The organism is Streptomyces sp. MMG1121, assembly GCF_001280015.1.
In the GTDB taxonomy this organism is placed as follows: domain Bacteria; phylum Actinomycetota; class Actinomycetes; order Streptomycetales; family Streptomycetaceae; genus Streptomyces.
The window spans coordinates 57672-170890 of sequence record NZ_LGDV01000118.1; the positions used below are offsets into that span (position 1 = coordinate 57672).

Below are 113219 nucleotides of genomic sequence, written 5' to 3' on the forward strand. Positions count from 1 at the left end.
GCACGGGCTGACCCGGGGCGTGCGCTGCACAGCACCGAGCCCTCTCGGCAAGGACGGCGACCGGTCGAGAGGGCTCTTGGGGGTGGTGCTGTGAAGTTGTTCCTCGTTGTTCGTCGGTGGTCTTTACGGACGAAGGTCAGCGAGAGCCCCCTAGGCCTTGACCGAGGCCACGAAGGTGTTCCACGCGTCGGCGGGGAAGGCCAGGACCGGGCCCTCGATGTTCTTGGAGTCACGGACCGCGAGTCCGGCGTCGGTGGGCGACTTGACCTCCACGCAGGCGCCGTTGCCCGCCGAGTAGGAGGACTTCATCCACGTCTCCGAAGCGCCCTGAATCAGTGCCATGTCCACTCCTGTGTGCGAGTTGCGATGGTGCGGTTCACGCCAACCTTCTGGGGCTGATTGGCGTGATCGACGCTACCGGGCAACTGCCCCCGCTGGAGTAGTCGTTCACTCGACCGGATGGCATATTCCAGATGGGCCTTCCACGGGAGCGGACCGACGGTGTACGATCCGGCGCCTTCCGTGACGATGACTCAGTCCGCGTACTCCTTCGCCACCTTCGCGATGAACTGCCGGGATTGCTCCACATTCAGCGACTGTGCCCGCAGATGCTCGTACATCACGGCGTACTTCTGCACGTCCTGCGCCTTCTCCAGGTACAGGTCGCTGGTGACACCCTCCAGATAGACCACGCTGGAGTCGGCCGCGTCGGTGAACTCGAGGATCGCGTACTGGCCGTTGAGCCCCGGATGCGCGCCCACCTCGAACGGCAGCACCTGCACGGTGACGTGCGGCAGCTGGGACATCTCGATCAGCTGCTCCAGCTGCTCCCGCATCACCAGCCTGCTGCCGACGACCCGGCGCAGCGACGCCTCGTCGAGCACGACCCACAGCCGGAGCGGGTTGTTCTCGGCGGTGATACGTTCCTGTCGGCGCATGCGCACCTGCACGCGCTTCTCGATCTCCGCCGTGGACGTCTCCGGCAACGCACCCTGGACGAGGGCCTCGGCGTACCCCCGGGTCTGCAACAGACCGGTCACCAGCTGGGGCTCGTACACCCGCAGCGACTCGGCGTCGGTCTCCAGTCCGATGTAGACGCTGTACGGGATGTCCCCGAAGGTGTGCCACCAGCCCTGCTGGCGCGAGTCGCGGGCCATCTCCATCAGGGAGTCGACGATCCGCTGGTCCTCGACCTCGTAGACTCCGCACAGGTCGCGCACATCGCGCTGGCTGATGCTCCTGCGGCCGTTCTCCAGCCGACTGATCTTCGACTGCGACACCAGCAGTCGTTCCGCCACTTCTTCGGCCGTCATGCCCTTGAGCTCGCGGAGCCTGCGCAGCTCCTGGCCCAGCCGGCGCCGCCTGACGGTGGGATTGACATTGGACGCCACGGGACGTGCACCTCCGGCTGCCTGCCTGTCACTTAACACTTTCCGTATCTGCTGTTGAGCAGACTGCCACCAAGGTGCTTTCTACCGCTGGGAAACGAGGGATATGCGGCGCGTACGCGTCAGTTCGCCACGATCCGCCACCCACCCGGGTACCGCGGCCGGTACCGCGGCCGGTGCCATGGACGCAGTCGAGCGGGGCGGTGAGACCACGAGTGTCTCACCGCCCCGCTCTGACCAGCGGCTCCCGAACCGGGTCTGGGGTGACCGGGGTTACGGCTCAGTGGGCCACGGCGCGTGCCATGGACCCGCGGTGCGGCTGCATCGGAACCCCGCGTGCGGGTTCCGGCGCGGTCCTGACGCCGGCCGTGCCCTGCCGTGCGGTGACAGCGGGTCCGCGGCGCGGCTGTGCGGCCGCACCGTTCTGCACGTCCATCACGGCGTGCGCGACGAGCCCGCCCATCGGGTCGTGCCGGATCAAGTCCCGCAGCCGGGATCGGGACGAGCGCCCCTCGTTCCCCGGATACAGGTGCTTGCCGAGTCCGACGGCGTGCGCCAGGGCGGCGAGCGCCGCGGTCCGCGGGTCCGGCGGTACGCCGGTGCGGATCGCGGAATCCAGCCGGCCTCGGATCTCCCGGCTGATGGCGGTGTCCGTCGCCTGGTAACGCGTCGTCGGCAGCACCCCGCACATCTGTCCCGGTACGGCGGCGACCATGCCGCACCGCTCCAGATGCGAGAGATACGTCTGACGGAGCCCCAGCCGGGGCCCGCCGATCCAATGGACGGCACGCACCGGAGCGCCGCGCCTTCGCAGCAACTCCAATGCGCAGTCCAGAGTCGGATCTCCTGTCGGCCGTGGCACCACCACGGCGATACGATCCCCGTCTGGGGCTATCCGTCCGGCCAGCGCCAGCTCCACTAGCTGTGCTCCGGCCAGACCGAGGTCGAGCGACTGCGGCTGTGCAGTGGTACCCGTGGCCGGGTCCAGTGCAAGCAACAGAAGCTCCTCCGGAATTGTTCTGCGGCTCCTGCCCATCCATGCCTCCCCGCGTGGATGAATGACAGGGTGACCCCTCTCACATTGGTCTGTCGAGAGCGCGTGACCGGTTCGTAAGGGAACCGGTAGGTATGTCGTTCTCGTCTAGCCCAGGAGCCAAGTCCTCACACAGGACACTGGTACATGGTTCGGACAGGGCGCGCGAGTGGGCGTGCGGCGCATGGAGGAGGCATCGGTGGCGGGCGAGTCCCCCGACAGGTCGAAGCAGCGCGAGTCGTCGGCGGAACCGACGCCGGGGAGCGGGGATTCGGTTCCCGAGGCTCGCGATCCGCGCCTCGCGGTCTCCCGGGAAAAGGATTCCTCTGGCGGCGGCGGTGTGGATACGGCGACGAAGGTCCTGTCGGTGCGGGATGTCGCTGCCGCCAAGGCGGAGGAGTCTGCCGACGCGAAGGTGACGGCTGCCGCCGAGGACCGGGAGACGACCGAGGAGGACGCCGCTCTGCGGGAGGCGGTGTCGGCTTGGGTCCGAGGTGCTGACGGGAAGACGTCCGGGAAGCAGGCGGAACCGAAGCCGGAGACCGAGACGGAGTCTGAGACGGTCTCGGGCGCGGGCGAGAAGGAAGAGGCGGCTTCCGGGGCCGAGGCCGGCGCGGACGCGGACGCGAGCTCGGTTGCGGATGCGAAGGAAGGCACCGCCGCCGCGACGGAAGCCGAGGCGGACGTGAGCGACGAGGCGGGAGCCGAGGCCGACGCCGACGCTGCCGCTGAGGCGGACGCCGAGACGGGTGCCGGGGCCGAGGCCGAGGCTGAGGCGGACGCCGAGACGAGTGCCGGGGCCGAGGCTGAGGCTGAGGCTGAGGCGGACGCCGAGACGGGTGCCGGGACCGACGCCGATACGGGTGCCGGATCCGGGGCCGAGGCTGAGGCGGACGCCGACACGCGTGCCGAGGCCGACGCCGACGAGAAGGCCGACGGCGGCGCGGAAGCCGAAGCCAAGGAGGACGCCGAGGCAGGCGCGGACGAGAACACGGAGGGCAAGGCCGACACAGCTGCCGAGGCCGACTCCGGCCCGGAAGCCAAGGCTGATGCGGACGCCGCCCCCGAGGCCGACGCCGACACCGACGCGGAAGCCGAAGCAGATGCGGGTGCCGAAGCTGATGCGAAGGCCGGGCGAGCCGGGTCCGGCGACGGCGGAGCCGAGGCGGCTGTCGATCAGCCGACCGCCGTCTTCAAGGCCGTACGCCCCAAGGTCGACCAGCCGACGACCATGCTCAAGCTGGGCGGCACTCCCAAGTCCCCCAAGGCCGCCGAGTCCGACTCCGAGCGCACCAGCAAGTTCGTCGCGCTGAAGCCCGACCTGCCCGGCCGCACGGAACCGAAGGACCCCACGTCCGACGTCACCACCGCCGTCCCCCAGGTCGGTCCCGAGCGCACCACCCAGCAGCCCCTGCCGCCCAGGCCCCCGTTGGACCTGCTGGCGGAGCTGACGAACACGCCGCCGCCCCCGGAGACCCCGGTCCGCACGATCGTGCGCCGGGTCAAGATCTGGACCCCCCTGGTCCTGCTGCTGGCGGTCGTCTTCGTCGTCGTACAGGCGATGCGCCCGCTGCCGTCCCCCGCCCTCGCACTCACCGCGAAGGACAGCTACACCTTCGACGGCGGGGCGGTGAACCTGCCCTGGCCGGGCGAGGGCCAGGGCTGGATGGACGGCGACGGCATCGGCACGATGGGCCGCTTCGGCAAGCAGACGCCCGTGGCCATCGGCTCGGTCGCCAAGACCATGACGTCGTACATCATCCTCCGGGACCACCCGCTGAAGCCGGGCCAGGAAGGCCCGAAGATCAAGGTCGACAAGACGGCGGAGAAGGAGGGCGGCTACGACAAGAGCGGCGGCGAGTCCACCCTCAACACCGTCAAGGCCGGTGACTTCCTCACCGAGAAGCAGGCCCTGTCGGCCGTCATGATCCCCTCCGCGAACAACATCGCCCGGCTGCTGGCGCGCTGGGACGCGGGCTCGGAGGCGGCGTTCGTCAAGAAGATGAACGCGACCGCCAAGGAGCTGGGGATGACGAACACGACGTACACCGACCCCTCGGGGCTGACGCCGTCCACCGTCTCCACCGCCGAGGACCAGGTGAAGCTCGGGCGCGCGGTCGTCAAGAACCCCGCCCTGGTCGCCATCACCAGCGCGGCCAGCTGGACCGACCCCTCCGGCCACAACTGGACCAACGTCAACACGCTGCCGTACCTCATCGGCGCCATCGGCATCAAGACCGGCAGCACCACCGCGGCCGGCGGCAATCTGCTCTTCGCCTCCCGCAAGACGGTCGGCGGGCAGACGGTGACGGTCGTCGGCGCGATACTCGGCCAGCACAAGGGGCCGTCGATCCTCGACACGGTCAACGCCGTCAGCAAGACCGCGCTGCTCGCCGCACAGAACGCGCTGACCTCGGAGAAGATCCTGAAGAAGGGTGACGTGGTCGGCTACGTGGACGACCAGCTCGGCGGCCAGACCCCGATCGTCGTCACCAAGGACGTCACCGCGGTCGGCTGGTCCGGGCTGAAGGTGAAGCTGTCGTTCGCCTCCGACTCCGTCCCGCACACCGCGAAGGCGGGCACCCGCGTCGGGACGCTCACCGTGGGTGACGGTTCGGCCGGAGCGGTGAAGGTTCCGGTAGCCCTGCAGAAGGATCTGGCCGAGCCCGGTTTCGGCGCCAAGCTGACCCGTCTGAGCTGACCCGCCCGGGCGGTCGCACCGCGCTGACGCACCCCCCTGCCCCACCCGCGCACCCCGTCGACGGAGCCCCACCCGGGAGCCCCGCGGCGGGGTGCGTGCTAGCGTCACGAATCGGGGCAGGTCGCCGGTCACGGGACGGGACGGCGAACTGGACGAGAAGCGGCCGGGAACTCCGAGGGACGCGGCCGAGAACAGAAGACGGGACACGGGGAGTGCCTTCAGGTGGCCACAGCGGAGCCGACACGCGCCGACGACGCCGATCCGGGCCCGGGAACCGCCCCGGGGTCCGGCACGCGAATACGCCTGTCCACGGCTGATACGGCCGACAGGGCTGATACGGACAGGGCCGACACCGGTCGTACGACCACGACCACACCCGGCACCGGTCCGGCAGAGCCGCCGACCGGCAGACTCGCGCGCCTCCTCGTCGCCGCCGAGCCCCTGCGGCAGCGGCTGCTTCTGCATCCTGTGCTGTCCGTCACCGCGCTCGCGGGCGTCCTGCACATCATCTGGTTCTTCACCTTCGCGAACAGCGGCGGCGATCTCGCGGCGCAGGACGCCTGGGCCGAGTTCGTCGGCCGGCACCCGGACTCGGCGTACAACCTCGCCTGGTACGGGGGCATGCACCCGGTGTCGTACAGCGTCGTGTCGCCGTATCTGATGGCCGTCCTCGGCGTCCGTACGACGATGATGATCGCCGGGACCGTGTCCGCGGGCCTGCTGACCCTGGTCCTGATCCGCAGCCGGGCGGTGAAGAACCCGCTGTGGGCCTCGCTCGCCGGGGTCCTCGCGCTGCTGGCCAACGCGGTGTCGGGCCGGGTGACCTTCGGGCTCGGCACGATGTTCGGGCTCGGCGCGGTCGCGGCCGTGTTCTGCTGGCCGCACCGGTGGCGGCACAAACGCTGGGCGAAGGCGCTGGTCGCCGCCCCGCTGGCCGGGCTGTCCACCATGGCCTCGCCCGTCTCGGGGCTGTTCGTGGGCCTCGTCGCGGTCGCGCTGTTCCTGCAGAAGCGGCGACCGGGCGCCTGGGCGCTGGGGATCGCGCCGGCGGCGGTGGTCGCCGCGTCGTACTTCCTCTTCCCGTTCTCCGGCACACAGCCGATGACGATCGGCTCGGTGATACTGCCGCTGCTGTACGGCCTGCTGTGCCTGTTCCTGGTGCCGAAGCAGTGGGTGACCGTACGGCTGACGGCGGCCGTCTACAGCCTCGGCGTGGTGCTGGTGTGGCTGATCAGCTCGCAGATCGGGTCGAACATCTCGCGGCTGCCGATGATGTTCGCGGGGGCGACGCTGATCGCGGCGCTGCCGTTCACGGTGCCGAAGTCGCGCAAGTGGTACCTGACCGTCGTCGCGTTCCTGGGCTTCGTCGGCTGGATCGGCTTCAAGTCGGTCGACGACATCATCCACACCACCCCGGCCGCGTCGTGGGCGCGGGAGCTGGCGCCGCTGGTGAACCAGTTGCAGAGGGTCGGCGCCGAGAAGGGCCGGGTCGAGGTCGTCCCGGCGCGCTCGCACCGCGAGGCCTCCGCGCTCGCGCCGTACGTCAATCTGGCACGCGGCTGGAACCGGCAGGCCGACATGGAGCGCAACCCGCTCTTCTACGACGACACGCTCAACTCGGCGAACTACCACGAGTGGCTCCAGCGGTGGGCCGTGCACTTCGTCGTGCTGCCGAAGGACAACCCTGACGGGGACGGCGGTGAGCGGGAGCGGGCGCTGCTCCAGCGGGGGATGCCGTATCTGACGCAGATCTGGGGCGACGCCAACTGGCAGCTGTTCAAGGTGACCGACCCGGCGCCGCTCGCCGAGCCGAACGCGGTGGTGGACCGTGCCGAGCAGGGTGAGATGACGCTGGAGGTGCACAAGGCCGGACGGATCCTGATCAAGATCCCGTACTCGCCGTGGCTGAGCATCGTCGACGCGCACGGCAAGAGCCTGAAGGCGCCGCAGCAGACCAAGGAGAAGACGTACGTCAACGTCAACGGGTGCCTGATGGAGACGCCCGAGGACGCGAAGGGCGACAAGTGGACGATGCTGATCGCTCCGCGGTCCGGTACGTACCGGTTGGCTGCGCCGTACCAGCTGCCCCGCGGCACACCGTGCCCTGACGCCCTGAAGTGATCCGCGGCACGTGGTTCAGGATTCCCGGAGTTCTCCCACGTACCTGTCCGTGCCCGGCACCGTCGGGATGAAGGGGGCCAGTAGTTCTGTGTGGCCCAGGCCCGAGGCGGCGACGTCGGTGGCCCGGTCCGTGAAGTGGTCCTGCCAGCATCGCCTCGGGTCCGACTCCAGGAACCACAGCAGGGTCAGGCGGGTGTCGGTCGCCTCCACCTGTTTCACGTAGGTCATGCGGTCGCCGGGCAGGGGCGTGGGGCGGAAGAGCGTGACCATGGCGGCCGGGGAGCCCGCCAGGCGGCGGGGGAGCTCGCGGGTGCGGAGCCATTCCAGGAGCTGTGGGCGCTGTTCCGGCGAGTCCGCGTCCATCACCTCCAGGACCAGGCCGGCGTACGGGTGGTCGAGGGCGTGGAAGTCCCTGGGGCCGGCCGCGCCGTCGCGGTAGACCGTCGCCTCGTGGTCCTGGAAGGCCGTGAAGACGTGGGTACGGTCGTGGTGGACGCGGGCGTCGCGGTTGAGGCGCTTGTTGATGGCGACGGTCCACTTCATGTGGTCGTCGTAGCGGCCGGCGGTGATCCAGTACGTGGAGAGGTAGCAGCCGGCGGTCACCGGCTGGGCGATCGCCGACTTCTCGGGGCGGCGCAGCAGCTGCAGGTCCCTCGTCGCCACCCAGCGCCGGCCCGCGTACATCCAGGGCATGGCCATCGCGCCGGCGTAGTAGTGGTCGTCCTCGTACCAGCGGTTGTAGGCGTACTCGTGGCCGGGATGCGGCTCGACCATGGTGATCAGGGCATGGCCCGGGTGGACGCCGTACGGGCCCACGGCGGCCAGTTCGCCGTACGTCTCGCTGCGGGTGTCCTCGCTCATGCGGTTCCCCCTCCGTCCCCTTCCGTCCTTCTGCGGTCGCCCATACTCTGACGCCCCGTCAGACAAAGCGCCAGGGTCCGGGAGGCCTCCATGTCACTGCTCACCGGCAAGACCGTCGTCGTCTCGGGAGTCGGCGCAGGGCTCGGTCACCAGGTCGCCGCCGCCGTCGTACGGGACGGCGGGAACGCGGTGCTCGGGGCGCGCACCGAGGCGAACCTCGCCAAGAGCGCGACGGAGATCGACCCCGGCGGCACGCGGACGGCGTACCGGGCGACCGACATCACCGACGAGGGGCAGTGCGAGACGCTGGCCGCGCTGGCGCGGGAGCGGTTCGGGGGCGTCGACGCGGTGGTGCACGTGGCCGCCTGGGACTCGTACTTCGGCGGGGTCGAGGACGCGGACTTCGCGACCTGGGCCTCGGTCATCGACGTGAACCTGCTCGGGACGCTGCGGATGACGCGGGCCTGCCTGCCGGCGCTGGAGGCGGGCGGTGGCGGATCCGTCGTCTTCGTCGGGACGCAGTCGGCCGTGGCCGCGCCCTCGCAGGTGCGGCAGGCGGCGTACGCCGCGTCGAAGGGGGCGCTGACGAGCGCGATGTACTCCCTCGCACGGGAGCTGGGGCCGCGGCGGATCCGGGTCAACACCGTGCTGCCGGGCTGGATGTGGGGGCCGCCCGTGCAGGCGTACGTCCAGTTCACCGCGCTGACGGAGGGGGTGCCGGAGGCGGAGGTGCTGGGGCGGCTGACGGAACGGATGGCGCTGCCGGAGCTGGCGACGGACGGGGACGTGGCGGACGCGGCGGTGTTCCTGGCCTCGGACCGGGCGCGGGCCATCACGGGGCAGTCGCTGCTGGTCAACGCGGGCGAACTGATGCGGTGAGCTGATGCGGTGACCTGATGGGTGAGTTCATGTTGGTGAACATCAGTCACCACATCGAACGATTTTGCCTTGACTTGACCTTACGCTCGCTTGTCGTGTTCACATGACCACACCCACGATCGAGCACATGAACAGTCTCGACTGGGCCGTGCTCATCGGCTACTTCGGTGTGATGGTGGCGATCGGCGTCTGGTCGCACAAGCGCGTGGACGACGTCTCCGACTTCTTCACGGCCGGCGGCAAGATGCCCTGGTGGCTGTCCGGCATCTCGCACCACATGTCGGGCTACAGCGCGGTGATGTTCACCGGGTACGCGGGCATCGCCTACACCTACGGCGTCACCTCCTTCGTCACCTGGTCCTTCCCCATCGCACTGGGCATCGCCATCGGGTCGAGGCTGTTCGCGCCCCGGATCAACCGGCTGCGCTCCCGGCTCCATGTGGCCTCCCCGCTGGAGTACCTGAAGAACCGTTACAACCTCTCCACCCAGCAGGCGCTCGCCTGGTCCGGCATGCTGCTGAAGATCGTGGACGTGGCCGCCAAGTGGGCCGCCATCGCCACCCTGTTGTCGGTGTTCACCGGGGTCACCCTCAACCAGGGCATCCTCATCACCGGCGCGATCACGGCCGTGTACTGCACGATCGGCGGTCTGTGGGCGGACGCCCTGACCGAACTCGGCCAGTTCGTCATCCAGTTGCTCGCCGGCGTCTCGATGTTCGTGGCGGTCGTACTGAAGCTGAACGACAAGCACATCGGCTTCTTCGACGCCTGGAACCAGCCCGCCCTGCACGGGCACGGCAAGGGGCTGGTCGGCCCGTACGGCACGGTGTTCCTGCTGGCCTTCCTGTTCATCAAGCTCTTCGAGTACAACGGCGGCATGCTCAACCAGGCGCAGCGCTACATGGCGACGGGCAGCGCGCGCGAGGCCGAGCGCGGGGCCCGGCTGTCGGCGATCCTGTGGCTGGTCTGGCCGGTCGTCCTCTTCTTCCCCATGTGGATGTCCCCGCTGCTGGTGCACGCGCAGAAACCGGACGGCTCGGACTCCTACGGCCTGATGACCGAACAGCTCCTGCCGCACGGCCTGTTGGGCCTGGTGATCGTCGGCTTCTTCTCCCACACGATGGCCATGTGCTCCTCCGACGCCAACGCCATCTCCGCCGTCTTCACCCGGGACGTGGCACCGGTGCTGTCGGCACGGGCGCGGGCGTGGGGGCAGCGTTCGGGGCTGGTCGCGGCCCGCGTGACGACGGTGGTCTTCCTCGGCCTGTCCATGGCGGTGGCGACCCAGGTCGACTCCCCCACGTTCAAGGACATCATCACCGTCGTCATCAAGTGGGTGGCCGGTCTGATGGGCCCGATCGCGATTCCGATGATGCTGGGTCTGCTCCGGCCGTTCCGCCGCTCCGGCCCGACGGCGGCGCTCACCAGCTGGGCTGCGGGCCTGCTGGCGTTCTGGCTGGTCAACTACCCCATCAACTGGAACGTCTCCGGCGGAGTCCCGCTCCAGTACCAGGTCTCGGTGCCGCTGGCGGTGTCCCTGGTGCTGTACATCCTGATCGGCTATCTGAAGCCGGAGGACACGCCCGAGCGCCTGGCGATCATCGAGAAGGTCAACACCGACGGGGACGCGGCAGCGGCGGTGCCGACGGCCGCGGACGACAATGCGCTGGGAGCTCCCAACCAGGCCCTGTAGACCGCCAGTTGATCGTCGATCGGCTTGAACGGAGCAAACGGACCAGGCCGGCTTCAGGCCCGCGGATACCGGGCCAGCCACCCCGGCGAGGACCCCGCCGGGCCGTGCAGCGCCGGTCCCTGGGTCATCTCCATCGCGAAGTCGTCGGCCAGTTCCAGGATCGTCGGACGGCCCTCCAGCTCGGTCAGCCAGGCCGGGGGGAGGGCCGTTTCGCCGTGCAGGGCGCCGAGGAGGCCGCCGGTCAGGGCGCCCGCCGCCGCCGAGGGGCCGCTCTGGTTGACCGCCAGGCAGAGGCCGTGGCGGACGTCCTCGCCGACCAGGGCGCAGTACACGGAGGCCGCGAGGAGGCCGTCCGCCGTGCCGTCGCCGGCCAGTTCCTCCACGCGGGTCGGGCTCGGGATGCCCTGGCGTACCGCGCCGAGGGCGTGCTGCAGGCCGTCCGAGACGGGCTGGTGGCCGGGGCGGGCGGAGAGCAGGGAGAGGGCCCGCTGCACGGCACCGTCGAGGCTCTCGCCCCGGGCCAGCGCGTGCACGATCACGGCGTACGCGCCCGCCGACAGACAGGCGATCGAATGCCCGTGACTCTGTGCCGCGCACTCCACCGCCAGCTGCGCGACGAGCTGTGGCTCCCAGCCGACCAGCAGGCCGAACGGCGCCGAGCGGGCGACGGCTTCCGGGCCCAGTTCACCGGGATTCTTGGGCGTCTCCAGCGTGCCCATGGCCTCGTCGCCGAAGCCGATGAGCAGGGCCCGGCTCGGCTCGCGGCGGGCGTACAGCCACTCCTCGCGCGCCAGCCAGCCGTCGTCCTTGCGGCGCTCGTCCGGCCCCCAGTCCCGCTGGGTCGCCGCCCAGCGCCGATAGGCCCGGTGCAGATCGGTCGGCGGATGCCAGGCGCCGGTGTCCCGGCGCACCTGGGCGCGTATCAGACCGTCCACCGTGAAGAGGGTGAGCTGGGTGTGGTGCGTGACCGTGCCGCGCCGGCCCTGCCCGAAGGCGAGGTCGAGCAGCCCCTCGGGACCGTAGGCGGCCCGGATCTCCTCCAGGGACAGCGGATCGGCGGGCGCGCCGAGCGCGTCGCCCACGGCGGCCCCGAGCAGTGTGCCGCGCACCCTGCTCCGGAAGTCCTGCTGCTCGGCGCGTCCCCAGACGGCGCCGGACGTCGTACCCACTGAAGACCTCCTCACGGCACCGTCCGTCCGTACGACGCTCAGCACTGTAATCGACCCGGAACGGCCCGTTCAGTGGGGCAAACCGACCCCGAAGGTTCATTCCCGCCCAGTCATGAGCGCTTCGACCCCGTCAAGAACGCGGTCGAGCCCGAACGCGAGCGCGTCGGTGCCGTCCGGCTCGAAGGCGCCCTCGGCCACGGCCCGCGCGAGCGCGGGGAAGCGGTCGGCATGCCGCGCGAGCAGCTCAGCGCTCAGCCGGTCCCACTCCTCGCCCCCCTCTTCGTCGTGGTCACCGAGCTGCTGGGCGAGGTTGCGGACGAGCCCGATCAGCAGCAGGAAGACCTGGTGGCGGTGGGCGGCGCCGAGACCCGTGGGCTCCAGGGCGGCGAGCGCCGCGTCCAGCCAGGACAGCTGGCACGGGCCCATCAGCTGGCGCCGCATGGCGGTGGCCCCGAGCAGCCAGGGATGGTCGGCGTAGACGCGCGCGCAGCACCGGGTCCACTCGCGTACGGCCGCCCGCCAGTCCCCCTCCGGCACCCCGGACAGGTCCGGGGCCTCGGCCAGCACGGACTCGACCATCAGCGCGACGAGCTCGGTCTTGCCGGGGACGTACCGGTACAGGGCCATCGCCGAGACCCCGAACCCGCCCGCCACCCTGCTCATGGAGACCGCGTCCAGCCCCTCGGCGTCGGCGAGTTCGGCGGCTGCGGCGGCGATGCGCTGCGGGCTCAGCTTCGGCTTGGGCCCGCGGGTCGGCTGCCCTTGCTCGCCCCACAGCAGCGCGAGACCGGCGCGAGGGTCGCGTGGCCTGTCCTGATCCTTGTTCCGTCCGCTCATGAACCCTCCCGCTCGAACCCCGTTGACTCCGCCAGACAACTGTATATACCGTAAGCACATCAAAACAGCTGACGGCGTAAACAGTTTAGGGGGAACACCATGCTGCTGACCTACCGCGCCCTCAAGCGCCGGGCGAACGCGAAGAAGCTGGAGATCCGGACGCCGAACGGCATCGACGAGGCGTCGTACGTCCGCATCGGCGGCATCGACCAGTGGATCTCGATCCGGGGCGAGGACCTGTCGAACCCGGTGATCATGGAGGTGCACGGCGGCCCCGGCGCCTCCAACCTCGCCTTCGCCCCGCGCACCCGCGCCTGGGAGCGGCACTTCACGATCGTCCGCTGGGACATGCGCGGCGCCGGCAGGACCTTCGCGGCGGGCGGCCCCGAGGGCCAGGGCGAGATGACCCTCGACCGCCTGTACGCCGACGCCCTGGAGGTGACCGACCACGTCCGCGCCCGCCTCGGCGTCGACCAGGTCCTGCTGGTCGCCAACAGCTTCGGCACGGTCACCGGCCTGCGCCTGGCCCGCGACCACCCCGAGCTCTACTCGGCGTACGTCGGCACCGACCAGAACATCATCGGCGGCGGCCGCGACACCTCCTCCTTCGAGGCACTGCTGGCCCGGCTGGCGAAGGCGGGCAAGAAGAGGGAGCACGCGCGGATCACGGCGATGGGCCCGGACCGCAGCGCGTGGAGCCCCGAGCAGTGGTCGGAACACGCCAAGACCGTGGTCACGACCGACCCGCTGACCTACGACACGATGAAGACGGTCGTGATCCGCTCCCTCTGGTTCTCCCCGCTCCACACCCTGCGCGACCTGCGCGCCTACCTGAAGGGCATGACCTTCTCCGAACAACTCGCCCCTCAGGCGATGACGATCGACGAGCACGCCGAGGGCACCGTCTTCCACCTCCCCTTCTTCCTCTTCCAGGGGGACAGCGACGTCCTCACCCCACCGGAACCGGCCCGCCGCTTCTACGACGCGGTCGCGGCCCCCGTGAAGGACTTCGCCCTGATCCGCGAGGCGAGCCACTTCGCGTCATTCCGGCACCCGGAGCAGTTCCTGGACCTGATGCTGACGAAGGTCAGGCCGGTGGTGACGGGGGAGGTGGCGGGCCGCTGAGGGAGGGGAGTCAGAGGCCGGCTTCCGCCTCGGCCGCCTCACGAATCGCTCGGATCTCAGCGATGGCCGCCGCCGGGTCCGCCTCCCCCTCATCCACGATCCGCTCCAACTCCCTCAACCGAGCGGCGCGTTCCGGGTGACCTTCGATGGCGACGATCACTGCCCAGCTGTGGACGAAGGCACGCAGCGGTGCGAGGCTCTGGGCCCGCTGGGCGTTCGTCGCGGCCTCGAAGAGGTGCTGGGTGAGGGCCGGGGTCCTGCTCGGAGCGAAGCGCACGACCGCTGCCCGCAGCGCCTCCGGTGTCGGCTCGGGCACGGGGAACGTCAGGCCTTCGGCAGGAAGCCGTGGTCCCGCAGTTCCTGGAGGGCGGCGGCGATCTCGAACTCGCTCTCCGGGGCGTGTTCCATCAGCGTCCTGACGCTGATGGGGGTCCCTTCGGGCAAGGCACGGATGGTGACCCCGATACCGATCGCCATGAGGGACAGCCTCGGGTGCAGGGGAGGCAGTTGGGCGGTGAGGCGGTGGGCCAGGAAGGCCGCCGGGTGCTTGATCCGCCCCTTGGGCAGCCCGGTGGTGAGGGTGCGTACGACGGCCGTGGGCGGTACGCCCGCTCCAGCCACCTGGTGACGAGAGGCGCCAGGCGTTGTACGTCCCGCTCGCTGAGGATCAGGCGGGAGTCGTACGCGCGGAGCCCGGCGAGCAGCTCGGCGGCCTTGCCCGACGGCGCGGGTGCCGGGGCCTTCGGCGGGGCGGGGGTGGAGGCGGCGGCCGGCTCAGGGCCCCGGGCGGCTTCGACCATCGCGTGACGCGGCCTGTTGTACGAGTACGTCCGGGTCACCACCTGGCCCGACTCAAGCCGCTCCCTGTCGCGCCAGTGCCACCCGTGCTCCTCCAGCTCACGCAGGGCGGAGGCAATGCTGATCTCTCCCTCGGGCAACTGGTCGGCCAGCGCCTTGATGCCGACCGGGGTGCCTTCGGGCAGCGACTGGATGTAGCCCCCGACGCCTTTCGCCAACGTGGACAGCTCCGGGTGCTGGAGCAGCTCGTTGCTGATCACGGTGAAGTTCCCGTCAAGGCGTTCCTTCACGTGGGTGGCGCCGTAGCGGGAACGGGAGGACTTCGCGGGTGGGCGCGCGTTACGCTGCTTGTACGTCATCGGGAAGCGCTTCTTCCTCGGTGATCAGGCCCTCGCACTGGGATTGCCGTCCCGGCGAGGGCCGATGCATGTCTGGACTTGCTGTCGTTGCCGACGCTGCACCACAACTGCCCCGTCGCGCCAGTTGCGTTGGGCATATTCACTCCGGCGAGTGAGCGACGGGGGCGATGGGGGCGGGATTGGTCCTTTCCCCGGTTCTTTGGTCTTTGGTGTCGGGCGCCGCCGGGTCACGGCCCGCCGCGACCCGGTACGAGTTCCGCCCAGACGATCTTGGCCCCGGCCGGCGCCTCCGTCACGCCCCAGCGGTCCGCGTACGCCGCCACGATCCGCAGACCCCGGCCGCATTCCGACTCCTCGGCCACCGGGTCGTGGGGACGCGGGACCCGGTCCCCCCGGGCGTCGGTCACCTCGATCCGCAGGGTGCCGTCGTCGTGCAGTGTCAGGCCCAGGCGGAAGTCCCTTCCCCGTACGCGCCCGTGCAGTACGGCGTTGGACGCCAGCTCCACCACCACCTGCGTCGCCTCCTCGAACGGCGCGCCCCACTCTGCCAGTTGACGCTCGGTGAGGAGCCGGGCCAGGCGCGCGCCTCTCCGGGTCGCCGACAGCTGGATCCTGAGGTGGTTTTTCTGCTTCATGTCACCCAGCGTGGTCGCGCTTCCCTACTCTGAACAGCGACGACCACGGTACGCAGCGTGACTGTCCGGAGGCCGGGTGTGGTCGTACGGCCCGTACGTCGCAAGGGGGCAACGTGGAGGACGAAGAGGCCGAGGCCGTGCTCAAGGTGGTCGGACGGCAGATCAAGTTCTGGCGGGAGGCCGCCGGAATGAAGCAGGGAGAGCTCGGGGCACGGATCAAGTACAGCGAGGAGATGGTCTCGTCCGTGGAGCGCGGGCGACGGTCTCCCAAGCCGGACTTCCTCGACGCCGCCGATGAAGTACTCGGCGCGGGCGGGAAGTTGTCCGCGATGAAGGAGGACGTGGAGAAGGCCCGGTATCCGAAGAGTGTTCGGGATCTGGCCAAGCTGGAGGACGAAACCGCCGAGATGGGGGCCTACTCGAACCATCACGTCCATGGCCTGTTGCAGACACCGGAGTACGCCCAGGCCCTGTACGTGATGCGACGGCCGGCTTACGCCGAGGAGGAGATCGAGCGCCTCGTCGCAGCACGCATGGCTCGAAAGACCGTCTTCGATCGGACGCCTCGACCGCTCATCACCTTTGTCCAGGAAGAGGTGACGCTGAGGCGCCCCATCGGGGGCAAAATGGTGTTACGCAAGCAGCTCGAACACCTGTTGGAGATCGGGCAGTTGAGGCACGTCGAGATCCAGGTGATGCCCACTGACCGTGACGAGGAGCACGCGGGCATGGCCGGTCCTTTCCGGTTGCTGAAACTCCAGAACGGCAAGACCTTGGGGCACCTGGAGGTCCAGTTGCACAGTCGTCTTGTGAGTGATCCCCGGGAAGTACAGATCCTGGAGATGCGCTATGGAATGATCCGCTCGCAGGCTCTCTCCCCTCGGGAGTCGCAAGCCTTCATCAAGAAAGTACTGGGAGAAGAGACATGACCTCGACGCTGATGTGGTTCAAGAGCAGCTACAGCAGCAACGACGGCCCCGACTGCGTCGAAGTGGCGATAACCCCCGCCACCATCCACATCCGCGACTCCAAGGACAAGCACCGCGCCCAACTCGCCGTCACCGGCGTCGCCTGGACCGAGTTCCTCGACTTCGCCGCTCAGTCCGCGTAGCGCGCCCGCAAGGCCTGGCGTTCGTGGCGCCAGGCGCCGAAGGTCTCCGCGAGCCGTCCGTGCCGTCGCGCCCATCCCCGGGGCGAGCGCCGGCGCTGGAGGCGCAGCATCGGCGCCCGTACGACGTCGTGGTACTGCACCCGCTCGCCGCGCTCGCCGACGAACGGCATGCCCCGCAGCCAGTCGTACAGGGCGTCGGCCTCGTCCTCCGGGCAGTCCGCCGCCGCCCGGAAGACGTCGGCGTCCAGCCGCCGGGGCAGCGCGCAGGCCAGGGCCACCGCCCGGCGTACGGGGTCCGGCTCCCACTTCAGGAACCGTTCCACCGCCGTCGCGCTCGGGTCGCCCACGTCGTCCGGGTCGGCGGGGCGGGCCTCGGCGAGGGTGGAGACGAGCACCGGCAGACCGCCCGACAGGCGCAGCACCTCCGCGATCACCGGCTCGGCCACCACCCCGCGGTCCGCGAGCAGTCCCCGCGTCTCCGCCTCCGTGAACGGGCCGAGCGGCAGATCGGTCATGAAGTCGGCGAAGCCGCCCCAGCGGCCGGTGTCGAAGAGGCGCTGCCCGGCCGTGACGACGAGCACGTTGGCGGGCAGGGCACCGTACCGGTCGGTGGTCATCAGCTCGTGCAGCCAGCCGTCGAGGAAGGGGCCGGTGCGCTCGTAGGTGTCGAAGAACAGGACCAGCCAGGGGACCGACGCCGTCACGTCCGCAAGCTCGTCCAGCAGTTTCGGGGTCAGGACCCGTTCGGGCGACAGGACCAGCTGCACGTCCTCCTGGTTGCGGAAGCGTGCGCTCAGGCGGGCCTTCAGACGGGCCGCGCCGTCCGCCAGCTGGCCCGCGTCCACCGCGCCGACGAAGGCCCCGGCGCCCGGGACGAGCACGCCGACGCCCGCCATGCCCAGCCGGACGGCGGTCGTGGTCAGCGGGGAGGGGCCCTGGGGGTCGGGTTCCAGGGCGGCCGCCTCGGCCTCCGCCTCGTGCCGCCGCTCCCGGTGGGCGACCAGCGCCTCCTCCATCCTCTTCAACCGGTGGCCCTGTTGCGCGAGTTGACGGCAGAGCGCGGCCATCGCCTCGGGCACGCTGCCCACACTCTCGTCGACGTACGCCGTCAACGCCCCGCGTGCGCGCGCGATCTGCTCCAGCTCCCTGACCAGGAACGTCTTCCCGACACCCGAGTTGCCGTGCACATGGAAGAGGAAGCGGTGGCGTTCGTCCTCGGGCGAGATTTCCAAATTGGCCCGGAACACGGCCCGTTCATCGCCACGGCCGACGAAACCCGCCCGTCTGCGCCGCCCGATCAGATCCTGCATCGACGGCCGTTCCCGCGTCATGCGTACGTCCCTCCCCGACAGCCCGCCCCTTCATTCTGGCGCAATGCCCACGCGAGAAACCGGCTTCGGTCGGGAGAGAATCCAGCCATGACCACCACCCCCACGCGTCACTCCAGCCTCAGTCTGGCCGCCGGCGTGCTCACCGGCATACTCGCCCTCTACATCGCCCTGGTCGCCCTCGGGAACATCACCGACTTCGGTACGAACCAGCAGTTCGTCCGGCATGTACTGGCGATGGACACCACCTTCAAGGACCACGATCTGATGTGGCGGGCCATCACCAGTACCGCCCTGCAGGACACCGCCTACGTCCTGATCATCGTGTGGGAGACGGTGGCCGCGCTCGTCCTCATCGGCGGGACGTATCTGTGGACGCGGCGCAAAACCGACCTCGCCCGGCGCGTGTCCGTCTACGGGCTGCTGATGCTGGTGCTGCTCTTCGGTGCCGGGTTCATCGCGATCGGCGGTGAGTGGTTCTCGATGTGGCAGTCGAAGACCTGGAACGGCGAGGACGCGGCCACCCGCGTGCTGGTGCTGAGCGGGGTCGCGCTGATCGTCAACCTGCTGGCCGTCCGGCAGGCGGAGCCCGGGACGCAGACCGGGGCGGACATCGCGGGGGAGGCTAGTTGACGACCGTGACGCCGGTTCCCTGATCGCCGAAGGCCCACAGGGCGGCTCCGTCGTCCTTGTGGACGCGGATGCCGCCCAGTTTCTTGCCGTCCGCGGGCGGCGGCGAGGAGCCGTCCAGGGCGTTGGAGAAGGCGATGTTCACGCCGGACACCTTGGTGAAGTACATGACGTGCTCGATCTCCACGCCGTCCGAGCCCTTCAGGGACTGGATGCGCAGGGTGACCGAGTAGCGGCCGGGCTGCGGACCCACCGTGCCCGGCCACACCGTGAACGTGCGGGAGGCCTTGCCGGTCGCGTCGACCAGCCACACCCGCTTCTCCCCGACGGAGTACACGATCCGCCGGCCCTGGCCCGACGCGTCCGGCAGGGCGGGCGGTGCTGCGGTGTGCGGGGTACCGGACCCGTGCGCGCTCGCCGAGGCCGACGGGCTCGGCCCGGCCACGGCGGCCGCGGGATGCGGCCCGTGGTTCGCCTGTACCGCGAGGGCGACGACGGCCGCGGTCGCTCCCGCCGTCAGGCCGGTGACCCAGGCCCAGGAGGGCAGTCGGGCAGCCACGGGTACGCATCTCCTCCGCTACGGGGCCCCGTCTCAGGTCCGGGGTCGGATCATCGTACTCAGTCCGCCGTCAGTCGAGGACCGGCAGCAGGTCGGGCAGGTGCCCGTCGGACGCCTCGGCCGCCCGCTGCCGCTCCGCGGGGACCTCGCCGTAGAGCGTGGTGCGCGGCCGGGCCGGGCGGCCGGCCGCCTCGGCCACGGCGATCAGGTCGCGGACCGACTTGTACGAGCCGTACGACGAGCCCGCCATCCGGGAGATCGTCTCCTCCATCAGGGTCCCGCCGAGGTCGTTCGCACCGGACCGGAGCATCTCCGCCGCCCCCTCCGCGCCCAGCTTGACCCAGCTTGTCTGGATGTTCGGGATCCAGGGGTGCAGCAGCAGGCGGGCCATCGCCGTCACCGCCCGGTTGTCCCGCACCGTCGGGCCCGGGCGTGCGATGCCCGCCAGGTACACCGGCGCGTTCGTGTGGATGAAGGGCAGCGTCACGAACTCCGTGAAGCCGCCCGTCTCGCGCTGGATACCGGCCAGGGTGCGCAGGTGGCCGAGCCAGTGGCGGGGCTGGTCGACATGGCCGTACATCATCGTCGAGGACGAGCGGATGCCCAGCTCGTGGGCCGTCGTGATGACCTCGGTCCAGGTGGCCGTCGGCAGCTTGCCCTTGGTCAGCACCCAGCGGACCTCGTCGTCCAGGATCTCCGCCGCCGTGCCCGGGATGGAGTCCAGCCCGGCCTCCTTGGCGGCCGCGAGCCACTCCCGGATCGACATCCCCGTCCGGGTGGCGCCGTTCACCACCTCCATCGGCGAGAAGGCGTGCACGTGCATACCGGGCACCCGCTCCTTGACCGCCTTCGCGATGTCGAAGTACGCCGTGCCCGGCAGGTCGGGGTGGATGCCGCCCTGCATGCACACCTCGACCGCGCCCAGCTCCCAGGCCTGCTGCGCGCGGTCGGCGACCTGCTCCAGCGACAGCGTGTACGCGTCGGCGTCCGTGCGGCGCTGGGCGAAGGCGCAGAAGCGGCAGCCGGTGTAGCAGACGTTGGTGAAGTTGATGTTCCGGGTGACGATGTACGTCACGTCGTCGCCGACCGCCGACCTGCGCACGTCGTCCGCGACCCGGCACAGCGCGTCCAGCGCCGGCCCGTCCGCGTGCAGGAGGGCGAGGGCCTCGGCGTCGGTCAGCTTCGTGGGGTCGTCGGCCGCGGTGCGCAGCGCCTGCCGTACGTCGGTGTCGATGCGCTCCGGCGCCATCCCGGGCACGGCCGCCTCGCGCAGCGCCTCCCAGTCGCCGTACACCTCGTCGAAGTCGTCACGCCGGTCGGCGCTGCGCCCCTCGGTGTCGATCGTGCGGTGCAGGTCCGTGCGGCCGGTCGGGACGAAGGCCTCCTCCGGCTCCTGCCACGGGTGCCCCTCGACCACCGCGTCCTCGCGCGCCAGCCCGGTCTCCGGGTCGGCGAGGGCGGCGACGTGCGGGCGCAGCCGCGGGTCCAGCCAGGGCTCGCCGCGCCGGACGAACTCCGGGTAGACGCAGAGGCGTTCGCGAAGTTCGAAGCCCGCGGCGGCCGACCTCTCGGTCAGCTCCTCGATCTGCGGCCAGGGGCGTTCGGGGTTGACGTGGTCGATGGTGAGCGGCGAGACCCCGCCCCAGTCGTCGATGCCGGCGCCGATCAGCCGCTCGTACTCGGAGTCGACCAGGTTCGGCGGGGCCTGAAGGCACGCCGAAGGTCCCATGATGTGCCGGGCGACGGCCACCGTGGCGACCAGGTCGTCCAGCTCGGCGTCCGGCATGCCGCGCATCGCCGTGTCCGGCTTGGCGCGGAAGTTCTGGATGATCAGTTCCTGGACGCCGTGGTAGGCGCGGGAGACCTTGCGCAGGGCGAAGAGGGACTCGGCGCGCTCCTCGTATGTCTCGCCGATGCCGATCAGCAGGCCGGAGGTGAAGGGGACCGAGGAACGGCCCGCGTCCTCCAACACCCGCAGCCGTACGGCCGGTTCCTTGTCCGGGGAGCCGTGGTGCGGGCCGCCGGGCTCGGACCACAGGCGGGTGGCGGTGGTCTCCAGCATCATGCCCATGGACGGCGCCACCGGCTTGAGCCGCTGGAAGTCCGTCCAGGTCATGACGCCCGGGTTGAGGTGGGGCAGCAGGCCCGTCTCCTCCAGGATGCGGATGGAGACGGCGCGGACGTAGGCGATGGTGTCGTCGTAGCCGTGCGCGTCGAGCCACTCGCGCGCCTCGGGCCAGCGGTCCTCGGGCTTGTCGCCGAGGGTGATGAGGGCTTCCTTGCAGCCGAGCGCGGCGCCCTTGCGGGCGATGTCCAGCACCTCGTCCGGGGACATGAACATGCCGTGGCCGGCCCGGCGCAGCTTGCCGGGGACCGTGACGAAGGTGCAGTAGTGGCACTTGTCCCGGCACAGCCGGGTCAGGGGGATGAAGACGCTCTTCGAGTACGTGATGACACCGGGCCGGCCCGCCGCCGCGAGCCCCGCGTCCCGCACCCGGGCGGCGGACGCGGCGAGGTCCGTGAGAGCCTCGCCGCGGGCCTGGAGGAGCACCGCCGCCTCGGCCGCGTCCAGGGCGACGCCGTCCCGGGCGCGTTTGAGGGCGCGACGCATGGAGTTCTCGGTCGGGCCGGTTCCGGGGGTCGCGGAAGTCGTCATTCTTTGAGCATACGTTCGGGCTCCGCCAGCTCAACGAGGTCGGGGGACGTCCCGGGGATCACTGTGCGGTGCCGCGTGCGGGTTCGCTCACACGTACTCGGCGTACGCGTCCAGCACGCCCAGCACCTCCGCCTCCCCCGCCGACGGCAGTTGCAGCACCACCTCCTCGATGCCCAGCTCGGCATAGTGCGCGAGCTTGCCCGGGGCCGGCAGGACCGCGTACGGGACGACCTGGAGCGCGGCCGGGTCGCGGCCCGCGTCCGCCCAGGCCGAGCGCAGCACCGGCAGGGACTCGGAAAGGCCCCGGCCGCCGATCGGCAGCCAGCCGTCGGCGTACTCGGCGATGTGGGCGAACAGCTTCGGCCCGGCGGCGCCACCGACGAGGGTGCGCGGACCGACGACCCGGCCCCGCGGCTTCTGTACCGGCTTGGGGTGGGCGTGGCCGGCCCGGACGCCTCCGAACTCGCCCGCGTAGGACGTCGGTTCCGCGGACCACAGGGCCTGCATCAGCCGCACCCGGTCACGGACCAGCTCCCGGCGGGTGCGCCAGTCGACCCCGTGGTCGGCGGCCTCCTCGACGTTCCAGCCGTAGCCGAGGCCGAGCGTGAAGCGGCCGTCGGAGAGGTGGTCGAGGGTGGCGATCTGCTTGGCGAGGGCGATGGGGTCGTGCTGGGCGACCAGGGTGACGCCCGTACCGAGGCCGAGGCGCCCGGTCACGGCCGCGGCCTGGCCCAGGGCGACGAAGGGGTCGAGGGTGCGGCCGTACTCGCGGGGCAGGTCGCCGCCGGCCGGGTACGGGGTGGTCCGCTCGACGGGGATGTGGGTGTGCTCGGGCAGATAGAGACCGGCGTAGCCGCGCTGTTCGAGTTCGCGGGCGAGCCGTACCGGCGCGATGGTCTCGTCGGTGAGGAAGATGGTGACGGCGATACGCATGTCCCATCTGTACCGGGCCGGAATCCACGTGTCCATACCGACTGGTCGGCATTACTCGGCCCCCGCATGGGAATGTCGCGCGCATGACATACAGTCGTACGCCAACCCCCGTCCGCCAACCCCTTCCCCTTTCACGGGAGTTCACACCGGGACAGGAGCATGGCCACCATGTGTGACGACACGCACGGTCAGGCCCAGGGAATCGGCAGACGCGCGCTGTTCGTGACGGGCGCCGCCGCTGCCCTTACGTTGGGAAGCGTGAGCTTCGCAGCGGCGGACGGTCAGCGCCAGGAGACCCGGACGGCCGGCGGCACGCTGCCGCCCGGCTCCCCCGACTTCGTGTACGTACCGGTCGAAGTCCCCTCCGGCGTCCAGGAGATCAAGGTCTCCTACACCTACGACAAGCCCTCGGTCCCGGCCGGCACCCAGGGCAACGCGCTCGACATCGGCCTCTTCGACGAGCACGGCACCGAACTGGGCGGCCGGGGCTTCCGTGGCTGGTCGGGCGGGGCGCGTACCGAATTCTTCGTCCGGGCCGACGACGCGACCCCCGGGTACATCCCGGGCCCGGTGCGGGAGGGCACCTGGTACGTCGCGCTGGGCCCCTACACGGTGGCGCCACAGGGGCTGACGTACGAGCTGACGATCACCCTGACCTACGGCCGGGCGGGCGAGACCCCGCGGCCGGTGTATCCGCCGTCGCGGGCGAGGGGCCGGGGCCGGGCCTGGTACCGGGGCGACTGTCATCTGCACTCCTGGTACTCCGACGGCCGCCGGACCCCGGCCCAGATCGCGGCCCTCGCGCGGGCGGCGGGCCTGGACTTCATCAACTCCTCGGACCACAACACCCACTCCTCGCACCCGCACTGGGCGGACCAGGCGGGCGACGACCTGCTGATCATGCTCGGCGAGGAGATCACGACCCGCAACGGCCACGTGGTGGCGCTCGGCACCGAGCCCGGCACGTTCGTGGACTGGCGCTACCGCGCCCGGGACAACCGCTGGGCCCGCTTCGCCCGGGACGTCCGACGCGCCGGCGGCCTGGTCGTCCCCGCCCACCCGCACGCCACCTGCGTCGGCTGCGGCTGGAAGTTCGGCTTCGCCGAGGCGGACGCCGTGGAGGTGTGGAACGGCCCGTACACGCCTGACGACGAGGCGACGCTGGCCGAGTGGGACAACACCCTCGTCGCCGCCGTACGGCAGGGACGGGCCTGGCTCCCGGCGATGGGCAACAGCGACGCCCACCGCGACCCGGACGCGGTCGGCATGCCCCAGACGGTCGTCCTCGCCGACGACCTGACCCGGGAGGCGATCCAGGCCGGCATCCGCGCCGGACGCTCGTACGTGGCCGAGTCCAAGAACGTCACCCTCGGCTTCAGCGTGACGGGCGGGCGCGGGCAGCGGGCGGGCATCGGCGAGCGGCTGGAGGTGGCCGCCGACACGCCGGTGACCGTACGGCTGGAGGTCTCGGGCGCCCCGCGCTGCTCGGTGCGGTTCGTCACCGACCAGGGGGTGCTGTACACCAGCGATCCGCTGCCGGTGTCGGGCGCGGGCACCTTCGAGTGGCGTACGACGCCCGCCTACGCGGCGTACGTGCGCGCCGAGGTGCGGCACGAGACGGCGCTCGGGCCGGTGCCGGGGGCACTGGCCGCCTTCACCAACCCCGTCTTCCTCGGGGCTACTTGATCTGCTGCGCCGCCCACTCGGCCCACTCCCGCCGCATCGCGTTGAAGCGCAGACCGTACTCCAGGGCGATGCGGCCGTGGACCGAGAGACTGCCGTCGCTCCAGTCGATGGAGTCGTGCAGCCGACGCAGCTGGTCGTATCCCGACTGGGACATGTCCATCAGCTCGGTCAGATAGGCGCGCGCCTGCTCGGGCGGCAGCACGCCGAGGAAGAAGACGCGCAGCAGGACGTCGCTGCGCGTGACGGGCTGGGGCGCGACCTCGGTCAGCCAGTGGCGCAGCTCCGCCATGCCCTCGTCGGTGATCTCGTACTCCTTGCGGCCGCGCGGGCCCTCGGCGGCCACCGTGATCAGCCCGGAGCCGGCCAGCTTGGTCAGCTCGGTGTAGATCTGGCTCTGGGTCGCCGGCCAGACGTTGGCCAATGAGGTCTCGAACGTCTTCAGCAGGTCGTAGCCGCTGGCGCGGCGGTCCGAGAGCAGACCGAGCAGTGCGTGTTTGAGGCTCATGCCCCCACCCTACCTTCCAGTGTTGACATGTCGAACTTCGACCTTCTACTTTTGACATGTCGAAACAGGAATTCGGAACTCTGACCGACCGGGGGAATCCCATGTCCTACCTGCGCACCTTCCTGCCGTGGATCGTCTTCGCCGCCGTCCCGTCGGGTGACTGGCAGTGGGGCTCCCTGGCCGCCCTGGCGGTGGCCGTGGTCCTCATCGCCCAGCAGAGGCGGGCCGGGGCCGGCTTCGACGCCCTGGTCATCGAGGCCGGCTCGGCGGTCTTCTTCGCGGTCCTCGCGGCCATCGCCTTCACCGACCCGCACTCGGGCGTGCACGACTACTCCGCCGCCCTCTCCTCCGGCACCCTCGCCGTCATCGCCGCAGCGTCCCTGGCCGTCGGCAGGCCCTTCACCCTGGGCATCGCCAAGCGCACCACCCCGCGCGAGTACTGGACCATGAAGCCGTTCGTCCGGACCAACGTGATCATCACCGCCGTATGGACCGCCGCGTTCGCCGTCACGGCCGTCGCCCTCGCCGTCCTGGACCACGCCGGGCACGCCCACACCATGCCCGCGACCCTCGTCCAGATCGCCGGCTTCGTCGTCCCGATGGTCTTCACCGTCCGCTACGTCGCCCACGTCCAGGCAAAGGCCCGGGCCGCCGCCGGACACGTCGCCCGATGACCACCGCGCCCCGGCACCTGTCCGGCAACTACGCCCCGGTCACCGAGGAACTCACCGCGCACGACCTGCCGGTGACCGGCACCATTCCGCCCGAGCTGACCGGCTGGTATCTGCGCAACGGCCCGAACCCGGCCGACGCCGCCTCCGGACACTGGTTCTTCGGCGACGGCATGGTCCACGGGGTGCGCCTGGAGGGCGGGCGGGCCGCCTCCTACCGCAACCGCTGGGTGCGCACCGGCCAACTCACCGGAGCGGCACGGCTGTACGACGACCGGGGCCGCCGCGACCTCGCCGCCGGCCCCGCCAACACCCACGTCGTCCGGCACGCGGGCCGCACCCTCGCCCTGGTCGAGACCGCCCTGCCCCACGAGCTGACCCCCGACCTGGGCACCAAGGGCCCGTACGACTTCGACGGCCGCCTCACCACCGCGATGACCGCCCACCCGAAAACCTGCTCGACCACCGGCGAACTGCACTTCTTCGGCTACGGCATGCTGGAGTCCACCCACCTCACCTACCACCGGGCCGACGCCACCGGCGAGTTGGTGCTCAGCAGACCGATCGAGGTGCCGGGCCCGACCATGCTGCACGACTTCGCGCTCACCGCCGGGCACGTCGTCTTCATGGACCTGCCGGTCGTCTTCGACGCCGGACTCGCCCTGGCCGGCGGCACGATGCCGTACCGCTGGGACGACGGCTACGGCGCCCGGCTCGGCGTGCTGCGCCGCGCCGACCCGCACGGCGAGGTCCGCTGGTTCGGGGTCGACCCCTGCTACGTCTTCCACATCCTCAACGCCCACGACGCGCCGGACGGCACCCTCGTGCTGCACGTGATGCGCTACCCGGAGCTGTGGCGGCGTAAGGCGGACGGCGGCACCCGGCCGACGCGGGCCGTGCTGTGGAAGTGGACCGTCGACCCGGCCACCGGCACGGTCCACGAGGAGCAGTGCGACGACCGGCCGGGCGAGTTCCCGCGCGTCGACGACCGGCTGACCGGCCTCGCCGCCGGACACGGGCACCTGACGAGCGGCACCTCGCTGGTCCGCTACGACCTGTCCTCCGCCGTCGCCACCGCGCACGACTTCGGCCCCGGCCGCACCCCCGGCGAGGCCGCCTTCGCTCCCGCCGACGACACACCGGGCGGCCCCGGCTGGCTCCTCACCTACGTGTACGACGCCGCCACCGACCGCAGCGACCTGGTCGTGCTGGCCGCCGACGACCTCGCGGCGGCGCCGGTCGCCACGATCCATCTGCCCGCCCGGGTGCCGTTCGGCTTCCACGGCAACTGGCTGGCGGACCGGGCGCTTCGGCGCACGACGCCCGGCGGATCGCGCGGCCCGGCGGAAGCGGGATGACCCGATGGCGCATCGGGGCAGCGGCGGGTGCGCCTCCAGGGCGGTCTCGTCGGACCCGCAGGCCCGCGCGGACCGCCACAGGGCACTCGGTGCGTCTTCCGGTGCGTCTTCGAAGGCCGCACGTGCCCACTGCGCGGGCGGAGGAATCGCGCCCCCTCCGCCGTGCGGGCGCTCCCCGCACTAGGCGGTGCCTTCGCGCGTGGCGCGGCGCCGGGCGACGATCTCGGCCACCGCCTCCAGCCAGCGGGCGGCGCGGGTCTCGGCCTCCGCGGTGGTCGCGGTCTGCGCGGCGCCGGTCAGCCAGTCCCGCAGGAGTTCGGCGGGCGCTGGGGACGGCAGCGGCTCTCGCAACGCCGCCGCGTAGGCCAGACCGCCGGCCCGGACGATCTCGGCGACGAACACCAGCGAGCGCGGCACGACGCCGAGCCGGTCGAGGGTGACCGCGGCGGCGATGGCGCCGTCGCCGAACAGGGCCGTGCGGAAGGCGTCCTGGGCCAGGCCGTAGCGCAGCAGCAGGGTGACGTCGGTGGCGGCCAGCACCTCGTCGTCGGTGCGGCTGTCGGGGGCTGGGGACATGAGGGCCTCGCTTGCGGTCCGGGGCACTGGTTCAGCGGACGGTGACGGTCACGACGTACAAGCCTCAGCCCTGGGGCAGGTGGACCTCGTAGGCGTCGGCATAGTCATGGTCACTGGCCTTCGCCATGCCCCCGTTGACGAAGTCGTTCTCGCTGACCCAGGTGGTCTTGCCCCACGGGTTGTAGATCTCCAGCTTGTCGCCCTGCTGGCCGACGATCATCATGGCGTGCGCGACCGGCCTGCCGGTCTCGTCCTGTCCCTGGACGCCGATGGGCACCGGCTTGCCGTCCGCCACCGCCTTCTCGATCTGCGGCAGGACGTCGCGCCGCGAATCGGGGTCCGGGACCTCCCGCCTCTCGTAGGAGCTGCCGGTCTCCGGGCTGATCTCCTTGTTGAAGACCTCGGTCCTGCCCTTCTGGCGCATGCCGTCGGCACCGCCGTGCCCCTCCTGGTGCACCCGGTTCTGCTCGGCCACCAGGCGCCGCCGGAAGGCGTCCGGGTCGTTCTCCTGGCCGCTGGGGCCGCCGGTGAGGGAGAGGGCGTAGACGGGATCGACCAGGGCGCGGGCGGTGACGGTGGAGGAGGCGACGCAGGTGTTCCCCTGCCCGTCTCCGCCCTGGGCCCACTCCTGGCCCTCGAAGTCCTGCAGCTGCGTGTTCAGGTTGGCGCCGCTGACGGGGTTCGTCCCCTCGTCCCCCAGGCTGTCGCCGTCGGTGACGATCGGCGTCAGATGCCGCTGCAGCCAGGCCGGGTCCTTGCCGTGGATCTTGCCGTCGAACGTCTGGATGTCGTCGACACCGTGGCCCGCGGCGAGGGCCTTCATCAGATACGCCTTCTCCTGCGGGGTCTTCGCGCCCGCCAGGAGCCGGTCCATCCGGGCCCGGTCGGCGGGCGGGAGCGCGTCCATGGCCCGGCCGGAGCGTTCCAGGTCGCCCGCCGTGAGGATCTCGTTGTAGTCGGGCGCGCCGGCCCTGCCGTCGGCGTCGGCGAGCATCATCCGGTCCACGGCGGACAGTTGTCCGGTGTGCATCTTCCCGGCGCGTGCCTCGGCCGCCCACTTGTTCAGGTCCCGGGCGGCGGCGCGGACGGCGTCGTCGGCGGTGACTGCCGCCTTGTGCATCAGGTCGACCCCGTCGGCGGCGAGGGTCCGGTCGGCGGCGAGGGCGGCCTTCTTCTCCTGTTTCTCCTGGTCGGTCTCGACGATGTCGCCGAGGTCGAAGAAGCTGTCCGGGGGGCCGAGCCTCTGCTGGGCCTGCCGCATCCTGGCGCGGCCGTCCGCGTCCTGCTTCTTCGCGGCGCCGAGCGCGTCGGCCAGCGCGTGCAGCGCCTTGGCGCCGCCCTGGAAGGCGTCGGCCATCCTGGTCGCGGCGCGGGCGGCGGCGGCCACGCCGTCGGAGGCGAGGACGGCGGTGTCGCCGACCCAGACCTCGGGCAGGCCCTTCCTGGCCACCCTGTTCGTGCGGTCGTGCAGGTCGCCGGCCTTGTCGACCTGGTCGCGGTAGCGCTTGCCGAGCGATTCGAGCGTGGCCGTGTCGCCGACCGGCGCGCGGGCGAGGAGCGCGTCGTCGATCTGGTCCAGGAGATCGTTCTTGTCCGCGGCCCTGGGAATGCTCGTGCACAGCCCGGCCAGCCAGGAGCGGCGGCCGGCCGGGGTGTCCAGGGCGCCCCAGGGGTTCAGGTCCAGGAATCCCATGACCGGGCCGCCCTCAGTACGTCCTCAGGACCGACGGACGGTCGGCGTGGACCGGCATGGTGGTGACGTACTCGTCCCCCACCGGCGTCGGCATCGTGGTCACTCCGTCGCCGCCGACGGTCACGGACTCGGTCCGCGTCGCCACGGTGTGGTCGGAGCCGGCGTACGCGCCCTTGGCGAGGCGTACCCTGCCCGCGAGTTCGTGCAGCGCCGACCGCAGCGTAGACGCGTCGTCCAGCCAGGCCGCGGCGAACGCGTCGAACGCCGCCGCCGCCTCGGGGCCGCCCAGGGCGTCCCGCGCGCAACGCGCGTCGCGAAGGATCGCCTGGTGTATGTGTCCCGCGTCGTCGCCCGCACCGTCCAGTTCCGTCGCCTGCCCGGACACACCGGACCGGACCGTGTAACCGTCCGAAGACGTGCCCATCAGGCTCCCCCGTTGCACATGGATGACGACAGCCGTGGAGGCTAACACGCCCCGTCCGTGCCCCGGTTCGTGCCGCACCAGCCCCCTACACTGCTGCCACGGCATCCACCCGAGATGCGCCCGGCACGGCACGGAGAGCAGGAGAGATGGCAGGCCGCAGCGACCTCAAGCACCGCCTCGTGACCCGTTTCCAGCGGCACCTCGCCAACCCGCTCAACCGGCGGCTGCCGTTCCAGGTCCTGCTGGAGACCACCGGCCGCAGCTCCGGCCTGCCCCGGCAGACGCCGGTCGGCGGGCGCCGGGTCGGCACGTCCTTCTGGCTGGTCTCCGAGTTCGGCCACGCGTCGCAGTACGTGCGCAACATCCAGGCCGACCCCAGGGTCCGCGTCCGTATCTCCGGCCGCTGGCACCACGGCACCGCGCACCTGCTGCCCGACGACGACCCGGTGGCCCGCCTGCGCACCCTGCCCCGCCTCAACAGCGTGGCGGTACGGGCCTTCGGCACGGACCTGCTGACGGTCCGGGTGGACCTGGAGGGGTGAGCGCGGGAAACACCGCCCGCGTGAAGCTCACCACCGCCCCTTCCGCCACGCGGCCGACGACCCGTTGCGCGAGCCGGTGGGCATGGTCATCGGCCGGTTCAGCCACGGAGGTCTCTTCACCTGCTCGGCCGACCCCCCCCCCCGTCATCCGGCGTCGTTCTTCACCCGGTGAGCAGCCGGCGCCTGCCCCTCACCCCGGCCACACGAGGGCCTGCACCTCGCTGTAGGCGTGCAGGGCGTAGGAGCCGACGTCCCGGCCCACCCCGCTCTTCTTGAAGCCGCCGAAGGGGGCCTCCATGTTGCGGCCGACGGTGTTGATGCCGACCCCGCCGGCCCGCAGCCGGCGGGCGATGCGGAAGGCCCTGGCCACGTCGCCGGACCAGACGTAGTCGAGGAGGCCGTACTCGGAGTCGTTGGCGAGGGCGATGCCCTCCTCCTCGTCGTCGAAGGGGACGACCGCGACGACCGGCCCGAAGATCTCCTCCCGGGCCACCCGCATGTCGTTGGTGCAGTCGGCGAGGAGGGCGGGGGCGACGTAGAAACCCCGCTCCAGTGGCGGCCGTTCGCCGCCCGCGACCACCGTCGCCCCCTCCTTCCGCCCGAGTTCGACGTACGACTCCACCCGCGCCCGGTGCTCCGCCGAGATCACCGGTCCCACGACCGTGTCCCGCTCGGCCGGATCCCCGACCTTCAGTCCCCTCGCGTACTCGGCCAGTTGCTCGACGAGTCGCTCGTACACCCCCCGCTGCGCCAGCACGCGGGTCGGTGCCGTGCAGATCTGCCCGCTGTAGAAGGAGAACGTGGTGCCGATGCCGGCGACGGCCGAGGCGAGGTCGGCGTCGTCGAGGACGAGGGCCGCGCCCTTGCCGCCCAGCTCCATCAGCTGGCGTTTCATGTCCCGCCCGCAGACCTCGGCGATGCGCCGGCCGACGGCCGTGGAGCCGGTGAAGCTGACCATGTCGACGTCGTCGGAGGCCACCGCCGCCTCGCCCACCGCCACGTCCCGCCCCGAGACCACGTTCACCACGCCCGGCGGTGCCCCGGCCTCCTCGAGCGCCTGCGCCATCCGGTAGACGGACAGCGGATCCTGCGGGGCGGGTTTCACGACCACGGTGTTGCCCATGGCCAGCGCCGGGGCGACCTTTCCGGCCGGGTTGGCCCACGGGTTGTTGTACGAGGTGATGCAGGTGACGACCCCGACGGGCTGGCGCACGGCCAGCGCGCCCATCACCCCGGCCTTCCCCATCGGCCCCGCCTCGTTGATCTGCGGGGCGACGGCCCATTCGGCGGGCTCGACCGCGGCGTACCGGCGGAACCGGGCGGCGGCCACCCCGACCTGCATCGCCCGGGCCGTGCCGGTCGTGGCCCCGGTCTCGGCGCGGGCGAGGTCGGCGTACGGCCCGATCGAGGCGCGGATGATCTCCGCCGCCCGGCCCAGCACCGCCGCCCGCTCCTCGGGCCGGGTCCGCGACCAGGCCCCGAACGCCTCCCGGGCCGCCGCGCAGGCCGCCCGCACCTGCTCCGGTGAGGCCTCCGGCGCCCAGCCGGCGGTCTCCTCGGTGGCCGGGTCGGTCACCGGGTAGTACCCGCCGTCCGGCTCCACCCACTGCCCGCCGACGAACAGCCGCTCCTCCTTCACCTGGTACTCACCGTCCGTGTATCGGTCCCCGAGCGCAGCACCTTGCCCGGTACGGCCCCGCTGACCACGTCGTCCCGGATCGCCTCGACCCCGTTGACCCACACGGCCCGTACGCCGATCGCGCGGGCGTCCAGCCGGGGACTGTCCCCCGGCAGGTCGTGCACCAGCCGCGCCTGCCCGGCGTCGATCCGCTCCGGGTCGAAGAGGACCAGGTCCGCGTGCCAGCCCTCGTGGATCCGCCCGCGCTCACGCAGCCCGAACAGCCGGGCCGGGTCGTCGGTCAGCATCTTGACCGCCTGCTCCAGCCCGACCAGCTTCCGGCCGCGCAGACAGTCCCCGATGAACCGGGTGGTGTACGGCGCCCCGCACATGCGGTCCAGATGCGCCCCCGCGTCCGACCCGCCCAGCAGCACGTCCTCGTGCTGCCAGGTCTCGGCGCGCAGCGCCCAGGACGCGGGGTCGTTGTCGGTGGGCATGGGCCACAGGACCGTGCGCAGTCCGTCGGCCGCGCAGATCTCGACGAGGCAGTGGAAGGGGTCCTGCCCGCGCTCCTGCGCGATGTCCTTGACGACCCGGCCGGTCAGCCCGGCGTTGGCCGCGCTGTAGGTGTCCCCGATGACGTACCGCCCGAAGTTCGCGAGCCGCCGGAAGATCCCGGCCTCCTTGGACCGGGCGCGCCGCAGCATCTCCGCCCGCACGGCCGGGTCCCGCAGCTTCGCGATCCGCTCGGGCACCGGCAGCCCGAGGACCGGCCCCCACCCGGGGATCAGGTTGAGGGCGCAGAAGGTGCCCAGGGACATGTTCATCGGGGTGAGGATCGGCATGGTGAGCGCCACCACCCGGCCGCCCGCCTTCCGGGCCCGCTCGCTCGCGCTCAGCTGCCGGGGCACCCGCTCCGGGACGGCCGCGTCGACGGTGAGCACGTTCCAGTTGAGCGGCCGCCCGGCGGCCGCGCTCATCTCCACGAGCAGATCGATCTCGTCGTCGCTGAACTGGTCCAGGCATCCGGCGACGATCGCCTCGATCTGGGTGCCCTCGTGCTCCCCGACCGCCCTGGCCAGGGCGAGCAGTTCGGCGGGCCGGGCGTGCCGGGAGGCGACCGGCTGTCCGTCGCCGTCGGAGTGGGTGCTCGACTGGGTGGTGGACAGACCCCAGGCGCCGGCGTCCATGGCCGCGTGCAGCAAACCGACGATCTGGGCGAGTTGCTCTTCACTGGGCTGACCGCCGACCGCGTCCGGACCCATCACGTACCGGCGCAGCGCGCAGTGCCCGACCATGAACCCCGCGTTGACGGCGATCCGTCCGTCCAGGGCGTCCAGGTACTCCCCGAATCCGTTCCAGCTCCAGGGCGCCCCCTCCTCCAGGGCGACCAGGGACATCCCCTCCACCTTGGACATCATGCGGCGCGTGTAGTCGGCGTCCCCCGGTTTCAGGGGGGCGAGCGTGAATCCGCAGTTCCCGCCGGCGACGGTCGTCACGCCGTGATTGAGCGAGGGGGTGGCGTAGGGGTCCCAGAAGAGCTGGGCGTCGTAGTGCGTGTGGGGGTCGACGAAACCGGGGGCGAGGACGAGCCCGGCGGCGTCCTCGCTGGTGCGGGCTTCCTCGGTGACGTTCCCGATGACGGCGATTCGACCGTCGCGGATGCCGACGTCGGCGGTGTACGAGGGCGCGCCTGTGCCATCCACGATGGTGGCGCCCCGGACGAGGTGGTCCAACATGCCTGGAACCTCCTTACGCGGCAGCCCGGAACCGCGATGTCCGGTGGACAGGATCGGTGTCGATCTCGGGAATCACGTGCTCCCCGATCAGCCGGATCGTCTGCAGCGTCTCCTCCTTCGGCACCCCCACCGGCAGCCCGAAGCTCAGCTGGTCCGCCCCGGCCTGCTCCCACCGCTTGCACTGGCGCAGCACCTCGTCGGGGTCCCCGCAGATCAGCAGCTCCTCCTCGACCAGCAGCTCCACGAACTCCGGGGTGTACTCGGGCAGCGTCTGCGGCCACTCCGGGAAGCCCTCGGGGCGCGGGAACGTGTCGTGGTAGCGGAACACCAGCGAGGGCAGGTAGTGCAGCCCCCCGCTCGCCGCGATCCGGATCGCCTCGTCGTGCGTGGGCGCGCAGATCGCCGTGGTCGTCACCATCACGTTGTCGTTGACGAAGTCCCCGACCGGCTCGGCGTTCACGACCGCCGTCTTGTACTGCTCCAGCACCCACTCCATGTCGGAGACCTTCTGGATGCTGAAGCCGAGCACGCCGAGCCCCTTCTTCGCGGCCATGGAGTACGACGCCGGGGACCCGGCCGCGTACCACATCGCCGGGTGCGACTTCCCGTACGGCTTCGGCAGGACCTTCCTGGGCGGCAGCTGCCAGTGCTTGCCCTGGAAGCCGGCGTACTCGTCCTGGAGCCACATCTTCGGGAACTCGGCGATCGTCTCCTCCCAGATCTCCTTCGTGTAGTTCATGTCGGTGATGCCGGGCAGGAAGCCGAGGATCTCGTGGCTGCCGGCGCCCCGCCCGCTGCCGAACTCGAAGCGGCCCTCGCTGAGGTGGTCCAGCATGGCGACCTTCTCGGCGACCTTGACCGGGTGGTTCACCGGGGCGAGCGGGTTGAAGATGCCCGAGCCCAGATGGATCCGGTCGGTGGCGTGGGCGAGGTAGCCGAGGAAGACGTCGTTGGCGGACAGGTGTGAGTACTCCTCCAGGAAGTGGTGCTCGGAGGCCCAGGCGTACTTGAAGCCGGACCGGTCCGCCTGGATGACGTACTCGGTCTCCTCCATCAGCGCCTTGTGCTCGGCGAGCGGGTCGGTCTCGGCGCGCTTGCCCACGTATCCCTGTACAAAGAGCCCGAATTCCAAGGCGGTTCACCCTCCCAGATTTTTCTGACGCTGCGTCAGATTTCACCCGTCGGCCGACTGTCGCACCGCGCGCGAGGACCGTCAATAGCTGACGGTGAGTCAGATAATCGAGACGCCGGCCAGCCATCCGCCGTCGATCACGAACGGCTGCCCGGTGATGTACGACGAGTCGTCCGAGGTCAGGAAGAGGGCCAGCCGGGCCACCTCCTCCGGCTGTCCGACCCGGCCGAGCGGCACGAGCTTGCGGTACAGCTCGTCCAGGGCCCGGCTCATCTCCTCCGGATCGGCGTTCGGATCCAGCCGCGCCGGGTTGGACATCGCGGTGTCGATGGCGCCCGGGCAGACCGCGTTGACCCGGATCCCCCGGCCCGCCAGCTCCAGCGCCGCCACCCGGGTCAGCCCCAGCACGGCGTGCTTGGTGGCGGCGTACGTACCGACGGCCGCCATACCGGTCAGGGCGGTGTAGGAGGCGGTGTTGACGATCGTCCCCCCGTCGGCCATCTCCGGCACCACGGTCTTCATCCCCAGGAAGCAACCGACCTGGTTGACCTGCACGACCTGCATGAACTCGTCCAGCGGGGTGTCCACGAGGGCGTTGAAGCGCAGGATGCCCGCGTTGTTCACAAGCCCGTCCAGTCGCCCGTACGCCCGCTTGACGGCCCCGACGGCCTCCCGCCAGCCGTCCTCCTCGCGCACGTCGAGATGGACGTACAGCGCGCCGATCTCCTTGGCCAGGGCCTCGCCCTGGTCGTCCAGCACATCGGCGACCGCCACCCGCGCGCCCTCCGCCCTGAACAGCCGCGCCTCCTGCTCGCCCTGTCCGCGCGCCGCCCCGGTGATGATGACGACCCGTCCGTCCAGCTTGCCCATGAAGCCCTCCTCAGTCGATCCGGGGCGCGACCTCCGCCCCGAACAGGTTGATCTGCTCGATGAGTTCGGCCCGGTCCCGGCTGCGGAACCGCACCTGGATCTGGTCCACGCCCATCGCCCGGTACGCCCGCAGCGACTCGGCGACCTCTTCCGGCGTGCCGGTGAGGGTGCGCCGCCCGACCTCCCAGCCGGCCCGCCCGACGTACAGCGGCTCGGTGATGGCCCCGACGGTGAACGGCCCCTCGGCGCCCGCCTCCGCGCGAAGGCGCTCCAGCCGGGCGATCTGGGCGGGCAGCCGGTCGCGCGGGTCCCCCTGGGGCAGCCAGCCGTCGCCCTTCAGCGCGGCCCGGCGGACGGCGGCGGGCGAGGAGCCGCCGATCCAGAGCGGGATGCGCGGCTGGGCGGGCCGGGGCCGCTGGCCGAGTCCGGTGAACTCGTAGACCTTGCCGTGGTGTTCGGGGAACTCCTCCGGCCCCAGGGCGGCGCGCAGCGCGTCGATCGTCTCGTCCAGCACGGCCCCGCGCCGCTCGAAGTCGGCGCCGAGCACCTCGAACTCCTCCCGCACGTGCCCGGCGCCCACCCCGAGGATCAGCCGGCCGCCGGAGAGATGGTCGAGGGTGGCGTACTGCTTGGCGGTGATCAGCGGGTGGCGCAGGCCGACGACGGCCACGTGACTGAGCAGCCGGACGTGCTCGGTCACGGCGGCGAGGTGGGCGAGGGTGGCGACCGGGTCGTACCAGACCGTGCTCATCGCCGGGGCCAGCCGGCGCGGAACGGCCACGTGGTCGCAGACGGCGAGATACCCGAACCCGGCCCCGTCGACGGCCCGCGCGATCGCCACCAGATCCGCCGCCCCGGCCCCGGCCTCCCAGTGCTCGGCGTAGAGGGTGCTCTGCGACTGGACGGGCAGCTGGATGCCGTAGGCCGGGCGGCTCACCGGGATCCCCGCCACAGCCCGTCCGGCGTCAGCCCCAGCAGCTCGATGGCGTTGCCGCGCACGATCCGTTCGACCACGTCGGCCGGCAGATGTCCCATCTGGGCCTCGCCGACCTCGCGGGACTTGGGCCAGGTGGAGTCGGAGTGCGGGTAGTCGGTCTCGTACAGGACGTTGCCGACGCCGATGGAGTCGAGGTTCTTCAGGCCGAAGGCGTCGTCGAAGAAGCAGCCGTAGACGTGCCCGGCGAAGGTCTCGGACGGGGGCCGGGTGACCTTGCCGGCGACGCCGCCCCAGCCGCGGTTCTCCTCCCAGACCACGTCGGCGCGCTCAAGGATGTAGGGGATCCAGCCGATCTGCCCCTCGGCGTACATGACCTTGAGGTTCGGGAAGCGCTCGAACTTGCCGCTCATCAGCCAGTCCACCATCGAGAAGCAGCAGTTGGCGAAGGTGATGGTGGAGCCGACGGCGGGCGGTGCGTCGGCGGAGGTCGAGGGCATCCGGCTGCTGGAGCCGATGTGCATGGCCACGACCGTGCCGGTCTCGTCGCAGGCCGCGAGGAACGGGTCCCAGTCGTCGCCGTGGACGGACGGCAGGCCGAGGTGCGGGGGTATCTCGGAGAAGGCGACGGCCCGCACGCCCCTGCGCGCGTTGCGCCGCACCTCCTCGGCGGCCAGCCCGGCGTCCCACAGGGGGATGAGGGTCAGCGGTATCAGCCGCCCGTGCGCCTCGGGCCCGCACCACTGCTCCACCATCCAGTCGTTGTAGGCGCGCACGCACAGCAGCGCGAGTTCCTTGTCGGCGGCCTCGGTGAAGGTCTGCCCGCAGAAGCGGGGGAAGGTGGGGAAGCAGACGGCGGACTGGACGTGGTTGACGTCCATGTCGGCGAGCCGGGCACGGACGTCGTAGGACCCGGCCCGCATCTGCTCGTAGGTGATCACCTCGAGCCTGACCTCGTCGCGGTCGTATCCGACGGCGGTGTCGAGACGGGTCAGCGGCCGCTGGAGGTCCTCGTAGACCCACCAGTCGCCGATGGGCCCGTCGGTACTGCCGGGATCACCCATGACGGGTTTGAATCGCCCGCCCAGGAAGGTCATCTCCTTCAGCGGGGCGCGCACGATCCGGGGCCCGGTGTCCAGGTACTTCTTCGGCAGCCGCTCCTGCCAGACGGTGGCGGGCTCCACGGTGTGGTCGTCGACGGAGATGATCAGCGGGAACTGTGGTGTCTCCATGGGCCTCACGGTAGCGCCGATCTGACGGTCCGTCAGCTAGTGTGGTCGGCCCACTGTGTGCGAAGACCGTGTGAGGGCCTTGTGTACTGAGGTGTGGCGGTCTGTGATCGGCGTCTCCCACGGCTGACGCAACCGCCTCGAACAAGGCAAACTGACGGGGTTGTTCGTGATGCCGAGGGGGACGAACGCATGGAAGGTGGGCCGCGAGTGCCTGAGCAGCGGCGTCCCGGATCCGTGACCGTCGCGGGGCCGGAGGCGTTGCGGTTCGGCGTGCTCGGTCCGGTGCGGGCTTGGCGCGGCGCGGAGCAGATCGGCACGGGCTCGCCTCAGCAGCGCGCCCTGCTGGCCGCCCTGCTGCTGCGCGAGGGCCGTACGGCTACGGCAGCGGAACTCATCGACGCCCTGTGGGGCACCGAGCCGCCGTCGCAGGCGCTGGCGGCCCTGCGCACGTACGCCTCCCGGCTGCGCAAGATCCTTGACCCCGGCGTGCTGGTCAGCGAGTCCGGCGGCTATGCGATCCGGGGCCTCGGCGAGGGCGCCCTGGACCTGGCGCGGGCGCAGGAGCTGGCGGCGCGGGCCGAGAAGGCCCGGGCGACGGGCGATCTGCACCGGGCCCGCGATCTGCTCGGCGAGGCCCTCGGCCGCTGGGACGGCGAGCCCCTGGCCGGCGTTCCCGGCCCCTATGCCGAGACCCAGCGGGTCCGGCTGGAGGAGTGGCGCCTCGGCCTCCTCGAATCCCGCCTGGACATGGACCTGGAGCAGGGCTGCCACGCGGAGGCGGTCTCGGAGCTGACCGCCCTGACGGCGGCGCACCCCCTGCGCGAGCGGCTGCGCGAGCTGCTGATGCTGGCGCTGTACCGCAGCGGGCGGCAGGCGGAGGCGCTGGCGGTCTACGCCGACACCCGCCGCCTGCTCTCCGAGGAACTCGGCGTGGACCCGCGCGCGGGCCTGAGCGAGTTGCAGCAGCGCATCCTCCAGGCGGACCCGGCGCTGGCCGAGCCGCCGTCCCCGGCGGCGGAGTCCCCCGCCCCGACCGTCCGCCCGGCCCAACTCCCCGCCTCCGTACCGGACTTCACCGGCAGGACGGCGTTCGTGGACGAGCTGAGCGAGGTCCTGGGCTCGGCGTCGCAGTCCCTGGACGCCGGGGGCCGGGTGATGGCCGTCTCGGCGCTGGCGGGCATCGGCGGGGTGGGCAAGACGACCCTGGCGGTGCACGTCGCCCACCGGGCCCGCGCCGCGTTCCCGGACGGGCAGCTGTACGTGGACCTCCAGGGCGCGGGTCCGCGTCCGGCGGAACCCGAGACGGTACTGGGTTCGTTCTTGCGCGCGTTGGGCACGGCGGACTCGGCGATCCCGGACAGCATGGAGGAGCGGGCGGCCCTGTACCGCTCGGTCCTGGACGGCCGGCGGGTGCTGGTCCTGCTGGACAACGCGAAGGACGCGGCCCAGGTACGCCCGCTGCTGCCGGGCACGGAGGGCTGCGCGGCCCTGGTGACGTCCCGCGTCCGCATGGTCGACCTGGCCGGCGCCCACCTGGTCGACCTGGACGTGATGTCCCCGGAGGAGGCGCTGGCCCTCTTCACGAAGATCGTCAGCGAGGAGCGGGTGGCGGCGGAGCGGGAAGCCGCCCTGGACGTGGTGGCGGCGTGCGGCTTCCTCCCCCTGGCCATCCGCATCGCCGCCTCCCGCCTGGCGGCCCGCCGCACCTGGACGGTCTCGGTCCTGGCGGCCAAGCTGGCCGACGAACGCCGCCGCCTGGACGAGCTCCAGGCCGGGGACTTGGCGGTGAAGGCGACGTTCGAGCTCGGATACGGGCAGTTGGAGCCCGCCCAGGCCAGGGCTTTCCGCCTGCTGGGCCTGGCGGACGGCCCGGACATCTCGCTCGCGGCCGCGGCCGCGGTCCTGGACCTGCCCGCGGAGGAGACGGAGGACCTCCTGGAGTCCCTGGTGGACACCTCCCTCCTGGAATCGGCCGCCCCCGGCCGCTACCGCTTCCACGACCTGGTCCGGCTCTACGCGCGTGCGTGCGCGGAACGCGACGAACAGCCGCCGGGCGAACGGGAGGCGGCGATGTCCCGCCTGCTGGACTTCTACCTGGCGACGGCGGCACAGGTGTACGCCATGGAGCGGCCGGGGGACCGGCTGGTGGACCACCTGGAGGCGACGGAGTATCCGGGGTTGCGGTTCGAGGAGCGGAATCGGGCACGGGACTGGCTCTATACCGAGGCGATCTGTCTCCTGGCCTGCGTATGTCAGTCGACGCGGCCGGATCAGCTCAGGCGGGCTGTCGATCTGTTGTGGGCAGTGATCGACCTCGCCGAATCAGGAGCCAACTCCAAGGAGTACGAGGCCACCGGGGCGGCCGTGCGCGCCGCCGCACAGAGCTGCGGTGATCAACGCGCCGAGGCACGCTCCCTGGTCACGCTCGCCAACGGCCACCACATGTCCGGCCGCTTCGAGTTGGCGGATCAGGAAGCCGCCGGGGCCGTGCAGCTCGCGGAAACCGTGGCCGATCCCCTCCCCCAGTGCTGGGCGTCCAACATGCTCGGAGTCATCTCGCTGTACCAGAGCCGCCATACCGCCGGTGAAGGCCACCTCACCCGAGCCATCCAGAGCTTCCGTGCCGCCGGCGACCGGCCGGGCGAGGCGAGCGCCCTGTGCAACCTTTCGAGGATTCGCCTTGCCATGGGCCGTACCGAGAGCGCGGTGAAGCTGGCCCAGCAGGGTACGGACATGTACGACGACATGGGCCACGCCCTCAAGGGCGCCAACGGCCGCTACGCGCTGGGACTCGCCCTCACCCAGAGCGGGCAGCTCGGGCTCGCCGCCGAACGTCTCGAAGAGGCCCTCGACGTGTTCCGCGACAGCCGCCAGCGACTGTGGGAGGGGATGACCCTGTTCCGCCTCTCGGAGGTGGACCTCGCGGCCGGCCGCCTGACGCAGGCGGCGACCAACGCGGAATGGGCGCTGGCCCGTCTCCGCGGAATCGGCGGCGAATGGCGACGCGGAAACGTTCTCACCGCGCTCGGCCGGGCGTTGACCGGAATCGGACAGATCGGGCGCGCACAGGTCTGCCTGCAGGAAGCCCTCGCTGTCTACGAGACACTGCACGCCCCCGAAGCGGACGAGGTCCGGGCTCTGCTCAAGCCACTCGCGGTGGCCTGAGCCCATATGCCTGCGCGTTCATCATTCGTTTATCGCCGTCCGACATTCTCGGTCGTGTCGTTCCGCCGCGTCGGGGGGCAGACGGGACGTCACGCGGCCGCGCCTTAGGGTGGACCGGCCCATCATGTCCTGCTCGGCGACACCTCGGGGGAGTTGCCGGGCAGGACACCCAGACCTTTCGCACAGAACCTCAGGGGAGCACTCATGAGCGACACCGAGAAGAAGACGACCGGGGCCACGACCGGCACCGAGGTCACCACGCTGAACACGCACGCCACCAGCGAGCCGATCAAGCCGGTCACCCTGGCCGCGGGCGAGGAGATCGGTGCGGTCACCCCTGACAACACGCACGCCACGGACGAGAAGGCCTGACCGGGCCCGACATCCGACGGGGGAGTCGGCCGCGACGGCACCGAGGGGGAGCCGTCGCGGCCGACGCATGTCCGGAACCAGCACCTTCACCATCGACTCTCCGAAGGAGACCGCCATGATCCGCATCGCGAAGATCATCGCCGCCACCGCTCTGGTACTCGGCGCGACCGCCACCGCCGCAAGCCCGGCCCTGGCCGACAGCCACCAGCCGGTGAGCCCGGACAACGCCCACGCCACGCTCGTGGCCCCCCACAACACCCACGTCACGGGCAGCGACAGCTGAGTCAACCGGCGCCACCCAGCTCGCACCACACCGTCTTGCCCTCCACCCCCGGCTCCGCGCCCCAGCGCAGGGCCACCGCGTTCAGCAGGGCGAGGCCGCGTCCCTCCTCGTCGTCGGGCGCGCCGGGCCGGGACACGGGAAGCGCCTGCCCTGCCGGGTCCGTGACCTCGACGCGCACGCGGTCGGCGTCCGCACGGACCACCCGCACACGGACCGAAGTCCCCTCCCCCACATGCCGGATCACGTTGGTGACGAGTTCAGTGACGCAGAGTTCGGCATCGGCGGAGCAGGACGCGCCCAGGTAGCGGCGAACGGTACGACGAAGCCCCCGGAGCGCCTCCGGTACGGCGGGAAGCTCGACGTCCAGCGGCGGCCTGCTCGGTGCCGTGTCGGAGCCCCGCAGTGCCGCCGCCAGCCGCCGCGCCGTGACGGCATTGCAGTTGCCGAGCGCCACCAGGCCCGCCGGTGGCCGGTACGCGCCCGCGAAGCTCGGCAGGTCCACCCGGAGTGACGGCAGGGTGATGCCGTGGGCGGAGAGGGATGCGCGCAGGTCCTCCACGCAGAGGGTGATGTCGTAGACGGAGTTGCCGGAGTGACCGGCTTCGGACGACGGCATGGCTGCGTACGCCTCCCTGTGCTCTCTGTGAGGAAACAATCACAGAGTGACGTCTCCACCGGTACCGTTTGAAGAGCTTTCGACTACGCAGAGCAACAGGCAAACGGCGGTGATGAGTTGTGCCCCCACGCAAGGACCCGGACGCCTCGGCCAACGTCCCCTCCTTCTACGGCGCCGAGCTGCGCTACCGACGGGAACTGGCGGGGCTGACCCTGGAGCAACTGGCGGAGGGAAGCTTCCGTGGCGTCCCCTTCCTGAGCCAGATCGAGCGCGCCGAGCGGCGCATGCCGGTGGATCTGGCCCGGCATGTCGACAAGGTCCTGAAGACGGACGGGTTTTTCGAGCGGCGCTGTGAAGACGCACGCAGGGCACGGCAGTCGGGGCATGCGGAGTACTTCGCGGATGTGGCGGAGATGGAGCAGCATGCGGAGACGATCGAGGAGTGGGCGCCGATGCTGGTGCCGGGGCTGCTGCAGACCGCGCCCTACACGCGGGCGATCGTACGAGCCGCCATGCCCCGAGCCTCGGACGAAGCGGTCGAGGAAAAGGTCAGCGCCCGCATGGACCGAGCCAAGCTCTTCGACTCGGAGAACCCGCCGAACTTCTGGGCGATCCTGGACGAGTCCCTGATCCGGCGTCCGATGCTTCCCGATGAGCGCATGGCGGAACAGCTGGAGCACATCGCGCAGGTGGTACGGAATACGCACTCCATTCTGCAGATCGTCCCGCAAACCACCGGCGTCCATCCGTTCATGATGGGCATGACCAAGTTCATGACCTTCGTGGACTCACCGCCAGTGGTGTACACCGAATGCCTGCACAGTGGCCAACTCATCGACTATCCGGCGCTCGTGAAGCAGTACCGTGAGTCGTACGATCTGCTCAGGGCCGCCGCGCTGCCGCCAGAGGCGTCCCTTGCGATCATCGAGACTGCGGCTGGGGACTACCGAGATGGCAAGCACCGGGATTGACCTGAGCACCGCTGTGTGGCGCAAGAGCAGCTACAGCAACGGCACCGGCGGGGACTGTGTGGAAGTCTCCGACTCCCACCCCGGCGTGATCCCCGTCCGCGACTCGAAGAAGGCCCAGGACGGCCCCGTACTCCTCTTCCCGCCCCTCGCCTGGGACGCCTTCGTCGGCTCGCTCAAGGGCTGACCAGGGTTATCCACAGGGCAAGCGGCAGCGCGCGGATTCTGCGATCTTGCCCCACCCGGCGTGCCGGGTGGGGTTGGCGACTTAAGGTGGTGGCGGTGGGGGCCAGGACCGTGTCCGGGTGATCGCCCTCGCGACTACGCCACCTGGGCAACGTACTTGCCGATACCCGCCCCTGTTGCCATGAGGTCGTGGGCAGCTGGTACATCGGCGAGGCTGCCGAGTTCGGTGACCGGCAGTTCGAGGCGGCCGTCGGCGAGCAGCTCCAGCACCTGGCTGATCGCCCGCGCGACCTTGGCCGGGGCGCCCGCCGCCAGGCCTCGGTGGCTGAAGCCGGTGATGGTGAGGTTTCCGGCGAGCAGTCGGCCTGCTGGCGGAAGAACGTTGATCGCGCCGCCGCCCGCGTTGCCGAAGAGCACGATCCGCCCGCCAGGCGCGGCGAGATCGAGGTCGAGTTCCAGGGCTGCGGTGCCAAGCGGGTCGAGGATCAGGTCGACGCCCTGCCCGTCCGTGGCGCCCATGACCGCCTCGCGCAGCCCCACGTCCCTGTGGAAGGCGGCGTCGTAGCCGGTCTTCACGGCCCCCTTCGCCTTCTCCGGGCGGCCCACGGTACCGATCAGCCGACCGCCGCCCAGCAAGGGCACCAACTGGGCGATCGCGCTGCCGATCCCGCCGCTGGCCGAGTGCACGAGCACAGTGTCCCCCGGGGTGAAGCGGCCTGCGTCGCTGAGCAGCAGCATGGCCGTGGCAAGCCCCAGTGGGACAGCACTGGCCTGGCGCAGAGCGACTCCGGGCGGGACCGGCACAGTGAGAGCGGCCTCGGCGACCACCACCTGTGCCAGACCCCCGCCCGCAGGGGTGGCTACCACCTGATCACCGATCGTCAAGCCGGTGACACCCTCACCGAGCGCGCGGACCGTGCCCGCCACCTCCTTGCCGGGCAGATACGGCCACGCCGAGACATAGCCGACATCCCCCCGACGAGCCATCACATCAGCGAAATTGAGCCCCGCGTACGCCACGTCCACGGACACCTGCCCGGCTCCGGGCCGGGGCTCCTCGATCTCCCGCACCTCCGAGTTCTCCGACCCACCCGGTGCGGTCATGACGAGTGCGCGCATGTCGAGCTCCCCCCAGATACGATGTTCTACGAACAACGAATATGACACCACACTTATTCGATGATTGTCGAACATGGAGCCGCTCGTGTCCCGCATCAGTCGACGCCGAGCACCGCTCGCGCACCCCAAGACCGAAGAGATCGACCTGTTCGACGTGCTGCACGCACTCTCCGACCCCACCCGGATGACCATCGTGCGCACGCTCAGCGCCGAGCCCGAACGCGCCTGCGGCACCTTTCCCGTGGACGTCGCCCCCTCCACCCTCAGCCACCACTTCAAAGTGCTCCGCGAGGCCGGCCTCATCCACCAGCGCGAAGAGGCCAACCGACGACTCACCGCGCTGCGCGGCGACGACCTCGACGAGCGCTTCCCAGGCATGCTCGAAGCCGTCCTTACCGCCTACGACCGCTCGCCGGAAGCCCGATAGCCGGGCAGGAGACATCAACCGGCCGGCGTGGGTGACCGGAGGAAGTGGGCGAGTCGGGAACGGGGCCGGCCGGGCCTTGAGTGCCCTGCCCGGCCTCCCTCGGCTCCCGCCAACCTCCCCTCAGCTCCCCTCCGCCCCGTCAGCTCCCTCGCAGGGTCCTCTTCACCACCTTCCCGCTCGCGTTCCGCGGCAGTTCCCCCACGAACTCCACCGCCCTCGGGACCTTGTAGTTCGCCATCTCGCGGCGGGACCAGGCGATCAGGTCGGCCTCCGTCAGCACCGAGTCCGGCCTGCGCACCACGTACGCCTTGCCGACCTCCCCCAGCCGGGCGTCGGGTACGCCGATCACCGCCACGTCCGCCACGTCCGGGTGGAGGCCGAGGAGCTGCTCTATCTCCGCCGGGTAGGCGTTGAAGCCGCCGACGATGAACATGTCCTTGATCCGGTCCGTGATGCGCAGGTTGCCCGCCTCGTCGAGGACGCCCACGTCACCCGTGCGCAGCCAGCCGTCCGGGGAGATCGCTTCCGCGGTGGCCCGCTCGTCCTCGTAGTAGCCGCGCATGACGTTGAAGCCGCGGACCAGCACCTCGCCCGGGGTGCCGGCCGGCAGTGCCGTGCCCTCCGCGTCCGCCACCCTCACCTCCGTGCCCGGGATCGCCCTGCCGGACGTCGATGCGATCAGTGACGGGTCGTCGCCCCGGCGGCACATCGTGACCATGCCGCTCGCCTCCGACAGGCCGTAGGCCGTGAGGACCGTGTCCACGCCGAGTTCACCGCGCAGGCGTTCCACCAGGAGCAGGGGTACGACCGCCGCTCCCGTCACCACCAGGCGCAGGGCGGAGAGGTCGTGCGTGTCCCGGGCCGGGTGGTCCAGCAGTGACTGGTGGAGGGTCGGCGGGCCGGGCAGGACCGAGATGCGTTCCGCCGCTATGTTCGCCAGCGCCGTCCCCACGTTGAACACCGGCTGCGGGACCATCGTCGCCCCGCGCATCAGGCAGGCGATCACTCCCGCCTTGTAGCCGAAAGTGTGGAAGAAGGGGTTGATGATCAGGTAGCGGTCCGTGGGGCGCAGGCCCGCCAGGTCGGACCAGATCTCGTACGCCCGCAGCGTCTGCGCGTGCGTGATCACCGCTCCCTTGGGGCGGCCCGTCGTACCCGAGGTGTAGATGATGTCCGAGAGGGACGACCCTTCCAACTCGCCTGCGCGTACGTGCACTTCGGCTGACGGCACCCCTTCCCCCTCCGCCAGGAAGTCCTTCCACGTCCGGAAGTCCGGCGGTGCGTCGTCCGACAGGACCACCACCTCCGCCAGTTCCGGCAGGGCCGGGAGCGGGCCCGGCCCCGTCGGGACCCCCTCGCCCGCCGCCCGGCGCAGCGACGCCACGTACGACGTGCCCAGGAACGTGCCCGTGACGAACAGCAGCCGCGCCCCGCTGCGGCGCAGCACGTCCGCCGCCTCCGCGCCCTTGAAGCGGGTGTTCAGCGGGACGAGGACCGCGCCCGCCGTCACCGCGCCCAGGGCAGCGACGATCCAGTCCGGGGAGTTCGGCGCCCAGACCGCCACCCGGTCGCCGGTCCGCACTCCGCTCGCCACGCAGGCCGCCGCCGCGCGTTCGACGCGGGCGCCGAGTTCGGCGTACGTGATCCTGGTCCGGCCCTCGACCACGGCCTCGGCGTCCGCGTACCGCTCGGCCGCCCACCGCACCAGCTCCGGGATGGTGTTCCACTCGCCCACGACGGCCCTCCCCCAACGCATCTAGCTGACTGCCCGTCAGATTAGCTGTAATCTGACGGACTGTCAGGACGCTATGAGGGGGACGCCATGCCAGTCGCAGGACTGAAGGACGCCACCGCCATCGTCGGGATCGGGCAGACCTCGTTCGCCAAGCAGCTGCCGGAGGACGAGAAGACCCTTGCCTGCCGGGCGGTGCTCGCCGCGCTCGAGGACGCCGGGATCACGCCCGGCGAGGTCGACGGTCTCGCTTCCTACACCATGGAGGAGACCGACGAGGTCGAGCTGGCCAAGGCCGTCGGGTTCGGGGACCTGACCTTTTTCAGCAAGGTGGGGTACGGCGGGGGCGGGTCCTGTGCGACCGTCGCGCATCTCGCCGCCGCCATCGCCTCCGGGCAGGCCTCCGTCGGGGTCGCCTGGCGGTCGCGGAAGCGGGGCAGCGGGCCGCGGCCGTGGACCAACACCACCGTCCAACTGCCCACGCCCGCCCAGTGGACCCGGCCCTTCGGGCTGCTGCGGCCCGCCGACGAGATCGCCATGCTGACGCGGCGGTACATGCACGAGTACGGGGCGACGCGCGACCACCTGTTCAACGTCGCCCTCGCCTGCCGCAACCGCGCCAACCAGAACCCCGCAGCCGTGATGTACGAACGGCCGCTGACCCGCGAGATGTACATGACCTCCCGGTGGATCAGCGAACCGCTCTGCCTCTTCGACAACTGCCTGGAGACGGACGGCGCCCTCGCCTGCGTCATCGTCGGCAAGGAGCGGGCCCGGGACTGCCGCCGCACCCCCGTCTACGTCCACTCCGCCGCCCAGGGGCTGCCCGCCCAGCACCACGGCATGGTCAACTACTGGAACGACGACCCGCTCACCGGACCCGCCTGGACCGCCGCCCGGCATCTGTGGAAGCACGCCGACCTCACCCCTGAGGACGTCGACGTCGCCCAGATCTACGACGCCTTCAGCGCCCTCATACCGCTCTCCCTGGAGGGGTACGGCTTCTGCGGGAGGGGCGAGGGCGGCGCGTTCACCGAGGGCGGCGCACTGGAGATCGGGGGGCGGCTGCCCCTCAACACCGGCGGGGGCGGGCTCAGCGAGGCCTACGTCCACGGCTTCAACCTCATCAACGAAGGCGTGAAGCAACTGCGCGGCACCAGTACCGCCCAGGTGCCCGGCGCCGCCACCTGCCTGGTCACCGCCGGCGAGGGAGTACCCACGTCGGCCCTGCTGTTGAGGAGCTGACCCAGCATGCTGACCCCCGTCACCGACACCGACGGCGCCCCCTTCTGGGAGTACGCGGCCCGCGGTGAACTGCGCGTCCAGGCCTGCGCCGACTGCGCCGAGCCCCGCTTCCCGCCCCGCCCCTGCTGCCCGCAGTGCCAGTCCTTCGCCACTGAGTGGCGTGCGGTGTCGGGGCGGGGGCGCGTGTGGTCGTACGTCGTCCCGCATCCGCCGCTGCTGCCCGAGTACGCCGAACAGGCGCCCTACAACGTCGTCGTCGTGGAACTGGAGGACGCCCCGCGCATCCGGCTCGTGGGCAATGTGGTCAGCCACGCCGGCGCTCCCCTCGACTCCGTTGCCCCAGGACGCCTGAAGGTCGGCGCCCGGGTGCACGTCGTCTTCTCCGGTGGGCTGCCGCAGTGGGTGCTCGCGTGAGCACCGTCGGGGTGGCGGCCGACAAGGAGAGCGGGATCGCCGTCGTCACACTGGACCGGCCCGGGCGGCTGAACTCCGTCGACCTGGAGATGGCGGCCGAACTCTCCCGTGTCTGGCGGGAGTTGCGGGTCGAGGACGGCATACGGGCCGTCGTGCTCACCGGGGCCGGGGAGCGGGCGTTCTGCACCGGGATCGACCGGGACGTCGTCGTACCGCAGCCCTCGTCGCCGTACATGCAGGACGATCCCCTGCTGACGATCGGGCCGAAGGCGAACGACCTGTGGAAGCCGGTGGTGGCCGCCGTGCGCGGGGCGGCCTGCGGGGGTGCGTTCTATCTGCTCGGGGAGTGCGACTTCCTCGTCGCCGACCCCAGCGCCGTCTTCTTCGATCCGCACACCTCGTACGGCATGGTCAGCGCCTACGAGTCCATGCTGATGGCCGCGCGGATGCCATACGGGGAGGTGGCGCGGATGATGCTCATGGGCACCGCCGAGCGGCTCTCCGCCCGGCGGGCCCTGGAGATCGGCCTGGTCTCCGAAGTCACCGAGGAGGGCGGGGCGTTGGCCGCCGCCGTGCGCTGTGCCACCGCGATCGCCGCGTATCCGGCGGACGGTGTGCAGGGGACCGTGCGGGCGCTGTGGGCGGCGCGCGAGGCGGCGCTGGCGCAGGCGTTCGCACAGGCGCCGCATCTCATCGCGCTGGGCAATCTCCCGGCCGGCGGGCAGGCGGAGCTGTTCGCGGGGCGGCGGCGCGAGTTCCGGGTGCGGTGAGCCCGGCGGTCACTCGGGGCGGGCCCGCGGGTCCACCGGGTGCCCCCGCGGATGTTCGGAGCGGCGCCATCCCCGTCCGGCGGGGCCGGCCGCGTGGCGGGGGTTCGGCACCCGGGGTAGCGTCAGCCCTGGGACGGCCGCCGTCTGGAGCCCTTTCCGTGACAACCGGTACGACGGCCGTCGCACACCTCGCCGTCACGCCGTCCGTGCCGTGCCCGTGCCCTTCTCCGCGTCCAGCGCGTACACGCACCGGTCCTTGCTGCACGCGTACACCACGCCGTCGTCGACCACCGGGGAACCGGTGATCTCGCCGCCCGTCGCCAGCTTCCAGCGCAGCCGGCCGTCGTCGGCCTTGAGGGTGTACAGCAGATGGTCGGTGGAGCCGAAGTGGATACGGCCCTCGGCCACCACGGGCGCGCCCACGACGTCACCGCCCGCCTGGAAGCGCCACTTGGGCGTGCCGGTGACCGCGTCCAGCGTGTACAGGGCCTTGCCGCTGCCGACGTGCACATGCCCGGCGGCGACCAGGACCGGCTCGATCGACGAGCGGGCCTCGGTGGCGATGCGCCAGCGGTCGCGGCCGTCGGTGGCGTCGAGGGCGTAGACCGTGCCGAGGTAGTCGGCGAGGTAGACCCCGCCGCCGGTGACGGCCGGGCCCGGGGTGAAGGCGGGCGGCGAGAGGAAGACCGCGGGCGCCTCGAAGTGCCAGCGGACCATCCCGCTGGCCACCTCGATCGCGAGGACGCGGGTGCCGGCACAGACGTAGACGTAGCCGTCGGGGGCCGGGGCGAGCCGGACGGGCACCCCGCCGCAGGACGCGGCGTCGCCGACGGGGTACGCCCAGCGCTCCTCGCCGGTGCGGGCCTCCAGGGCGCGCAGCCGGGCGTCCTGCCAGACGTAGACCGTGCCGTCGTGGACGAGCGGGCCGGACTCGGGGGACTCGAAGTCGGTCTGGCAGCCGGTGATCTCCCACAGCTTCTGCCCGGTCGCGGCCTCCCAGGCCTGGACGCCGCCGCCGCGGGTGCCGGTGACGACCGTGCCGTGGTCGGCCTTCAGGGAGTACACCCAGGCGTCCGTCGACAGCCGCCACAGATCCGTGCCCTCGCGGGCGTCCAGGGCGAACAGGGTGGGGCCGTCGGAGGCGTGGACACGGCCGTCCGCGACCGCCGTGGACCAGGCGACGTCCCGCGTCTTGAAGCGGCGCCGGCCGGTGGCCACGTCCAGGGCGTGCACCTCGAAGGAGGTGACGTAGACCAGGTCGCCGGCCACGGCGGGGGTGCCCCAGACGTCGTTGGACATCCGGAACCGCCAGGGCCGCCAGCCGCTCGCCGTCTCCGGGGGCTGGGGCGGTACGGGCGGCGCGGCGGGGTCGGCGCCGGCCAGGCCGGGGCGCGGGCGGGACCAGCTGGCGACCAGGCCGGCCTCCGGCGGGGGTGCCTTGACGGCGGCCGCGCGGGCGTCGGCGACGCGCGGGCCGGGGCCGATGGGCACCTGGGCGCCGGCCAGCCGGACCGGTCCGGTGTCGGGGACGCCGACGGGGCCGGGCGGGTCGTACGGGGGCAGCGGGGGTACGGCGGACCGGTCGCCGCTGCGCGGGCCGCCGGTGGTGACCGGGGCGGGCTTGACGGCGGGGCGGCCGCCACGCCGGGACTCGATGAGCGCGACCGCCTTCTCGGGCAGCCAGGCGGAGGCGGTGCCGCTGTCGTCCGAGCCCGAGCCGAACAGATGCGGGGCGAGCTGGGCCTGCAGGTCGGCGGGGTTGGGCCGGGCCGTGGCCTCCATCTGCATACAGGACTCGATCAGCGGGCGCAGCTCGTCCGGCAGACCGGTGAGGTCCGGGCCCTCGCGCAGCAGCATGAAGACGGTCTCGACGGGGTTGGCGCCGTGGAAGGGCGGGTGTCCGGTGGCGGCGAACACCAGCATGGAGCCGAGCGAGAAGACATCGCTGGCGCCGGTGACGCTGCGGGAGTCCTTGGCCTGCTCGGGGGACATGTAGGCGGGGGTGCCGACGGCGACGTTCGTCATGGTCAGCCGGGTGTTCGACACCCCGGAGGCGATGCCGAAGTCGATCACCCGGGGGCCGTCCTCGACCACGAGCACGTTGGAGGGCTTCAGGTCACGGTGGACCAGGCCCGCGCCGTGGATGGACTGGAGGGCCTCGGCGACGCCCGCCGCCAGCCAGCGCACGGCCTGGGCCGGGAGCGGCCCGCAGTCGTTCACTATCTCCTCGAGGGAGGGCGCGGGGACGTAGGCGGTGGCCAGCCAGGGCACGGCGGCGCGCGGGTCAGCGTCGACCACGGCCGCCGTGTAGAACCCGGAGACCGCGCGGGCCGCCTCCACCTCACGGGTGAAGCGGACGCGGAACAGCTGGTCCTCGGCCAGTTCGGTGCGCACCGTCTTGATCGCCACGCGCCGGCCGGACGCCGAGCGCGCGAGATAGACCAGCCCCATGCCGCCGGCACCCAGCCGGCCCAGCACCTCGAACGGCCCGATCCGCCGCGGATCGTGCTGTGTCAGCTGATCCACCACTTGCCTGCCACCTCCCCGTACTGGCCGCGCCACCCCATATGTACGCGACCGACGTGCAGCGTCTCACCACCGCACCGCCATGGCGGCACGCACCCTGATTCTTCCTGGCTGGGCGGCTGGTTGCGAACCCGGTGAAAAATCGGGGTGTCTCCCATCAAAGCGGATGAATCATCGACTCAGTAGTGCGAACGACGCCCCTTGATTGTCGGTGACGACTGCCACTCGTCCGTACGACGTCTCGAAGGGCGGCGCCTGCACCCGGCCGCCGAGCCGCCGGACGGCCCCGAGGGCGTCGTCCAGACCGGCGACCCGGAAGTGGACGAGGAAGTGCGGGGGCATCTCGGCCGGGAAGACCTCGGTGACGTGGGCCCGCCCGAAGTCGGGCTCGGCGCCGGAGCCGAAGAGGGCGTCGTGGAAGAGGGTGCCGTAGAAGGCGTCGGAGGCGGCGGTGTCGCGGGTGTACAGCTGGGCCCAGCCGAAGGTGCCGGGTTCGTGCCGGCGCGCGAAGCCCCGGTGGCTGCCCGCCTGCCACAGCCCGAACACCGCGCCCTCGGGGTCGGCGGCGAGGGCCGCCGTGCCCAGGTCGTCCAGCGCCGTGGGGGCCATCACGACCTGTCCGCCGGCCGCCGTGATCCGCCGGGTGAGCGCCTCGGCGTCCGGGGTGGCGAAGCACACCGTCCAGACGGTGGGCATACGGCCGTCGGTCTTGGGCGCGAGCCCGGCGACCGTCTCTCCCGCCAGCCGGGCCCACACCGAGGAGCCGTACACCGCCTCGAAGGACCACCCGAAAAGCTCACCGTAGAACCGCTTGCCCGCCTCGACGTCGGGAAGCTGGGCGTCCACCCAGCAGGGCACCCCCTCCCCGTACACCCCTTCCGGCTCTCCCACCTCGACCAGTTCCGCCTCTACCACCTCATCCGCCTCATCCGTCTCTTCCGCCTCATCATTCGCGGATGCCCTGTTTTCGGCCATGCGGCCAAAGTAACCGGGCCGCGCGCACCCCGCAGACCAGGCACACCACCCTCAGAGCCCCCGTGCACCCCATTTGCACTCGGCCGAATCGCGCTCCGATCACCCCTCGGTAAGCTGACGGCATGACAGGACAAGTGCGTACCGTCGACGGCCGCGTGGCCGGCCGGCGAGGGCAGGCGACCCGGCAGAAGCTGCTCGACTGCCTCAGCGAGATGCTCAGCTCCTCCCCCTACCGGGATGTCAAGGTCATCGATGTCGCCCGGAAGGCGGGCACTTCGCCCGCGACCTTCTACCAGTACTTCCCGGACGTCGAGGGCGCCGTCCTGGAGATCGCCGAGCAAATGGCCACCGAAGGCGCCGGGTTGACCGCGCTGCTGGAGGGGCGGTCCTGGGCCGGGAAGTCCGGATGGCAGACCGCGCAGGAACTCGTGGACGGATTCCTGGAGTTCTGGCGCAGGAACGACGCGATCCTGCGGGTGGTCGACCTCGGCGCGGCCGAGGGGGACAAACGGTTCTACAAGCTCCGTATGAAGATCCTTAACTCGGTGAACAACTCCCTCGCGGACTCGATCGCCGAACTGCAGGCCAAGGGCAGGGTCGACAAGGACGTGAACCCGGCGGCGGTGGCCGGCTCGCTGGTCGCGATGCTCGCGGCGGTGGCGGCACACCAGAAGGGTTTCCAGTCCTGGGGTGTGAAGCAGGCCGAACTCAAGCCGAACCTCGCCCTGTTGGTACACCTGGGCGTGACCGGCAAGAAGCCGAGCAAGTAGCCCACGCCTTCTTTTTCCAGACCCCCGTTCCGGGCCCCGTCGCGGCCCCCAAGTCCTGTCTGGCAGGCGGTGGTCCATCCGCGCCGAGCGGCTGGGTCACCGCCTGCTCTGCTCTGCGGGCAGCGGCCGGTCCCGTACGACGTGCTTCATCACCAGCGTCGACGTCAGCCGCTGCACTCCCGGCAGGGTCGCGAGCCGGTCGTCGTAGAGCCGCTGGAAGGCGGCGAGGTCGGCGGTGGCGATCCGGAGCAGATAGTCGGGTTCGCCGAACAGCCGCTGGGCGTCGAGGACGTGCTCCAGCTCGGTGACCGCCCGCTCGAACTCGGCGACCGTGTCCCGGTCCTCCTGCCGCATGGACACGAAGACCAGCGCCTCGAAGTTCAGCCCGAGCGCGGCCGGGTCCACCACCGCCCGGTAGCCCTCGATGGCCCCGGAGCGCTCCAGCTCGCGCAGCCGCCGGTGACAGGGCGAGACGCTCAGCCGCACCCGTGCGGCCAGCTCGGTCACGGTCAGCCGCCCGTCCTGCTGCAGCTCGGCAAGGATTTTCCGGTCCATGTCGTCCATGAGGCAGATCTTCCTCCAAAACCTCGACTGACGAGCAAATTCCAGGAACACTTTCGAGCCATTCACGCCTAATGTCCCCGACATGGACTCAGGACTGCTCTTCTCCTTCCTCGCCGTGGACCTGCTGCTGGTCTGCGTGCCGGGCGCCGACTGGGCGTACGTCATCGCGACCGCGCTGCGCGGCCGCTCGGTGCCGCGCGCGGTGGCGGGCCTGGTCTCGGGGTACGCCCTGCACACGGCTCTGGCGACGGCGGGCCTGGCGGTCCTGGTCGCGGGTTCGCCGCAGCTGCTGACGGCCGTGACGGTGGCGGGCGCGGGGTACCTGCTGTGGCTGGGGTGGGGAGTGCTGCGCCGCCCGGCGCTACCCGGGGCGGCGGACGAGACCCCGGCGGCCGGCGAGGGGCGGCTCTTCCTGCGCGGCGCCACGATCAGCGGCCTGAACCCCAAGGGCCTGCTGCTCTATCTCTCCGTCCTCCCGCAGTTCCTCACCCTGCGCGGCGCCCATCTGCCGGTCCCGGCCCAGACGGCGGCCCTCGGCCTGCTCCACATGGCGTGCTGCGCGGCCGTCTACTCCACCGTGGGCGTCCTCGCCCGCGCGCTGCTCGCCGCGCGGCCCGCGGCGGCTCGGGCGGTGACCCGGACGTCAGGGGCGGCGATGCTGGGGATCGGGGCGTTTTTGCTGGTGGAGCGGCTGGCCACGCTGTAGGTCCGGCCGTCGTCGACCGCGGGCCCGTCGTGGCGGGGCGCGCCGTTCGCCGCACCCCTGCGGAGCGCTACCGCACCGTGATCCGGAACAGGCGGATCTCCCTCGTCACCCGCCCCTGGTACGCGGCGTACGGCGGCCAGAAGGCCAGGACCGCCCGCCAGGCCACCGCGCGGTCCTCCCCCGTGAGCAGCCGGGCCGTGACCGGGACGTCCCGGCCCTTCCAGCTGATCGAGGCGTCCGGACGGGCGAGGAGATTGTGCGTCCAGGCCGGATGCCCGGTGCGTCCGAAGTTGGAGCCGACCAGCAGCCAGCTCTTGCCCCCCTGCTCCGGCATGCAGGCCAGCGGGGTCCGGCGGGGCTGTCCGCTGCGGGCTCCGGTCGAGGTGAGGATCACCCCGGGCAGCATCTGGGCACTGAGCAGCACCTTGCCCCGGGTGAGCTTGTGCACGGTCCGGTCGAGCGCGGGGACGACGTGCGGGGCCACCTTCGCGAAGGTCCGGGTGGCGGAGACCCGCTGGACGAGGCGGACACCGAGACCGGCCATCAGACGGCCACCTCCCCGGCGCCGAACAGCCCGGCGGTCTCGGCGGCCCGGTCCCGCAGCCGGTGCGGCGGACCGAACAGCAGCTCGTCCCCGGCCGCCCGCTTGAAGTACAGATGGGCGTCGTGCTCCCAGGTGAAGCCGATCCCGCCGTGCAGCTGGATGCCTTCGGCGGCGGCCCCCCGCAGCGCCTCCAGCGCCTGCGCGAGCGCCAGCCCGCCCGTCCGCTCCCCCCGTGAAGTCGCCCAGGCGGCGTAGTACGCGGCCGAGCGTGCCGCCTGCACCGCCACGTACACGTCCGCCAGCCGGTGCTTGACCGCCTGGAAGGAGCCGATGGGCCGGCCGAACTGCTCGCGCTGCCCGGCGTACTCCACGGTCCGCTCCAGCACCCGGCCGGCCGCCCCGACGGCCTCGCAGGCGAGCACGGTGGCGACGGAGTCCCCGAGGGCGGCGAGGGCGGACAGTTCGGCCGTGTCCCCCGACTGCCCCTCACCACCCCCCTCCCCCAGCACCTCGGCCCGCACGTCCCGCAACTGGACGCGGGCCTGGGGCCGGGTGGCGTCGAGGGCGGTCTGCCGGGCGCGCACGACCCCCGGGGCGTCTCCCGGCACCAGGAACAGCCGCGTCCGGGACCGGGCGAAGCCGCCGGTGTGGGCGGCGACGAGCAGCAGGGCCGCGGCGTGTCCGTCCAGCACCTGGTCGACCTGCCCGTACAGCAGCCAGCCGTCCGCCGTGTGCCGGGCCTGGACGCCGCCGGCCCGTCCGCCGCCGGCCGAGAACGCGCCGTTGTCGCCGGTCAGGGCCAGCGCGGTGGCCAGGGCGGGGCCGGGGACGGCAAGGGTGGCGGTGAGGGCACCGGCGGCGAGCCGGGGCAGCAGCTCGGCACGCTGGGCCTCCGTGCCCAGGGCGAGGACGAGCGGGGCGGTGAGGACGCAGGTGGCGAGCAGCGGGGAGGGGGCGAGTGCCCGGCCGGTCTCCTCGCAGGCGAGGGCCAGTTCGGCGACCGTACCGCCGGCCCCGCCGTACCGCTCGGGCAGGGCGAGCCCGGGCAGGCCGAGCTGATCGGCGAGGGCGGTCCACAGGGCGCCGTCGTGTCCGGCCGGTGCACCGAGGGCGGCGCGCAGCTCCTCGGGACCGCAGCGCTTGTGCAGGAGTTCGCGCAGGGTACGGCGGATCTCGTCCTGTTCGGCGGTGAAGCGGGCGTCCATGGCTCTTCCCTCCGGATCTGACGGACCGTCATATTAGGAGTGCCGGAACGATATGCACAGGGGAAGGAGGCCTCTCATGGCCCCCGGGAGCCGGAAAGTCGCCGTGGTCGGGGTGGCCCTCGCCGACTGCGGACGGGTGGCCGACGCCACCGCGTACACCCTGCACGCACAGGCGGCCCGCCGCGCCCTGGCCGACGCGGGGCTCGACCGCGAGGTGGTGGACGGCTTCGCCTCCGCCGGGCTCGGCACGCTCGCCCCCGTCGAGGTCGCCGAGTATCTGGGCCTGCGCCCCACCTGGGTGGACTCCACCTCGGTCGGCGGCTCGACCTGGGAGGTGATGGCGGCGCACGCGGCGGACGCGATCGCGGCGGGCCACGCGAACGCCGTCCTGCTCGTCTACGGTTCGACGGCCCGGGCCGACGTCAAGGCGGGCCGCCGGACGGGCGACCTCTCCTTCGGCGCGCGCGGTCCGCTCCAGTTCGAGGCGCCCTACGGCCACACGCTGATCGCCAAGTACGCGATGGCCGCCCGCCGCCACATGATCGAACACGGCACGACCGTCGAGCAGTTGGCCGAGGTCGCGGTGCAGGCCCGGGCGAACGCGGCCCTGAACCCGGAGGCGATGTTCCGCGATCCGATCACGGTCGACGACGTCCTGGCCGGCCCGATGATCGCCGACCCCTTCACCAAGCTGCACTGCTGCATCCGTTCGGACGGCGGCGCGGCGGTCCTGCTGGCGGCCGAGGAGTACGTACGGGACTGCCGCACGGACCCCGTCTGGATCCTCGGCACCGGCGAGCACGTCTCGCACGCGGCGATGTCCGAGTGGCCGGACTTCACGGTCTCACCTGCGGCGGTGAGCGGCCGGCTCGCCCTCGAACGGGCCGGAGTACGTCCGTCCGAGATCGACTTCGCGGAGATCTACGACGCCTTCACCTATATGACCCTGGTGACCCTGGAGGACCTGGGCTTCTGCGGGAAGGGCGAGGGCGGGGCGTACGTGGAGAAGGGGCGGCTGCTGGTGCGGGGCGGGGAGCTGCCGGTGAACACGGACGGGGGCGGCCTGTCGGCCCAACACCCGGGCATGCGCGGCCTGTTCCTGCTGGTGGAGGCGGTGCGGCAGCTGCGGGGGGAGGGCGGGGAGCGGCAGGTGCGGACGCGGGACGGACAGGTGCCGAGGCTGGGGGTGGCCTCGGGGACGGGCGGCTGGTTCTGCTCTGCCGGGACCGTGGTCCTTGGCCGCTGACCGGGGCGGGTGGCCGCGGGCCCTGGTCCTCGTCGCGATACTCGGGGCATGGAAACGGATCTTCACGCGCTGCTGAGGCCGCTGCGGGTATGGGACCCGGAGGTCACGGACCTGCGCCCCTTCGACCCGGACACGGCCCCGGCCGCCCCCCTCGCGCTCTTCACCGGCTGGTTCGCGGACGCGGTGGCGGCCGGGCAGCCGGAGCCGCACACGATGTCGCTGGCCACCGTGGACGAGGCGGGCGAGCCCGACGTACGGATCGTGATGCTGCACGGCGCCGACGCGGACGGCTGGGCCTTCGCCACGCACGACAGCAGCCGCAAGGGCCGTGCCCTCGCCGCGCATCCGTACGCGGCCCTGGCCTTCTACTGGCCGGTGCTGGGCCGCCAGGTGCGGGTGCGCGGGCCGGTGACGACGGCGCCGTCCGGCGAGAGCCAGGCGGACCTGCACGCACGCTCGACGGGCGCGCTGGCCGCGGCGCTCACCGGCCGCCAGAGCGAGGAACTGTCCTCGGTCGAGGAACTGCGGCGGGCATCGGAGGCGGCCTGGGACCGGGCCCGGGCGAACCCGGCCGAGCCGTCCCCGACCTGGACGCTGTACCGGCTGCGCCCCGAGACCGTGGAGTTCTTCCAGGGGGACCCGGAGCGACGGCATGTACGGCTGGAGTACCGGAGGGCGGGGTCCGGATGGAGCAGGACGTTGCTCTGGCCGTAGCGCCGTAGCGCCGTAACCCTGCCTTCGGCCGGTCAATTGCCGTGCCCGCTGGGGGCATTGGCGTGTCCGCGTGGTCGGCACGGCACTAGAGTGGGACGGTGACCCCTGTGCCGGAAGACCCGTCGTCGCCGATCGTCGACGACGCTCGCGACACGGCCGTTCGGCGCCTGCAGGAGGCGTACGCCGAAGGGCACATCTCGCACGAGGAGATGGACGAAGCCCTCGACCGGGTGCTCACCGCCAGGACGCACGACGAGCTCGTGCCGGTTCTGGCCTCGCTCCCAAAGGAGAACGCGGGCACCACGTCCACGATCGCCGCCGCCGCCGGACGGATCCGGCGACGCGGCACCTGGCGGGTACCGCGGACGCTCAAGGTCGAGTCCGCGTTCGGAAGGGTGTATCTCGACCTGTCCCGGGCCGTTTTCGAACATCCGGCGGTCGACATCGAGCTGCGACTCGGCACCGGCAAGGCCAGGATCACGGTGCCTCGCGACGCGATCGTCGACGTCGGGGATCTGCACACCGGGTGGAAGGACTCGCGCTACCGGACTCCGCGACGCTCCCGCCCCGGCGGGCCGAGGATCCGGATCTCCGGAACCATGGGGTTCGGACGGCTGAAGATCCGCCACGCACGGCGTTGAGACCCCGTCCGGCACTTCTTCGCCGCCCCCGCTCGACCGGCGATGTCGACGACGCCCCTATGCGTGGTCGGCTTCGGCTCGCCGGCGGCGGTATTCGGCTGCCCTGGTCCTGTAGTCCTCGTGCTCCTGGGCGTGGTCCGGGGGGAGGTGCGGGGCGTCCGGGGACGTGGTGGCGAAGAAGTCCCGGAGTGCGTCGTTGGAGCTGGTGGCGAGTTCGCCGGACCGGGGGAACATCGTTGCCTCGTAGCGCGTGACGGCCTTGTCGACGGTGTCCTCCTTGACGATGGCGTGCGCGAGTTCGGCGGCGTCGAGGAGGGCGAGGTTGGTGCCGTGTCCGCCGAAGGGCGCCATCAGGTGGGCGGCGTCGCCGATGAGCGTGACGCCGGGAAGCCGGCCCCAGGTCAGGGGTGCGGGCAGGGCCCGGAAGGAGCGGGGTACGTAGTCGCCGTCGTTGTCGGTGAGCAGCGGGCGCATGGCCGTTGACCAGCCGCTGAACTCCCGCAGGAGGAAGGCGCGGACGGCGTCGCGGTCGGCCGGGTCCACGGCGGCTTCGGTGTGCCACTCGGCCTGGGCGCGGAAGGCGATGTAACCGCGGACCACGTCGTTGCTGTTGCGCTGGACGATCACCGCGCGGCCGTCGTTGTCGTTGGCGAACAGGTGGCCGTCACCGACGAGCGCGGCGATCCCGGGGTGCCGGGTGCCGACGTCGTCGAACCGGACGTCCAGGAAGCAGACCCCGAGGTACTGCGGCACCGCCTCGGTGAGCAGGGGACGGACCTTCGACCAGGCTCCGTCGGCCCCGATGACCAGGTCGGCCTGCACGCGGATGCCGCCCGCGAACTCCAGGTGGTGTGTCCCGTCACCGGCCGGGGCGACGTGGACCAGCTCGTGCCCCCAGCGGACGGTGCCGGGCCTGAGGTGTTCGAAGAGCATCCTGCGCAGCTGGCCGCGGTCGATCTCGGGGGCCGCCGTGTCGCCCTCGGCCGGGACGAACTCGGCCAGGACGGTGCCGTGGTGGTCCCGGCGGGCCATGGCCTGGCCCTCGACGCGGGCCAGCGCCATGAAGGCGTCCATCAGGCCGGCGTCCTCCAGCGCGATCTGGCCGGCGTCGGCGTGCAGGTCGAGTGTGCCTCCCGGGTCACGGGAGTCCACGGCCGCGTCGGCGTCGTAGACGGCCGGCTCGATGCCGTGCAGCTGCAGGATGCGGGCGCACATCAGCCCGGCGGGTCCGCCGCCGACGATCGCGATGCGGGGTGGGGTGACGGTCATGGGGGGAGGTCCCCTTTTCTGTCCGGAGGGGTTTTCCGTCCGGAGCGGTCGCCGCCGCCGGACACCACCACCGTAAGTGAACTCAGTCAAAAAGCGCAATGACTAAACTTAGTGACTGGATACACTGGTTTAGTGGCATGACCGAGATGGGCGCCGCGAACGCAAGACGGCGAGACGTCCCCGAGCTCGGGGAATGACGGCGTGGCACGCGGATAACCCGCCCATGCCGAACGGGAATCGACCGAGCCGTTCCTGCCGCCGGGCAGGTCGGCCCGTACCGAAGGCGCTCCTGCCCAGGAGCCTCATCCGAAGGATGACCCCCCATGCCCCCGCGCCGCCCCGACCTCGCCGCCACCCCAGGTCTACGGCACCCCGGCGCATCCGGAACGCCGACGGACTGCGCGCGCAGCCCGTCGAGGACCCCGAGCACCTCGACGAGCGCCGTGCCGCCGCCGGTCTCGTACCGCGCGCCGAGAACGGGGCCCGCGTCCGGGCGGTGTACGGGTACACGCGACAGCCGGTCCACGAGGCCGGAGCCGCGTCGGCCGCTACTCGCCCCCGAACCTCCACACAGCGAAGTCCGCCACCGGCCGGTACCCGATCCGTTGGTAGAGCCCGTTGCTCGTCGGGTTGGCGAGGTCCGTGAAGAGGAGGATCTCCGCGGCCCCGGCCTCGCGTGCGGCGCGGCTCGCCTCCGCCGTGGCGGCGCCCGCGTACCCTCGGCCGCGCAGTTCGGCCGGGGTGTAGACCGGGGCGATGCGGACCTGGCCCGCGATCTCCGGGGTGGTCCCGGCCATGGAGACGGGCGTGCCGTCGACCGTCTCCCAGAAGGTCACGCCGTCATGGGCGAGGCGGGCCTCGGCCCACTCGGCCGGGTCCTGCCCCTGCCGCGTTCCGACGGCCTCGTGGAACTCGCCGTACCAGCGGGCCAGCACCTCACGGTCTCCGCCGTCCGCGAGCCGCGCCCGCCCCTCGGGCGCCGGCTCCGGAGACGTCAACTCGCCCAGCCGGTAAAGCCGTTGGTGCTGGGCGACCGTGCCCGCCGTACCCGTGCGCCGCTGCCAGGCCGCCGCGAACGCCTCCGCTGTCCCCCGCGGTCCGCAGAGCCCGGGGACCGGGTGGCCCACGCCGGCGAACCGGGCCGCCAGGGCGTCGGCCTCCGGCGCGGTGAGCGCGGTGACGTGGACGGGGAACGGCGGGGTGTGGAGCAGGAGTGCGCGCACCGAACCGGCACGGCCACCGCCGACGCCACCGCCACCGCCACCGCCGACGCCGTCGCCGTCGCCGTCGCCACTGTCATCGTCTTCGCCGTACAGGATGCCGAAGACGGGGTTCTCAGGACCCAAGAAGTGCAGGCCGCGGCGGCGCAGTGCGTCCGTCACCGTCAGCGGCACCGTGTGCAGGGCCGGGCGGGAGTGCAGGAATCCGCCCGCACGAGCGAGGAACTCGTCGAGGTCTTCGGTGAGGTGCCAGTTCTCGGGGCGCATGCGCCCCATGATCGGACTCAGTCGCCGGGTTCGAACACCGGTTTTCCCTCCCGGTACGTCACCCGCAGCGCCATCCCGGCCGTCAGGGCCCCCTCCGCGCAGTTCACGACCTCCGTCATCATCCGCGGCCCCTCCGCCAGATCGACCACGGCGGCGACGTACGGCGTGCGCTCCCCGAAGGGCGGCAGGTCGTTGCGGTGGACCGTGGACCAGGTGTAGAGCGCGGCCCGGCCGCTCGCCTCCTCCCAGGTCACGTCCTCGCTCCAGCAGTGCGGGCAGAACTCGCGGGGGTAGTGGTGGGCCCGGCCGCAGGCCCCGCAGCGGCGGACGAGCAGCCGGCCCCGCGCGGCCGCCTCCCAGTACGGGCGCGTGAAGGCGTCGGGCTCGGGGATGTCGTAGCGTGTCGCGCTCATGAGAGGCACCCCCGCAGCCGGCCCGTCAGAACCACCATGAGAACCACGACTGAATGTCGCCCATCAGAACCACCCCCCTGCGGCTCGCCCATCAGAACCACCCCAGCCAGGCATCCAGCGACCAGGACTGCCAGGACATGCCGAAGAAGCCGACCACGCAGATCAGCGCCATCATCGAATTCTGGCCTTGCTCCGCCCAGTCGTGGATCATCAGCACGAAGTAGACGACGTTCAGCAGCAGGCCGCCGATCAGGGCCACCGGGGTCAGGAAGCCGAGGACCAGGCCGAGGCCGAGGGAGAGTTCGGCGTACGCGACGACGTACGCCATCAGCTTCGGGCGCGGTTTCACCATCGTCTCGAAGCCCGTACGCACCGGCGCCCAGCGGTGTTTCTCCGCGATCTCCGCCGCCCAGGCGATGCCGCTGCCCCGCTCGAACCACGCCTTCTTGTCCTTGTGCCGCCAGCTCTCCAGCCACCACAGCCCGAGGCCGACCCGCAGCACGGCCAGCCACTGAGCGCCGTCCAGCCATATGGAGTCCATGAATCTGACGGTACGTCAGATGTGCCGTAAAGCCCACCTGTGCGTCCGCCCTGAATCACTCCTGAATCGCCCCCGAATCCCCCGCAGATTGTTGACGATTTTGTTGGCGACAAACTAGCTTCGCAAGCGCAAGGCCACAGAGCCCGCCGGACGAAAGGCAGCAAGGTGAAGCACAGGGCAGTCGGGCGCAGGACGGTCGTCATGGGCATCGGCGCCACCGCCGGTGTCGCCGCGGTCGGCGGGATCGCGCTGAGCGCTCAGGCGTCGAGCGGCTCAGCGTCCGCCTCGGACTCGCTCGTCTTCGACCCGCACGCGTACACCAGGCTCACGACCGGCGTCACGGACACCGCCGGTACCGCTCACTCGGTGACGTATCACTTCTGGAAGGCGATCCCCTATGTCGCCGCCCCGGTCGACAGGACGTACCAGAGCCTGAACGTCAGCGTCCCGGTCGAGATCGACGGCGCCGCCGTGGACGCCTCGAACGCGCCCATCCTGTTCGCGAACTCCATCGGCGGCTACATGCCGTCCTCGGTCGCCGACGCGACCGGGATCGGCGGCGGGGGCATGGCAGGCGGCGGCACGCCGAGCGGGGCGCCCTCCGCAAGCGCCGCACCCTCCGCCTCGGCACCGGGGGCGGGCGGCGCCACCAACACCACCGGCGGTGCCCTCAGCACCAACCAGCTGCTGGCGCTGGCCGCCGGGTACGTGGTGGTCGAGCCGGGGGCGCGCGGCCGTACGCTCAAGAACGCCGACGGTGAGTACTACGGCACCGCGGCCGCCGCGATCGTGGATCTGAAGGCCGCCGTGCGGTACGTCCGCTTCAACAAGGGCCGCATCCCCGGCGACACCGACCGGATCGTCTCCGCCGGCACCAGCGCGGGCGGCGCCCTCTCCGCACTGCTGGGCGCCTCCGGCGACAGTCCGCTCTACGACCCGTACTTGACGGAGCTGGGCGCGGCCGACGCCTCCGACGCGATCTTCGCGACCGGCGCCTGGTGCCCGATCACCGACCTGGAGCACGCGGACGGCGCCTACGAGTGGAACTGGGGCACCAACGTCACCCAGTCCACCGGGAAGGTCGTCGACCAGAGGGTGTCCAGGCAGCTGCGGGCGCAGTTCGCCGAGTACCAGGCCCGGCTGAAGCTGCGCGGACCGGGCGGCTTCGGGCCGCTGACCGCCCGCACCTACGACACCTACCTGGTCGAGCGGTATCTGCAGCCGTCGGCCACCACGTACCTGACCGGCCTGTCGGACGCGGACCGCGCGGCCTATCTGGCCACCAACCCCTTCCTCACCTGGTCCGGCGGCAGGGCGACCTTCACCTGGGACGACTTCCTCACCCATGTCGGCGCCCGCAAGAAGACGACCCCGGCCTTCGACGCCTTCGACCTGTCGGCCGGCGAGAACAACGAGTTCGGCGCAGGGACCACCGCGAACCGTCACTTCACGGCCTACGGCGCCGAGCACGACAGCACCGGGCTCAACGGCAGACGGGTCGCCGCCGACATCCCCGCGAAACTGCGGCTGATGAACCCGATGTACCACCTGGTGGAGAAGGCCAACCCGTACCGCACGAAGCACTGGTGGATCCGGCTGGGCACCAAGGACTCCGACACCGCGCTGACGGTCTCCGCGAACCTGGCCGCCGCCGCGGCCGGCCTCGGCGACGAGGTCGACCACCTCTACTACTGGGACCAGGGCCATGGCGCCAACGACGACCCGGGCGACTTCATCACCTGGATCGGGAAGGTCACCGGTCACCGCACCGGGAAGCGGTGACCCGCCATCTGACCCATCGGCACCTGACCCATCGGCAACCGGCTCATCAGCAACTGCCCTTGTTCCGGTTGCCTCTTCACCGGATACGACCCATTCCCGTACACCCGTGATCAATCCGCAACCAATTCCGGTCTTGACCGAGACCCATCAACCAGGTGGGTGATTACGCTCGCGCTCATGGCCGCCTCCCGTCCCGCCCCCGCGCACCTCTCCCCGACCCCCGCCGACCGCCCGGTGTACGTCATCGGCGCCGGTCCGGGCGGTCTGGCCGCCGCGTACGCGCTGCGGGCGCGGGGCATACGGGCGGTGGTCCTGGAGAAGTCCGACCGGGTGGGCACCTCCTGGCGCGGCCACTACGACCGGCTCCACCTGCACACCACACGGCGGCTGTCCGCGCTGCCCGGCCTGAAGATCCCCCGGAAGTCCGGGCGCTGGGTCGCCCGGGACGACGTGGTGCGCTATCTGGAGAAGTACGCCGAGCACCACGAGCTGGAGATCGTCACCGGCGTGGAGGCCTTCCGCGTGGAGCGGACCGGGGACGGCACCGGCTGGCTGCTGCACGCCTCCGGCGGGCGCGAGCTGACCGGCAGCGCGGTGGTCGTCGCGACCGGCTACAACCACACCCCGCGGCTGCCCGACTGGCCGGGCCGCGACGACTACACCGGCGAGCTGCTGCACGCGGGCCGCTACCGCGACCCGAAGCCGTACGAGGGCCGCGACGTGCTGGTCGTCGGGATCGGCAACACCGGTGCGGAGATCGCCGTCGACCTGGTGGAGGGCGGGGCCGCGCGAGTGCGGCTGGCCGTACGGACCGCCCCGCACATCCTGCGCCGCTCGACGCTGGGCTGGGCCGCCCAGTACACCGGCGTGCTGGTACGACGGCTGCCGGTGGGGCTGGTGGACCGGCTGGCCGGGCCGCTGGCGAAGGCGACCATGCCGGACCTGTCGGCGCACGGGCTGCCCCGTCCGGACACCGGCCTGTACAGCAGGGTCGAGCAGGGCGCGATCCCGGTGCAGGACGTCGGCCTGGTCGACGCCGTGCGCGCGGGCAAGGTGGAGATCGTGGCCGCCGTCGAGTCCTTCGAGGACGGGAAGGTGGTCCTCGCCGACGGCGGCCGGATCGAACCGGACGCCGTGATCGCGGCGACGGGGTACGCGCGGGCGCTGGAGGGGCTGGTCGGGCATCTCGATGTCCTCGACGGCCGCGGAAAGCCGGTCGTGCACGGCGGCCGCAGCCCCGCGCAGACGCCCGGTCTGTACTTCACCGGGTTCACCAACCCGATCAGCGGGATGTTCCGGGAGATGGCGCTGGACGCCGGGAAGATCGCCAGAGCGGCGGCCAAGGACCTGCGCACCCGACGGTAACTTTGCGGCTCCGACCCGTTCCTGACATTGCGTCAGTTCAGTAATCTGACACTGCGTCAGTTTAATTGTGCTGTCTCACAGGAGCGGGGCGGACCGATGCTTGGATCAACCCACGGCACCCTCACCACCGACTCCCGCCGGGCCCGGGCCATCGCCTGCGGCGAGCAGCGGCCCGGGCCCGCCGTCCACGACCGGGTCGACGACCTCGACGTCAGCGGGCGCCCGCTGTACGCGGACGTACCCGATCTCACCCGCTTCTTCCGGCCCGAGTCGGTCGCCGTGATCGGCGCCTCGGACACCGAGGGGCGGCCGAACACCGGTATCACCAGGCAGCTGCTGGCGTGGGCCGAGCGGGTCGGGGCGCGGGTGCATCCGGTGCATCCGACGCGCCCGTCGGTCTTCGGCATACCCTGCGCCGCATCCGTCACCGAACTGCCGCCCGGCCAGATCGACCTGGCCGTGCTCCTGGTGGCCGACCCGCTGCCGGTGATCGAGCAACTGGCCGAGGCCAAGGTGAAGTTCGCGGTCGCCTTCGCCTCCGGGTTCGCCGAGACCGGCCGGGCGGGCGCCGAGGCACAGGAGCGGCTCGCGGACGCCGTGCGCCGTTCGGGCCTGCGTCTGCTGGGCCCGAACACCAACCTGAACGCCTTCGAACGCTTCCGGGACGACCTGACCGGCCCGGCGATCGCCCTGATCACCCAGTCCGGCCACCAGGGCCGCCCGGTCTACGCCCTCCAGGAGCTGGGCATCCGGCTCTCGCACTGGGCGCCGACCGGCAACGAGGCCGACCTGGAGACGGCCGACTTCATCTCCTACTTCGCCGAGCAGCCCGAGGTCGGCGCCATCGCCGCCTACGTGGAGGGCCTCAAGGACGGCCGCGCCTTTCTGCTGGCCGCCGACCGCGCCGCCCGCCGCAAGGTGCCGGTGGTCGCGGTGAAGGTGGGCCGCACCGAGACCGGCGCGCGTACGGCCGCCTCGCACACCGGCAAGCTCACCGGCGCCGACGACGTGGTGGACGCGGCGATGCGCCAGTACGGGGTCGTCCGCGTCGACGGGCTCGACGAACTCCAGGACACCGCGAGCCTGCTGGCGCGGGCGCGGGCTCCGCTGGCGGACGGGGTCGCCGTGTACTCCATCTCCGGTGGCACCGGCGCCCATGCCGCCGACCTGGCCGCGGCGGCCGGACTGCGGCTGCCGCGTCTGTCGGAGGCCAGGCAGACGGAGCTGCACCAGTGGATCCCGGAGTACCTGAGCGTGGCCAACCCGGTGGACAACGGGGGGCATCCGGTCGGCGACTGGCGCGGCCGGAAGATCATCGACGCGCTGCTCGCCGACCCCTCGGTCGGGGTCCTGATCTGCCCGGTCACGGGCCCCTTCCCGCCGCTCAGCGACAAGCTCGTACAGGATCTGGTCGACGCGGCGGAGGAGACGGACAAGCTGGTCTGCGTGGTGTGGGGCTCGCCGGTCGGCACGGAGGCCGCGTACCGGGACGTCCTGCTCGGTTCCTCCCGGGTGGCGACCTTCCGCACGGTGGGCAACTGCCTCACGGCCGTACGCGCCTGGCTGGACCACCACCGCTTCGTGAGCGACTACCGCTCCCCCTTCGACGAGGCCCCGCGCACCCCCTCCCCCTCCTTCCGCAAGGCCGAGGCGCTGATGCGCCCGGGCCAGCAGCTCAGCGAGCACGCGGCCAAGCAGCTGCTGCGCTCCTACGGCATCCGGGTGCCGCGCGAACAGCTGGTGACCAGCGCGGCGGCGGCCGTACGCGCGGCCGCCCAGGTCGGCTACCCGGTGGTGATGAAGGCCTCCGGCGCGCAGATCGCCCACAAGACCGAACTCGGCCTGGTGAAGATCGGGCTGACCTCGGCGAGCCAGGTCCGCGACGCCTACCGCGAGCTGACCGACATCGCCCGCTACGAGGGGGTCCCGCTGGACGGGATCCTGGTGTGCCAGATGGTCGAGCAGGGCGTGGAGATGGTCGTCGGGGCCACGCACGACGACCTGTTCGGCCCGACGGTGACGGTGGGCCTCGGCGGTGTGCTGGTGGAGGTCCTGCACGACGCGGCGATCCGCGTCCCGCCGTTCGGCGAGGACCAGGCCCGCGCCATGCTCACCGAGCTGCGCGGCCGGACCCTGCTGGACGGCGTCCGGGGCCGCCCGCCGGCCGACCTCGACGCCCTGGTGGAGGTCGTCCTGCGGGTCCAGCGCATGGCGCTCGAACTCAGCGACCACATCGCCGAGTTGGACATCAACCCGCTGATGGTGCTGCCCCGGGGACAGGGCGCGGTGGCGCTGGACGCGCTGGTGGTGTGCCGATGAGCGAGCTGGAGGTCGAGCGGAGCGAGCAGGTCGCCCGGCTGACCCTGAACCGCCCGGAGGCCCTGAACGCCCTCACCCCCGCCCTGCGCGACCGGCTGATCGACGTACTGGCCGAGGCCTCGGCGGACCCGGAGGTACGGGCGGTGGTCCTGACCGGCACCGGGCGCGGCTTCTGCGCGGGGGCGGACCTGCGCGGCGGCCCGGGCGGCGGCGACCGGGTCGCGGGCGACGTGGCACGGGTACTGCGCGTCGGCGCACAGCGTCTGATCTGCGCCGTCCTGGACTGCGAGAAGCCGGTGATCGCCGCCGTGAACGGTACGGCGGCGGGCCTGGGCGCACATCTGGCGCTGGCCTGCGACCTGGTGCTGGCCGCCGAGTCGGCCCGCTTCATCGAGGTGTTCGTACGGCGGGGCCTGGTCCCGGACGCGGGCGGGGCCCACCTCCTGCCCCGCCTGCTGGGTCCCCACCGGGCGAAGGAGCTGATGTTCTTCGGGGACGCGCTCCCGGCGCCGGACGCGCTGCGGCTCGGCCTGGTCAACCGGGTCGTACCGGACGAGGAGCTGGCGAAGACGGCCCGTGAGTGGGCCGCCCGGCTGGCCACCGGCCCCACCAGGGCCCTGGCCCTGACCAAGCATCTGGTGAACACCTCCCTCGACGCGGACCGCGCGACCGCCTTCGCGGCGGAGGCCTGGGCCCAGGAGATCAACATGACGACCGAGGACGCCCAGGAGGGCCTGCGGGCGTTCCTGGAGCGCAGAAGCCCGGAGTTCCGGGGGCGGTGAAGTACCGTCGCCGGGGCTTCCAATCTGACGGTTCGTCACTTTCAATGGAGGTGTGATGGGACACGCAGGGGCGGCAGCGGCAGCCGTCCGTTATCTCAGGTCGGCCCCGGCACCGAGGCACGTGGAGCCGTTGCCGCGACCGGACTTGCGGTGCGTCCGCGCCGACGAGCGGGCGCCGGTGGAGCCGGGCGAGTTCCGGCGGGTGCTGGGGCACTTCGCGACCGGCGTCACGGTCATCACCGCCCCGGCCGCCGAGGGCGAACCGGGCCCCGCCGGCTTCGCCTGCCAGTCCTTCTCCTCCCTCTCCCTCGAACCGCCCCTGGTCTGCTTCCTGGTGGGCCGTACGTCCACCACCTGGCCGCGCATCGCCCGGGCCGGCGTCTTCTGCGTCAATGTCCTCGCCACCGGCCAGGGCGATCTGTGCCGCGCCTTCGCGGCCAGCGGCACCGACAAGTTCGCCGGGGTGGCGTACGACGCGGCCCCCGCCTCCGGCTCCCCCCGCCTGTCCGGCACGGCCGCCTGGATCGACTGCACGGTCCAGGCCGTGCACACCGGGGGCGACCACCTGATCGTCGTGGGCCGGGTGGACGCCCTGGGCGCGGACGGGGGCGGCGATCCGCTGCTGTTCCACCGGGGGCGGTTCGGGCGGCTCGGCGCCTGAGACCCACCCGACGGGCGCTTGCGCGAGCGCGGTTTCAGGACAACGCCGGCGCAGGAGCCGCCGGGGCCCTGCGGATCACCAGGGACATCAGGGCCGCCGCCGCGCACAGGGCGCCCGAGGCGTACCAGACGAGGTCGTAGGTGCCGAAGACGTCGCGGGCGACGCCGCCGAGGTAGGCGACGAGGGCCGCGCCGATCTGGTGCGAGGCGAGGACCCAGCCGAAGACGATGGCGCTGTCCTCGCCGAACTGCTCGCGGCACAGGGCCAGCGTGGGCGGGACGGTGGCCACCCAGTCGAGGCCGTAGAAGACGATAAAGAAGAGCATCGGCGGGTGGACGGACGGGCCCAGCAGCATCGGGAGGAAGAGGAGCGACAGGCCGCGCAGGGCGTAGTACACGGCCAGCAGGCGGCGCGGTTCGAAGCGGTCGGTGAACCAGCCGGAGGCGATCGTGCCGACCACGTCGAACACGCCGACGACCGCGAGCAGCGAGGCCGCCGTGGTGACCGGCATGCCGTGGTCGTGCTCGGCGGGCACGAAGTGGGTCTGGACCAGGCCGTTGGTGGAGGCCCCGCAGATCGCGAAGGTGCCGGCCAGCAGCCAGAACGTGCCGGTGCGTACGGACGTGGACAGGATGCCCAGCGTGCGGCGGGCGGCGCCGGTCACCGGCGGCGGCTTGGCCATGAACTCCCGCGCGCCGTACGGCTTCACACCGACGTCGGCCGGGTGGTCGCGCAGCAGGATCCAGACGAAGGGGACGACGGCGAGGGCGGCCAGGGCGACGGTCACCGCCGCCGGGCGCCAGCCGTGGTGTTCGGACAGCCAGGACAGCAGCGGCAGGAAGATCAGCTGGCCGGAGGCGGAGGCGGCGGTGAGGATGCCGCTGACCAGGCCGCGCCGCTCGGTGAACCAGCGGTTGGTGACCGTCGCCGCGAAGGCCAGGGCCATCGAGCCGGAGCCGAGGCCCACCAGCAGACCCCAGCACAGCCACAGCTGCCAGGCCGCCGTCATCCACACGGTCAGGCCCGAACCTGCCGCGATGACGAGCAGCGCGGCGGCGACCACCCGGCGGATGCCGAACCGGTCCATCAGCGCGGCGGCGAAGGGGGCGGTGAGGCCGTAGAGCGCGAGGTTGAGGGAGACGGCCACGCCGATGGTGCCGCGCGACCAGCCGAACTCCTGGTGCAGCGGGTCGATCAGCAGGCCGGGCAGGGAGCGGAAGGCGGCCGCGCCGATGATCGTGACGAAGGTGACGGCGGCGACGAACCAGGCGCGGTGCACGCGAGAGCGCCGGGCGGGCGGCGGGGCGGCCTGGGCGGGGGCGGCGGCTGGGCTTGTCTGAGTCACGTCATAGAGCCTGCGATTTCGGGTCCCGCGCATCGAGTGGCCCGAAGGACAGTATTCGTTAGGATCGGGCCATGGCCGCTGCCGCTGAGGAATTCCGTCCGCACCGGGTCGTCGTCCTCGCCCTGGACGGCCTCCTCCCCTTCGAGCTGGGCATCCCGCACCGTATCTTCGGCCGCCCCGTGGACGAGCGGGGCCGGCCTCTGTACGAGGTCGTGACCTGCTCCGTACGGCCGCCCGGGCCGGTCGAGACGGACGCGGACTTCGCCGTGCACATCGGGCACGGCCCGGAGGCGCTGGCCGAGGCCGACACGGTGATCGTCCCGGCGTCGTACGAGCTCGGTCCGGTCTTCGAGGAGGGCCGGCTGACCGGGGAACTGGCCGCCGCCCTCGCCCGCGTCCGCCCCGGCACCCGGCTCGCCTCCATCTGCACCGGCGTCTACGTCCTCGCCGCCGCCGGATACCTCGACGGCCGCCCGGCGACCACGCACTGGGCCGACGCCGAGCGCTTCCAGCGGCTGTTCCCGAAGATCAGGGTGGACGCGGACGTGCTGTTCATCGACGACGGCGACGTGCTCACCTCGGCCGGGGTGGCCGCCGGGCTCGACCTGTGCCTGCACATGGTGCGCCGCGACTTCGGTGCGGCCGTCGCCAACGACGTGGCCCGGCGGACCGTCGTACCGCCGCACCGCGACGGCGGCCAGGCCCAGTACATCGAACGCCCCGTCCCCGACCCGCAGCTGGCCACCACGACCGCCGCCCGCGCCTGGGCGCTCGGCCGGCTGCACGAGCCGATCCAGCTGCGCGACATGGCCGCGCAGGAGTCCATGTCGGTACGCACCTTCACCCGCCGCTTCCGCGAGGAGGTCGGCGTCAGCCCCGGCCAGTGGCTCACCCAGCAGCGTGTCGAACGCGCCCGCCATCTGCTGGAGACCACCGACCTGTCCATCGACCAGGTGGCCCGCGAGGCGGGCTTCGGCACGGCCCAGTCGATGCGCCAGCATCTGCAGCAGGCCCTCGGCGTGACACCGACGGCCTACCGGCGCACCTTCCGGACGGCGGTCAGCGGGACGTCCGTCTAGACGGCGGGCCGTCCGTCCGTCAGAACGTCAGCACCGCCCGCGCCACCCGCCCCGCCTCGGCGTCCGCCCGGGCCTTCTCGAAGTCCTCCACCGGATACACGGCGGTCACCAACTCGTCGAGCAGCAGCCGTCCTTGGCGGTACAGCTCGGCGTACAGGGCGATGTCCCGCTGGGGGCGCGAGGAGCCGTAGCGGCAGCCCAGGACGGACTTGTCCAGGTACAGGGAGGAGACGAGGAAGGACGCCTCGGCCGTGGCCGGCGGGACCCCGAGCAGGACGGCCTGCCCGTGCCGGTCGAGGAGGTCGATGGCCTGCCGGATCAGTTCCACCCGGCCGACGCACTCGAAGGCGTGGTCGGCGCCCGTGGGCAGGATGTCCTGCACGCCCTCCGTCGAGGTCAGGAAGTCGGTCGCGCCGAACTGCCGGGCCACCGCCTCCTTGGCCGGATTGGCGTCCACGGCGACGATCCTGAGCGCCCCCGCGAGCCGCGCGCCCTGGATGACGTTCAGCCCGATCCCGCCGGTCCCGATGACGACGACGCTCTCCCCCCGGTCCACCCGCGCCCGGTTCAGCACCGCCCCCACCCCGGTGAGCACCCCGCACCCGATGAGCGCGGCGGACTCCAGCGGGATGTCGTCCGGGATCCGGACCGCCTGTACGGCCTTGACGATCGTGCGTTCGGCGAAGGCCGAGTTGGCGGCGAACTGGTACACCAGGTCCGCCGCGCCCCGCGTGAACGGTTTGCCGGGGCGGCCGATCGCCTGCCGGCACATGGTGGGCCGGCCCCGGTCGCACTCCGCGCACGCGCCGCAGTTGGCGAGCGTGGACAGCGCCACATGGTCGCCGGGCCGGACATGGGTGACCCCGGCGCCGACCGCCTCGACCACCCCGGCACCCTCGTGTCCCAGCACCACCGGCACCGGGAACGGGATGGTGCCGTCCACCACGGACAGATCGCTGTGGCACAGCCCCGCCGCGGTGATCGCCACCAGTACCTCACCGGCCCCGGGCTCGCGCACCGCGAGATCGTCCACGACCCTGACCTGCTTGCCGTCGAACACCACACCACGCATCACACGGCCCCCTTGGGCTCTCTGGGCAGACCGAGCACCCGCTCGGCGATGATCGTGCGCTGGACCTGGTCCGAGCCGCCGTAGATCGTGTCGGCCCGGGAGAAGAGGAACAGGTGCTGGTCCGCGTCGAGTTCGTACGGCGCCGCCGGCGACCAGTCCACGGGCCCCACGGCGGCCGCCGCACCCCGCACCCGCACCGCCAGCTCGCCCAGCCGCTGGTGCCAGCCGGCCCAGAGCAGCTTGGCCACACTGGGCGCGCCGGGATCGCCGGAGCCGCCGAGGGTGCGCAGGGCGTTCCAGCGCATGGTCCGCAGTTCGGCCCACTGCCGCACGAGGCACTCGCGCACGACCGGGTCCCGCGCGGCCCCCGTCTCCACGGCGACCCGCACCACCCGCCCCAGCTCCTCGGCGAAGCCGATCTGCTGGGCCAGGGTCGACACCCCCCGCTCGAACCCGAGCAGGCTCATCGCCACCCGCCAGCCCTGCCCCTCGCCCCCGACGACATGCGTCACGCGCGCGTGCGCCCCGTCGAAGAAGACCTCGTTGAAGTCGCTGGTCCCGGTCAGCTGCCGGATGGGCCGGACCTCGATACGGCCGGGCTGGTCCATGGGGACGAGCAGGAAGCTCAGCCCGTGGTGCCGGCGGGAGCCGGGCTCGGTGCGGGCGAGCACGAAACACCAGTCGGCCTCATGGGCGAGCGAGGTCCATATCTTCTGCCCGCTGATCCGGTACCGCTCCCCGTCCCGCACGGCCACGGTACGGATCCCGGCCAGATCGGACCCGGCCCCGGGCTCGCTGTACCCCTGACACCACAGCTCCTCCCCCGCGGCCACAGGAGGCAGAAAGCGTCCCTTCTGCTCGTCACTGCCGTGCGCGATCAGGGTGGGAGCGAGCAGGTTCTCCCCGATGTGCCCGGACCTCGGCGGCGCCCCCGACCGCGCGTACTCCTCGGCCCAGGCGACCTGCTGGGTGAGAGTGGCGGTGCGATTGCCGTATCCCGGTTCCCCCCAGCCAAGCCCGATCCAGCCGGCTTTGCCGAGAGCGCGCTCCCAAGCGCGCTTGTCCAAGCCAGGATCGGCATGGGCGGCCAGCCACGCCCGGACCTCACCACGAAACGCGTCATCCTCTTCACTGAACCCGAAATCCATTGAAGCCACCTAAGGTCAAGCGCCCGCAAGGGGCGCGGGGCTGTCCCGAGCCATCAGGCGTTGGGCCGTTCCCCGTCCCGCGCGGCCTTCTCCATCGCCTGGAGCCGGGACAGCATCGGCATCGGATCCACCCCCACGGACCCCGGCAGGAACGCGGCGATCCGCTCCGGCGTCCACGCCCCCTCCCCGTACACCGCACGGAGTTCCCTCGGCTGCGCCCACACCGCGATCTTCGGCCCCGCGATGGTGTACACCTGCCCGGTGATCGCCTGCTCCGCCGCCCCGTCGGACAGCAGGTACACCACCAGCGCGGCCACGTCCTCCGGCTCACCGATCTCGGTCAGCTCCATGGGGACGTTGGCCGACATGCGGGTACGGGCCACCGGCGCCACCGCGTTCGCGGTCACCCCGTACTTGTGCAGGCCCAGCGCGGCACTGCGGACCAGCGAGATGACGCCGCCCTTCGCGGCGCTGTAGTTGGCCTGGGAGACGGAGCCCTGGTGGTTGCCGCTGGTGAAGCCGATCAGCGTGCCCGACCGCTGTGCGCGCATCACCGCCGAGGCCGCCCGGAAGAGGGTGAACGTGCCCTTGAGGTGGGTGGCGACCACGGGGTCCCACTCCTCCTCGGTCATGTTGAACAGCATGCGTTCGCGCAGGATCCCGGCGACGCAGACGACCCCGTCGAGACGGCCGTAGGAGGACAGCGCCACGTCGACGACCCGCTGGCCGCCCGCCATCGTGGAGATGTCGTCGGCCACGGCGACCGCCGCGCCGCCCGCCGCCTCGATCTCCTTGACGACCGCGTCGGCGACCTCGCTGGTCGGTGAGGTGCCGTCGGTGGACACCCCGTAGTCGTTGACGACGACCTTCGCCCCCTCGGCCGCCGCCGCGAGCGCGACCGCGCGCCCGATGCCCCGTCCGGCACCCGTGACGGCGACGACCTTGCCTGCCAAGAAGTTCCCCACGTCCGGCCCCTTCCCGCGGTTTCTGACGGTCCGTTAGATTTTAAGGCCCGTCGGACGCACGGACACAAGCCCCGGGAGGCACCGGATGACGCTGCCAAAGGAGTTCCACGAGATCGCCAAACGCGTGAACAACTGGGGGCGTTGGGGGGCGGACGACGAGATCGGCACCCTGAACCTGATCACGGACGCCGTCGTCCGCGAGGCCGCCGCCTGCGTGCGCACCGGCCGGCGCATCCCCCTCGCCCTCCCGCTCAGGCAGGACGGGGTGCAGACCGGGATGATCCCCGGCCGGGTCAATCCGCTGCACGCGATGGTGCAGCTCAACCAGGAGCTGTTCGGGCCCGGCACGGTGGCGTGCAGCGACGACGCGGTGACCATGGGCCTGCAGGCGGGCACCCACTGGGACGCGCTCACCCATGTCTCGCACTCCGGGAAGCTCTACAACGGCCGTCCGGCACACACGGTCACCGCGCACGGCGGCGCCGAGTTCAGCGGGATCGACAAGGCGCGGCACGTCGTCTCGCGCGGGGTGCTGCTGGACGTGGCACGCGCGCGCGGCGTGGACCGGCTGGAAGGGGGCCACGCGGTCACCCCGGCGGATCTGGAGGCGGCCGAGGAACTCGCGGGCACGCGCGTGCGCGCGGGGGACGTCGTGCTCGTACGGACCGGGCAGGTGCAGGTGTATCTGGCCGGGGACAAACACGGGTACGGGTATCCGTCGCCGGGACTGTCCGTCCGTACGCCGGAGTGGTTCCACGCGCGCGATGTGGCGGCGGTCGCCAACGACACGCTCACGTTTGAGATATTTCCGCCCGAGATCGACAATCTGTGGCTGCCCGTGCACGCGCTGGACCTGGTGGAGATGGGGATGCTCCAGGGCCAGAACTGGAACCTCGAGGAGTTGTCCACAGCCTGTGGAGAAGAACGGCGGTACGCCTTCTTGCTGTCCGCGATGCCGGAGCCGTTCGTCGGCGCGACGGGCACACCGGTGGCGCCGGTGGCACTCCTGTGAGGCGGCGGCCGCGGAAAACGCCTGACCAGGCCGGAACGGGACCGGATGGCGGCGCGCCCGCCCCACCGGCGCGTCTCCCCCACGGCCGTACGCGCACGCCGCCATCCGGTGCGACCCACACTCGACGAGGGCCACCGTCACTCGGGCCCTCGCCGTCCCCTCGCGGCGAATCGACGCCCACCAGCGTGTTCATACAGTCACGCGACGTCAACGCCGGTACGGGGATTTGTTACGTACGCCCAGTTCACGGCACCCGCGCACGGATGCACCCCCGGCGCATCGGCGCGCCGGGACCTACACCGCCTCGAACGCCAGGCCCTCGTACGCGGACAGTCCGCCCCCGTACGCCAGTGCCGCGCCCTCCTCGGGCTGTGAACAGCGGTCCAGTTCGCACCAGATGCTCTTGCCGGCGCCCTCCGGGCTCCAGCCCCAGCGGTCGGCGAGACAGTCCACCAGGGCGAGACCCCGGCCACCGGTCGCGTCACTGCGGGCGCAACGCGGCACAGGGGCACGGGAGCTGGTGTCGGCCACCTCCACCCGCACCGTGACCGAGGGGGTGACCTCTTCCGGCGCCTCGCTGGGCGCACCCGGCAGGGAGAGCCGCAGCACGGCCGGACGGCCGGTGTGCACCACGGCGTTGGTCACCAGCTCGGAGACGAGCAGGATCAGGTTCTCGGCCAGCGGCTCGTCGGCCGCTATGCCGAGCCCGGTGAGCCGCGAGCGCGCCCAACTCCTCGCCCGTCCCACCTCCGCGGGGTCGGGCCGGATCTCCAGCTGCACTTGAAGCACCTGCACCGCTCACACCATCCGAACCGGCGGACACATGGCCCCGCGCCACCCGGCCGCCACGGCGGAAGCCGCGACGACGATCACGACGAGGGCCACGATCGTAGCCATTTTCTGCATGGCCAGAACAACGGCCAGAGCAGGGGTCACGGAACGTGATTCCCTGATGAGACAGCATGGTTGACGTACAGTCACCCCAACAAGCGCTTCGGGCATATTCCAGCGCGAAGGAGTACGCGTGATGCATACTGTGCGACGCTCGTTGCGGGGAGTCGAACAGGCGGCGCCCGAAGCGGCGTCCACCCCGCAAGCGGCGGCGCGCACCGCGCCGTCCGGCACCGCCCCAGGGGCTTCGCCGGCCCGGCTCGTGCTCGCAGCCACTCGCATCCCACACAAGGTACCGGAGCGGACGCCCGACTCCAGGCCGTGACGAGTCACGCGATGGACACAACCAGATATCAACGCTCTGTGATGTCGATTCGCCACGATCCGCGACATCTTGGGCCACGGTTTTTCCGTTGGCGCAGACCAGGGCGGTGTCGGCCGGTCAGCCGGCCAGCCGCGCCGCGAGCAGTTCCTCACTCTGTGTGCCTCCGCCGCCACGCTCGGCCCGCACCCAGGCCCGCTTGAGGTGCAGGTGGACGTCTGCCTCCCAGGTGAAGCCCATGCCGCCGTGCACCTGGAGGCAGTCGCGGGCGCCGCGCACGGCGGCCTCGTCGGCGAGCAGCCGGGCGGCGGCGATGTCGGCCGGATCGGCGGTGACGGCCGCCGCGTAGACGGCGGCCCGCGCGGTCTCGGCCCGCACCAGCAGGTCCGCACAGAGATGCTGGACGGCCTGGAAGGCCCCGATCGGCCGACCGAACTGCTCGCGCGTCCGGGCGTGTTGCACGGCCAGCTCGCACACGCGCCCGGCTGTGCCCAGCTGTTCGGCCGCGGTGAGCAGGACGGCCACGGGATCCGCGGCACCGGCACGGTCACCGGCGCCGGTGACCCGGTGCAGCGGTGTGAGCGGGTCCAGCGAGCGCAGCGGTACGGCGTCCGCGGTGTCCCCGAGCACGACGTCCGCCGCGTCCAGCCACTCCACCAGCTCCCCGTCCACGGCCGCCACGACCGTCTCCCCGGTGGCCGCGCCGGGCACGGCGCCGGCCGCGAGGTGGGTGGCCACCAGCGGCCCCGGCAGCAGCACCCGCCCGGCCTCCTCGAAGGCCAGCACCGCCTCCGGCAGGCCCAGTCCGACCCCGCCGTCCGCCTCGGGCAGCCGCAGGGCGAAGAACCCCGCGTCGCCGAACGCCCGCCACAGCGCCCGGTCGAGCCGCCCCGGCGCGTCCACGGCCGCCCGCAGCGCCTCCCGGCAAAAGCGCCGCTCCAGCAGCTCCCGTACACCCGTCCGCAACGCGCGTTGATCATCCGTGAGTTGGAAACGCATGATCATCTCCCCCTGGGCAGTCCGAGGATCCGCTCGGCCACGATGGTGCGCTGGATCTGCGAGGTGCCGGCGGCGATCGTGTACGACAGGGCCGACAGGCGGTCGAGGACCCACGGCCGGTCCAGGTCGAGGCGGTCGGCGCCGAGCACGTCCGCGGCGGTGTCGTACAGCTCCTGGCGGGCGTGCGAGTAGCGGAGCTTGAAGACCGAGCCGCCGACGCCCGGCACCCCTCCGCTCTCCTCCGCCGTACTGACGTTCCACTGGGTCAGCCGCCACAGCGCCCGGAAGCAGGCGTCGAGCCGACCGAGCCTGCGGCGCAGCGCGGGGTCGTCCCAGCGGCCGTTCTCCCGTGCGGTGCGGGCGAGTTCGCCCAGCACCCGGCGGCAGGCGACGACCTCGCCGACGAAGGCGGTGCCTCGCTCGAAGGACAGGGTCACCATGGTCACGCGCCAGCCGTCGTTCTCCGCGCCGACCCGGTTGGCGGCCGGGACCCTGACCTCGTCCAGGAAGACCTCCGCGAACTCGGCGGAGCCGGCCAGGGTCCGAAGCGGCCGTACGGTGATGCCGTCGGCGTCCATGGGCATCGCGAGCCAGGTGATGCCCCGGTGCCTGGGCGCGTCGGGATCGGTGCGCACGAGCAGTTCGCACCAGTCGGCGACCTCGGCGTGCGAGGTCCAGATCTTGGACCCGCTCACCACGTAGTCGTCGCCGTCGCGCCGCGCGCGCGTGCGCAGCGCGGCGAGGTCGGAGCCGGCGCCCGGTTCGCTGAACCCCTGGCACCACACCTCCTCGCCGCGCAGGATCGGCGGCAGCCAGCGCGCCCGCTGCCCGTCCGTGCCCTCGGCGGCGATCGTCGGTCCGGCGTGCAGCAGCCCGACGAAGCCCGCCCCCACGTACGGCGCGCCCGCCCGCTCGGTCTCCTCCAGGAAGATCAGCCGGGTGGTCGGGGAGGCATCCCAGTGGACGTCGGCGTACCCGGCGTCGTAGAGCATCCGCTGCCAGCCGAGGTCGTAGGCGCGGCGGCCGGGCCAGTCGTCGGGCGAGGGCTTGCCCGGCAGGGTGGGCAGCACCTTGGCGAGCCACTCCCGCAACCGGGCCCGGAACTCCTCCTCCTCGGGCGTGTACGAGAGGTCCATCAGCTGTCGAGGTCCAGGTCGAGCATGCGGATGGCGTTGCCCCGCATCAGCTTGTGGACCGTCTCGTCGTCGAGGCCCTTCACATGGTCGAGGGCGACCTCCTTGGTGTGCGGGAAGGTCGAGTCGACGTGCGGGTAGTCGGTCTCGAAGGTGGCGTTGTCGCGGCCGACGACGTCGATCGAGGCGACGCCGTGCTTGTCGCGGAAGAAGCAGCAGAAGATCTGCCGGTAGTAGTACGCCGACGGCGGCTCCGGGATCAGGTCCCTGACCCCGCCCCAGGCGCGGTGCTCCTCCCACACGTCGTCGGCGCGCTCCAGGGCGTACGGGATCCAGCCCATCTGGCCCTCGGAGTAGGCGAGTTTGAGCCGCGGGAACTTCACCAGGACCCCGCTGAAGAGGTAGTCCATCATCGAGGCCATCGCGTTGTTGAAGCTGAGCGAGGCCTGGACGGCGGGCGGGGCGTCCGGGGAGGCGGCCGGCATCTGCGAGCTGGACCCGATGTGCATGTTGACGACCGTGCCGGTCTCCTGGCAGACGGCGAAGAACGGGTCCCAGTAGCCGGAGTGGATGGACGGCAGCCCGAGGTGGGTGGGGATCTCGGAGAAGGTGACGGCGCGCACCCCGCGCCGCGCGTTCCGCCGGATCTCGGCGACGGCCAGCTCGACGTCCCACAGGGGGATCAGGCACAGCGGAATCAGTCGCCCCCCGCTGTCCCCGCACCACTCCTCCACCATCCAGTCGTTGTAGGCGCGCACGCAGGCGAGGGCGACCTCCTTGTCGTGCGCCTCGGCGAAGGTCTGGCCGCAAAAGCGCGGGAAGGTGGGGAAGCAGAGGCTGGCCTCGACGTGGTTGAGATCCATGTCGGCCAGCCGCGCCTTCGGATCCCAGCATCCGCGCCGCATCTGCTCGCGGGTGATCCCCTCCAGCGTCATCTCGTCCCGGTCGAAGCCGACGGCGGCGATGTTGCGCTTGTACGGGAACTTGAGGTCCTCGTAGATCCACCAGTCCGTCGGCTGTCCCGCCGGATCCATGGTGATCTGGTACTTGCCGCCGACGTAGGCCAGTTCCCCGATCCCGGCGGTCAGCGGCTTGGGCCCACGGTCCCGGAACCTGGCGGGCAGCCAGGTCTCGAAGAGGTGGGCGGGCTCGATCACGTGGTCGTCGACGCTGATGATGCGGGGCAGTTCGGTCATGGTTCCCCTCCGCCGGACAGTACTTATCTGATGACCCGTCAGGTAGCATGCCACCTGACGGTTCGTCAGCCAAGTCGGTCAGGGGGCACACGTGAACCGGATCCCGCACTCCCTGAGCTCCGCGCCGACGCTGTGGGACCTGGTCGCCCGCCGCGCCGGACTCACCCCCGACCGCCCGGTGCTGCTCCAGGAGCGGCGTGTGCTGACCTTCGGCGAGCTGCGCACGCGCGCCGAGCGGGTGGCGGCCGGGCTGTACGGGATGGGCGTACGCCCCGGCACGGTCGTCGCCTGGCAGCTGCCCACCCGTATCGAGACCGCCCTGTTGTCCTTCGCGCTGGCCCGTCTGGGCGCCGTGCAGTCGCCGGTCATCCCCTTCTACCGGGACCGCGAGGTCGGCTTCGCGCTGCGGGAGTCGAAGGCGGAGTTCTTCGCGGTCCCCGGCGTGTGGCGGGGCCACGACCATGCGGAGATGGCCGGCCGGCTGGGCGCCAAGGGAGTCTTCGAGGCGTACGACGCCCTCCCCGACGGCGACCCGTCCGTCCTGCCCGCCCCGCCCGCCGAGGGCACCTCGGTCCGCTGGATCTACTGGACCTCGGGCACCACCTCCGATCCCAAGGGCGTCCTGCACACCGACCGCTCGCTGATCGCGGGCGGCTCCTGCCTGGCGCATGCGCTGAGACCGACGGCCGACGACGTCGGCTCGATCGCCTTCCCCTACGCCCACATAGGCGGCCCCGACTACATGGTGATGCTCCTGCTCTACGGCTTCCCTGCGGTGATGTTCGAGCACTTCGCACTGCCGGACGCGCTCGCGGACTACCGGCGGCACGGGGTCACGGTGGCGGGCGGGTCGACGGCGTTCTACTCGATGTTCCTCGCCGAGCAGCGCAGACAGCCGGGCACGAAGGTCGTCCCGACCCTGCGCCTGCTCGCGGGCGGCGGCGCCCCGAAGCCGCCCGAGGTCTACCACGCGGTCGTCCGCGAGATGGACGTGCAGCTCACCCACGGGTACGGCATGACCGAGGTCCCGATGATCACCATGGGCGACCCCGAGGACACCCCGGAGAACCTCGCGACGACCGAGGGCCGCCCGCCGGAGGGCATGGAGATCCGGATCGTCGACGGCGAGATACGGCTGCGCGGCGAGGCCGTCTGCCAGGGCTATCTGGACCCGGCCCAGACGGCCGCCGCCTTCGACCCCGACGGCTTCCTCCGCACCGGCGACCTGGGCCGGGTGACGGACCGCGGCCACCTGGTCCTCACCGGCCGGCTGAAGGACGTGATCATCCGCAAGGGCGAGAACATCTCGGCCAAGGAGATCGAGGACCTGCTCGCCGCGCATCCGGCGGTCGCGGACGCGGCCGTGATCGGCCTGCCGGACGCCGCACGCGGCGAACTGGTCTGCGCGGTGGTGGAACAGCCGCCCGGCGCCGATGAGTTGGCCTTGCCGGAGCTGGTCGCGTATCTACGCGGCGCGGGCCTCTCCGTCCACAAACTGCCGGAGCGGCTGGAGGTGGTGGAGGCCCTGCCGCGCAACGACACACTGCGGAAGGTGCTGAAGTACAAGCTGAGGGAGCGGTTTTCCGGCGACGGGGGGTAGCGGCGGGCGGCGGTGCGGCATCGGGGCTCGGGGGTGGCGTTCGGGTGCCGCCGGGGGCCGACGAGGCCCCCGGCACCCGGGAGTGGCATCTCACCGGCACCAGCCCCTGCCGGGCCGACCGGGCACCGGTGCCCGGTCGGGTCACATGCGGCTCAGGTCCGCCGCCGCGAACAGTACGTCCCTGATGGCCTGGCGGTCGCCGTCCTGGCCGGCCGCTGCCTCCTCCGGCGGGATGTGACCGGCCGCCAGTCGGCAGAACTCCACGCCGTCCAGGGCGACATGGGCCACCTCGAACTCCGCCGAGCCCACCGCCGCCGGTGAGTCCAGCGGGATCAGCCACTCGCCGCCCGCCGCGCCCTCGATCTCCAGCCGGAGGCTGCGGCCGGGTGCGCCCGCCGCGACCAGATGCGGGGTCCCGCCCGGCACGGACCGGCCGGCGCGGCGCCGCTCGGCGAGCGCGGCCGGGAGCATACGGGCGGCGAGGTCGATCATCTTGTTCAGGTGCCGGGGCGCGGGCGGCGCGTAGGGGTAGTCGACCGCGTCCGCGATGTCCTCGGCGTGCACCCAGCACTCGAAGGCCCGGTCCAGCATCGCGTCGTGCAGCGGCAGCGCGAAGTCGCCGTACGACACGGGCAGTCCGCCCGCGTGGCTGCCCGTGAACGCCACCGTGCGCACCAGGCTGTGGCTCTGCTCCCGCCAGGGCCCGCGCACCGAGCGGGTGGGCGGGAAGCGGGAGCTGCGCCAGAACGCCTCGGTGCGCCCGGCCGGGCCCGCCGCGCCGGTACCGTCCGCGCCGCTGACCTCGGCCAGCGGGTCCTCCAGGCCGAGCGCGAGCGCGACCAGCCCGTCCACCGAGAGCAGGTGCGCGATGACGCCGGCCACGGTCGTACGACGGCTCGTCGGCGCGTCGCCCTCGAACCAGCGCAGCCGGACCGGCGCATGCCACTCGGCGTCCCCGAAGTCCTGGAGCAGGGCGTCCAGCCGCGCGGTCTCGGCGTCGTACGGCGCCGCCCAATCCGGCAGCGGGATGCGCGGTGGCCGGCGGTCCAGGCAGCTCGCCAGGACGCGGGTGCGCAGCCCCGGATCCAGGTCGAGGCTCTCCGGCTGGTGCAGCAGGCCGACCGCCTCGCGCAGCCGACGGGCCTCGTCGGCGCAGCTTCCGCACCCGCCCAGGTGGTCCTCGACGGCCGCCGTCTCCGCCGCCGAGCAGGCGGCCAGCGCCCAGGCGCCGAGGAGCGACTTCAGGACGTCGTGCGGAAGGTCGAGCGGCACCGGTGCGAGGTCTCCCGGATCGGTGAGGTGGGGCAGCGGCAGCCCGCCGTCCTCCACGGAGGAACGGGGCGTCGGTATGCGCGGCGGCCGGTCCGGCCCGGGCCCGCCGGAGCCGTGCGGCACCTGTCCGGAGCCACTGCCCGCGTCGCCCCGGCCGGGGTGCGCCGCGCCGGGGTGCCCGCTCTCACCCGGGCGGCCGTCGCCGTCGCGTCCCTCGTGCTCGTCGTGTGCCTCGAACCGGCCCGCCCCGCTCACACCGCACCCCCGTATCCCGGAGGCGCGCCGGCGTCGTGCGCGGTGGAGAGCAGTTGCAGGCCGAGGCGGAGCCGGCGGCGGGCCTCGTCCTCGGTGACGCCGAGGTCGGCGGCGGTCTGACGGTAGTCCCGTCGCTGGAAGTAGGCCAGTTCGAGGGCGGCGCGCAGCGGGGCGGGCATGGAGTGGGCGATGAAGTCGGCGCGGGCGGCCACCGAGGCACGGCGGACCTTGCGCTCCAGTTCCTCGGTGGCACCGGCCTCCCGGGACAGCGCGGCGATCTCGCTGTCGCGCAGCCGCTGCACCGCGAGCCGGTGGGTCACGGCCGCCACCCAGGAGCGCAGCGGGCCCTGCTTGGGGTCGTAGCTCTCGGGATGCTCCCAGACATGGGCGAAGACCTCGCGGGTGACGGTGTCGGCCCCCTTCTCGTCGCCCAGGACGCGGTGGGCGAGGTTGTGCACGAGCGAGGCGAATCTGTCGTACAGCTCACCCAGGGCGGCCGCCTCACCGCGGGCCAGCCTCTGCTGCATCTTGCGGTCCCAGCGGGGCGGTACGTCCTTGTTGGCCATGCGGTCCCCTCCCCTCACCCGTGCTCCGGCCCGTCCAGCGTCTCTGCACCGTCTCCTCGAATGTAGTCGGCACCTCTGACAGCGCACGCTCCTTTGTGTCAATGTGCGCCCCCCGAGGCATCGCAGGTGATAGTGCCCTCTTCACATAACCTTCACGCGAGGCGCGTGCATCTCTGATCGAACAGGATCGATAGCGACCGAAACAAGCCCCTTGTCGATCACGTCCGGTTTGCTGCTCGACGTTTCAGGGAACGGCCGCTGGGCAGCCGCGCGGAAGCAAGCGTAGGAACTGCTTCCGTTTCTGGGCGGTTCCGGCGATTCCGAAAGTTCCGGCGAGCGGAGGGGCATGGCCGTGGCATTCAACGTGACCGGCGTCGAACAGGGCGAGTGGGCCGTCCTGCGGGTGTCCGGGGAACTGGACCTGATGACCTCACCGGTGCTGCGCCAGCGGGTGCACGACGTCGTCGCCGAGGGGCACCACAGCCTCGTCGTCGACCTCTCCGACGTGTTCTTCTGCGACTCCAGCGGGGTCGGCGTCCTCATCGCCGCCCGCCGGCTGATCCGCTCCTGCCAGGGCCGGCTGCGGCTGATCCTGCCGGACCGGGGCGCCGTCGACGGCTCCCACGTCAACCGGGTGCTCGGCGCGCTCGGCGTGCGACGTCTGTTCGACGTCCACCCCGACCTCGACACCGCCACGACCGACGAGGCGGGCCCGCTCTCGGCCTGACACCTCGCCGCCGCCTTGGCCGTCACCGTCGTCATGACCTTCGCGACAAGGCCACACACCTGTCGCGGAATTCCCCCGGTCTTGGCACAACGGCCGGTTTTCCGCCATCTCACGGCCACCCGCGTCGTACGCTCCGTGCGAGATCGACCCACGCACACGTAAGGCGGCCCGAACAGACATGGTCAGCACCGAGTACGAGCGCAGGATCGCCGCCCGTTTCGCCACCCTCGACCAGGACGGCAGCGGCTGGATCGACCGCGAGGACTTCAGCGCGGCGGCCAAGGCGCTCCTCGCCGAGTTCGCCGTGCCGGCCCGCTCCGCCAAGGGGCAGGCGCTCTACGCCGGCGCGGAGGCGTTCTGGCAGGGCATGGCCGGCATCGCGGACCGGGACGGCGACCAGCGCATCACCCGCGAGGAGTTCGTCACCGGCGCCGTCAAGCGCCTGCGCGACAACCCCGGCCGCTTCGCCGAGATCGCCCGCCCGTTCCTGCACGCGGCACTGGCGGTGGCGGACACCGATTCCGACGGCCGTATCTCGGTCGCCGACACGGCGCGGGTCCTGGGGGCCCTGCACGTGCCTGACGCCGTGGCCGCTACGACCGCCGCCGTCCTCGACTCGGACGGCGACGGGGTGATCGGCGAGACGGAGATCGTCCCGGCGTTCGCCGGCTACTTCACCATCACTGAGTAACGGTGGCGCCCTAGGCGAAAACGACCGTCCGCCGCCCGTTCAGCAGAATCCGCCGCTCAGCGTGCCACTTCACCGCACGCGCCAGCGCCTGGCACTCCACGTCCCGCCCGATCGCCACCAGCTGGTCGGGAGTCACATCGTGCCCCACCCTCTCGACCTCCTGCTCGATGATCGGCCCCTCGTCGAGGTCGGCCGTCACATAGTGAGCCGTCGCGCCGATCAGCTTCACGCCGCGCGCGTGGGCCTGGTGGTACGGCTTGGCGCCCTTGAAGCTCGGCAGGAAGGAGTGGTGGATGTTGATGATCCGGCCGCTGAGCCGCTTGCACAGGTCGTCCGAGAGGACCTGCATATAGCGGGCGAGGACGACCAGCTCGACGCCCTGCTCGCGGACCAGCTCCAGCAGCTGGGCCTCGGCCTCCGCCTTCGTGTCCCTCGTCACCGGGATGTGGTGGAAGGGGATGTTGTAGGAGCCCACCAGCTCCTCGAAATCCGAGTGATTGGAGACCACACCCACGATCTCCACGGGCAGCGCGCCGATGCGGGCCCGGAACAGCAGGTCGTTCAGACAGTGCCCGAACTTGCTGACCATCAGCACGATGCGCATCTTCGCGTCGGCCGCGTTGAGCTGCCAGTCCATGTGGAAGGAGTCGCCGATCGCCGCGAAGCTCGCCCGCAGCTTCTCCAGCGTCACCGGCGCCTCGGCCGAGAAGTGGACGCGCATGAAGAACAGACCGGTGTCGTGGTCGCCGAACTGCTGGCTGTCCTCGATGTTGCAGCCGGTCATGAACAGATAGCTGGACACGGCGTGCACGATGCCCTGCTTGTCCGGGCAGGAGAGGGTGAGGACGTACTGGGCGGCCGGTGCGGCGGCGGGCGCGGACTGCTCATTCATGCACTACAGGGTCCCACACCGGCCACCCGCCGTGAGCGATCGTCCCGCAGGGCGGGATGTCCGCACGCTCCGCGCCGGCGGGACGCCTACGCGCTCCGCGTCATGATCCGCAGCACTTCCAGCGTCTTCGGCGGCACCTCCGGGTCCTCCCCGTCGCTCACCGACATCCGTACGTGCGCGTCCCGCGCCGCCCGTACCGCCTCCGGCCAGCCCTGGTGGTCGACGTAAGCGGAGACCGGTGCGTCCGGGCCGACCTGGTGCATGATCCGCAGCACCCGCAGCACGGCGGTGTCCACGAGGGCCGCCTCCTGCGAGTCCCGGAATATGGTGCCGACGTACTTCTCCGCGGACCAGTTGTCCAGCCAGGTGTCCTCCACCAGCCGGTACACCGCGTCGGTGACGTCGCCGTATCCGTCCACGCCGGCCAGCCAGACGTCCTGCTGGAACACCGGGTCGGAGAGCATGTGCAGCGCCGAACGCACGTTGCTGCGCCAGCGCCACCACGGCATGTCGCTTAGAGGCATGCCGCCCATGGTGGAGGAGCGACGGCCGCGACGGGAAGAGTTCTCCGTACCTTGCACGGTCATCGATCGTACGTTCCTCGTCACACGCGCCTCACCGGCCCCCGCAATTCACCTCCGAGTCACCTTTTGTCGACCGAGGGTCACTCAGGGGTTAGCGGTGTGAGGGAAGCGTGGGCACACATGACCGGCAGGCGACGCACACGCACCACCCTCCCCCGCTCCTTCTTCCGGCCCGTCAGAGCCACCGTCCTGTCCGCGGGCGCCGTGGCGCTCTGTGCGTCGCTCACCGCTGGGTGCGGGGTCATCCCCGGTGTCACGGGGGGTTCCGGGGACGACGCGATCAAGGTCATGACCTGGGCGCCCGAGAACACCGATGCCACCAACAAGCCCGGCATGCCCGCGATGGCCCGCGCCTACGGCAAGTGGATCAACGCCCACGGCGGTATCAACGGCCGCAAGCTCGAGGTCCTCACCTGCAACGACCACAACGACAGCGTGGCAGCCGCCCAGTGCGCCCGACAGGCCGCCGACGAGAACGTCGTCGCGGTCGTCGGCTCCTACAGCCAGTTCGGCGACTCCTTCCTCTCCCCGCTGGAGAGCGCCGGCATCCCCTACATAGGCGGCTACGGCGTCACCAGCGACGAGTTCACCGGCCAGATGTCGTACCCGGTCAACGGCGGCCAGCCCGCCCTCCTCGCCGGCCTCGGCAAGGCCCTGGCGGCCACCTGCGGAAACGTCTCTCTGGTCCGCCCCGACAGCATCGCCGGCGACGAGCTGCCCCCGCTGCTGGACTCGGGCCTGAAGGCGGGCGGGCACACGAACGCGGACGACGAGATGGCCGCCGAGGACGCCACCGAGTACAGCGCCCAGGCCGACCGGGCCCTGCGCGGAGCGACCAAGGACGTCCTCCGCAAGGGCTGCGTGGTGCCCGCGCTCGGGGACCGCACCGACACCTTCATGGACTCCTTCCGCCGGGCCCGCGAGAACTACCCCGACGTGCGCATGGCGACCGTCCTCGGCAGCGTGGACCAGACCGTGATCAACGCCACGGGCGGGGCGGACGGCCCCTACGAGGGGTCGTACATCACCAGCTGGTACCCGCCGTCGTCCGACGCGCGCTGGGACCGGATGAAGAAGGCGATCAACGAGGAGGCCTTCGGCGACAACCGCATCGACCCCGCGGACGCCGGAGTGCAGACCACCTGGATCGCCTACACCGTGCTGAAGGCCGTCCTGGACAAGATCGGCTCCGGTGAGGTGAGCGCCGACACCGTGCGCCGTACCCTCGACGGCGGCCTCGCGGTCTCCACCGGCGGCCTCACCCCGACCCTGCGCTGGCCCTACGAGGGCAAGCTCGCCTCCGTCGGCTTCCCTCGGCTGGTCAACGCGGACGTCACCCTCGAGGTCGTGCAGAACGGCGAGCTGGTCGCGGCCCGCAAGGGCATCGGCGGCGTCGACGGGACCGCCGACATGACGCAGACGCTGCAGAACGCCGACGTGAACTGAGACAGCCGGCACCCGCGGGGGCGCCGGCGGCGCGGGTCACAGCTGGGTGGGCTGGCGCTGGGTCAGGCCGTACTTGCTCGCGATCGCGTTCCACAGCCCCGCCGCCTTCGCCTTCTGCGCGCTGGCGGTACCGCTCTCGCGGTTGCCGGCCTGGGCCTCGCCGGTGCTGCGGGCGTGCCCCTTGTGGCAACTCTTGTGGTTGCCCTTGACCTGGTCCGCCCAGGCCGCGTAGTGGTTGTCGGCCGCGGCGGAGGCCTGCCAGGCCTTGGTCAGGGCGTCCGTGAGAGCGCCGTTGTCCGGCAGCTTGTCGACGGACAACTGGCCGAGCCGGGTGACCAGCTGGCTGCGCTGCCTGCCCGCGTCGCGCAGGTCGGAGGCGGCGCCGTCGAGGTTGTCGCAGCCCTTGACGGCGGCCACCGCCTTGATCACCGAGGCGCGGCTGCTGCCGCTGTCGGCGAGCAGCTTGTCCAGCTCGACCGCCTGCTGCCGGGCCGGGTCGGCGGCCGCCCCGGACGAGCCCTGGCTCGCGGCCGGGGACGTGGCGGCGACCGTCTGGTTGTCGTCGCCCTTGTCCTTGCCGCCCCCGCCGCTGAGCAGCGCGCCGGCCCCCACACCGATGACCACGATGCCGACCCCGATGCCCGCGATCAGCGGCACCCGCGACCGCCGACGCGGCCGGTCGTCGTCGTGCCCCGGGTCGTACGACGGCTGCTGCGCACCGTACGAGGGCTGCTGCGCGCCGTAAGGAGGCCGCGCCTGGCCGTACGACGGCTGCGCCGGGCCGGGATAGGCGTCCGGCTGCTCGACGCGAGGCAGCTGCTGGGTGGACCCGGCCGGGCCGTCACCGCCCACCGGGCCGTTGCGGAAGAGGTTGTCGAACTCGGCCGGCGGCTGCCGGTCCCCGCCCTGCGCCTGGGCCTGGGCGGCGTACGGCGGGATGTACTGCGTGGCCTCCGCGTCCGAGGGCGCGGGCACCGGCTGCTGTGGCGTGACGCCCAGGTAGCGGGTCTGCTCGCCGCCGGACTCGGGCGGCAGCGCGCCGGGGACCACCGGCGGTATGTACTGGGTCGCACCCTCGAAGGGGGCGGCGGCCTGCACCGGCGGTATGTACTGCGTGGCGCCCTCGTCGGCGGGCGCGGCCGGGACCGGCGGTATGTACTGCGTGGCGCCGTCGGCCACCGCGGGCAGAGCGGCACCGCCACCGTGGTGCCCCTCCGGCAGGGCCGGCGGCAGCGGCGCGGCGGGAGCCGGGGCGGACCGGGGCACCTGTGGGTACTGCGGCTGGTGCGAGTGCTGCTGGTGCTGCTGGTGCTGCTGGTGATACGGCTCGGGTGCGCCGTACGCGGCGTCCTGCCCGGCGGTGCCGTAGCCGGGCGCCTGGCCGCCGGGGCCGTAGGACGGCGTCTGACCGCCGTACGACGGGGCCGGCGCGCCCTCCGGAGGCAGCGGGCCGGGGTTCGTCGCGGGCGGCTGGGCCGGGGCGTCCCACTGCTGGGCCGGCGCCGGGGGCCAGCCCTGGCCCGGCTGGGACGGCTGCTGCCCGGGCCCCCAGGAACCACCCCAGGCCTGCCCGCCGGCCGGGGCGGCGGGAGCGGGCGCGCCGGTCATGCCCGGCAGCACGGGCTCGCCTCCGTCGGAGGGCAGCACGATGCCTTCGCGCGCGGGCTGCGCCGAGGGCTCCTCGCGATGTCCACTCTGCGTCACCGGGACTCCTACTAATGGGGGACCTTGTGAATCGTCGGCTCACGCTACCGGGTCCCCCGAGCCGGGTGCCACGCAGCTCGGGACGCGATCTTCTCCCCTGTGACAGTGGTAACAAAAGCGCCCCGCGATGCGCTGTATCAGGGCACCCGTCACACATCGGGGCCCCGTTTCCCGTGCGTTCACCGCATCGCGGGGGTGGCGTTCAGGCCGCCTGCTGGAGATCGAGGCGCGCCCCGAACTCCCTTACCACCGCCTCCTCCCGGAAGGGCTCCAGCCGTGTCTGGAGATCCTCCAGATACTCGGCGCCCCGGTTGGAGCGCAGCGTCTCCAGCAGCTCGACCGCCTTCAGGCCGGTGGTACAGGCCTGTTCGATCTCGCGCTGCTGCACCTGGGCCGTGGCGAGCAGCACATAGCCGATGGCGCGCCGGCGGGCCCGGGACTCGGGATGCCCGGCCAGCGACTGCTCGGCGTACCGGGCCGCCGCCTCGGCCTGCCCCAGGTCGCGGTGGCAGTGCGCCAACTCGTCGGCCAGATAGGCCTCGTCGAAGTGCGCGATCCACGCCGGGTCGTCACCGGAGGCGCCGTCCGCCCGCTCCATCGCCGCGACCGCCCGCCCGCCGCACGCCTGTGCCGAGCGCGCGTCACCGAGCAGGGCGTGCCCGCGCGCCTCGGCCGCGTGGAACATCGCGTCCACGCGCGGCGTCACCTGCCCGCGCGCCCCCTCCTGCGCCGCCCGCGCCAACTGCGCGATCTCACGCGGGTTTCCGAGCTGCGCGGCGAGGTGGCTCATGGACGCGGCCAGCACGTAGCCGCCGTAACCGCGGTCCCCGGCGGCCTGCGCGAGCCGCAGCGACTGGATGTAGTACCGCTGGGCCAGGCCCGGCTGGCCGGTGTCCACCGCCATGTAGCCGGCCAGTTCGGTCAACCGGGCCACGGCGGCGAAGAGTTCACGCCCGACCGCCTCCCGGTACGAACCCCCGAGCAGTCCGGAGACGACACTGTTGAGGTAGTGCACGACGACCGGGCGGACGTGCCCGCTGCCGAACTGGTGGTCCAGGTCGGTCAGCGCCTGCGTCATGGACCGTACGGCCGCCACGTCGGCCGGACCGACGCGTGGGCCCGCCTGCCGGGCCACCTGGGCGTCCGGCACCGAGATCAGCCAGTCCCTGCTGGGCTCGACCAGCGCCGAGGCGGCGACGGAGGAGCCGGACAGGAAGTCCCGGCGCCCCACGTCGCTGCGCCACAGCTCGCAGACCTGCTCGATGGCCCCCAGTACCGTCGGCGAGAACTGGAGACCGACCCCCGAGGCGAGGTTCTTGCCGTTGGCCATGCCGATCTCGTCGATCGTGACCGTACGGCCGAGCTTGCGCCCGAGCGCCTCGGCGATGATCGCCGGGGCCCGGCCCCGCGGCTGCTGACCACGCAGCCAGCGGGCCACGGACGTCTTGTCGTAGCGCAGGTCGAGACCGTGCTCCGCGCCGCACATGTTGACCCGCCGGGCCAGCCCTGCGTTCGAGCACCCCGCTTCCTGGATGAGTGCCTGCAGCCGTTCGTTCGGCTGCCTCGCCACGAGAGGCCTTGCGGCCATCTGCTACCCCCTGCGGCCGAGATGATCCGTTCGGAAAGATCACTGCCCAGCTGACATACCGTCAATGCGGGACATGTGCGGTTTGCCGGGGTAAAGGCGATTGCCAGCCCCACACCTGGCTACCCACCTCACGCCCCGCATCCCCCCGCGCGCCCCCGGACGTGCACCCATGCGCCCCGATTGCGGAATCGATGCTCCACCCCCGCGCGCGCTACAGCCGTAACCGGAGGTGGGTGCGGGAGTTGAGAGGAACGTGGAAGAGACGATCGCGGGCGCCGAGAACAGTCAGATTGCCGGTCAGATTCCGCAGCAGCGCGGGGAATCGCTGCTGGAGACCGCCGTACGCTACGCCGAGGAGCGGCACTGGGACGTGTTCCCGGGCACCTGGCTGGAATCCGGCGACGGAATGCAGCGCTGCTCGTGCGGCGACGTCTCCTGCCCTGCGCCGGGTGCGCACCCCGCGCGCCCCGACTGGGCGACCCAGGCGACCGGCAGTGCGACCGTCGCGCGCCGGATGTGGCAGAAGCAGCCGACCGCGTCGATCCTGCTGCCGACCGGACGGACCTTCGACGCGCTGTCCGTCCCGGAGAGCGCCGGGTTCCTGGCGCTGGCCCGGATGGAGCGGATGCAGCTGACACTCGGGCCGGTGACGCTGGCGCCGGACCGGCGGATGCAGTTCTTCGTGCTGCCGGGGGCGTCGGCGAAGGTGCCGGAGCTGGTGCGCAAGCTGGGCTGGACGCTGTCGTCCCTCGACCTGGTGGCCCTGGGCGAGGGCTCGTACGTCGCCGCTCCCCCGACCCGGTTCGGCTCACGCGGCGCCGTGCAGTGGGCCTGCCGGCCGACCCCGGCGAACCGGTGGCTGCCGGACGCGGAGGAGTTGATCTCGCCGTTGGCGTACGCGTGCGGGAGGGACCGGTAGCCGTTCGCGCAGTTCCCCGCGCTCCTGAAGGGGCGCGGGGAACTGCGCGACAAGCCGCGAACGGCCCGCAGCCGCCGCCGACACACCGACCCGGCGGACGAGCGGCCCCTCAGTCGCCGGGCAGCGAATCAAGAAACGGCGAGACAGCCGCCCGCCAGGCCACCGGCCGGTCATAGTGGGCGAGATGCCCCGCGTCCGCCACCTCCGCATACTCCCCGCGCGGCAGCACCCGCACCATCTCCTGCGCCTCCGCCCGCCCCAGCTCGCCGTCCAGCCCCCGCACCACCAGCGTGGGGCACCGGACCTGGGCCAGCTCCTCCCAGTGCGCGTCGTACACCCACGTCTCGCGGGACCTCAGCATCTGCTCCGGCTCGAAGACGGGGCGCCAGCCGTCGGCGGACTCGTGCATGACCTCGGCGTAGAAGGCGCCCCGGGCGGGGTTCGGCCGCTCCACCCAGGGGTCGTCCTCGCCGAACCACTTGCGGACGTCGGCAAGGGTCGCGAAGGGGACGGGCCAGGCGTGGAACCAGTCGGCCCACTCGCGCTGCGAGGACGCGCCGAGCGCGGAAGCCCGCATGTCACAGATGATCAGGCCCCGCACCAGGTCGGGCCGTTTGGCGGCGAGCTGCCAGGCGGTCAGCGCGCCCATGGCGTGCCCGATGAGGACGACGGGGGCCAGGCCGAGCTGTTCGAGGGCGGCCTCGGCGTCCTCGACGTAGGCCTCGCGGGTGAAGGCGGCCCGCGCGGACTTGTCGCTCTGGCCGTGCCCGCGCTGGTCGAGTGCGACCGCGCGGTGCCGGGCGGCGAGCCAGCGGGCCGTCGGCGCCCAGTGGGAGGCACGGCCCATCAGGCCGTGCAGTAACAACACGCCCGGAGTGCCGGGCTCCGGCTCCGCGTGGTCCGGATCCGTCTTGGGAGGGTCGGCGAACTCCCAGGCGGCCAGGCGCACGCCACCCGCTCCCGTCACGTCGATACGCCGTGCCATGGGCCTGGTACCCCCAGCTCCGCCTGCCTCGTACCGGTGTCCTGCCGTACTCGCTGCTGTCGCTGTCGTGCTCGCTACCACCGCCGCAGCTCATTGAGACTATCGAATACTCATTCGAAAAATCCGTCTCCGCGGACAACACCCCTCATTCGAGTGACACCCCTCGAGGAATGATCGCCGCCGCCGAGGGGATCTTTCTGGCGGGAGGCGGACCGCTCGGGGAAAAACGGTCCGAGGGGATGACCCTGGGAGCTCGGGGCTCCGGGTCAGCACAGGGGAGGACAGGCCCCGGCGCCGCAAGGCGCCGGGGCCCTCTGCCGCTCAGCGCTTGGCGACGAACACATGGGAGGCGACGTCCGCCTCCAGCTCGGCGGCCTCACCGCCGCTGCCCACCAGCACACCGCCGGCCGACTCCGTCACGCTCACCACCGAGCCGGGCTGCACGCCCGCCCGCCGCAGCGTGTACATCAGCTGGGCGTCGGTCTGGATCGGCTCGCCGATACGGCGGACGACGACCGTCTTGCCGTCCGCGCCCGCGTCGAGGTCGGCCAGCGAGACCATGCCCTCGTCCAGGAACGGGTTGGCGCCGTCCTTCTCGCCCAGCTCCTCCAGGCCCGGGATCGGGTTGCCGTACGGCGACTCGGTCGGGTGCCTCAGCAGCTCCAGGACCCGGCGCTCCACGGCCTCGCTCATCACGTGCTCCCAGCGGCACGCCTCCGCGTGGACCTGCTCCCACTCCAGGCCGATCACATCGACGAGGAGGCACTCGGCCAGCCGGTGCTTGCGCATCACGCGCGTCGCCAGCCGGCGCCCCTCGTCCGTCAGCTCCAGATGGCGGTCGCTGGCCACCGCCACCAGGCCGTCGCGCTCCATCCGCGCCACCGTCTGGCTCACCGTCGGCCCGCTCTGGTCGAGCCGCTCCGCGATGCGGGCGCGCATGGGCACGACGCCTTCCTCTTCGAGCTCGAGGATGGTGCGGAGATACATCTCCGTGGTGTCGATCAGTCCGGACATACGTGCCCCTCGATTACCTCTGCCGGAAGTCCGGCGCGTGCGCTGGCCCTGACACTCAATTCTGCCGGATCCCACTGACAAGCGGGGGCCCCCGGAAAAACGAGGGCCCGCGAGGGCGGCCACCGTCGCGTCCGGACCCGCCGCCCGACCGCGTGTCCGCCCTGGCCTCCCGCGCCCACGCGGCGGCAGCCGCACTTCCGGTCCGGTCCCGCGCACCTTCGGGGTGCTCTCCCCCGGCCGTATTGACACCACACTGGTCCAGACCGCACGGTGATCCGCGACACAGACGCTGCGAAGGGGCACCGCATGAGCGACGGCACGCCTGCCGACCTGTTCTTCGACGCCGCCATCAACCTGCTGCAACGGGTCCGCGAGGAGGAGGCCGAGTCGATCAGGGCGGCCGGCACCCTGCTCGCCGACACCGTCGCGGCCGGCGGCCGCCTGTTCGCCTTCGGCGCCGGGCACTCCTCGCTGGCCGCCCAGGACGTCGTCTACCGCGCCGGCGGCCTCGCCCTGATGAACCTGCTCGCCGTGCCCGGCGTCGTCGGGGTCGACGTCACCCCGGCCACGCTCGGCTCCGCCCTCGAACGCGTCGACGGGCTCGCGAGCGCCGTCCTCGACACCTCGCCGATCCGCACCGGCGACGCCCTGGTGATCATCTCCCTGTCCGGCCGCAACGCCCTGCCCGTCGAGATGGCTCAGGGCGCCCGCGCCCTCGGCGTGAAGGTCATCGGCGTGACGTCGGTGGCGTACGCGGCCGAGACCAGTTCCCGGCACGCCTCGGGCACCTTCCTGAAGGACCACTGCGACCTCGTCCTCGACTCGAAGATCGCCGTCGGCGACGCGGAACTCACCCTCGACACCATCCCGGCCCCCTTCGCCCCCGCCTCCACGGTGGTCACCACCGCTCTGCTCCAGGCCGTCATGGCCACCACCGCCGCCACCCTCGCCGACCGGGGCATCGAGCCCCCGCTCCTGCGCTCGGGGAACGTCGACGGCGGCCATGAGTGGAACGGCCGGGTGATGCGGGAGTACGGGGACCGGATCTTCTATCGGCACTGATCTGTGCTGATCGGCTAGTCCGCGTCCTTGCCGCGCACCGCGTCCGCCAGGTCCAGCGCAGCCGCTATGCGGACCGCCACGTCCTCCGCGTAGGCCGTGTCGGTCCGCTCGAAGCGGTGGCGGCCGGACCCGCGCAGGAAGGTCACCACGCCGAGGGTCTGCCCCCGGCTGCGCAGCACGGCGCACAGGGCGTGCACCGAGTCGCCGGGCCACTGCCGGGCCAGCGCCCACTGCCGCGCCAGCTCCGCCGGGACCGACCCGGCGTCCGCGCGGACGGTACCGGCCCGCTCCACGCACTGCACCGCCGGGTGCCCCGCCGCATAGCGCACGGGCAGCCCGGCCGCGCCGGTGAGCTGGCTCGGCCCCGGCGCCCCGGCGGGCGTCGCGGCGAGCCGCACCAGCCGTACGGCGCTCTCGGCGGCGTCCTCGTGTCCGTCCGCCCGCGCGGGCCGTGCCACGCGGTCGATCAGCGCGTGGTCGGCGAAGCCGGCGAGCGCGAAGTCGAGGTGGACGGTGGCCGCCTCGGCCGCGTCCTCGCACTCGGCGGCGGCGCGGGCGGCACGGTGCAGCTGATGGGAGCGGAAGCGCAGCAGGGCACCCTCCTGCTCGCCCTGCTTGACCTCCGTGACGTCCTGGAACAGCCAGCCCACACCGAGCGGCACCGGTTCCTCCGCGAGCGGCGAGGCCAGCCGCACGAATCCGCTCCGCCAGCAGCGCCGCTTCTCTCCTTCCGCAGTGCGCAGGCTCACCCACATCTCGGCGGGTGCGGGCGGCGCGCCCTCGGCCAGGACGTGTGTGAGCGCGGCCTCCAGCTCCTCCACGCCCTGCGCGAGCAGTTCGCCGAGCGGTCTGCCCAGCGCGGACGTACGCCCGATGCCGAGCGCACGGGCCGCGTGCGCGTTCACCACCGCCGGCCGCAGATCGGCGTCGACGAGGACGACACCCCACGCCGCGTCCTCGAACAGCGCCTCGCTCAGCGCGATCGACCGCTCGAGATCGATCTGCGCGTGCACCTCGCTGAACGCGCAGTACAGCCCGGCGGGCTTGCCGTCGGGACCGCGTACGGCGGCGGACTGCGTGCGCACGAGCACCCGCCCGCCGTCCTTCGTGACCAGCGCGAACTCGTGCACCTGCCGGCCCGGCGCGTGCATGGCCGACATCAGCCGGGCCTGGACCTCCTCGGCGTCGGCGCTGCGCACCGCCCAGCCGGCGAACCCGTGCCGCCCGACCGCCTCGGCGGCCGTCCACCCGAGGATCCGCTCGGCCTCCCGGTTCCAGTGCGTCACGACCCCGTCGGCGTCGAAGGCGCACAGCGCCGCGTCCATGCCGTCGAGCAGTGCGGCGAGCAGATCGGAGCCCCCGGACTCACCTGGCTCACCGGGCTCTTCCGGCCCCAGCTCATCAGTGGTCCCACTCCGCCGGGAAGCACTCACCTGGACCCCCTGGAGGCTGCGTCGGCGCCCGGGCGGCGCGCGGTTCGCTCACTGCCCCTCATTCAACTGGAACGTGACACAGCACACATCCTGTTCCCCAAGATTGAAGGAACAAGATGACGGCATCCACGCCGACGCCCCGCGCCGGCCCGTTCGCGTGCAGGGCCGCCCCGAAATCCCGCAAAAAAACAGTTGAGCGGCCGCCGACGGCTTCCTAGTGTGTGGGGTACACGAGAAGGGAGGTGGTTCGGCAGATGTATGAGAACCGGACGCGTGAGGTGGCTGCGGGCTAGCGGCCCGTCACCACATCCAGTGCGGTGCCGGACCAGCACGTGACAGACACGTGCAGCCGGCCCAATCCCAGCAGTCACCCGACCCGCGAGCTCGCCGGTACGTCCGGCCGGCTTCTCCGCCGAGAGGCGGAGGACCCGAGCTCGCGGGTCGTCTGCGTTTCACGCGGAGACCCCGGAGCCCGGGTGCTCAGGGACTCAGCCGCTCCACCGTCCACCTGCCGTCGGCCCGTGCCGTGTAGCGCAGGCGGTCGTGGAGGCGGTTCTCGCGGCCCTGCCAGAACTCGATCGTCTCGGGGGTGATGCGGAAGCCGCCCCAGTGCGGGGGGACCGGGACCTGTTCGCCCTCGGGGTAGCGGGCCTCCAGTGCGGCGTAGGCGGTGTCCAGGTCGGTGCGGGAGGTGATCACCGTGGACTGGGCGCTGGCCCAGGCGCCCAGCTGGGAGCCGTGCGGGCGGCTGCGGAAGTAGGCGGCGGTCTCGTCGCGGCCGGTGCGGCGGGCGGTGCCGGTGACGGTGACCTGGCGGGCGAGCGGGTGCCAGGGGAAGAGCAGGGAGATCTGCGGGTTCTCCGCGAGGTCGCGGGCCTTGCGGGAGTCGTAGTTGGTGTAGAAGACGAAACCGTCGGTGTCGTACTGCTTCATCAGGACCGTGCGTGAACTGGGCCGGCCCGTGGCGTCCGCGGTGGAGACGACCATCGCGTTGGGTTCGTAGAGCGTGCCGTGCAGGGTCGCGCGGGCGGCGTCCTCGAACCAGCGGGCGAACTGGTCCATGGGGTGTGTGGCGAGGTCCTGCTCGGCGAGGCCCTCGGCCCGGTACTGCTTGCGCATGGCGGCGGGGTCGAGGACGGGATCCAGGAGGGGTTCGCGGTCGGTCACGCGGTCATCTTGCCGTACCTGCCGTCGAGGCCGTCTCGAACAGGCGTGGCACTCAGTGTCGTTCGGTCTCCCGATCTGTGGCACTGGGGGATATCGTGCTGGTTCCCTTGCGGTTTGGGTGACCACCGGCCGATCGGGGCATCACCGGGGTGACCGCCGCCGACACATCACGAGGAGCCGCCTGATGTCCGATTTCGTACCCGGACTCGAGGGAGTCGTCGCGTTCGAGACGGAGATCGCCGAACCGGACAAGGAGGGCGGCGCCCTGCGCTACCGGGGCGTCGACATCGAGGATCTGGTCGGACACGTCTCGTTCGGGAACGTGTGGGGGCTGCTGGTCGACGGCGCCTTCAATCCCGGTCTGCCGCCCGCCGAGCCGTTCCCCATCCCGGTGCACTCCGGTGACATCCGCGTGGACGTGCAGTCTGCGCTGGCCATGCTCGCCCCGGTGTGGGGGCTGAAGCCGCTGCTCGACATCGACGAGCGGCAGGCGCGGGACGATCTCGCGCGGGCCGCCGTGATGGCGCTGTCGTACGTCGCCCAGTCCGCGCGTGGGCAGGGGCGGCCGATGGTGCCGCAGCGGGAGATCGACAAGGCGCGGTCCGTGGTCGAGCGGTTCATGATCCGGTGGCGGGGGGAGCCGGACCCGAAGCATGTCGCCGCCGTGGACGCCTACTGGACCTCCGCGGCGGAGCACGGGATGAACGCATCGACGTTCACCGCGCGGGTGATCGCCTCCACCGGGGCCGATGTGGCCGCCGCGCTGTCCGGGGCGGTCGGGGCCATGTCCGGGCCGCTGCACGGGGGTGCGCCGTCGCGTGTGCTCGGGATGATCGAGGAGATCGAGCGGACGGGGGACGCGGAGGCGTACGTCAAGCAGGCGCTCGACCGGGGTGAGCGGCTGATGGGGTTCGGGCACCGGGTGTACCGGGCGGAGGATCCGCGGGCGCGTGTGCTGCGGCGTACGGCGCGGGAGTTGGGGGCGCCGCGGTTCGAGATCGCGGAGGCGTTGGAGAAGGCCGCGCTGGAGGAGTTGCACAATCGGCGGCCGGATCGTGTGCTCGCGACCAACGTGGAGTTCTGGGCGGCGATCATGCTGGACTTCGCCGAGGTGCCGGCGCACATGTTCACGTCGATGTTCACGTGCGCGCGTACCGCTGGGTGGTCGGCGCACATTCTTGAGCAGAAGCGCACCGGACGGCTGGTTCGGCCTTCTGCGCGGTATGTGGGGCCCGGGCCTCGTCGGCCCGAGGAGATCACCGGGTTTGCGGATATCGCCCGCTGAGAGGGGTGGTGGGGGCGCGTGGGCGGCTGCGGCGTGCGTGGTGGCTGCTCGCGCAGTTCCCCTCGCCCCCGCGCCCCTGGGGACAGGGCCCCTTCGGGGCCTGCCTCTCATGCCGTAGCCAGCAACTCCGCGTGATGCCGTTCCGCCGCCAGCGGATGCGCCCTCAGTTTGCCCTTCAGTTCGTTGTAGCCGTACTCGGCGTACAGGGGGTTCGAGGGGTCGGTCGTGATGCCCGGGGCGTCCGAGGCGTGCGGGAAGGGCAGGGGGGATATGCGGGCGTCCAGGCGGGGGTTGTAGAAGAAGGGGACCGAGAAGCGTTCCGTCGCTCCGGGTGGGCTCACCACACGGTGGTTGGTGGCGAGGAGATAGCCGTTGGTCGCGACCTCCAGGAGTTCGCCGAGGTTGACCACGAAGGCGCCCTCCACGGGCGGGACGTCGTGGAAGAGGCCGTCCTCGCGGTGGACCTGCAGGCCGCCGACCTTGTCCTGGAGGAGCAGGGTCAGGAAGCCGTAGTCCTTGTGGGCACCGACGCCCTGGTCGGTGCCGTCGCCCGCGCTGCCGGGGTAGCGGACGAGTTTGAGGTGCGGGTGGGCGTGGGTGCCGAAGACCGGGTCGTAGAAGCCGGGCGGGGCGCCGATGGCGGTCAGGAGTTCGTGCAGGAGGCGGGCGGCGACCGCGCTCAGTCTGTCGATCCAGGCCAGGGCGGCCGTGCGCAGCTCGGGCAGGGCGGCCGGCCACTGGTTGGGGCCCTGGAGCCACCAGTACGGCGGCTCGTCGGGACCGGGGGCGCGGGTGGGGCGTTCGGCGCCGATGTCGAGCTGGTCGCGCCAGTCGCGGGAGCCGGCGGTGCGCTCGTCTCCGGTGCGGGTGTAGCCGCGGAAATGCGGGGAGTTGACGTTGTCGAGGGCGAGCCGGTCGGCCTCGGGGAGGGCGAAGAAGGCGCGCATGGCGGTGAGCAGCGCGTCGGTCTCGGCCGGGGTCACGCCGTGTCCGACGAGCTGGAAGAAGCCGACGTCGTGGGCGGCGCTGTGCAGTTGGGCGTGGAGCAGGGCTCGGGCCTGGGGGCCGCGGTCGGCGGCCGACAGGTCGATGACGGGGAGCTGGTCGTACGACGGGGTCGTCGTCACGGTGTGCGTGGTCATGGATGCGTCCACAGGGGTGTGTGGGCCACGGGCAGGCCGCCGAGGGTAGGGCGGCGCCCAGGATGCCGTAAGAAGAGGGAGAAAAGGGGGCTGAATCAGGCCGAAGGCCGACAGCCCATGCTCGTGACGCGCACGTAGTCCACGTGGCGGCGGCGAACGAGCATCGGAAGCATGGGGCAAGGGTACTGCGCCCCGCGGGATACGGATGTGGCCTGGTTCACGCCCTTGGCGGCCATGTCACGAACCGTGGCCGGCCCCACTGACAACGGCTCAGTCCAGAGCCTGTTCCAGCAGGTCGGCCCACTGGGCGACGACCCGTTCGCGGCGCGCGGTGTCGTCGGTGAGGAGGTTGGCGAGGCCGAGGCCGCGGGCCATGTCGAGCAGGCCCTGGACGGTTTCGCGGACGCCGGGGCGGGACTCGTCGGCACCGAGGAGTTCGACGGCGATGCGATGGCTCTCGCGGCCGACGCGGGCCTCCAGCTCGGTCACGCGCGCGCGGAGCTGGTCCTCGTTGGAGGCGGCGACCCACAGGTGCAGGGCGGCGCGGAAGAGGGGGCCGGTGTAGAGGCCGACGAGGGCCGCGACGACGGCCCGGCGGTCGGCGGCGCCGTCCGGGAAGAGCGCCCTGAGTGCGGTGGAGCGCTCTTCGGCGACGTATTCGACGGCCGCGGTGAACAGGTCCTCGCGGGTCGGGAAGTGGTGCTGGGCGGCGCCCCGGGAGACGCCGGCGCGTTCGGCGACGACGGAGACGGTGGAGCCCGCCCAGCCGTGTTCGGCGAGGCAGGCCACGGCGGCTTCCAGGAGCCGCTGCCGGGTGGCCCGGCTGCGGTCCTGTTTGGGCGCGCGGTCGCGTTCCGCCGTCGTGCTCATCCGGTCACACCACCCATGCCGCGTCCCGCTTCTCCAGGAAGGCCGTCATCCCCTCCCGGGCCTGGCCGGAGGCGAACAGCCGGGCCGAGAGCGCGGTCAGGTCCGCCGCGTCCCGGTCGAATGTTTCCAGCACCCTAGCCGTGAGCAGCCGTTTCGTCTCGGCCAGGGCCTGTGGCGAGGAGCGGCGCAGGCCGTCGAGGAGCGGGGCGAGGGCCTCGTCCACGTCGTCGGCGGTGATCGTCAGGAGGCCGGTGCGGACGGCCTCGGCCGGGTCGAAGCGCTCGCCGGTGAGGTAGTAGCGGGCCAGGGCGCGGGGGTCGGCGCGGGGGATCACCGGCAGGGAGATCACTGCGGGGGCGACTCCGATGCGGACCTCGGTGAACGCGAAGGTGGCCGTGGTGGAGGCGGCGGCGATGTCACAGGCCGCCACGAGGCCGAGGCCGCCCGCGCGGACGTGGCCGGTGACCCGGGCGACGACCGGTTTGGGCAGTTCGACGATCTGCCGGAGCAGTCCGACGAGGGCGTCCGGACCGGGCGGGTCACGCAGGTCGGCGCCCGCGCTGAAGGTGTTTCCGGTGTGGGTGAGGACGATCGCCCGTACCTCCGGGTCCTTGGCGCAGTCGGCCAGGGCGTTCGCCAGGTCGCGGACGAGGGCCGCCGAGAGGGCGTTGCGGGTGTCGGTGGCGTCGAGGCTGAGGGTTTCCACGGCACGCGCGTGCGTGCGGCCGATCGGTGTGCTCACGTGTGCTCCCGGAGTTCGCGGCGCAGGATCTTGCCCGAGGCGGCGCGCGGAACGGTGTCGATGAACGTGATCGCGCGGACGCGCTTGTACGGGGCGACGCGTTCGGCGACGTAGAGGAGGATCTCGTTCTCGGTGAGGTCCTCGGTGGTGGGGCGGCGGACGACGAAGGCGTGCGGGACCTCGTTGCCGTCGTCGTTGTAGGCGCCTATGACGGCGGCGTCGGCGATGCCGGGGTGGGTGAGGAGCAGGGCCTCCAGTTCGGCGGGGGCCACCTGGAAGCCCTTGTACTTGATGAGTTCCTTCACGCGGTCGACGACGAACAGCCAGCCGTCGGCGTCGACGTGTCCGACGTCTCCGGTGTGCAGCCAGCCGTCGGCGTCGATCAGGGCGGCGGTGGCGTCGGGGCGGCCGAGGTAGCCCTTCATCACCTGGGGGCCGCGGATCAGGATCTCGCCGGGCTCGCCGGCGGCGAGGTCCTTGTCGGGGTCGTCCAGGGAGACGATCCGCATCTCGGTGCCGGCGATGAGCCGGCCGACCGTGCCGGCGGGGGCGTCGTGCAGACGGTCGAGGGGGACGACGTGGGTGCCGGGCGACAGTTCCGTCATGCCGTAGGCCTGGCCGATCGGGGGCAGTCCCAGGCGGGCGGAGCAGGCGCGGGCGAGGGCGGCGTCCAGTGGGGCGGCGGCGCTGATGACGTACCTCAGCGAGGACAGGTCGTAGTGCGCGACCGCCGGGTGTTTGGCGAGGGCGAGGACGATCGGCGGGGCGACGTACAGGCCGGTGATGCGGTGGTTCTGGATGGCCGCGAGGAAGGTCTCCAGGTCGAAGCGGGGCAGTACGACGACCGTGGCGCCCTGGCGCAGGGGTGCGTTCATCAGGGCGGTGAGGCCGTAGATGTGGAAGAACGGCAGGACGGCGAGGATGCGTTCGCCGGGGGCCATGGGGGCGGCGGGTTCGAGCTGGGCGAGGTTGGTGGCGATCTGCCGGTGGGTGAGCATCACGCCCTTGGGGACGCCGGTGGTGCCGGAGGAGTACGGCAGCGCGGCGACGTCCTCGGTCGGGTCGATGACGGGGTGCGGCTCGGGGGCGGTGCCGGCGAGCATGTCGGTCAGGGAGCGGTGCCCGCTCGCGCTGTCACAGACGAAGATCTCCCGTATGCCGCCTGCGAGTTCGGCGGCGCGGCGGGCCGTGCCCAGCAGGGGTGAGACGGTGACGATCCAGCGGGCGCCGCTGTCGCCGAGTTGTTTGGCGAACTCCTCGGGTGTGGCGAGCGGGTGGACCGTGGTGACGGAGGCACCCGCGCGCGTGGCCGCGTAGAAGGCGGTCGGGAAGGCGATCGTGTTGGGGCTGTGCAGGGCGAGGACGTCGCCCTCGCGGACGCCCGCGTCGGCGAGGCCGGCGGCGATGCGCCGGTGGAACCGGTCCACCTGTGCGTACGTGAGCGTGGTGCCGTCCGTGCCGTCGACGAGGGCGGGCCGGTCGCCGAAGCGGGCGGCGTGGCCCAGGACGGCCTCGTGGATGGGGAGTCGTACGGGCGGAACGTCGGCGTACTCGCTGCGGAACACGGTTCCTCCAAGCGGCTGCTGCGGCTCAGTACGGCTCGGCTCAGTACGACTTGGGCAGGCCGAGCGTCTGGTGGGAGACGTAGTTGAGAATCATCTCCCGGCTCACCGGGGCGATACGAGCCACGCGCGAGGCCGTTATGAGCGAGGCGATGCCGAACTCGCGCGTGAGGCCGTTGCCGCCGAGGGTGTGCACGGCCTGGTCGACGGCTTTCACACAGGCCTCACCGGCCGCGTACTTCGCCATGTTGGCGGCCTCGCCCGCGCCCATGTCGTCACCGGCGTCGTAGAGGCGGGCCGCCTTCTGCATCATCAGCCGGGCCAGTTCCAGGTCTATGTGTGCCTGCGCCAGGGGGTGGGCGATGGCCTGGTGGGCGCCTATGGGGGCCTTCCACACAGTGCGGTCGCGGGCGTACTCGATCGCCTTGGCGAGGGCGTAGCGGCCCATGCCGATCGCGAACGCGGCGGTCATGATCCGTTCGGGGTTCAGTCCGGCGAACAGCTGGAGCAGGCCGGCGTCCTCTCCCCCACTGCCGAAGGTGTGGGAGGGGCCCCCGCCGACGAGGGCGTCCGCGGGCAGCCGTACGTCGTCCAGGACCAGCTCGAACTGCTTCTCGGCAGCGTTGAGCTCCATGTCGATCGGCCGCTTCTGGAAACCCTCCGCGTCCGTCGGCACGATGAACAGGCAGGGCTTGAGGCGTCCGGTGCGGGCGTCCTCGGTACGGCCGACGATCAGGACCGCGTCGGCGATGTCGACACCGGAGATGAAGACCTTGCGGCCGGTCAGGAGCCAGTCGGTGCCGTCACGGCGGGCCGTGGTGGTGATGCGGTGGCTGTTGGACCCGGCGTCGGGTTCGGTGATGCCGAAGGCCATGAGGCGGGTGCCGTCGGCGATGCCGGGGAGCCACGCCCGTTTCTGGGCCTCGGTACCGAAGCGGGAGATGACCGTCCCGCAGATGGCGGGTGAGACCACGAGCATGAGCAGGGGCGATCCGGCGGCACCCAACTCCTCCAGCACGATGGAGAGTTCGGTGATCCCGCCGCCTCCGCCGCCGTACTCCTCCGGCAGGTTCACGCCGAGGTAGCCGAGCTTGCCGGCCTCGGACCAGAGTTCGGCCGGCGGCTTTCCTTCGGCGACCGTCCGGACGAGGTAGTCGCGGCCGTAGCGCTTGCCGAGGGCGGCCACGGCGGATCGGAGGGCCTTGTGTTCTTCGGATTCGACGACGGACGTCATGGGGCTCCTAGGAAGAGAGTTCCTCGACTACGGCCAGCAGCGTTCCCGGTTCCACCTGCTGTCCGGCGGAGACCGGGAGGGCACTGAGCGTGCCCGCGACCGGTGCCGAGATCTGGTGCTGCATCTTCATCGCCTCCAGCCAGATCAGAGGCTGTCCCGCCGCGACGGGCACCCCCTCCTCCAGCCCCTCTGCGATGCGGACGACCGTGCCCGGCATCGGGGCGACCAGCGAGCCCGGGGCCAGCTGGGCGGCCGGGTCGGGGAAGCGGGGCAGGGCGGCGAGACGGGTGGTGTTGACATGGACCTGGTCGCCGTACACGGAGACCTCGAACCGGCGCTGTACGCCGTCCACTTCGAGTACGACCACACGCGCGCCCGCGTGCACGACGCGCACCCCGTCCGCCGTGAGGCCCTCGCGCGTGTGCCGGTAGCGGACCTCGTGCTCCTCCCCCGCCAGCTCGTACCGCCTGACCTGCGGTTGCGACGGCAGGTTGCGCCAGCCGCCGAAGCGGGAGCGGCCGTGGGCGGCGGCGAGGGCGGCGGCGAGCGGGGCGAGGGGATCGGGGGCGGGCTCGGTGAGTTCGGTGAGACGGCGGTCGTAGAAGCCGGTGTCCATGCGGCCGGCCGCGAACTCCTCGTGGCGCAGGGAGCGTACGAGCAGGTCCCTGTTGGTGACCGGGCCGTGGAGTTCCGCCCGCTCCAGGGCGCCGGCGAGCCTGCGCAGCGCCTCCGCGCGCGTGGGGGCGTGGGCGACGACCTTGGCGAGCATCGGGTCGTAGTGGACGCCGATGGTGTCGCCGTCGGTGTAGCCGGTGTCCAGGCGGACGCCGGCGGATACGGCGAGCCGGTGCAGGGTGCCGGTCTGCGGGGCCCAGTCGCGGGCGGGGTCCTCGGCGTACAGGCGGGCCTCGATCGCGTGCCCACGCGCGCGGGGCGGGTTCTTCGGGAGGGCGTGGCCCTCGGCGACGCGGAGCTGTTCGGCGACCAGGTCGAGGCCGAACAGCTCCTCCGTGACGGGGTGTTCGACCTGAAGGCGGGTGTTCATCTCCAGGAAGTGCGCGCGACCGTCGGCGACGAGGAACTCGACGGTGCCGGCGCCCACGTAGGCGACGGCGCACGCGGCCTGCACGGCCAGCGCGTACAGATCCTCCGTGAGCCCCTCGGAGAGCCCGGGCGCCGGGGCCTCCTCGATGACCTTCTGGTGGCGGCGCTGGAGGGAGCAGTCGCGGGTGCCGAGCGGCCAGACCGTGCCGTGGGTGTCGGCGAGGATCTGCACCTCGACATGGCGGCCGTGCTCCAGGTACGGCTCCACGAAGACCTCGCCGTCACCGAAGGCGCTCGCGGCCTCGGCTCGCGCGCCCTCCAGTGCAGCGCTCAGCTCCTCCAGACGGCGCACGATCCGCATCCCGCGCCCCCCGCCGCCCGCGGCCGCCTTCACCAGGACCGGCAGGTCGGCCTCGGTGACCTCGGCCGCGTCGAGGGGCGCGATCCCCATCAGTTCCTTGGCGCGGGTCTTGGAGGCCATGGCCTCGATGGCCTCGGGGGGCGGGCCGATCCAGGTCAGGCCGGCGTCGCGGACGGCGCGGGCGAAGCCGGGGTTCTCGGAGAGGAAGCCGTAGCCGGGGTGCACGGCGTCCGCGCCGGCGGCCAGCGCCGCCTTCACGATCAGGTCACCGCGCAGATACGTCTCGGCGGGCGCCGCTCCCGGCAGCCGTACGGCCGTGTCGGCCACGCGCGCGTGCAGCGCACCGGCGTCGGCGTCCGAGTGCACGGCGACCGTCCGGATTCCGAGCTCACGGCAGGTGCGGACGATCCGGCAGGCGATCTCGCCCCGGTTGGCGACGAGCAGTGTCGAAATCATGGGTCTCACATCCGGAAGACGCCGAAGCCACCGCGCGCGCCCTCGTAGGGCGCGGTGTGGAGGGCGGACAGACACAGGCCGAGGACGGTGCGGGTGTCGCGCGGGTCGATGACGCCGTCGTCGTACAGCCGCCCGGACAGGAACATCGGCAGCGACTCGGACTCGATCTGCTGCTCCACCATCGCGCGCAGGGCCGCGTCCGCGTCCTCGTCGTACGGCTGCCCCTTCGCCGCCGCCGACTGGCGGGCGACGATGGAGAGCACTCCGGCGAGCTGCTGCGGGCCCATGACGGCGGACTTGGCGCTGGGCCAGGCGAACAGGAACCGGGGGTCGTAGGCGCGCCCGCACATGCCGTAGTGCCCGGCGCCGTAGGACGCGCCCATGAGGACGGACAGGTGCGGGACCTTCGAGTTGCTGACGGCGTTGATCATCATGGCGCCGTGCTTGATGATCCCGCCCTGCTCGTACTCCTTGCCGACCATGTAGCCGGTGGTGTTGTGCAGGAACAGCAGCGGGATGTCGCGCTGGTTGGCGAGCTGGATGAACTGGGCGGCCTTCTGCGACTCGGCGCTGAACAGGACCCCTTGGGCGTTCGCCAGGATGCCGACCGGGTAGCCGTGCAGGCTCGCCCAGCCGGTCACCAGGCTCGCGCCGTACAGCGGCTTGAACTCGTCGAAGTCGGAGGCGTCGACGATCCGGGCGATGACCTCGCGCGGGTCGAAGGGGATCTTCAGATCGCCCGGGACGATGCCCAGCAGCTCCTCGGAGTCGTACTTCGGCGGCTCGGCCGGGCCCGGGTCCGGGTACGCCTTGTGGTGGTTGAGACGGGCGACCACGCGGCGGGCCTGGCGCAGGGCGTCCGGCTCGTCCACGGCGAAGTAGTCGGCGAGGCCCGAGACGCGCGCGTGCATCTCCGCGCCGCCCAGGGACTCGTCGTCGCTCTCCTCGCCGGTGGCCATCTTCACCAGCGGCGGTCCGCCGAGGAAGACCTTCGCCCGCTCCTTGACCATGATCACGTGATCGGACATGCCGGGGACGTAGGCGCCGCCGGCGGTGGAGTTGCCGAAGACGACGGCGACGGTCGGGATGCCGGCGGCGGACAGCCGGGTCAGGTCGCGGAAGATGGCGCCGCCCGGGATGAAGATCTCCTTCTGGGAGGGCAGGTCGGCGCCGCCCGACTCCACCAGGCTGATGCAGGGCAGCCGGTTGGCGAGCGCGATGTCGTTGGCACGCAGGGCCTTCTTCAGCGACCAGGGGTTGCTGGCGCCACCGCGCACCGTCGGGTCGTTGGCGGTGATCAGGCACTCCACGCCCTCGACCACACCGATGCCGGTGACCAGCGAGGCGCCCACAGCGTAGTCGCTGCCCCAGGCGGCCAGCGGGGACAGCTCCAGGAAGGGGGTGTCGGGGTCGAGCAGCAGCTCGATCCGTTCCCGGGCGAGCAACTTGCCGCGCTCGCGGTGCCGTTGGATGTACTTGGCGCCGCCGCCCGCGAGCGCCTTTGCGTGCTCGGCGTCGAGTGCGGCGAGCTTGGCGAGCATGGCCTCGCGGTGCGCCCGGTGGTCGGGGCCGCCCGGGTCCAGGGCCGACGTCAGGGTGGTCACAGCAGGGTCTCCGGGATGTCCAGGTGGCGAGAGCGCAGCCATTCGCCGAGGGCCTTGGCCTGCGGGTCGAAGCGGTGCCGGGCGGCGACGCCGGCGCCGAGGACGCCCTCGACGACGAAGTTGACCGCGCGGAGGTTCGGCAGCAGGTGCCGGGTGACGGGCAGGTCCCGGCTCTCGGGGATCAGCTGCCGGAACCTTTCGGCGGTCAGCTCGTGCGCGAGCCACCGCCAGGCCTCGTCGGTACGGGCCCACACCCCCACGTTGGCGTTTCCGCCCTTGTCCCCGCTGCGGGCCCCGGCGACCAGCCCGAGCGGCGCCCGCCGGGTCGGCCCGGGCACAAGGGGCTCCGGGAGGGCCGGTTCCGGTACGGCGTCCAGGGGCTGGGTGTCCTGGGGCAGGGACACAGGTACCCGACGTCCGTCGTAGAGGACGGCCATATGGTCGACACCACCATGGGGTGTGTACACATCCTCGAAGACCCCATAGGGGGAGGCCTTTTCGGGTGGGGAGAGCACATGGAAGCCCGGGTAGCTGGCGAGTGCCAGCTCCACGGCGGCTGCGCCCAGGGCCCGCCCCACGACCCGCTCGTCCGGATCCCGTACGACGAGCCGCAGCAGAGCGCTGGCCGTCTCCTCGGTGGGGGCGTCGGCGCGGTCGGTCCGGACGAGTTCCCAACGGACCTCTTCCGGCGGCGACTTGGCGAGGGCGTCGGACAGCTGGTCGCGGACGAGGGCGGCCTTGGCCTCGATGTCGAGTCCGGTGAGGACGAAGACGACCTCGTTGCGGAAGCCGCCGAGCCGGTTGACTCCGACCTTGAGCGTGGGCGGCGGTGCCTCGCCGCGCACGCCCTCGATCCGCACCCGGTCCGGCCCGTCCTGGCGCAGCCGTACGGTGTCCAGCCGGGCGGTGACATCGGGTCCGGCGTACCGGCCGCCGCCGGTCTCGTAGAGCAGCTGGGCGGTGACCGTGCCGACGTCGACCAGGCCGCCGGTGCCGGGGTGCTTGGTGATGACGCTGCTGCCGTCGGAGTGGATCTCGGCGAGCGGGAACCCGGGCCGGCGTACGTCCCCCTCGGTGAAGAACGCGTAGTTGCCGCCGGTGGCCTGGGTGCCGCACTCCAGCACGTGCCCGGCGACGACGGCGCCCGCGAGCCGGTCGTACTCCCCGGGCCGCCAGCCGAAGTGGGCGGCGGCCGGCCCGGTGACGAGGGCCGCGTCCGTCACGCGCCCGGTGACGACGATGTCCGCGCCGGCCCGCAGACACTCGGCGATGCCGAAGCCGCCGAGGTAGGCGTGGGCGGCGAGGGCGTCGGGCCGGGAGGCGGTGAGGTCGTCGCCCTCGACATGCGCGACCCGCACACCGATCCCCAGCCGGTCGGCCAACTCCCTTACGGCCGCGGCCAGTCCGGCCGGGTTCAGGCCTCCGGCGTTGGTGACGATGCGCACGCCCCGCTCATGGGCGAGCCCGAGGCAGTCCTCCAGCTGGCGCAGGAAGGTGCGGGCGTATCCGGCGCGGGGGTCCTTCAGCCGGTCGCGGGCGAGGATCAGCATGGTGAGTTCGGCGAGATAGTCGCCGGTGAGGACGTCGAGTTCGCCGCCGGTGAGCATCTCGCGCAGGGCGCCCGCGCGGTCGCCGTAGAAGCCGGAGAAGTTGCCGATGCGGAGGGCTTTCACCGGGTGTCTCCCTTCGGCCGGCGTCCGGCGCCGGGCGGACCCGCGAAGGCCTGGGCGATGTCGAGCCAGCGGTCGGCGTCGGGGCCCACGGCGGTCAGGGCGAGGTCGGCGCGGTGGGCCCGTTGGGTGACGAGGAGGCAGAAGTCGAGGGCGGGGCCGGTGACGCGCTGCGGTGCGCCCTCGGGGCCGTAGGCCCACACCTCACCCGAGGGTGCCGTCAGTTCGATGCGGAAGTCGTCGGCGGGCGGGGTGAGGCCGTGCACGGTGTGGGCGAAGTCGCGGGTACGAATCCCGAGCCGGGCCACATGTCGGAGCCGGTCGGTGGGTGTGCGGACCACACCCAGCGCGTCGGCGATGTCCAGGCCATGGGCCCAGGTCTCCATAAGACGGGCGGTAGCCATAGAGGCGACCGACATGGGTGGGCCGTACCAGGGGAATCGGGCATCCGGTGGTGCGGTGCGCAGGGCACGGTCGAGGCCGGCGCGTCCGGTCCGCCAGGCGGCGAGGAGGTCGACAGGCGAAAGGCGGGAACCCTCCTCCGCGCCCTCGTCCACGAAGGAGTCCGGGGCGGCGAGCGCCTTCTCGACCAGGGCGCGGAAGCCGTCCGCGTCGGTGGCGGCCAGCAGGGCCGAGCGGTCGGTCCAGGCGAGGTGCGCGACCTGGTGGGCGACGCTCCAGCCGGGCGCGGCGGTGGGCAGTGTCCATTGCGCGGGGCTCAACTCGGCGACGAGCAGGTCGAGTTCCTCGCTCTCGGCACGCAGGTCGTCGATGACGGGCGTCGGGTCGGCCATGAGGGGAGCATGGCAGTGGGGGTGGAAACAATCAAGCGTGCTTGCATGAATTTGGCCTCCATGACCCCCCGCGACCGCACGCGGTCGGACACCCCGGGGATGGAGCGGTCACCCTCCCCCTCCGGACCGGGATCCGGCTGGCGGTGTCGCGCCCCCTCGGCCGGCCCCGCCGTCACCGGGCAGACCGGGCCGTCAGGCCTCCGGTGCCGGCTCCACGCGGGCCTTGCCTCGGCCTATCTGGGTGCGGACCGCGCCGATGCTTGCCGCTATGACCAGGGTGATGGCGGCAGCCTCCGTCCAGGACAGGGCCTGGCCGAGGATGAGGAAGCCCGCTGTGGCGGCTATGGCCGGTTCCAGGCTCATCAATATCGCGAAGGTGGAGGCGGGGAGGCGGCGCAGGGCCAGGAGTTCGAGGGTGTAGGGCAGGACCGAGGAGAGCAGGGCCACCGCCGAGCCGAGGGCGATCGTGGTGGGGTCCAGCAGGCGGGTGCCCGCCGAGGCCATGCCCACGGGGAGGAAGAGGAGCGCCGCGACCGCCATGGCGAGGGCCAGGCCGTCCGCCTGCGGGAAGCGGCGGCCCGTACGGGCGCTGAAGAGGATGTAGATCGCCCACATGGCGCCGGCACCCAGGGCGAATCCGACACCTGTGGGGTCCAGATCGCTGAAGCCTCCGCCGCCCAGCAGGAACACGCCGAGCAGGGCCAGTCCAGCCCACACCGCGTTGATCGCCCGGCGGGAGGCCAGGACGGACAGGGCCAGCGGGCCGAGGACCTCCAGGGTGACCGCGGGGCCCAGCGGGATGCGGGCGACCGCCTCGTAGAAGAGGCCGTTCATCGCGCCCATGGCGATGCCGAACGCGATGACCGTGCCCCAGTCGGCGCGCGAGTGGCCGCGCAGTCGGGGGCGGCAGACCACGAGGAGGACGACCGCCGCCGCGAGGAGACGGAGCGTGACGACGCCGAGTGCGCCGGCGCGGGGCATCAGCGTCACCGCGAGCGCGCCGCCGAACTGGACCGAGATGCCGCCCGCCAGCACCAGACCGACCGGCCCGAACGAGCCGGAGCGGCGTGGTGCTCCGTCCGGGGCGACCGGGGTCGGCGCGGCGGTGCTGGAGGCGGTCGGGGCGGGGGTCACGGGCAGTCCTGGGGCTTGATCGAGTACGTCCATCGCGATGTACTACCAGGTCCAGGGTAATGGACTTCGACAGGAGCGTGAACCCTTTAAGGGACTGTCCCGGATGATGGGATCCGGTGCTGGGACCGGGCACCGAGGTCAGCTGCCCGGCCAGGCCTCCTCGTCCCGGAACAGGGGGCGGCCGTCCGCGAGGGAGACCGGTGCGTTTCCGTACGCCTGATGGCCGGGCTCGGGCCAGGTCGCCGCGGGGGCGTACGGCTCGGGCCGGGACGGGGGGTGGGACTCGGGACGGGGGTGGGGCCAGGTCGTCGCGTACGGCTCCTGACCGGGGGCGTATGCGTACCCGGCGGGCGGTGTCGGCGTCGGCGTCGGCGTCGGCTGCCGGTCCTCCCACAGCGGCATGCGCAGCTCGCCGGTGTCCATCACCGCGTTGTTCTGCGAGCGGTGCAGCCGGGCGTACGCGCCGCCCCGGGCGAGGAGTTCCTCATGGCGGCCGGTCTCCACGATGCGGCCCCGGTCCACGACGAGGATGCGGTCGGCGTCGGGGGCGAGGTTGAGATCGTGGGTGATCATGATCGTCGTACGGCCCGCCATCAGGCGGCGCAGCGGCTTGACGACGCGGCGGGCGGCCATCGCGTCCAGGCCCGTCGT

At 71.9% G+C, this 113219-nt stretch carries 103 protein-coding genes and 1 pseudogene (1 of these 104 only partly in view); 40 read left to right on the forward strand and 64 right to left on the reverse strand.

Features of this window, described 5'->3' with window-relative positions; genetic code table 11:
- Positions 1 to 150: 150 nt before the first annotated feature.
- The 3 genes from ADK64_RS11330 to ADK64_RS11340 form a co-directional block, all read right to left on the reverse strand.
- A complete protein-coding gene (locus ADK64_RS11330) occupies positions 151 to 342 on the reverse strand; it encodes a DUF397 domain-containing protein (protein ID WP_053657709.1) in 192 nt (63 codons plus the stop codon).
- 191 nt (positions 343 to 533) lie between these two features.
- Complete coding sequence (locus ADK64_RS11335; RefSeq protein WP_053657711.1) at positions 534 to 1391, reverse strand: helix-turn-helix domain-containing protein; 858 nt, start codon at positions 1389 to 1391, stop codon at positions 534 to 536.
- Positions 1392 to 1668: 277 nt separating this feature from the next.
- Positions 1669 to 2424 (reverse strand): GOLPH3/VPS74 family protein, encoded by a 756-nt coding sequence (locus ADK64_RS11340; protein ID WP_053657713.1) that lies wholly within the window; start codon positions 2422 to 2424, stop codon positions 1669 to 1671.
- A 181-nt stretch (positions 2425 to 2605) separates the two neighbouring features.
- On the opposite strand from ADK64_RS11340, the gene ADK64_RS11345 reads away from it, so the two are divergent.
- Positions 2606 to 5122 (forward strand): D-alanyl-D-alanine carboxypeptidase, encoded by a 2517-nt coding sequence (locus ADK64_RS11345; RefSeq protein WP_063789896.1) that lies wholly within the window; start codon positions 2606 to 2608, stop codon positions 5120 to 5122.
- A gap of 222 nt (positions 5123 to 5344) precedes the next feature.
- A complete protein-coding gene (locus tag ADK64_RS11350) occupies positions 5345 to 7243 on the forward strand; it encodes an MFS transporter (RefSeq protein ID WP_199829569.1) in 1899 nt (632 codons plus the stop codon).
- Positions 7244 to 7258: 15 nt separating this feature from the next.
- Here the strand turns inward: ADK64_RS11350 and ADK64_RS11355 are convergent, their stop codons facing one another.
- Positions 7259 to 8104, reverse strand: a complete 846-nt coding sequence (locus ADK64_RS11355) for a hypothetical protein (RefSeq protein ID WP_053657715.1) — start codon at positions 8102 to 8104, stop codon at positions 7259 to 7261.
- Between the two features lie 90 nt (positions 8105 to 8194).
- On the opposite strand from ADK64_RS11355, the gene ADK64_RS11360 reads away from it, so the two are divergent.
- Complete coding sequence (locus tag ADK64_RS11360; RefSeq protein WP_053657717.1) at positions 8195 to 8983, forward strand: SDR family oxidoreductase; 789 nt, start codon at positions 8195 to 8197, stop codon at positions 8981 to 8983.
- Positions 8984 to 9110: 127 nt separating this feature from the next.
- Positions 9111 to 10676 carry a sodium:solute symporter family protein gene (locus ADK64_RS11365; RefSeq protein WP_053658220.1) on the forward strand — a complete coding sequence of 522 codons (1566 nt, stop codon included), beginning with the start codon at positions 9111 to 9113 and terminating at the stop codon, positions 10674 to 10676.
- Between the two features lie 53 nt (positions 10677 to 10729).
- On the opposite strand, the gene ADK64_RS11370 is transcribed toward ADK64_RS11365, so the two are convergent.
- Together ADK64_RS11370 and ADK64_RS11375 are read right to left on the reverse strand one after the other, a co-directional pair.
- Positions 10730 to 11845 carry an ADP-ribosylglycohydrolase family protein gene (locus ADK64_RS11370; protein WP_053657719.1) on the reverse strand — a complete coding sequence of 372 codons (1116 nt, stop codon included), beginning with the start codon at positions 11843 to 11845 and terminating at the stop codon, positions 10730 to 10732.
- 96 nt (positions 11846 to 11941) lie between these two features.
- The gene (locus tag ADK64_RS11375) at positions 11942 to 12682 is read right to left on the reverse strand and encodes a TetR/AcrR family transcriptional regulator (RefSeq protein WP_053657721.1); all 741 of its coding nucleotides are present in this window, start codon (positions 12680 to 12682) and stop codon (positions 11942 to 11944) included.
- A gap of 99 nt (positions 12683 to 12781) precedes the next feature.
- Here ADK64_RS11375 and ADK64_RS11380 point away from each other — a divergent pair, with 99 nt between their 5' ends.
- Positions 12782 to 13807 carry an alpha/beta fold hydrolase gene (locus ADK64_RS11380; RefSeq protein ID WP_053657723.1) on the forward strand — a complete coding sequence of 342 codons (1026 nt, stop codon included), beginning with the start codon at positions 12782 to 12784 and terminating at the stop codon, positions 13805 to 13807.
- A gap of 10 nt (positions 13808 to 13817) precedes the next feature.
- On the opposite strand, the gene ADK64_RS11385 is transcribed toward ADK64_RS11380, so the two are convergent.
- The 3 genes from ADK64_RS11385 to ADK64_RS11395 form a co-directional block, all read right to left on the reverse strand.
- Positions 13818 to 14123 (reverse strand): DUF6247 family protein, encoded by a 306-nt coding sequence (locus tag ADK64_RS11385; RefSeq protein WP_199829570.1) that lies wholly within the window; start codon positions 14121 to 14123, stop codon positions 13818 to 13820.
- Between the two features lie 8 nt (positions 14124 to 14131).
- The gene (locus ADK64_RS11390) at positions 14132 to 14428 is read right to left on the reverse strand and encodes a hypothetical protein (RefSeq protein WP_053657728.1); all 297 of its coding nucleotides are present in this window, start codon (positions 14426 to 14428) and stop codon (positions 14132 to 14134) included.
- 763 nt (positions 14429 to 15191) lie between these two features.
- Positions 15192 to 15599, reverse strand: coding sequence for an ATP-binding protein (locus ADK64_RS11395; protein WP_053657730.1), 408 nt, complete (start codon positions 15597 to 15599; stop codon positions 15192 to 15194).
- Between the two features lie 113 nt (positions 15600 to 15712).
- On the opposite strand from ADK64_RS11395, the gene ADK64_RS11400 reads away from it, so the two are divergent.
- Positions 15713 to 16528, forward strand: coding sequence for a helix-turn-helix domain-containing protein (locus ADK64_RS11400; protein ID WP_053657732.1), 816 nt, complete (start codon positions 15713 to 15715; stop codon positions 16526 to 16528).
- Positions 16525 to 16710: a DUF397 domain-containing protein gene (locus ADK64_RS11405; RefSeq protein WP_053657734.1), complete on the forward strand. Its 186-nt coding sequence runs from the start codon at positions 16525 to 16527 to the stop codon at positions 16708 to 16710. Before ADK64_RS11400 ends, ADK64_RS11405 begins: the two co-directional genes overlap by 4 nt.
- A 5-nt stretch (positions 16711 to 16715) precedes the next feature.
- Here the strand turns inward: ADK64_RS11405 and ADK64_RS11410 are convergent.
- Positions 16716 to 18041, reverse strand: a pseudogene (locus ADK64_RS11410) (ATP-binding protein); the annotation flags it as partial.
- An 87-nt stretch (positions 18042 to 18128) separates the two neighbouring features.
- On the opposite strand from ADK64_RS11410, the gene ADK64_RS11415 reads away from it, so the two are divergent.
- Complete coding sequence (locus tag ADK64_RS11415; protein ID WP_053657736.1) at positions 18129 to 18671, forward strand: DUF2165 domain-containing protein; 543 nt, start codon at positions 18129 to 18131, stop codon at positions 18669 to 18671.
- Here ADK64_RS11415 and ADK64_RS11420 read toward each other — a convergent pair.
- From ADK64_RS11420 to ADK64_RS11430, 3 genes are all read right to left on the reverse strand, one after another.
- Positions 18664 to 19227, reverse strand: coding sequence for a hypothetical protein (locus tag ADK64_RS11420; RefSeq protein ID WP_053657738.1), 564 nt, complete (start codon positions 19225 to 19227; stop codon positions 18664 to 18666). The two genes, ADK64_RS11415 and ADK64_RS11420, sit on opposite strands and share 8 nt — an antisense overlap.
- A 70-nt stretch (positions 19228 to 19297) precedes the next feature.
- Entirely contained in the window at positions 19298 to 21883 is a 2586-nt protein-coding gene (locus ADK64_RS11425) for a bifunctional FO biosynthesis protein CofGH (protein WP_053657740.1), read from the reverse strand.
- A gap of 87 nt (positions 21884 to 21970) precedes the next feature.
- Positions 21971 to 22816 carry an LLM class F420-dependent oxidoreductase gene (locus ADK64_RS11430; protein WP_053657742.1) on the reverse strand — a complete coding sequence of 282 codons (846 nt, stop codon included), beginning with the start codon at positions 22814 to 22816 and terminating at the stop codon, positions 21971 to 21973.
- A 168-nt stretch (positions 22817 to 22984) separates the two neighbouring features.
- Between ADK64_RS11430 and ADK64_RS11435 the strand changes: the two genes are divergently transcribed.
- Complete coding sequence (locus tag ADK64_RS11435) at positions 22985 to 24502, forward strand: CehA/McbA family metallohydrolase (RefSeq protein WP_053658222.1); 1518 nt, start codon at positions 22985 to 22987, stop codon at positions 24500 to 24502.
- Here the strand turns inward: ADK64_RS11435 and ADK64_RS11440 are convergent.
- Entirely contained in the window at positions 24495 to 25007 is a 513-nt protein-coding gene (locus tag ADK64_RS11440) for a PadR family transcriptional regulator (protein WP_053657743.1), read from the reverse strand. The two genes, ADK64_RS11435 and ADK64_RS11440, sit on opposite strands and share 8 nt — an antisense overlap.
- A 56-nt stretch (positions 25008 to 25063) precedes the next feature.
- Here ADK64_RS11440 and ADK64_RS11445 point away from each other — a divergent pair, with 56 nt between their 5' ends.
- Both ADK64_RS11445 and ADK64_RS11450 read left to right on the forward strand, forming a co-directional pair.
- Positions 25064 to 25681, forward strand: a complete 618-nt coding sequence (locus tag ADK64_RS11445) for a hypothetical protein (protein WP_234384538.1) — start codon at positions 25064 to 25066, stop codon at positions 25679 to 25681.
- Positions 25678 to 27036, forward strand: coding sequence for a carotenoid oxygenase family protein (locus ADK64_RS11450; RefSeq protein ID WP_053657747.1), 1359 nt, complete (start codon positions 25678 to 25680; stop codon positions 27034 to 27036). The genes ADK64_RS11445 and ADK64_RS11450 overlap by 4 nt, the downstream gene beginning before the upstream one ends.
- Positions 27037 to 27216: 180 nt before the next feature.
- Here the strand turns inward: ADK64_RS11450 and ADK64_RS11455 are convergent, their stop codons facing one another.
- The 3 genes from ADK64_RS11455 to ADK64_RS11465 all read right to left on the reverse strand — a co-directional run bounded on the left by ADK64_RS11455 (position 27217) and on the right by ADK64_RS11465 (position 29729).
- Positions 27217 to 27612 (reverse strand): hypothetical protein, encoded by a 396-nt coding sequence (locus tag ADK64_RS11455; RefSeq protein WP_053657749.1) that lies wholly within the window; start codon positions 27610 to 27612, stop codon positions 27217 to 27219.
- A 64-nt stretch (positions 27613 to 27676) separates the two neighbouring features.
- Complete coding sequence (locus ADK64_RS11460; protein ID WP_053657750.1) at positions 27677 to 29305, reverse strand: hypothetical protein; 1629 nt, start codon at positions 29303 to 29305, stop codon at positions 27677 to 27679.
- A 13-nt stretch (positions 29306 to 29318) separates the two neighbouring features.
- On the reverse strand, positions 29319 to 29729 hold the full coding sequence (locus ADK64_RS11465) for a hypothetical protein (RefSeq protein ID WP_053657752.1): 411 nt from the start codon (positions 29727 to 29729) through the stop codon (positions 29319 to 29321).
- Between the two features lie 146 nt (positions 29730 to 29875).
- On the opposite strand from ADK64_RS11465, the gene ADK64_RS11470 reads away from it, so the two are divergent.
- Positions 29876 to 30271 (forward strand): nitroreductase/quinone reductase family protein, encoded by a 396-nt coding sequence (locus tag ADK64_RS11470; protein WP_053657754.1) that lies wholly within the window; start codon positions 29876 to 29878, stop codon positions 30269 to 30271.
- A 190-nt stretch (positions 30272 to 30461) separates the two neighbouring features.
- Here the strand turns inward: ADK64_RS11470 and ADK64_RS11475 are convergent, their stop codons facing one another.
- From ADK64_RS11475 to ADK64_RS11500, 6 genes are all read right to left on the reverse strand, one after another.
- A complete protein-coding gene (locus ADK64_RS11475; protein WP_234384539.1) occupies positions 30462 to 31910 on the reverse strand; it encodes an aldehyde dehydrogenase family protein in 1449 nt (482 codons plus the stop codon).
- On the reverse strand, positions 31907 to 33628 hold the full coding sequence (locus tag ADK64_RS11480) for an N-acyl-D-amino-acid deacylase family protein (protein WP_053657756.1): 1722 nt from the start codon (positions 33626 to 33628) through the stop codon (positions 31907 to 31909). Before ADK64_RS11480 ends, ADK64_RS11475 begins: the two co-directional genes overlap by 4 nt.
- A gap of 13 nt (positions 33629 to 33641) precedes the next feature.
- The gene (locus ADK64_RS11485) at positions 33642 to 34760 is read right to left on the reverse strand and encodes an LLM class flavin-dependent oxidoreductase (RefSeq protein ID WP_078992610.1); all 1119 of its coding nucleotides are present in this window, start codon (positions 34758 to 34760) and stop codon (positions 33642 to 33644) included.
- Positions 34761 to 34859: 99 nt separating this feature from the next.
- Positions 34860 to 35630 (reverse strand): SDR family NAD(P)-dependent oxidoreductase, encoded by a 771-nt coding sequence (locus ADK64_RS11490; protein ID WP_053657760.1) that lies wholly within the window; start codon positions 35628 to 35630, stop codon positions 34860 to 34862.
- Between the two features lie 10 nt (positions 35631 to 35640).
- A complete protein-coding gene (locus ADK64_RS11495) occupies positions 35641 to 36567 on the reverse strand; it encodes an LLM class F420-dependent oxidoreductase (RefSeq protein WP_053658225.1) in 927 nt (308 codons plus the stop codon).
- Complete coding sequence (locus ADK64_RS11500; protein ID WP_053657762.1) at positions 36564 to 37796, reverse strand: amidohydrolase family protein; 1233 nt, start codon at positions 37794 to 37796, stop codon at positions 36564 to 36566. Before ADK64_RS11500 ends, ADK64_RS11495 begins: the two co-directional genes overlap by 4 nt.
- 189 nt (positions 37797 to 37985) lie before the next feature.
- Between ADK64_RS11500 and ADK64_RS11505 the strand changes: the two genes are divergently transcribed.
- From ADK64_RS11505 to ADK64_RS46615, 3 genes are all read left to right on the forward strand, one after another.
- Positions 37986 to 40961, forward strand: coding sequence for an AfsR/SARP family transcriptional regulator (locus ADK64_RS11505; protein ID WP_053657764.1), 2976 nt, complete (start codon positions 37986 to 37988; stop codon positions 40959 to 40961).
- Between the two features lie 204 nt (positions 40962 to 41165).
- Entirely contained in the window at positions 41166 to 41333 is a 168-nt protein-coding gene (locus ADK64_RS46610) for a hypothetical protein (RefSeq protein WP_199829571.1), read from the forward strand.
- 115 nt (positions 41334 to 41448) lie between these two features.
- Complete coding sequence (locus tag ADK64_RS46615) at positions 41449 to 41616, forward strand: hypothetical protein (RefSeq protein ID WP_199829572.1); 168 nt, start codon at positions 41449 to 41451, stop codon at positions 41614 to 41616.
- Between the two features lies 1 nt (position 41617).
- Here ADK64_RS46615 and ADK64_RS48625 read toward each other — a convergent pair whose 3' ends face one another.
- Complete coding sequence (locus ADK64_RS48625) at positions 41618 to 42232, reverse strand: ATP-binding protein (protein WP_053657767.1); 615 nt, start codon at positions 42230 to 42232, stop codon at positions 41618 to 41620.
- A 119-nt stretch (positions 42233 to 42351) separates the two neighbouring features.
- On the opposite strand from ADK64_RS48625, the gene ADK64_RS11520 reads away from it, so the two are divergent.
- Both ADK64_RS11520 and ADK64_RS11525 read left to right on the forward strand, forming a co-directional pair.
- The gene (locus tag ADK64_RS11520) at positions 42352 to 43203 is read left to right on the forward strand and encodes a helix-turn-helix domain-containing protein (RefSeq protein ID WP_053657769.1); all 852 of its coding nucleotides are present in this window, start codon (positions 42352 to 42354) and stop codon (positions 43201 to 43203) included.
- Positions 43184 to 43387, forward strand: coding sequence for a DUF397 domain-containing protein (locus tag ADK64_RS11525; protein ID WP_053657771.1), 204 nt, complete (start codon positions 43184 to 43186; stop codon positions 43385 to 43387). The genes ADK64_RS11520 and ADK64_RS11525 overlap by 20 nt, the downstream gene beginning before the upstream one ends.
- Positions 43388 to 43521: 134 nt before the next feature.
- Here the strand turns inward: ADK64_RS11525 and ADK64_RS11530 are convergent, their stop codons facing one another.
- Positions 43522 to 44505: a quinone oxidoreductase family protein gene (locus ADK64_RS11530; RefSeq protein WP_053657772.1), complete on the reverse strand. Its 984-nt coding sequence runs from the start codon at positions 44503 to 44505 to the stop codon at positions 43522 to 43524.
- A gap of 85 nt (positions 44506 to 44590) precedes the next feature.
- Between ADK64_RS11530 and ADK64_RS11535 the strand changes: the two genes are divergently transcribed.
- Positions 44591 to 44932, forward strand: a complete 342-nt coding sequence (locus ADK64_RS11535; RefSeq protein ID WP_234384540.1) for an ArsR/SmtB family transcription factor — start codon at positions 44591 to 44593, stop codon at positions 44930 to 44932.
- Positions 44933 to 45071: 139 nt separating this feature from the next.
- Here the strand turns inward: ADK64_RS11535 and ADK64_RS11540 are convergent, their stop codons facing one another.
- Positions 45072 to 46667, reverse strand: a complete 1596-nt coding sequence (locus ADK64_RS11540; protein ID WP_234384541.1) for a FadD3 family acyl-CoA ligase — start codon at positions 46665 to 46667, stop codon at positions 45072 to 45074.
- 87 nt (positions 46668 to 46754) lie between these two features.
- Here ADK64_RS11540 and ADK64_RS11545 point away from each other — a divergent pair, with 87 nt between their 5' ends.
- The 3 genes from ADK64_RS11545 to ADK64_RS11555 are packed head-to-tail and all read left to right on the forward strand — an operon-like array spanning position 46755 to position 49093.
- Positions 46755 to 47909: a lipid-transfer protein gene (locus tag ADK64_RS11545; RefSeq protein ID WP_053657778.1), complete on the forward strand. Its 1155-nt coding sequence runs from the start codon at positions 46755 to 46757 to the stop codon at positions 47907 to 47909.
- Between the two features lie 6 nt (positions 47910 to 47915).
- Entirely contained in the window at positions 47916 to 48323 is a 408-nt protein-coding gene (locus ADK64_RS11550) for a Zn-ribbon domain-containing OB-fold protein (RefSeq protein WP_053657780.1), read from the forward strand.
- A complete protein-coding gene (locus ADK64_RS11555) occupies positions 48320 to 49093 on the forward strand; it encodes an enoyl-CoA hydratase/isomerase family protein (RefSeq protein WP_053657782.1) in 774 nt (257 codons plus the stop codon). Before ADK64_RS11550 ends, ADK64_RS11555 begins: the two co-directional genes overlap by 4 nt.
- Positions 49094 to 49288: 195 nt before the next feature.
- On the opposite strand, the gene ADK64_RS11560 is transcribed toward ADK64_RS11555, so the two are convergent.
- Together ADK64_RS11560 and ADK64_RS11565 are read right to left on the reverse strand one after the other, a co-directional pair.
- Positions 49289 to 51622, reverse strand: coding sequence for a serine/threonine-protein kinase (locus tag ADK64_RS11560; protein WP_053657784.1), 2334 nt, complete (start codon positions 51620 to 51622; stop codon positions 49289 to 49291).
- A gap of 168 nt (positions 51623 to 51790) precedes the next feature.
- Positions 51791 to 52465, reverse strand: a complete 675-nt coding sequence (locus ADK64_RS11565) for a VOC family protein (RefSeq protein ID WP_053658227.1) — start codon at positions 52463 to 52465, stop codon at positions 51791 to 51793.
- 251 nt (positions 52466 to 52716) lie between these two features.
- Between ADK64_RS11565 and ADK64_RS11570 the strand changes: the two genes are divergently transcribed.
- Positions 52717 to 53364: a TetR family transcriptional regulator gene (locus tag ADK64_RS11570; protein ID WP_078992612.1), complete on the forward strand. Its 648-nt coding sequence runs from the start codon at positions 52717 to 52719 to the stop codon at positions 53362 to 53364.
- A gap of 96 nt (positions 53365 to 53460) precedes the next feature.
- Here the strand turns inward: ADK64_RS11570 and ADK64_RS11575 are convergent, their stop codons facing one another.
- On the reverse strand, positions 53461 to 53928 hold the full coding sequence (locus ADK64_RS11575) for an Lrp/AsnC family transcriptional regulator (RefSeq protein WP_053657787.1): 468 nt from the start codon (positions 53926 to 53928) through the stop codon (positions 53461 to 53463).
- Positions 53929 to 54010: 82 nt separating this feature from the next.
- On the opposite strand from ADK64_RS11575, the gene ADK64_RS11580 reads away from it, so the two are divergent.
- Positions 54011 to 54634, forward strand: coding sequence for a LysE family translocator (locus ADK64_RS11580; RefSeq protein ID WP_053657789.1), 624 nt, complete (start codon positions 54011 to 54013; stop codon positions 54632 to 54634).
- 67 nt (positions 54635 to 54701) lie between these two features.
- On the opposite strand, the gene ADK64_RS11585 is transcribed toward ADK64_RS11580, so the two are convergent.
- Positions 54702 to 55178 carry a nitroreductase family deazaflavin-dependent oxidoreductase gene (locus tag ADK64_RS11585; RefSeq protein WP_053657791.1) on the reverse strand — a complete coding sequence of 159 codons (477 nt, stop codon included), beginning with the start codon at positions 55176 to 55178 and terminating at the stop codon, positions 54702 to 54704.
- Entirely contained in the window at positions 55178 to 56383 is a 1206-nt protein-coding gene (locus tag ADK64_RS11590) for an acyl-CoA dehydrogenase family protein (protein WP_053657793.1), read from the reverse strand. The genes ADK64_RS11585 and ADK64_RS11590 overlap by 1 nt, the downstream gene beginning before the upstream one ends.
- A gap of 76 nt (positions 56384 to 56459) precedes the next feature.
- Here ADK64_RS11590 and ADK64_RS11595 point away from each other — a divergent pair, with 76 nt between their 5' ends.
- From ADK64_RS11595 to ADK64_RS11605, 3 genes are all read left to right on the forward strand, one after another.
- Positions 56460 to 57629, forward strand: a complete 1170-nt coding sequence (locus tag ADK64_RS11595) for a thiolase C-terminal domain-containing protein (protein ID WP_053657794.1) — start codon at positions 56460 to 56462, stop codon at positions 57627 to 57629.
- 48 nt (positions 57630 to 57677) lie between these two features.
- On the forward strand, positions 57678 to 58343 hold the full coding sequence (locus tag ADK64_RS11600; protein WP_053657796.1) for a pyridoxine/pyridoxamine 5'-phosphate oxidase: 666 nt from the start codon (positions 57678 to 57680) through the stop codon (positions 58341 to 58343).
- Between the two features lie 98 nt (positions 58344 to 58441).
- On the forward strand, positions 58442 to 58984 hold the full coding sequence (locus ADK64_RS11605) for a DUF1707 SHOCT-like domain-containing protein (protein ID WP_053657798.1): 543 nt from the start codon (positions 58442 to 58444) through the stop codon (positions 58982 to 58984).
- Between the two features lie 57 nt (positions 58985 to 59041).
- Here ADK64_RS11605 and ADK64_RS11610 read toward each other — a convergent pair whose 3' ends face one another.
- From ADK64_RS11610 to ADK64_RS11625, 4 genes are all read right to left on the reverse strand, one after another.
- A complete protein-coding gene (locus ADK64_RS11610) occupies positions 59042 to 60253 on the reverse strand; it encodes an FAD-dependent oxidoreductase (protein ID WP_053657800.1) in 1212 nt (403 codons plus the stop codon).
- A 548-nt stretch (positions 60254 to 60801) separates the two neighbouring features.
- Positions 60802 to 61740 (reverse strand): GNAT family N-acetyltransferase, encoded by a 939-nt coding sequence (locus tag ADK64_RS11615; protein WP_053658229.1) that lies wholly within the window; start codon positions 61738 to 61740, stop codon positions 60802 to 60804.
- Positions 61741 to 61757: 17 nt separating this feature from the next.
- Positions 61758 to 62153, reverse strand: a complete 396-nt coding sequence (locus tag ADK64_RS11620) for a Zn-ribbon domain-containing OB-fold protein (protein ID WP_053657803.1) — start codon at positions 62151 to 62153, stop codon at positions 61758 to 61760.
- Positions 62154 to 62244: 91 nt separating this feature from the next.
- Entirely contained in the window at positions 62245 to 62694 is a 450-nt protein-coding gene (locus ADK64_RS11625) for a DoxX family membrane protein (protein ID WP_053657805.1), read from the reverse strand.
- A 201-nt stretch (positions 62695 to 62895) separates the two neighbouring features.
- Here ADK64_RS11625 and ADK64_RS11630 point away from each other — a divergent pair, with 201 nt between their 5' ends.
- The 5 genes from ADK64_RS11630 to ADK64_RS11650 all read left to right on the forward strand — a co-directional run bounded on the left by ADK64_RS11630 (position 62896) and on the right by ADK64_RS11650 (position 69603).
- A complete protein-coding gene (locus tag ADK64_RS11630; RefSeq protein WP_053657807.1) occupies positions 62896 to 64476 on the forward strand; it encodes a subtype B tannase in 1581 nt (526 codons plus the stop codon).
- Positions 64477 to 64653: 177 nt separating this feature from the next.
- Positions 64654 to 65841, forward strand: coding sequence for a flavin-containing monooxygenase (locus ADK64_RS11635; RefSeq protein ID WP_053657809.1), 1188 nt, complete (start codon positions 64654 to 64656; stop codon positions 65839 to 65841).
- A 96-nt stretch (positions 65842 to 65937) separates the two neighbouring features.
- Positions 65938 to 68160, forward strand: coding sequence for an acetate--CoA ligase family protein (locus ADK64_RS11640; RefSeq protein WP_053657811.1), 2223 nt, complete (start codon positions 65938 to 65940; stop codon positions 68158 to 68160).
- Positions 68157 to 68942 (forward strand): enoyl-CoA hydratase/isomerase family protein, encoded by a 786-nt coding sequence (locus tag ADK64_RS11645; protein ID WP_199829574.1) that lies wholly within the window; start codon positions 68157 to 68159, stop codon positions 68940 to 68942. Before ADK64_RS11640 ends, ADK64_RS11645 begins: the two co-directional genes overlap by 4 nt.
- Positions 68943 to 68997: 55 nt before the next feature.
- Entirely contained in the window at positions 68998 to 69603 is a 606-nt protein-coding gene (locus ADK64_RS11650; RefSeq protein ID WP_053657815.1) for a flavin reductase family protein, read from the forward strand.
- Between the two features lie 34 nt (positions 69604 to 69637).
- Here ADK64_RS11650 and ADK64_RS11655 read toward each other — a convergent pair whose 3' ends face one another.
- Positions 69638 to 70948: an MFS transporter gene (locus tag ADK64_RS11655; RefSeq protein ID WP_234384542.1), complete on the reverse strand. Its 1311-nt coding sequence runs from the start codon at positions 70946 to 70948 to the stop codon at positions 69638 to 69640.
- A gap of 71 nt (positions 70949 to 71019) precedes the next feature.
- Between ADK64_RS11655 and ADK64_RS11660 the strand changes: the two genes are divergently transcribed.
- The gene (locus ADK64_RS11660) at positions 71020 to 72027 is read left to right on the forward strand and encodes a GlxA family transcriptional regulator (protein ID WP_053657819.1); all 1008 of its coding nucleotides are present in this window, start codon (positions 71020 to 71022) and stop codon (positions 72025 to 72027) included.
- 19 nt (positions 72028 to 72046) lie between these two features.
- Here ADK64_RS11660 and ADK64_RS11665 read toward each other — a convergent pair whose 3' ends face one another.
- From ADK64_RS11665 to ADK64_RS11675, 3 genes are read right to left on the reverse strand one after another with little or no spacing between them, the layout of a single operon-like run.
- On the reverse strand, positions 72047 to 73099 hold the full coding sequence (locus ADK64_RS11665; protein ID WP_053658231.1) for a Zn-dependent alcohol dehydrogenase: 1053 nt from the start codon (positions 73097 to 73099) through the stop codon (positions 72047 to 72049).
- Complete coding sequence (locus tag ADK64_RS11670; protein WP_053657821.1) at positions 73099 to 74247, reverse strand: acyl-CoA dehydrogenase family protein; 1149 nt, start codon at positions 74245 to 74247, stop codon at positions 73099 to 73101. The genes ADK64_RS11665 and ADK64_RS11670 overlap by 1 nt, the downstream gene beginning before the upstream one ends.
- Positions 74248 to 74300: 53 nt before the next feature.
- Entirely contained in the window at positions 74301 to 75212 is a 912-nt protein-coding gene (locus ADK64_RS11675) for an SDR family NAD(P)-dependent oxidoreductase (protein ID WP_053657823.1), read from the reverse strand.
- 85 nt (positions 75213 to 75297) lie between these two features.
- Here ADK64_RS11675 and ADK64_RS11680 point away from each other — a divergent pair, with 85 nt between their 5' ends.
- Positions 75298 to 76224 carry a cyclase family protein gene (locus tag ADK64_RS11680; protein WP_053657825.1) on the forward strand — a complete coding sequence of 309 codons (927 nt, stop codon included), beginning with the start codon at positions 75298 to 75300 and terminating at the stop codon, positions 76222 to 76224.
- A gap of 294 nt (positions 76225 to 76518) precedes the next feature.
- Here ADK64_RS11680 and ADK64_RS11685 read toward each other — a convergent pair whose 3' ends face one another.
- From ADK64_RS11685 to ADK64_RS11700, 4 genes are all read right to left on the reverse strand, one after another.
- Entirely contained in the window at positions 76519 to 77004 is a 486-nt protein-coding gene (locus ADK64_RS11685) for an ATP-binding protein (RefSeq protein WP_053657827.1), read from the reverse strand.
- A gap of 553 nt (positions 77005 to 77557) precedes the next feature.
- A complete protein-coding gene (locus ADK64_RS11690) occupies positions 77558 to 78436 on the reverse strand; it encodes an acyl-CoA dehydrogenase family protein (RefSeq protein ID WP_053657830.1) in 879 nt (292 codons plus the stop codon).
- Positions 78437 to 78438: 2 nt separating this feature from the next.
- Positions 78439 to 79572: an acyl-CoA dehydrogenase family protein gene (locus ADK64_RS11695; protein ID WP_053657832.1), complete on the reverse strand. Its 1134-nt coding sequence runs from the start codon at positions 79570 to 79572 to the stop codon at positions 78439 to 78441.
- Entirely contained in the window at positions 79572 to 80765 is a 1194-nt protein-coding gene (locus tag ADK64_RS11700) for an amidohydrolase family protein (protein ID WP_053657833.1), read from the reverse strand. The genes ADK64_RS11695 and ADK64_RS11700 overlap by 1 nt, the downstream gene beginning before the upstream one ends.
- Positions 80766 to 80856: 91 nt before the next feature.
- Between ADK64_RS11700 and ADK64_RS11705 the strand changes: the two genes are divergently transcribed.
- Positions 80857 to 82365 (forward strand): class I adenylate-forming enzyme family protein, encoded by a 1509-nt coding sequence (locus tag ADK64_RS11705; protein WP_053657835.1) that lies wholly within the window; start codon positions 80857 to 80859, stop codon positions 82363 to 82365.
- Between the two features lie 141 nt (positions 82366 to 82506).
- Here the strand turns inward: ADK64_RS11705 and ADK64_RS11710 are convergent, their stop codons facing one another.
- Together ADK64_RS11710 and ADK64_RS11715 are read right to left on the reverse strand one after the other, a co-directional pair.
- On the reverse strand, positions 82507 to 83892 hold the full coding sequence (locus ADK64_RS11710) for a maleylpyruvate isomerase N-terminal domain-containing protein (protein ID WP_199829575.1): 1386 nt from the start codon (positions 83890 to 83892) through the stop codon (positions 82507 to 82509).
- Complete coding sequence (locus tag ADK64_RS11715; protein ID WP_053657837.1) at positions 83889 to 84458, reverse strand: sigma-70 family RNA polymerase sigma factor; 570 nt, start codon at positions 84456 to 84458, stop codon at positions 83889 to 83891. Before ADK64_RS11715 ends, ADK64_RS11710 begins: the two co-directional genes overlap by 4 nt.
- Before the next feature lie 346 nt (positions 84459 to 84804).
- On the opposite strand from ADK64_RS11715, the gene ADK64_RS11720 reads away from it, so the two are divergent.
- Positions 84805 to 85185, forward strand: a complete 381-nt coding sequence (locus tag ADK64_RS11720; RefSeq protein ID WP_053657839.1) for an STAS domain-containing protein — start codon at positions 84805 to 84807, stop codon at positions 85183 to 85185.
- A gap of 178 nt (positions 85186 to 85363) precedes the next feature.
- Positions 85364 to 85876, forward strand: a complete 513-nt coding sequence (locus ADK64_RS11725; protein ID WP_053657840.1) for an EF-hand domain-containing protein — start codon at positions 85364 to 85366, stop codon at positions 85874 to 85876.
- 10 nt (positions 85877 to 85886) lie between these two features.
- Here the strand turns inward: ADK64_RS11725 and purU are convergent, their stop codons facing one another.
- Together purU and ADK64_RS11735 are read right to left on the reverse strand one after the other, a co-directional pair.
- Positions 85887 to 86768, reverse strand: coding sequence for a formyltetrahydrofolate deformylase (gene purU / locus ADK64_RS11730; protein ID WP_053657842.1), 882 nt, complete (start codon positions 86766 to 86768; stop codon positions 85887 to 85889).
- 86 nt (positions 86769 to 86854) lie between these two features.
- Positions 86855 to 87355: an SCO4402 family protein gene (locus tag ADK64_RS11735; RefSeq protein ID WP_063789892.1), complete on the reverse strand. Its 501-nt coding sequence runs from the start codon at positions 87353 to 87355 to the stop codon at positions 86855 to 86857.
- 117 nt (positions 87356 to 87472) lie between these two features.
- Between ADK64_RS11735 and ADK64_RS11740 the strand changes: the two genes are divergently transcribed.
- Complete coding sequence (locus ADK64_RS11740) at positions 87473 to 88798, forward strand: ABC transporter substrate-binding protein (protein ID WP_078992614.1); 1326 nt, start codon at positions 87473 to 87475, stop codon at positions 88796 to 88798.
- A 36-nt stretch (positions 88799 to 88834) separates the two neighbouring features.
- Here the strand turns inward: ADK64_RS11740 and ADK64_RS11745 are convergent, their stop codons facing one another.
- A complete protein-coding gene (locus ADK64_RS11745) occupies positions 88835 to 90502 on the reverse strand; it encodes a hypothetical protein (protein ID WP_053657846.1) in 1668 nt (555 codons plus the stop codon).
- A gap of 202 nt (positions 90503 to 90704) precedes the next feature.
- Positions 90705 to 92090 (reverse strand): hypothetical protein, encoded by a 1386-nt coding sequence (locus ADK64_RS11750; RefSeq protein ID WP_053657847.1) that lies wholly within the window; start codon positions 92088 to 92090, stop codon positions 90705 to 90707.
- 253 nt (positions 92091 to 92343) lie between these two features.
- On the opposite strand from ADK64_RS11750, the gene ADK64_RS11755 reads away from it, so the two are divergent.
- Positions 92344 to 93009 carry a bifunctional DNA primase/polymerase gene (locus ADK64_RS11755; RefSeq protein ID WP_053657849.1) on the forward strand — a complete coding sequence of 222 codons (666 nt, stop codon included), beginning with the start codon at positions 92344 to 92346 and terminating at the stop codon, positions 93007 to 93009.
- A 109-nt stretch (positions 93010 to 93118) separates the two neighbouring features.
- Here the strand turns inward: ADK64_RS11755 and ADK64_RS11760 are convergent, their stop codons facing one another.
- On the reverse strand, positions 93119 to 93994 hold the full coding sequence (locus ADK64_RS11760; protein WP_053657850.1) for an alpha/beta fold hydrolase: 876 nt from the start codon (positions 93992 to 93994) through the stop codon (positions 93119 to 93121).
- Positions 93995 to 94315: 321 nt separating this feature from the next.
- Positions 94316 to 95008 carry a metal-dependent transcriptional regulator gene (locus tag ADK64_RS11765; RefSeq protein WP_053657852.1) on the reverse strand — a complete coding sequence of 231 codons (693 nt, stop codon included), beginning with the start codon at positions 95006 to 95008 and terminating at the stop codon, positions 94316 to 94318.
- A 306-nt stretch (positions 95009 to 95314) separates the two neighbouring features.
- Here ADK64_RS11765 and ADK64_RS11770 point away from each other — a divergent pair, with 306 nt between their 5' ends.
- Complete coding sequence (locus ADK64_RS11770) at positions 95315 to 96070, forward strand: SIS domain-containing protein (RefSeq protein ID WP_053657854.1); 756 nt, start codon at positions 95315 to 95317, stop codon at positions 96068 to 96070.
- Positions 96071 to 96084: 14 nt separating this feature from the next.
- Here ADK64_RS11770 and ADK64_RS11775 read toward each other — a convergent pair whose 3' ends face one another.
- A complete protein-coding gene (locus tag ADK64_RS11775; RefSeq protein ID WP_053657856.1) occupies positions 96085 to 97503 on the reverse strand; it encodes a PAS domain-containing protein in 1419 nt (472 codons plus the stop codon).
- Between the two features lie 480 nt (positions 97504 to 97983).
- Complete coding sequence (gene pdxH / locus ADK64_RS11780; protein WP_053657858.1) at positions 97984 to 98670, reverse strand: pyridoxamine 5'-phosphate oxidase; 687 nt, start codon at positions 98668 to 98670, stop codon at positions 97984 to 97986.
- 184 nt (positions 98671 to 98854) lie between these two features.
- On the opposite strand from pdxH, the gene ADK64_RS11785 reads away from it, so the two are divergent.
- On the forward strand, positions 98855 to 99955 hold the full coding sequence (locus ADK64_RS11785; protein WP_053657859.1) for a citrate synthase 2: 1101 nt from the start codon (positions 98855 to 98857) through the stop codon (positions 99953 to 99955).
- 107 nt (positions 99956 to 100062) lie between these two features.
- Here ADK64_RS11785 and ADK64_RS11790 read toward each other — a convergent pair whose 3' ends face one another.
- The 11 genes from ADK64_RS11790 to ADK64_RS11840 form a co-directional block, all read right to left on the reverse strand.
- Complete coding sequence (locus ADK64_RS11790; RefSeq protein ID WP_053657861.1) at positions 100063 to 101097, reverse strand: isopenicillin N synthase family dioxygenase; 1035 nt, start codon at positions 101095 to 101097, stop codon at positions 100063 to 100065.
- A gap of 270 nt (positions 101098 to 101367) precedes the next feature.
- Positions 101368 to 101967, reverse strand: coding sequence for a TetR/AcrR family transcriptional regulator (locus tag ADK64_RS11795; RefSeq protein WP_053657862.1), 600 nt, complete (start codon positions 101965 to 101967; stop codon positions 101368 to 101370).
- A gap of 4 nt (positions 101968 to 101971) precedes the next feature.
- A complete protein-coding gene (locus ADK64_RS11800; RefSeq protein ID WP_053657864.1) occupies positions 101972 to 102709 on the reverse strand; it encodes an enoyl-CoA hydratase family protein in 738 nt (245 codons plus the stop codon).
- Complete coding sequence (locus ADK64_RS11805; protein WP_053657866.1) at positions 102706 to 104274, reverse strand: 4-coumarate--CoA ligase family protein; 1569 nt, start codon at positions 104272 to 104274, stop codon at positions 102706 to 102708. Before ADK64_RS11805 ends, ADK64_RS11800 begins: the two co-directional genes overlap by 4 nt.
- 40 nt (positions 104275 to 104314) lie before the next feature.
- A complete protein-coding gene (locus tag ADK64_RS11810; protein ID WP_053657868.1) occupies positions 104315 to 105505 on the reverse strand; it encodes an acyl-CoA dehydrogenase family protein in 1191 nt (396 codons plus the stop codon).
- Between the two features lie 7 nt (positions 105506 to 105512).
- A complete protein-coding gene (locus ADK64_RS11815; protein WP_053657869.1) occupies positions 105513 to 107366 on the reverse strand; it encodes an acetyl/propionyl/methylcrotonyl-CoA carboxylase subunit alpha in 1854 nt (617 codons plus the stop codon).
- Positions 107367 to 107371: 5 nt separating this feature from the next.
- Positions 107372 to 108970 carry an acyl-CoA carboxylase subunit beta gene (locus ADK64_RS11820; protein WP_053657871.1) on the reverse strand — a complete coding sequence of 533 codons (1599 nt, stop codon included), beginning with the start codon at positions 108968 to 108970 and terminating at the stop codon, positions 107372 to 107374.
- Positions 108967 to 110643, reverse strand: coding sequence for an acyclic terpene utilization AtuA family protein (locus tag ADK64_RS11825; protein WP_053657873.1), 1677 nt, complete (start codon positions 110641 to 110643; stop codon positions 108967 to 108969). Before ADK64_RS11825 ends, ADK64_RS11820 begins: the two co-directional genes overlap by 4 nt.
- A complete protein-coding gene (locus tag ADK64_RS11830) occupies positions 110640 to 111434 on the reverse strand; it encodes a TIGR03084 family metal-binding protein (RefSeq protein WP_053657875.1) in 795 nt (264 codons plus the stop codon). The genes ADK64_RS11825 and ADK64_RS11830 overlap by 4 nt, the downstream gene beginning before the upstream one ends.
- Before the next feature lie 192 nt (positions 111435 to 111626).
- A complete protein-coding gene (locus tag ADK64_RS11835) occupies positions 111627 to 112601 on the reverse strand; it encodes an EamA family transporter (protein ID WP_053657878.1) in 975 nt (324 codons plus the stop codon).
- A 105-nt stretch (positions 112602 to 112706) separates the two neighbouring features.
- Positions 112707 to 113219, reverse strand: partial view of an ABC transporter ATP-binding protein gene (locus ADK64_RS11840; protein WP_053657880.1) — the 3' portion only. Its footprint extends 1548 nt past the window's final position; only the last 513 of its 2061 coding nucleotides appear in the window; its start codon lies off the right edge, out of view; it ends in the stop codon at positions 112707 to 112709.

Coding starts and splice junctions, on each gene's coding strand:
- ADK64_RS11330 (WP_053657709.1), bottom strand. CDS start 342: ATGGCACTGATTCAGGGCGCTTCGGAGACGTGGATGAAGTCCTCCTAC.
- ADK64_RS11340 (WP_053657713.1), bottom strand. CDS start 2,424: ATGGGCAGGAGCCGCAGAACAATTCCGGAGGAGCTTCTGTTGCTTGCA.
- ADK64_RS11345 (WP_063789896.1), top strand. CDS start 2,606: ATGGAGGAGGCATCGGTGGCGGGCGAGTCCCCCGACAGGTCGAAGCAG.
- ADK64_RS11355 (WP_053657715.1), bottom strand. CDS start 8,104: ATGAGCGAGGACACCCGCAGCGAGACGTACGGCGAACTGGCCGCCGTG.
- ADK64_RS11360 (WP_053657717.1), top strand. CDS start 8,195: ATGTCACTGCTCACCGGCAAGACCGTCGTCGTCTCGGGAGTCGGCGCA.
- ADK64_RS11365 (WP_053658220.1), top strand. CDS start 9,111: ATGAACAGTCTCGACTGGGCCGTGCTCATCGGCTACTTCGGTGTGATG.
- ADK64_RS11375 (WP_053657721.1), bottom strand. CDS start 12,682: ATGAGCGGACGGAACAAGGATCAGGACAGGCCACGCGACCCTCGCGCC.
- ADK64_RS11380 (WP_053657723.1), top strand. CDS start 12,782: ATGCTGCTGACCTACCGCGCCCTCAAGCGCCGGGCGAACGCGAAGAAG.
- ADK64_RS11395 (WP_053657730.1), bottom strand. CDS start 15,599: ATGAAGCAGAAAAACCACCTCAGGATCCAGCTGTCGGCGACCCGGAGA.
- ADK64_RS11405 (WP_053657734.1), top strand. CDS start 16,525: ATGACCTCGACGCTGATGTGGTTCAAGAGCAGCTACAGCAGCAACGAC.
- ADK64_RS11415 (WP_053657736.1), top strand. CDS start 18,129: ATGACCACCACCCCCACGCGTCACTCCAGCCTCAGTCTGGCCGCCGGC.
- ADK64_RS11425 (WP_053657740.1), bottom strand. CDS start 21,883: ATGACGACTTCCGCGACCCCCGGAACCGGCCCGACCGAGAACTCCATG.
- ADK64_RS11430 (WP_053657742.1), bottom strand. CDS start 22,816: ATGCGTATCGCCGTCACCATCTTCCTCACCGACGAGACCATCGCGCCG.
- ADK64_RS11435 (WP_053658222.1), top strand. CDS start 22,985: ATGTGTGACGACACGCACGGTCAGGCCCAGGGAATCGGCAGACGCGCG.
- ADK64_RS11440 (WP_053657743.1), bottom strand. CDS start 25,007: ATGAGCCTCAAACACGCACTGCTCGGTCTGCTCTCGGACCGCCGCGCC.
- ADK64_RS11445 (WP_234384538.1), top strand. CDS start 25,064: ATGTCGAAACAGGAATTCGGAACTCTGACCGACCGGGGGAATCCCATG.
- ADK64_RS11450 (WP_053657747.1), top strand. CDS start 25,678: ATGACCACCGCGCCCCGGCACCTGTCCGGCAACTACGCCCCGGTCACC.
- ADK64_RS11455 (WP_053657749.1), bottom strand. CDS start 27,612: ATGTCCCCAGCCCCCGACAGCCGCACCGACGACGAGGTGCTGGCCGCC.
- ADK64_RS11460 (WP_053657750.1), bottom strand. CDS start 29,305: ATGGGATTCCTGGACCTGAACCCCTGGGGCGCCCTGGACACCCCGGCC.
- ADK64_RS11465 (WP_053657752.1), bottom strand. CDS start 29,729: ATGGGCACGTCTTCGGACGGTTACACGGTCCGGTCCGGTGTGTCCGGG.
- ADK64_RS11470 (WP_053657754.1), top strand. CDS start 29,876: ATGGCAGGCCGCAGCGACCTCAAGCACCGCCTCGTGACCCGTTTCCAG.
- ADK64_RS11480 (WP_053657756.1), bottom strand. CDS start 33,628: ATGTTGGACCACCTCGTCCGGGGCGCCACCATCGTGGATGGCACAGGC.
- ADK64_RS11490 (WP_053657760.1), bottom strand. CDS start 35,630: ATGGGCAAGCTGGACGGACGGGTCGTCATCATCACCGGGGCGGCGCGC.
- ADK64_RS11500 (WP_053657762.1), bottom strand. CDS start 37,796: ATGGAGACACCACAGTTCCCGCTGATCATCTCCGTCGACGACCACACC.
- ADK64_RS11505 (WP_053657764.1), top strand. CDS start 37,986: ATGGAAGGTGGGCCGCGAGTGCCTGAGCAGCGGCGTCCCGGATCCGTG.
- ADK64_RS46610 (WP_199829571.1), top strand. CDS start 41,166: ATGAGCGACACCGAGAAGAAGACGACCGGGGCCACGACCGGCACCGAG.
- ADK64_RS46615 (WP_199829572.1), top strand. CDS start 41,449: ATGATCCGCATCGCGAAGATCATCGCCGCCACCGCTCTGGTACTCGGC.
- ADK64_RS48625 (WP_053657767.1), bottom strand. CDS start 42,232: ATGCCGTCGTCCGAAGCCGGTCACTCCGGCAACTCCGTCTACGACATC.
- ADK64_RS11525 (WP_053657771.1), top strand. CDS start 43,184: ATGGCAAGCACCGGGATTGACCTGAGCACCGCTGTGTGGCGCAAGAGC.
- ADK64_RS11530 (WP_053657772.1), bottom strand. CDS start 44,505: ATGCGCGCACTCGTCATGACCGCACCGGGTGGGTCGGAGAACTCGGAG.
- ADK64_RS11545 (WP_053657778.1), top strand. CDS start 46,755: ATGCCAGTCGCAGGACTGAAGGACGCCACCGCCATCGTCGGGATCGGG.
- ADK64_RS11550 (WP_053657780.1), top strand. CDS start 47,916: ATGCTGACCCCCGTCACCGACACCGACGGCGCCCCCTTCTGGGAGTAC.
- ADK64_RS11570 (WP_078992612.1), top strand. CDS start 52,717: ATGACAGGACAAGTGCGTACCGTCGACGGCCGCGTGGCCGGCCGGCGA.
- ADK64_RS11575 (WP_053657787.1), bottom strand. CDS start 53,928: ATGGACGACATGGACCGGAAAATCCTTGCCGAGCTGCAGCAGGACGGG.
- ADK64_RS11580 (WP_053657789.1), top strand. CDS start 54,011: ATGGACTCAGGACTGCTCTTCTCCTTCCTCGCCGTGGACCTGCTGCTG.
- ADK64_RS11585 (WP_053657791.1), bottom strand. CDS start 55,178: ATGGCCGGTCTCGGTGTCCGCCTCGTCCAGCGGGTCTCCGCCACCCGG.
- ADK64_RS11590 (WP_053657793.1), bottom strand. CDS start 56,383: ATGGACGCCCGCTTCACCGCCGAACAGGACGAGATCCGCCGTACCCTG.
- ADK64_RS11595 (WP_053657794.1), top strand. CDS start 56,460: ATGGCCCCCGGGAGCCGGAAAGTCGCCGTGGTCGGGGTGGCCCTCGCC.
- ADK64_RS11600 (WP_053657796.1), top strand. CDS start 57,678: ATGGAAACGGATCTTCACGCGCTGCTGAGGCCGCTGCGGGTATGGGAC.
- ADK64_RS11610 (WP_053657800.1), bottom strand. CDS start 60,253: ATGACCGTCACCCCACCCCGCATCGCGATCGTCGGCGGCGGACCCGCC.
- ADK64_RS11615 (WP_053658229.1), bottom strand. CDS start 61,740: ATGCGCCCCGAGAACTGGCACCTCACCGAAGACCTCGACGAGTTCCTC.
- ADK64_RS11620 (WP_053657803.1), bottom strand. CDS start 62,153: ATGAGCGCGACACGCTACGACATCCCCGAGCCCGACGCCTTCACGCGC.
- ADK64_RS11625 (WP_053657805.1), bottom strand. CDS start 62,694: ATGGACTCCATATGGCTGGACGGCGCTCAGTGGCTGGCCGTGCTGCGG.
- ADK64_RS11630 (WP_053657807.1), top strand. CDS start 62,896: ATGGGCATCGGCGCCACCGCCGGTGTCGCCGCGGTCGGCGGGATCGCG.
- ADK64_RS11635 (WP_053657809.1), top strand. CDS start 64,654: ATGGCCGCCTCCCGTCCCGCCCCCGCGCACCTCTCCCCGACCCCCGCC.
- ADK64_RS11640 (WP_053657811.1), top strand. CDS start 65,938: ATGCTTGGATCAACCCACGGCACCCTCACCACCGACTCCCGCCGGGCC.
- ADK64_RS11645 (WP_199829574.1), top strand. CDS start 68,157: ATGAGCGAGCTGGAGGTCGAGCGGAGCGAGCAGGTCGCCCGGCTGACC.
- ADK64_RS11650 (WP_053657815.1), top strand. CDS start 68,998: ATGGGACACGCAGGGGCGGCAGCGGCAGCCGTCCGTTATCTCAGGTCG.
- ADK64_RS11660 (WP_053657819.1), top strand. CDS start 71,020: ATGGCCGCTGCCGCTGAGGAATTCCGTCCGCACCGGGTCGTCGTCCTC.
- ADK64_RS11665 (WP_053658231.1), bottom strand. CDS start 73,099: ATGCGTGGTGTGGTGTTCGACGGCAAGCAGGTCAGGGTCGTGGACGAT.
- ADK64_RS11670 (WP_053657821.1), bottom strand. CDS start 74,247: ATGGATTTCGGGTTCAGTGAAGAGGATGACGCGTTTCGTGGTGAGGTC.
- ADK64_RS11680 (WP_053657825.1), top strand. CDS start 75,298: ATGACGCTGCCAAAGGAGTTCCACGAGATCGCCAAACGCGTGAACAAC.
- ADK64_RS11690 (WP_053657830.1), bottom strand. CDS start 78,436: ATGCGTTTCCAACTCACGGATGATCAACGCGCGTTGCGGACGGGTGTA.
- ADK64_RS11695 (WP_053657832.1), bottom strand. CDS start 79,572: ATGGACCTCTCGTACACGCCCGAGGAGGAGGAGTTCCGGGCCCGGTTG.
- ADK64_RS11700 (WP_053657833.1), bottom strand. CDS start 80,765: ATGACCGAACTGCCCCGCATCATCAGCGTCGACGACCACGTGATCGAG.
- ADK64_RS11715 (WP_053657837.1), bottom strand. CDS start 84,458: ATGGCCAACAAGGACGTACCGCCCCGCTGGGACCGCAAGATGCAGCAG.
- ADK64_RS11720 (WP_053657839.1), top strand. CDS start 84,805: ATGGCCGTGGCATTCAACGTGACCGGCGTCGAACAGGGCGAGTGGGCC.
- ADK64_RS11725 (WP_053657840.1), top strand. CDS start 85,364: ATGGTCAGCACCGAGTACGAGCGCAGGATCGCCGCCCGTTTCGCCACC.
- purU (WP_053657842.1), bottom strand. CDS start 86,768: ATGAATGAGCAGTCCGCGCCCGCCGCCGCACCGGCCGCCCAGTACGTC.
- ADK64_RS11735 (WP_063789892.1), bottom strand. CDS start 87,355: ATGACCGTGCAAGGTACGGAGAACTCTTCCCGTCGCGGCCGTCGCTCC.
- ADK64_RS11740 (WP_078992614.1), top strand. CDS start 87,473: ATGACCGGCAGGCGACGCACACGCACCACCCTCCCCCGCTCCTTCTTC.
- ADK64_RS11750 (WP_053657847.1), bottom strand. CDS start 92,090: ATGGCCGCAAGGCCTCTCGTGGCGAGGCAGCCGAACGAACGGCTGCAG.
- ADK64_RS11760 (WP_053657850.1), bottom strand. CDS start 93,994: ATGGCACGGCGTATCGACGTGACGGGAGCGGGTGGCGTGCGCCTGGCC.
- ADK64_RS11765 (WP_053657852.1), bottom strand. CDS start 95,008: ATGTCCGGACTGATCGACACCACGGAGATGTATCTCCGCACCATCCTC.
- ADK64_RS11770 (WP_053657854.1), top strand. CDS start 95,315: ATGAGCGACGGCACGCCTGCCGACCTGTTCTTCGACGCCGCCATCAAC.
- ADK64_RS11785 (WP_053657859.1), top strand. CDS start 98,855: ATGTCCGATTTCGTACCCGGACTCGAGGGAGTCGTCGCGTTCGAGACG.
- ADK64_RS11790 (WP_053657861.1), bottom strand. CDS start 101,097: ATGACCACGCACACCGTGACGACGACCCCGTCGTACGACCAGCTCCCC.
- ADK64_RS11795 (WP_053657862.1), bottom strand. CDS start 101,967: ATGAGCACGACGGCGGAACGCGACCGCGCGCCCAAACAGGACCGCAGC.
- ADK64_RS11810 (WP_053657868.1), bottom strand. CDS start 105,505: ATGACGTCCGTCGTCGAATCCGAAGAACACAAGGCCCTCCGATCCGCC.
- ADK64_RS11815 (WP_053657869.1), bottom strand. CDS start 107,366: ATGATTTCGACACTGCTCGTCGCCAACCGGGGCGAGATCGCCTGCCGG.
- ADK64_RS11830 (WP_053657875.1), bottom strand. CDS start 111,434: ATGGCCGACCCGACGCCCGTCATCGACGACCTGCGTGCCGAGAGCGAG.
- ADK64_RS11835 (WP_053657878.1), bottom strand. CDS start 112,601: ATGGACGTACTCGATCAAGCCCCAGGACTGCCCGTGACCCCCGCCCCG.